Source organism: Virgisporangium aurantiacum (assembly GCF_016863635.1).
Classification (GTDB): domain Bacteria; phylum Actinomycetota; class Actinomycetes; order Mycobacteriales; family Micromonosporaceae; genus Virgisporangium; species Virgisporangium aurantiacum.
On sequence record NZ_BOPG01000044.1, the window covers coordinates 113,984 to 229,326 of the forward strand.

The 115,343-nt window shown below is 70.1% G+C and carries 97 protein-coding genes, 1 tRNA gene and 2 pseudogenes (2 of these 100 running past the window's edge); 54 read left to right on the plus strand and 46 right to left on the minus strand.

The genetic code is table 11. The annotated features are described in order from the left end of the window. The 11 genes and pseudogenes from secG to rsgA all read right to left on the minus strand — a co-directional run. Positions 1–89 carry the 5' end (the start) of a preprotein translocase subunit SecG gene (gene secG / locus Vau01_RS32560; RefSeq protein WP_204000620.1) on the minus strand. Its footprint begins 172 nt before the window's first position, so only the first 89 of its 261 coding nucleotides appear in the window; it begins with the start codon at positions 87–89; its stop codon lies beyond the left edge, outside the window. Positions 90–202: 113 nt separating this feature from the next. After that, on the minus strand, positions 203–976 hold the full coding sequence (gene tpiA, locus Vau01_RS32565; RefSeq protein WP_204000622.1) for a triose-phosphate isomerase: 774 nt from the start codon (positions 974–976) through the stop codon (positions 203–205). Beyond that, positions 976–2,172: a phosphoglycerate kinase gene (locus tag Vau01_RS32570; RefSeq protein WP_204000624.1), complete on the minus strand. Its 1,197-nt coding sequence runs from the start codon at positions 2,170–2,172 to the stop codon at positions 976–978. Before Vau01_RS32570 ends, tpiA begins: the two co-directional genes overlap by 1 nt. After that, on the minus strand, positions 2,172–3,176 hold the full coding sequence (gene gap / locus Vau01_RS32575) for a type I glyceraldehyde-3-phosphate dehydrogenase (protein ID WP_204000625.1): 1,005 nt from the start codon (positions 3,174–3,176) through the stop codon (positions 2,172–2,174). The genes Vau01_RS32570 and gap overlap by 1 nt, the downstream gene beginning before the upstream one ends. A gap of 118 nt (positions 3,177–3,294) precedes the next feature. Continuing rightward, on the minus strand, positions 3,295–4,284 hold the full coding sequence (whiA, locus tag Vau01_RS32580; RefSeq protein ID WP_204000626.1) for a DNA-binding protein WhiA: 990 nt from the start codon (positions 4,282–4,284) through the stop codon (positions 3,295–3,297). 163 nt (positions 4,285–4,447) lie between these two features. Further along, complete coding sequence (locus Vau01_RS32585) at positions 4,448–5,389, minus strand: gluconeogenesis factor YvcK family protein (protein ID WP_204000627.1); 942 nt, start codon at positions 5,387–5,389, stop codon at positions 4,448–4,450. Continuing rightward, entirely contained in the window at positions 5,386–6,291 is a 906-nt protein-coding gene (gene rapZ / locus Vau01_RS32590; RefSeq protein ID WP_204000628.1) for an RNase adapter RapZ, read from the minus strand. The genes Vau01_RS32585 and rapZ overlap by 4 nt, the downstream gene beginning before the upstream one ends. A 9-nt stretch (positions 6,292–6,300) precedes the next feature. Then, positions 6,301–8,232: an excinuclease ABC subunit UvrC gene (uvrC, locus tag Vau01_RS32595; protein WP_204000629.1), complete on the minus strand. Its 1,932-nt coding sequence runs from the start codon at positions 8,230–8,232 to the stop codon at positions 6,301–6,303. 72 nt (positions 8,233–8,304) lie between these two features. After that, on the minus strand, positions 8,305–8,757 hold the full coding sequence (locus Vau01_RS32600) for a Rieske (2Fe-2S) protein (protein ID WP_204000630.1): 453 nt from the start codon (positions 8,755–8,757) through the stop codon (positions 8,305–8,307). A 521-nt stretch (positions 8,758–9,278) separates the two neighbouring features. Continuing rightward, positions 9,279–12,230, minus strand: a pseudogene (gene uvrA, locus Vau01_RS32605) (excinuclease ABC subunit UvrA); the annotation flags it as partial. A gap of 125 nt (positions 12,231–12,355) precedes the next feature. Beyond that, complete coding sequence (gene rsgA / locus Vau01_RS32610) at positions 12,356–13,414, minus strand: ribosome small subunit-dependent GTPase A (RefSeq protein WP_204000635.1); 1,059 nt, start codon at positions 13,412–13,414, stop codon at positions 12,356–12,358. 176 nt (positions 13,415–13,590) lie between these two features. Here rsgA and Vau01_RS32615 point away from each other — a divergent pair, with 176 nt between their 5' ends. Together Vau01_RS32615 and Vau01_RS32620 are read left to right on the plus strand one after the other, a co-directional pair. After that, a complete protein-coding gene (locus Vau01_RS32615; protein ID WP_204000638.1) occupies positions 13,591–14,295 on the plus strand; it encodes a maleylpyruvate isomerase family mycothiol-dependent enzyme in 705 nt (234 codons plus the stop codon). A 10-nt stretch (positions 14,296–14,305) separates the two neighbouring features. Next, a complete protein-coding gene (locus tag Vau01_RS32620) occupies positions 14,306–14,959 on the plus strand; it encodes an MBL fold metallo-hydrolase (RefSeq protein ID WP_204000640.1) in 654 nt (217 codons plus the stop codon). Between the two features lie 6 nt (positions 14,960–14,965). Here Vau01_RS32620 and Vau01_RS32625 read toward each other — a convergent pair whose 3' ends face one another. Then, entirely contained in the window at positions 14,966–17,275 is a 2,310-nt protein-coding gene (locus Vau01_RS32625; RefSeq protein ID WP_308440496.1) for a PAS domain S-box protein, read from the minus strand. Between the two features lie 95 nt (positions 17,276–17,370). On the opposite strand from Vau01_RS32625, the gene Vau01_RS32630 reads away from it, so the two are divergent. After that, complete coding sequence (locus Vau01_RS32630) at positions 17,371–18,192, plus strand: SAM-dependent methyltransferase (protein ID WP_239152030.1); 822 nt, start codon at positions 17,371–17,373, stop codon at positions 18,190–18,192. Here Vau01_RS32630 and Vau01_RS32635 read toward each other — a convergent pair. The 3 genes from Vau01_RS32635 to Vau01_RS32645 form a co-directional block, all read right to left on the minus strand. Beyond that, positions 18,167–19,555: a hypothetical protein gene (locus tag Vau01_RS32635; protein ID WP_204000642.1), complete on the minus strand. Its 1,389-nt coding sequence runs from the start codon at positions 19,553–19,555 to the stop codon at positions 18,167–18,169. The two genes, Vau01_RS32630 and Vau01_RS32635, sit on opposite strands and share 26 nt — an antisense overlap. Then, positions 19,552–20,055, minus strand: a complete 504-nt coding sequence (locus Vau01_RS32640) for a SigE family RNA polymerase sigma factor (protein ID WP_204000644.1) — start codon at positions 20,053–20,055, stop codon at positions 19,552–19,554. The genes Vau01_RS32635 and Vau01_RS32640 overlap by 4 nt, the downstream gene beginning before the upstream one ends. Positions 20,056–20,170: 115 nt before the next feature. Continuing rightward, a complete protein-coding gene (locus Vau01_RS32645; protein WP_204000646.1) occupies positions 20,171–21,745 on the minus strand; it encodes a methyl-accepting chemotaxis protein in 1,575 nt (524 codons plus the stop codon). 73 nt (positions 21,746–21,818) lie between these two features. Here Vau01_RS32645 and Vau01_RS32650 point away from each other — a divergent pair, with 73 nt between their 5' ends. Continuing rightward, positions 21,819–22,667: a transporter substrate-binding domain-containing protein gene (locus Vau01_RS32650; protein ID WP_204000648.1), complete on the plus strand. Its 849-nt coding sequence runs from the start codon at positions 21,819–21,821 to the stop codon at positions 22,665–22,667. 1 nt (position 22,668) lies between these two features. Here Vau01_RS32650 and Vau01_RS32655 read toward each other — a convergent pair whose 3' ends face one another. The 4 genes from Vau01_RS32655 to Vau01_RS32670 form a co-directional block, all read right to left on the minus strand. Next, on the minus strand, positions 22,669–23,133 hold the full coding sequence (locus Vau01_RS32655) for an SRPBCC family protein (RefSeq protein ID WP_204000650.1): 465 nt from the start codon (positions 23,131–23,133) through the stop codon (positions 22,669–22,671). Then, complete coding sequence (locus Vau01_RS32660) at positions 23,130–23,447, minus strand: ArsR/SmtB family transcription factor (protein ID WP_204000652.1); 318 nt, start codon at positions 23,445–23,447, stop codon at positions 23,130–23,132. Before Vau01_RS32660 ends, Vau01_RS32655 begins: the two co-directional genes overlap by 4 nt. 89 nt (positions 23,448–23,536) lie before the next feature. Then, a complete protein-coding gene (locus tag Vau01_RS63675; protein WP_239152031.1) occupies positions 23,537–24,007 on the minus strand; it encodes a hypothetical protein in 471 nt (156 codons plus the stop codon). A 79-nt stretch (positions 24,008–24,086) separates the two neighbouring features. After that, positions 24,087–25,241, minus strand: coding sequence for an MFS transporter (locus Vau01_RS32670; RefSeq protein WP_204000655.1), 1,155 nt, complete (start codon positions 25,239–25,241; stop codon positions 24,087–24,089). Between the two features lie 80 nt (positions 25,242–25,321). Here Vau01_RS32670 and Vau01_RS32675 point away from each other — a divergent pair, with 80 nt between their 5' ends. The 4 genes from Vau01_RS32675 to Vau01_RS32690 all read left to right on the plus strand — a co-directional run bounded on the left by Vau01_RS32675 (position 25,322) and on the right by Vau01_RS32690 (position 30,148). Beyond that, on the plus strand, positions 25,322–26,533 hold the full coding sequence (locus tag Vau01_RS32675) for a sensor histidine kinase (protein ID WP_204000658.1): 1,212 nt from the start codon (positions 25,322–25,324) through the stop codon (positions 26,531–26,533). Between the two features lie 4 nt (positions 26,534–26,537). After that, positions 26,538–27,197: a response regulator gene (locus Vau01_RS32680; protein ID WP_204000659.1), complete on the plus strand. Its 660-nt coding sequence runs from the start codon at positions 26,538–26,540 to the stop codon at positions 27,195–27,197. A 64-nt stretch (positions 27,198–27,261) separates the two neighbouring features. Then, positions 27,262–28,446 (plus strand): DUF418 domain-containing protein, encoded by a 1,185-nt coding sequence (locus Vau01_RS32685; RefSeq protein WP_204000661.1) that lies wholly within the window; start codon positions 27,262–27,264, stop codon positions 28,444–28,446. A gap of 211 nt (positions 28,447–28,657) precedes the next feature. After that, on the plus strand, positions 28,658–30,148 hold the full coding sequence (locus Vau01_RS32690) for an LppU/SCO3897 family protein (RefSeq protein WP_204000663.1): 1,491 nt from the start codon (positions 28,658–28,660) through the stop codon (positions 30,146–30,148). Between the two features lie 2 nt (positions 30,149–30,150). Here Vau01_RS32690 and Vau01_RS32695 read toward each other — a convergent pair whose 3' ends face one another. Then, the gene (locus Vau01_RS32695) at positions 30,151–31,230 is read right to left on the minus strand and encodes a calcium:cation antiporter (RefSeq protein ID WP_239152032.1); all 1,080 of its coding nucleotides are present in this window, start codon (positions 31,228–31,230) and stop codon (positions 30,151–30,153) included. A 312-nt stretch (positions 31,231–31,542) separates the two neighbouring features. Between Vau01_RS32695 and Vau01_RS32700 the strand changes: the two genes are divergently transcribed. From Vau01_RS32700 to Vau01_RS32750, 11 genes are all read left to right on the plus strand, one after another. Next, positions 31,543–34,290: a glycosyl hydrolase family 95 catalytic domain-containing protein gene (locus tag Vau01_RS32700; protein ID WP_204000669.1), complete on the plus strand. Its 2,748-nt coding sequence runs from the start codon at positions 31,543–31,545 to the stop codon at positions 34,288–34,290. 9 nt (positions 34,291–34,299) lie between these two features. Continuing rightward, positions 34,300–35,454: a ThuA domain-containing protein gene (locus Vau01_RS65340; RefSeq protein ID WP_204000672.1), complete on the plus strand. Its 1,155-nt coding sequence runs from the start codon at positions 34,300–34,302 to the stop codon at positions 35,452–35,454. A 74-nt stretch (positions 35,455–35,528) separates the two neighbouring features. Continuing rightward, a complete protein-coding gene (locus tag Vau01_RS32710) occupies positions 35,529–38,366 on the plus strand; it encodes a ricin-type beta-trefoil lectin domain protein (protein WP_204000675.1) in 2,838 nt (945 codons plus the stop codon). A gap of 17 nt (positions 38,367–38,383) precedes the next feature. Further along, positions 38,384–40,093: a ThuA domain-containing protein gene (locus Vau01_RS32715; protein ID WP_204000676.1), complete on the plus strand. Its 1,710-nt coding sequence runs from the start codon at positions 38,384–38,386 to the stop codon at positions 40,091–40,093. 25 nt (positions 40,094–40,118) lie between these two features. Beyond that, positions 40,119–42,944, plus strand: coding sequence for a PQQ-dependent sugar dehydrogenase (locus tag Vau01_RS32720; protein ID WP_204000678.1), 2,826 nt, complete (start codon positions 40,119–40,121; stop codon positions 42,942–42,944). Continuing rightward, positions 42,941–44,377, plus strand: coding sequence for a glycoside hydrolase family 99 protein (locus Vau01_RS32725; RefSeq protein ID WP_204000680.1), 1,437 nt, complete (start codon positions 42,941–42,943; stop codon positions 44,375–44,377). Before Vau01_RS32720 ends, Vau01_RS32725 begins: the two co-directional genes overlap by 4 nt. Before the next feature lie 91 nt (positions 44,378–44,468). Continuing rightward, positions 44,469–45,794, plus strand: coding sequence for an L-fuconate dehydratase (locus Vau01_RS32730; RefSeq protein ID WP_204000682.1), 1,326 nt, complete (start codon positions 44,469–44,471; stop codon positions 45,792–45,794). Between the two features lie 10 nt (positions 45,795–45,804). Then, the gene (locus Vau01_RS32735; protein WP_239152033.1) at positions 45,805–46,851 is read left to right on the plus strand and encodes a sugar ABC transporter substrate-binding protein; all 1,047 of its coding nucleotides are present in this window, start codon (positions 45,805–45,807) and stop codon (positions 46,849–46,851) included. Continuing rightward, positions 46,848–48,344: a sugar ABC transporter ATP-binding protein gene (locus Vau01_RS32740; RefSeq protein ID WP_204000684.1), complete on the plus strand. Its 1,497-nt coding sequence runs from the start codon at positions 46,848–46,850 to the stop codon at positions 48,342–48,344. Before Vau01_RS32735 ends, Vau01_RS32740 begins: the two co-directional genes overlap by 4 nt. Continuing rightward, positions 48,341–49,324, plus strand: a complete 984-nt coding sequence (locus Vau01_RS32745; RefSeq protein WP_239152034.1) for an ABC transporter permease — start codon at positions 48,341–48,343, stop codon at positions 49,322–49,324. The genes Vau01_RS32740 and Vau01_RS32745 overlap by 4 nt, the downstream gene beginning before the upstream one ends. A gap of 115 nt (positions 49,325–49,439) precedes the next feature. Further along, positions 49,440–51,272, plus strand: a complete 1,833-nt coding sequence (locus Vau01_RS32750; RefSeq protein WP_204000687.1) for a glycoside hydrolase family 3 protein — start codon at positions 49,440–49,442, stop codon at positions 51,270–51,272. On the opposite strand, the gene Vau01_RS32755 is transcribed toward Vau01_RS32750, so the two are convergent. Genes Vau01_RS32755 through Vau01_RS32765 form a run of 3 tightly spaced genes read right to left on the minus strand, consistent with a single transcriptional unit; the run spans position 51,225 to position 53,610 of the window. Continuing rightward, positions 51,225–52,007, minus strand: coding sequence for an amino acid ABC transporter ATP-binding protein (locus Vau01_RS32755; RefSeq protein WP_204000690.1), 783 nt, complete (start codon positions 52,005–52,007; stop codon positions 51,225–51,227). The two genes, Vau01_RS32750 and Vau01_RS32755, sit on opposite strands and share 48 nt — an antisense overlap. After that, a complete protein-coding gene (locus Vau01_RS32760) occupies positions 52,004–52,810 on the minus strand; it encodes an amino acid ABC transporter permease (protein ID WP_204000693.1) in 807 nt (268 codons plus the stop codon). Before Vau01_RS32760 ends, Vau01_RS32755 begins: the two co-directional genes overlap by 4 nt. Next, positions 52,810–53,610 (minus strand): transporter substrate-binding domain-containing protein, encoded by an 801-nt coding sequence (locus Vau01_RS32765; protein WP_204000695.1) that lies wholly within the window; start codon positions 53,608–53,610, stop codon positions 52,810–52,812. Before Vau01_RS32765 ends, Vau01_RS32760 begins: the two co-directional genes overlap by 1 nt. 161 nt (positions 53,611–53,771) lie before the next feature. Between Vau01_RS32765 and Vau01_RS32770 the strand changes: the two genes are divergently transcribed. From Vau01_RS32770 to Vau01_RS32785, 4 genes are read left to right on the plus strand one after another with little or no spacing between them, the layout of a single operon-like run. Further along, positions 53,772–54,959, plus strand: a complete 1,188-nt coding sequence (locus Vau01_RS32770) for a sensor histidine kinase (protein ID WP_204000698.1) — start codon at positions 53,772–53,774, stop codon at positions 54,957–54,959. Continuing rightward, positions 54,947–55,591: a LuxR C-terminal-related transcriptional regulator gene (locus Vau01_RS32775; protein WP_204000701.1), complete on the plus strand. Its 645-nt coding sequence runs from the start codon at positions 54,947–54,949 to the stop codon at positions 55,589–55,591. The genes Vau01_RS32770 and Vau01_RS32775 overlap by 13 nt, the downstream gene beginning before the upstream one ends. A 50-nt stretch (positions 55,592–55,641) precedes the next feature. Continuing rightward, positions 55,642–56,061 (plus strand): PPOX class F420-dependent oxidoreductase, encoded by a 420-nt coding sequence (locus tag Vau01_RS32780; protein ID WP_204000704.1) that lies wholly within the window; start codon positions 55,642–55,644, stop codon positions 56,059–56,061. 30 nt (positions 56,062–56,091) lie between these two features. Beyond that, complete coding sequence (locus Vau01_RS32785) at positions 56,092–56,619, plus strand: TerD family protein (RefSeq protein ID WP_204000707.1); 528 nt, start codon at positions 56,092–56,094, stop codon at positions 56,617–56,619. Positions 56,620–56,655: 36 nt separating this feature from the next. Here the strand turns inward: Vau01_RS32785 and Vau01_RS32790 are convergent, their stop codons facing one another. Continuing rightward, a complete protein-coding gene (locus Vau01_RS32790) occupies positions 56,656–57,360 on the minus strand; it encodes a hypothetical protein (RefSeq protein ID WP_204000710.1) in 705 nt (234 codons plus the stop codon). A 159-nt stretch (positions 57,361–57,519) separates the two neighbouring features. Between Vau01_RS32790 and Vau01_RS32795 the strand changes: the two genes are divergently transcribed. After that, positions 57,520–58,134 carry a TetR/AcrR family transcriptional regulator gene (locus tag Vau01_RS32795; protein WP_204000712.1) on the plus strand — a complete coding sequence of 205 codons (615 nt, stop codon included), beginning with the start codon at positions 57,520–57,522 and terminating at the stop codon, positions 58,132–58,134. Here Vau01_RS32795 and Vau01_RS32800 read toward each other — a convergent pair. Together Vau01_RS32800 and Vau01_RS32805 are read right to left on the minus strand one after the other, a co-directional pair. Next, positions 58,131–58,802 (minus strand): FadR/GntR family transcriptional regulator, encoded by a 672-nt coding sequence (locus Vau01_RS32800; RefSeq protein WP_204000714.1) that lies wholly within the window; start codon positions 58,800–58,802, stop codon positions 58,131–58,133. The two genes, Vau01_RS32795 and Vau01_RS32800, sit on opposite strands and share 4 nt — an antisense overlap. A gap of 7 nt (positions 58,803–58,809) precedes the next feature. After that, positions 58,810–59,847 (minus strand): Gfo/Idh/MocA family oxidoreductase, encoded by a 1,038-nt coding sequence (locus tag Vau01_RS32805; RefSeq protein WP_204000717.1) that lies wholly within the window; start codon positions 59,845–59,847, stop codon positions 58,810–58,812. A 41-nt stretch (positions 59,848–59,888) separates the two neighbouring features. Between Vau01_RS32805 and Vau01_RS63685 the strand changes: the two genes are divergently transcribed. From Vau01_RS63685 to Vau01_RS32820, 3 genes are all read left to right on the plus strand, one after another. Beyond that, positions 59,889–60,425: an MmcQ/YjbR family DNA-binding protein gene (locus Vau01_RS63685; RefSeq protein WP_239152035.1), complete on the plus strand. Its 537-nt coding sequence runs from the start codon at positions 59,889–59,891 to the stop codon at positions 60,423–60,425. 15 nt (positions 60,426–60,440) lie between these two features. Further along, positions 60,441–60,893 (plus strand): hypothetical protein, encoded by a 453-nt coding sequence (locus Vau01_RS32815; RefSeq protein ID WP_204000718.1) that lies wholly within the window; start codon positions 60,441–60,443, stop codon positions 60,891–60,893. An 89-nt stretch (positions 60,894–60,982) separates the two neighbouring features. After that, a complete protein-coding gene (locus tag Vau01_RS32820) occupies positions 60,983–61,351 on the plus strand; it encodes a DUF6841 family protein (protein ID WP_204000721.1) in 369 nt (122 codons plus the stop codon). A 40-nt stretch (positions 61,352–61,391) separates the two neighbouring features. On the opposite strand, the gene Vau01_RS32825 is transcribed toward Vau01_RS32820, so the two are convergent. The 3 genes from Vau01_RS32825 to Vau01_RS32835 all read right to left on the minus strand — a co-directional run bounded on the left by Vau01_RS32825 (position 61,392) and on the right by Vau01_RS32835 (position 66,815). Next, a complete protein-coding gene (locus tag Vau01_RS32825; protein ID WP_204000723.1) occupies positions 61,392–62,393 on the minus strand; it encodes an NHL repeat-containing protein in 1,002 nt (333 codons plus the stop codon). 179 nt (positions 62,394–62,572) lie between these two features. Beyond that, entirely contained in the window at positions 62,573–63,544 is a 972-nt protein-coding gene (locus Vau01_RS32830) for an acetylxylan esterase (RefSeq protein WP_204000725.1), read from the minus strand. 208 nt (positions 63,545–63,752) lie between these two features. Continuing rightward, entirely contained in the window at positions 63,753–66,815 is a 3,063-nt protein-coding gene (locus Vau01_RS32835) for a BTAD domain-containing putative transcriptional regulator (RefSeq protein ID WP_204000726.1), read from the minus strand. 232 nt (positions 66,816–67,047) lie between these two features. Between Vau01_RS32835 and Vau01_RS32840 the strand changes: the two genes are divergently transcribed. Further along, positions 67,048–67,263: a hypothetical protein gene (locus tag Vau01_RS32840; protein WP_204000728.1), complete on the plus strand. Its 216-nt coding sequence runs from the start codon at positions 67,048–67,050 to the stop codon at positions 67,261–67,263. Here Vau01_RS32840 and Vau01_RS32845 read toward each other — a convergent pair. Next, a complete protein-coding gene (locus Vau01_RS32845) occupies positions 67,237–70,194 on the minus strand; it encodes an AfsR/SARP family transcriptional regulator (protein WP_204000729.1) in 2,958 nt (985 codons plus the stop codon). The genes Vau01_RS32840 and Vau01_RS32845 overlap by 27 nt on opposite strands. A gap of 172 nt (positions 70,195–70,366) precedes the next feature. On the opposite strand from Vau01_RS32845, the gene Vau01_RS32850 reads away from it, so the two are divergent. Next, a complete protein-coding gene (locus Vau01_RS32850; protein ID WP_204000731.1) occupies positions 70,367–71,668 on the plus strand; it encodes a lipase family protein in 1,302 nt (433 codons plus the stop codon). A gap of 21 nt (positions 71,669–71,689) precedes the next feature. Here Vau01_RS32850 and Vau01_RS32855 read toward each other — a convergent pair whose 3' ends face one another. From Vau01_RS32855 to Vau01_RS32870, 4 genes are all read right to left on the minus strand, one after another. Further along, positions 71,690–72,616, minus strand: a complete 927-nt coding sequence (locus tag Vau01_RS32855; protein ID WP_204000733.1) for a hypothetical protein — start codon at positions 72,614–72,616, stop codon at positions 71,690–71,692. Next, positions 72,613–72,945, minus strand: coding sequence for a PadR family transcriptional regulator (locus Vau01_RS32860; protein WP_204000734.1), 333 nt, complete (start codon positions 72,943–72,945; stop codon positions 72,613–72,615). Before Vau01_RS32860 ends, Vau01_RS32855 begins: the two co-directional genes overlap by 4 nt. Before the next feature lie 94 nt (positions 72,946–73,039). After that, positions 73,040–74,032, minus strand: coding sequence for an ABC transporter permease (locus tag Vau01_RS32865; protein WP_204000736.1), 993 nt, complete (start codon positions 74,030–74,032; stop codon positions 73,040–73,042). A gap of 9 nt (positions 74,033–74,041) precedes the next feature. Further along, entirely contained in the window at positions 74,042–74,968 is a 927-nt protein-coding gene (locus Vau01_RS32870) for an ABC transporter ATP-binding protein (RefSeq protein WP_204000737.1), read from the minus strand. A gap of 352 nt (positions 74,969–75,320) precedes the next feature. On the opposite strand from Vau01_RS32870, the gene Vau01_RS32875 reads away from it, so the two are divergent. From Vau01_RS32875 to Vau01_RS32900, 6 genes are all read left to right on the plus strand, one after another. Then, on the plus strand, positions 75,321–76,046 hold the full coding sequence (locus Vau01_RS32875; RefSeq protein WP_204000740.1) for a vWA domain-containing protein: 726 nt from the start codon (positions 75,321–75,323) through the stop codon (positions 76,044–76,046). Next, positions 76,043–76,732 carry a hypothetical protein gene (locus tag Vau01_RS32880; RefSeq protein ID WP_204000742.1) on the plus strand — a complete coding sequence of 230 codons (690 nt, stop codon included), beginning with the start codon at positions 76,043–76,045 and terminating at the stop codon, positions 76,730–76,732. Before Vau01_RS32875 ends, Vau01_RS32880 begins: the two co-directional genes overlap by 4 nt. Beyond that, positions 76,732–77,133, plus strand: coding sequence for a hypothetical protein (locus Vau01_RS32885; RefSeq protein ID WP_204000744.1), 402 nt, complete (start codon positions 76,732–76,734; stop codon positions 77,131–77,133). Before Vau01_RS32880 ends, Vau01_RS32885 begins: the two co-directional genes overlap by 1 nt. Next, complete coding sequence (locus Vau01_RS32890; protein ID WP_204000746.1) at positions 77,130–77,993, plus strand: hypothetical protein; 864 nt, start codon at positions 77,130–77,132, stop codon at positions 77,991–77,993. Before Vau01_RS32885 ends, Vau01_RS32890 begins: the two co-directional genes overlap by 4 nt. Beyond that, entirely contained in the window at positions 77,990–79,153 is a 1,164-nt protein-coding gene (locus Vau01_RS32895; protein ID WP_204000749.1) for an OmpA family protein, read from the plus strand. Before Vau01_RS32890 ends, Vau01_RS32895 begins: the two co-directional genes overlap by 4 nt. 63 nt (positions 79,154–79,216) lie before the next feature. Next, positions 79,217–79,363: a hypothetical protein gene (locus Vau01_RS32900; protein WP_204000751.1), complete on the plus strand. Its 147-nt coding sequence runs from the start codon at positions 79,217–79,219 to the stop codon at positions 79,361–79,363. A gap of 38 nt (positions 79,364–79,401) precedes the next feature. On the opposite strand, the gene Vau01_RS32905 is transcribed toward Vau01_RS32900, so the two are convergent. Next, on the minus strand, positions 79,402–80,328 hold the full coding sequence (locus Vau01_RS32905; RefSeq protein WP_204000754.1) for a phosphotransferase: 927 nt from the start codon (positions 80,326–80,328) through the stop codon (positions 79,402–79,404). A 99-nt stretch (positions 80,329–80,427) separates the two neighbouring features. Between Vau01_RS32905 and Vau01_RS32910 the strand changes: the two genes are divergently transcribed. Then, a complete protein-coding gene (locus Vau01_RS32910) occupies positions 80,428–80,823 on the plus strand; it encodes a PLD nuclease N-terminal domain-containing protein (protein ID WP_204000755.1) in 396 nt (131 codons plus the stop codon). 2 nt (positions 80,824–80,825) lie between these two features. Here Vau01_RS32910 and Vau01_RS32915 read toward each other — a convergent pair whose 3' ends face one another. Together Vau01_RS32915 and Vau01_RS32920 are read right to left on the minus strand one after the other, a co-directional pair. Beyond that, positions 80,826–83,189: an FtsX-like permease family protein gene (locus Vau01_RS32915; protein ID WP_204000757.1), complete on the minus strand. Its 2,364-nt coding sequence runs from the start codon at positions 83,187–83,189 to the stop codon at positions 80,826–80,828. Continuing rightward, complete coding sequence (locus Vau01_RS32920) at positions 83,183–83,842, minus strand: ABC transporter ATP-binding protein (RefSeq protein ID WP_204000759.1); 660 nt, start codon at positions 83,840–83,842, stop codon at positions 83,183–83,185. Before Vau01_RS32920 ends, Vau01_RS32915 begins: the two co-directional genes overlap by 7 nt. A 100-nt stretch (positions 83,843–83,942) precedes the next feature. Here Vau01_RS32920 and Vau01_RS32925 point away from each other — a divergent pair, with 100 nt between their 5' ends. Both Vau01_RS32925 and Vau01_RS32930 read left to right on the plus strand, forming a co-directional pair. After that, positions 83,943–85,133, plus strand: coding sequence for a sensor histidine kinase (locus Vau01_RS32925; RefSeq protein ID WP_204000761.1), 1,191 nt, complete (start codon positions 83,943–83,945; stop codon positions 85,131–85,133). Then, positions 85,124–85,774 carry a response regulator transcription factor gene (locus Vau01_RS32930; protein ID WP_204000763.1) on the plus strand — a complete coding sequence of 217 codons (651 nt, stop codon included), beginning with the start codon at positions 85,124–85,126 and terminating at the stop codon, positions 85,772–85,774. The genes Vau01_RS32925 and Vau01_RS32930 overlap by 10 nt, the downstream gene beginning before the upstream one ends. Positions 85,775–85,978: 204 nt before the next feature. Here Vau01_RS32930 and Vau01_RS32935 read toward each other — a convergent pair whose 3' ends face one another. Together Vau01_RS32935 and Vau01_RS32940 are read right to left on the minus strand one after the other, a co-directional pair. Continuing rightward, a complete protein-coding gene (locus tag Vau01_RS32935; RefSeq protein WP_204000765.1) occupies positions 85,979–87,301 on the minus strand; it encodes an FtsX-like permease family protein in 1,323 nt (440 codons plus the stop codon). Continuing rightward, a complete protein-coding gene (locus Vau01_RS32940; RefSeq protein ID WP_204000767.1) occupies positions 87,298–88,038 on the minus strand; it encodes an ABC transporter ATP-binding protein in 741 nt (246 codons plus the stop codon). The genes Vau01_RS32935 and Vau01_RS32940 overlap by 4 nt, the downstream gene beginning before the upstream one ends. 146 nt (positions 88,039–88,184) lie before the next feature. Between Vau01_RS32940 and Vau01_RS32945 the strand changes: the two genes are divergently transcribed. From Vau01_RS32945 to Vau01_RS32955, 3 genes are read left to right on the plus strand one after another with little or no spacing between them, the layout of a single operon-like run. After that, positions 88,185–89,102, plus strand: a complete 918-nt coding sequence (locus tag Vau01_RS32945) for a TetR/AcrR family transcriptional regulator C-terminal domain-containing protein (protein WP_204000770.1) — start codon at positions 88,185–88,187, stop codon at positions 89,100–89,102. Between the two features lie 8 nt (positions 89,103–89,110). Continuing rightward, positions 89,111–89,794, plus strand: coding sequence for an SDR family oxidoreductase (locus Vau01_RS32950; RefSeq protein WP_204000772.1), 684 nt, complete (start codon positions 89,111–89,113; stop codon positions 89,792–89,794). A gap of 12 nt (positions 89,795–89,806) precedes the next feature. Beyond that, a complete protein-coding gene (locus Vau01_RS32955) occupies positions 89,807–90,154 on the plus strand; it encodes a VOC family protein (RefSeq protein WP_204000774.1) in 348 nt (115 codons plus the stop codon). A 422-nt stretch (positions 90,155–90,576) separates the two neighbouring features. Here Vau01_RS32955 and Vau01_RS32960 read toward each other — a convergent pair whose 3' ends face one another. Beyond that, a complete protein-coding gene (locus Vau01_RS32960; protein ID WP_204000776.1) occupies positions 90,577–91,326 on the minus strand; it encodes an MBL fold metallo-hydrolase in 750 nt (249 codons plus the stop codon). On the opposite strand from Vau01_RS32960, the gene dxr reads away from it, so the two are divergent. From dxr to Vau01_RS32985, 5 genes are all read left to right on the plus strand, one after another. Further along, entirely contained in the window at positions 91,325–92,551 is a 1,227-nt protein-coding gene (gene dxr, locus Vau01_RS32965; RefSeq protein WP_204000778.1) for a 1-deoxy-D-xylulose-5-phosphate reductoisomerase, read from the plus strand. The two genes, Vau01_RS32960 and dxr, sit on opposite strands and share 2 nt — an antisense overlap. Continuing rightward, complete coding sequence (locus Vau01_RS32970) at positions 92,551–93,798, plus strand: M50 family metallopeptidase (protein WP_204000779.1); 1,248 nt, start codon at positions 92,551–92,553, stop codon at positions 93,796–93,798. Before dxr ends, Vau01_RS32970 begins: the two co-directional genes overlap by 1 nt. Positions 93,799–93,816: 18 nt before the next feature. Continuing rightward, a complete protein-coding gene (gene ispG, locus Vau01_RS32975) occupies positions 93,817–94,983 on the plus strand; it encodes a flavodoxin-dependent (E)-4-hydroxy-3-methylbut-2-enyl-diphosphate synthase (protein ID WP_204000781.1) in 1,167 nt (388 codons plus the stop codon). A 27-nt stretch (positions 94,984–95,010) separates the two neighbouring features. Beyond that, complete coding sequence (locus tag Vau01_RS32980; RefSeq protein WP_204000783.1) at positions 95,011–95,844, plus strand: GNAT family N-acetyltransferase; 834 nt, start codon at positions 95,011–95,013, stop codon at positions 95,842–95,844. 646 nt (positions 95,845–96,490) lie between these two features. Next, positions 96,491–97,618 (plus strand): MHYT domain-containing protein, encoded by a 1,128-nt coding sequence (locus Vau01_RS32985; protein WP_239152036.1) that lies wholly within the window; start codon positions 96,491–96,493, stop codon positions 97,616–97,618. A gap of 6 nt (positions 97,619–97,624) precedes the next feature. Here Vau01_RS32985 and Vau01_RS32990 read toward each other — a convergent pair whose 3' ends face one another. Next, entirely contained in the window at positions 97,625–98,326 is a 702-nt protein-coding gene (locus Vau01_RS32990) for a hypothetical protein (protein ID WP_204000789.1), read from the minus strand. Between the two features lie 274 nt (positions 98,327–98,600). Here Vau01_RS32990 and Vau01_RS32995 point away from each other — a divergent pair, with 274 nt between their 5' ends. Beyond that, a complete protein-coding gene (locus Vau01_RS32995) occupies positions 98,601–99,014 on the plus strand; it encodes a CHRD domain-containing protein (protein WP_204000792.1) in 414 nt (137 codons plus the stop codon). An 89-nt stretch (positions 99,015–99,103) separates the two neighbouring features. Here Vau01_RS32995 and Vau01_RS33000 read toward each other — a convergent pair whose 3' ends face one another. Next, entirely contained in the window at positions 99,104–99,874 is a 771-nt protein-coding gene (locus Vau01_RS33000; protein WP_204000892.1) for an S-methyl-5'-thioadenosine phosphorylase, read from the minus strand. 866 nt (positions 99,875–100,740) lie between these two features. Between Vau01_RS33000 and Vau01_RS33005 the strand changes: the two genes are divergently transcribed. Next, a complete protein-coding gene (locus tag Vau01_RS33005; RefSeq protein WP_203925151.1) occupies positions 100,741–101,295 on the plus strand; it encodes a YqgE/AlgH family protein in 555 nt (184 codons plus the stop codon). 73 nt (positions 101,296–101,368) lie between these two features. After that, positions 101,369–101,441, plus strand: a tRNA-Ala gene (locus tag Vau01_RS33010). Positions 101,442–102,021: 580 nt separating this feature from the next. Here Vau01_RS33010 and Vau01_RS65345 read toward each other — a convergent pair. Continuing rightward, a pseudogene (locus Vau01_RS65345) lies at positions 102,022–103,311 on the minus strand (recombinase family protein); the annotation flags it as partial. Between Vau01_RS65345 and Vau01_RS33025 the strand changes: the two are divergent. Then, a complete protein-coding gene (locus tag Vau01_RS33025) occupies positions 103,218–105,992 on the plus strand; it encodes an NACHT domain-containing protein (protein WP_204000794.1) in 2,775 nt (924 codons plus the stop codon). The pseudogene Vau01_RS65345 and the gene Vau01_RS33025 overlap by 94 nt on opposite strands. A gap of 561 nt (positions 105,993–106,553) precedes the next feature. On the opposite strand, the gene Vau01_RS33030 is transcribed toward Vau01_RS33025, so the two are convergent. Next, positions 106,554–106,730, minus strand: a complete 177-nt coding sequence (locus Vau01_RS33030) for a hypothetical protein (protein WP_204000796.1) — start codon at positions 106,728–106,730, stop codon at positions 106,554–106,556. 345 nt (positions 106,731–107,075) lie between these two features. Here Vau01_RS33030 and Vau01_RS33035 point away from each other — a divergent pair, with 345 nt between their 5' ends. Continuing rightward, the gene (locus Vau01_RS33035) at positions 107,076–107,948 is read left to right on the plus strand and encodes a hypothetical protein (RefSeq protein WP_204000798.1); all 873 of its coding nucleotides are present in this window, start codon (positions 107,076–107,078) and stop codon (positions 107,946–107,948) included. Positions 107,949–108,584: 636 nt separating this feature from the next. Here the strand turns inward: Vau01_RS33035 and Vau01_RS33040 are convergent. Continuing rightward, positions 108,585–108,800 (minus strand): hypothetical protein, encoded by a 216-nt coding sequence (locus Vau01_RS33040; protein ID WP_204000800.1) that lies wholly within the window; start codon positions 108,798–108,800, stop codon positions 108,585–108,587. A 1,100-nt stretch (positions 108,801–109,900) separates the two neighbouring features. Here Vau01_RS33040 and Vau01_RS33045 point away from each other — a divergent pair. The 3 genes from Vau01_RS33045 to Vau01_RS33055 all read left to right on the plus strand — a co-directional run bounded on the left by Vau01_RS33045 (position 109,901) and on the right by Vau01_RS33055 (position 114,490). Continuing rightward, on the plus strand, positions 109,901–110,434 hold the full coding sequence (locus tag Vau01_RS33045) for a hypothetical protein (RefSeq protein WP_204000802.1): 534 nt from the start codon (positions 109,901–109,903) through the stop codon (positions 110,432–110,434). 334 nt (positions 110,435–110,768) lie between these two features. Further along, a complete protein-coding gene (locus Vau01_RS33050) occupies positions 110,769–112,622 on the plus strand; it encodes an ATP-dependent nuclease (RefSeq protein ID WP_204000804.1) in 1,854 nt (617 codons plus the stop codon). After that, positions 112,619–114,490, plus strand: a complete 1,872-nt coding sequence (locus Vau01_RS33055) for a UvrD-helicase domain-containing protein (RefSeq protein ID WP_204000806.1) — start codon at positions 112,619–112,621, stop codon at positions 114,488–114,490. The genes Vau01_RS33050 and Vau01_RS33055 overlap by 4 nt, the downstream gene beginning before the upstream one ends. 321 nt (positions 114,491–114,811) lie before the next feature. Here the strand turns inward: Vau01_RS33055 and Vau01_RS33060 are convergent, their stop codons facing one another. After that, on the minus strand, positions 114,812–115,343 hold the 3' portion of the coding sequence (locus Vau01_RS33060) for a transposase (protein WP_444546046.1). It continues 374 nt past the right edge of the window; 532 of the gene's 906 nt are visible here — the last part of the coding sequence; its start codon lies beyond the right edge, outside the window; its stop codon occupies positions 114,812–114,814.

Below are 115,343 nucleotides of genomic sequence, written 5' to 3' on the forward strand. Positions count from 1 at the left end.
CCCTTGCCGCGGTGCAGCAGCACCAGCATCGTCAACAGGACGCTCGTGATCACGAGGAGCACGATCAGCGTGTATGCGAACGCCATCATCGCGGGCGGTTTCCTTCCTGACATGAAGACGCGGCCGACAACATCGGCCGACGACGTACAACAGGATAGCCGTACGGCGATAGTTCGGCTCGCCCGGCCACGGTGCGTGGTGTCTAGACGCCCAAACGGCAGATCAACGTGAAGTCCTTCGGGTCGAGGCTGGCCCCGCCCACCAGGGCTCCGTCGATGTCGGGCTGCGCCATGATCGCGGCGACGTTGTTGCCCTTCACCGAACCGCCGTACAGGATCCGGACCCGGTCGGCGGTGTTGCCGTACGCGTCGGCCAGCCGGTTGCGGAGCGCGCCGATGACCTCCTGCGCGTCCTCCGGCGTGGCCGTCTTGCCGGTGCCGATCGCCCACACCGGCTCGTAGGCGATCACGACCTTCTCGACGTCGTCGGCCTTGAACTTGGCCAGCGCGCCGTCGAGTTGGGCCACCGTGTACGCGACGTGCTCGCCCGACTCGCGGATGTCGAGGCCCTCGCCCACGCAGATGATCGGCGTGATCTCGTTGGCCAGGGCGGCCCGCGCCTTGGCGTTGACGAGCGCGTCGTCCTCGTTGTGGTACTGGCGCCGCTCGGAGTGGCCGACCACCACGTACGAGCAGCCCATCTTGGCCAGCATCGGGCCGGACACCTCACCGGTGTACGCGCCCTTCGGGTGCGCCGAGAGGTCCTGCGCGCCGTAGCCGATCAGCAGCTTGTCGCCGTCGACCAGCGTCTGCACCGACCGGATCGCGGTGAACGGCGGCAGCACCACCACCTCGACGTCGGTGAGCTGCTTCTCCGTGAGCGAGAACGCCAACTTCTGGGTGAGCCCGATGGCCTCCAGGTGGTTGCCGTTCATCTTCCAGTTGCCGGCCATAAGAGGACGCCGCAACGATGCCATCAGGACTCCAGGGCCGAGACGCCGGGCAATTCCTTGCCCTCCAGGAATTCCAACGACGCCCCGCCGCCGGTCGAGATGTGCCCGAACGCCTGCTCGTCGATGCCGAGCGCCCGCACCGCCGCCGCCGAGTCGCCACCGCCGACGACGGTGAACCCGTCGACCTTGGTGATGGCCTCCGCGACACCCCGGGTGCCGGCGGCGAACGGCGCCAACTCGAACACGCCCATCGGGCCGTTCCAGAAGACGGTCTTCGCGCCGTTCAGGGCGTCGGCGAACGCCGCGGTCGAATCGGGGCCGATGTCGAGCCCGAGCCGGTCGGCCGGGATCGCGTCGGCCGCGACGACGTCGTGCGCAGCGGACGCCGAGAACTCGGTGGCCGCGACCACGTCGACCGGCAGCACCAGCTTGTCGCCGGCCTCGTCGAGCAGCTTGCCGCAGGTGTCGATCATGTCGGCTTCGAGCAGGGACTTACCGACCTCGTGGCCCTGGGCCTTGAGGAACGTGAAGCACATGCCGCCGCCGACGAGCAGCTTGTCGACCTTCGGCAGCAGCGCGTTGATGACCGCGAGCTTGTCGGAGACCTTCGAGCCCCCGAGCACCACCACGTACGGCCGTTCCGGCTGGCCGGTGAGCTTGCGCAGCACCTCGACCTCGCGCAGCACCAGCCCGCCCGCGTACGCGGGGAGCAGCTTCGCGACGTCGTACACGCTGGCGTGCTTGCGGTGCACCGCGCCGAAGGCATCGTCCACATAGGACTGTCCGAACGCCGCGAGCTGCTTGGCGAACTCGAGCCGCTCGCCCTCGTCCTTGCTCGTCTCCCCCGGGTTGAACCGCAGGTTCTCCAGGAGCGCGACGTCGCCGGCGCCCAGCGCGTCCACTGTGGAGCGTGCCGACGGCCCGACCGTGTCGGCGGCGAACGCGACCGGCGAGTCCAACAACTCGCCGAGGCGCGCGGCGACCGGCGCGAGGGTGAAAGCGGGGTCGGGCGCGCCCTTCGGGCGGCCCAGGTGCGAGCAGACGACGACCGCGGCGCCCGAGCGCACCAGGGCCTGGATCGTCGGCAGCACCGCGCGGATGCGCCCGTCGTCGGCGATGACGCCGGGCTTCTCCTTCTCGAACGGGACGTTGAGGTCGGCGCGCACGAGCACGCGCCGACCTTCGACCCCCTCGGTGAGCAGGTCGTCGAGAGTCTTCATCAGAGCGACGAACCGACCTTCACGACGAGGTCGACGAGGCGGTTCGAGTAGCCCCACTCGTTGTCGTACCAGCCGACGACCTTCACCAGGTTGCCGCTGGCCTTGGTGAGCGGCGCGTCGAAGATGCAGCTCGCCGGGTCGGTGACGATGTCGGACGACACGATCGGGTCTTCGGTGTAGGTGAGGATGCCGTTCAGCGGGCCGTTGGCGGCCGCCTTCACCGCGGCGTTGACCTCGTCGGCGGTGACCTCGCGCGACAGCGTGACGGTGAGGTCGGTGGCCGAGCCGGTGGGGATCGGCACGCGCAACGCGAACCCGTCGAGCTTGCCCTTGAGCTCCGGCATCACCAGGCCGATCGCCTTCGCGGCACCGGTGGACGTGGGGACCACGTTCAGTGCGGCGGCGCGGGCGCGACGCAGGTCCTTGTGCGGGCCGTCCTGCAGGTTCTGGTCCTGCGTGTAGGCGTGGATCGTGGTCATGAGACCACGCTCGATGCCGAACGCGTCGTTGATCGCCTTCGCCATCGGCGCCAGGCAGTTCGTGGTGCAGCTCGCGTTCGAGATGATGTTGTGCTTCGCCGGGTCGTACTTGTCGTCGTTGACGCCGAGCACGACGGTGAAGTCCTCGCCCTTGGCCGGCGCCGAGATGATGACCTTCTTGGCCCCACCCTCGACGTGCGCCTTGGCCTTCGCGGCGTCGGTGAACAGGCCGGTCGACTCGATCACCACGTCGGCGCCGAGGTCGCCCCAGGGCAGCTTGCCCGGGTCGCGCTCCTCGAAGACCTTGAACGTCTTGCCGCCGACGGTGATGTCGTCGGCCGTCGCCTTCACCTCGTGGCCGAGGCGGCCCAGGATGCTGTCGTACTTGAGCAGGTGCGCCAGCGTGGCGTTGTCGGTGAGGTCGTTGACGGCCACGACTTCGATGTCGGCGCCCTTCGCGAGGGCGGCACGGAAGAAGTTGCGGCCGATCCGGCCGAAGCCGTTGATACCAACCCGGACGGTCATTGACGGTCTCCTAGCATTGTCGCGCCGGCACCATTCCCGGGCGCCGCTGACACCGGCCTCGTCGCCGAAATAACGGTTAGAACACTATCGCCCGGCGGACGCGCCTCCGTGCGGGGGGTTAGACGACTTCCTCCACCAGCATGTCGGGTGTGACGACCGACTCAGTGTCGGGAATGCCCAGGTCGCGGGCCCGCTTGTCGGCCAGGGCCAGCAGGCGGCGGATCCGCCCGGCGATCGCGTCCTTGGTGAGCGGCGGGTCGGCCAGCGCACCCAGCTCCTCCAGCGACGCCTGCCGGTGCTCCAACCGCAGGCGGCCGGCGCCGATCAGGTGCTGCGGTGCCGCGTCCGCGAGAATTTCCAACGCCCGGGAAACGCGCGCGGCCGCGGCCACCGCGGCCCGCGCGGACCTGCGCAGGTTGGCGTCGTCGAAGTTCGCGAGCCGGTTGGCCGTCGCGCGGACCTCGCGGCGCACGCGGCGTTCCTCCCACTTGAGGACCGTCTGGTGCGCGCCGATGCGCGTGAGCAGCGCACCGATGGCGTCGCCGTCCTTGACCACGACGCGGTCGACGCCGCGCACCTCGCGCGCCTTCGCGGTGAGCCCGATCCGGCGGGCGGCCCCGACCAGGGCCAACGCGGCCTCCGGACCCGGGCATGTGATCTCCATCGCGCACGAGCGGCCGGGCTCGGTGAGCGAGCCGTGCGCGAGGAACGCACCGCGCCACGCGGCCACCGCGCAGCAGACGTTCGCGGCGACGACGTGCGGCGGCAGGCCACGCACCGGACGGCCCCGGACGTCGAGCAGACCGGTCTGCCGGGCCAGCGCCTCGCCGTCCTTCACCACCCGGACGATGAAGTGGCTGCCCTTGCGCAGCCCGCCGGACGCGAGCACGTGCGTCTCGCACTGGTACCCGTAGACCTCGGAGATCTCGCGCAGCAGCCGCCGCGCGGTCTTGTTGGCGTCGAGTTCGGCCTCGACCACCACCCGGCCCGACACGATGTGCAGCCCACCCGCGAACCGCAGCAGCGCGGCCATCTCGGCCCGCCGGCAGCAGGGCTTGGCCACATCGACCAGGGCCAGTTCTTCCTTGACCTCGGCGGTCATCGCCATCGTGATCTCACCTCGGGGAAGTCTTCCGACGGGCTGCTGCTGGTCTGTCGCCGAGTGAGGCGACGGCTGCTGGTCTGTCGCCGACTGAGGCGACGGCTGCTGATTTGTCGCCGACTGAGGCGACGACTGCTGGTTGTCGCCGAGTGAGGCGACGGCGGACAGACTACTCGCGGACGCTCAGGATCGGCTCCAGTGCGGCCGCCAGAGCGACCGGATCGTGACGGGTGGTGGCGCCGCGAACGGCGACCGGCGCGAGCACCAACTCGGCACCCAGCGATTCTGCCGCACGACGTAGCGGCTCGGGGGCGCCGATCGCGTTCCCGTCGGCAAGAACTACATCGACTCGCAGGCCCGGTAGGTAACGGGTGAGCGCCGCCAGGTGATCGGGCAGTGACAGCCCCGACGTCTCCTGTTCCACCGCGAGGTTCAACGTGATCAGCCGACGGGCGGTGCTGTGCGCGATCGCGTCGGCGAGTTCGGGCACCAGCAGATGCGGGATGACGCTGGTGTACCAGGACCCGGGTCCGAAGATCAGCCAGTCGGCGTTCTTCGTGGCGGCGACCGCCTCCACGCAGGGCGCCGGCGCGGTGGGGTTCAGCCGTAGGGTGCGCACGATCCCCTTGGCGACGGCGACGTTGTGCTGACCGCGCACGGTGGCGACCGCACCGTCGGGACCGGCGACGTCGGCCTCGATCCACACCGGGTCGTACGACATCGGCAGCACCCGGCCGTTCGCCTTGACCAGCGCGGCCACGTGGTCGATCGCCTGCACCGGGTCGCCGAGCAGTTCCATCAGCCCGCAGAGCATCAGGTTCCCGACCGGATGGCCGGTGAGCGGGTCCGAGCCGGCGAACCGGTGCTGCAGCAGGGCGGCCGTCTGGCCGGCGGCGGGGTCGGCGTCGTCGGCGAGCGCGGCGAGGGCCTGCCGGATGTCACCGGGCGGCACGATTCCGCGGTCGGCGCGTAGGCGTCCACTCGAACCCCCGTCGTCACCGACGGTGACGACGGCCGTGAGCTCCAACGGCATCTTCGCTTGCAGCGCACGCAGGGCCCGCAGCGATGCCGCAAGCCCGTGACCGCCGCCGAACGCGACGATCCTCGTCATTCACGCCCCAGATCGCGGTGCTGGGCGGTGGCACTCAGCCGGACCTCGCGTAAGCGGCGCGCCAGTTCCTCCACGATCGCGACACTACGGTGTTTCCCGCCGGTACACCCGACGGCCACCGTCAGATACCTCTTGCCCTCGCGCTCGAATCCGGGGGCGGTGGCGTTGATCAGCCGGGCGTAGGTCTCCACGAACGTGCGCGCGCCGTGCTGGCCCAGCACGTACTTGCTGACGTCTTCGTCGCGCCCGGTGAGTTCCTTCAGCTCCGGAACCCAGTACGGGTTGGGCAGGAAGCGGGCGTCGAGCACGAAGTCGGCGTCGGGCGGCAGGCCGTACTTGAAACCGAAGGACAGCGCGGTGACCTTCAGCCGTCGTGCGTCCTCCCCCGCGAACATTTCCTCCACGCGGGAGCGAAGCTGGTTCACGTTCATGTGGGTGGTGTCGATCAGCACGTCGGCCTGCTCGCGCGCGTCGAGCAGCAGGTCGCGTTCGGCGGCGATGCCGTCGGAGAGCCGGCCGTCGCCCTGCAGCGGGTGGGCCCGCCGGACGCTCTCGAACCGCCGGATGAGCGTCTTGTCGTCGGCGTCGACGAACACGATGCGGGGGTGGAAACCCCGGTCGCGCAACGCCTTCACCGCACCGGTGAGGTCGGTGGAGAACGCCCGGCTGCGCACGTCGAGCACCATCGCGGTGCGGCGGGCGGTGCCGCCGGCCGCGTACGCGAGTTCGGCCATCTCGATCAGCAGGGTCTGCGGCAGGTTGTCGACCACGTAGTAGCCGACGTTCTCCAGTGCGCGGGCCACCGTGCTGCGGCCGCCGCCGGACAGACCCGTAACGATCACGAGGTCGGTGTCGGCCCGGGTACCCTCGGTTATCACCGCTTCGCTGGTATCACTCACCACGCGACGATCCTAGGCGCCTTGTTTGACGGATCCGTTGCCGTTGGGAGTACTCCCACTTTCGGCGTTCAATGCTTCGAGGATCGACTCCGCCGTCCGCCGGCCGATTCCCGGCACCTCGACGATCTCGTCGACGCTCGCGTTCATCAGCCGCTTGACCGAGCCGAACTTCTTGAGCAGCGCCTTGCGCCGCACCTCGCCCAGGCCCGGCACGTCGTCGAGGGCGGACGAGATCATCCGCTTGGACCGCTTCTGCCGGTGGTAACGGATCGCGAAGTCGTGCGCCTCGTCACGCAGCTGCTGTAGCAGATACATCCCCGCCGAGTGGCGCGGCAGGATCACCGGGAACTCGTCGGCCGGCAGCCACACCTCCTCCATCCGCTTGGCCAGCCCGCACACCGCCACGTCGGTGACGCCCAGCTCGGCGAGCACCAGGCCGGCGGCGTTGACCTGCGGGGCACCGCCGTCGACCACCACCAGTTGCGGCGGGTAGGCGAACTTGCGCGGCCGGCCGGTCTCCGGATCGAGCGGCTGGGCGGCGGCGGCGATGGTCTCCGCCTTCAGCCGGTGGAACCGCCGGCGCAGCACCTCGGAGATCGCCGACACGTCGTCGGTGGCACCGGTGATCGCGAACCGGCGGTACTCGCTCTTGCGCGGCAGGCCGTCTTCGAAGACGACCATGCTGGCGACCACGTCGGTGCCCTGGATCTGGCTCACGTCGTAACACTCGATGCGCAGCGGCGGAGTCTCCAGCGCCAGCGCGTCGCCGATCTCGTCGAGCGCCTTGCTGCGGGTGGTGAGGTCGCCCGATCTTCTGAGCTTGTGCTGGACGAGCGCCTGGTCGGCGTTGCGCTTCACGGTTTCGGCGAGCGTCTTCTTGTCGCCGCGCTGCGGCACCCGGATCGTGACCCGGCTGCCCCGCCGTTCGCTCAGCCACTCGGCGAGCGCCTCGACGTCGTTCGGCAGCTCCGGCACCAGGAGCTCGCGCGGGATGTCGGTTTCGCCGTGCTCACCCCCGTAGACCTGGGAGGCGAAGTGGTGCACGAGGTCGCCCGGGGTGAGATCTTCGGTCTTCTCCACCACCCAGCCGCGCTGGCCGCGGACCCGGCCACCGCGCACCGTGAACACCTGCACGGCCGCTTCGAGCGGGTCGTCGGCGAACGCCACCACGTCGGCGTCGGTGCCGTCGCCGAACACGACCGTCTGCTTCTCCATCGCCCGCCGGAGCGCCGCGAGGTCGTCGCGGAGCCGGGCGGCCTTCTCGAACTCCAGCTCCTCGGAGGCCTCGGCCATCTCCTTGGTGAGCCGCCTGACCATGACGTCGGTGCGGCCGGCCATGAAGTCGCAGAAGTCGAGGGCGATCTGGCGGTGCTCGTCTTGCGTGACCCGGCCGACGCACGGCGCCGAGCACTTGCCGATGTAGCCGAGCAGGCACGGCCGGCCGGACATGCTGGCGCTCTTGAACACGCCCTTCGAGCAGGTGCGGGCCGGAAACACCCGCAGGAGCAGATCGAGCGTCTCGCGGATGGCCCAGGCGTGTGAATAAGGACCGAAATAGCGGACGCCCTTGCGCTTGGCGCCGCGCATCACCTGCAGCCGCGGGTACTCCTCGTCGAGCGTGACGGCGAGGTAGGGGTAGCTCTTGTCGTCGCGGTACCGCACGTTGAACCGCGGATCGAACTCCTTGATCCACGCGTACTCGAGCTGCAGCGCCTCGACCTCGGTGCGCACCGTGACCCAGTCGACCGACGCGGCCGTGGTGACCATCTGCTGGGTGCGCGGATGCATCGACCAGGTATCGGCGAAGTACGAGTTCAGCCGTTGGCGCAGGCTACGGGCCTTGCCGACGTAGATGACCCGTCCGGACGGATCGCGGAACCGGTATACGCCGGGCTCTTCGGGAATCGACCCCGTCGGCGGACGGTAGGTGGACGGGTCAGGCACGTCTTCGAGCCTACTTCCGGGGTACGTCAAAACCCGGCGGCAGGGTTGCCGCCGGGTTCGTGGGACGCCCGCTCAGCTCAGGACGACCTGGCCGTTCTCGACCTTCACCGTCTTGCTCTGCAACGGCTTGGTGGCCGGTCCGCCCGTCGGCGAGCCATCGGAGATCTTGAACCTGCTGTCGTGGCACGGGCAGATGATCACACCGTTCTCCACCTTCGAGACCGCGCACCCCTGGTGGGTGCAGGTCGTCGAGAACGCCTTGACCTGGCCGGCGGTGGGCTGGGTGACCACCACCTTCTCCGCCGCGAAGATCTTTCCGCCGTTCACCGGGATATCGGCGAGCGCGGCGATCCCGGCTGCGGCGCCCGCTCCCGTACTGGCGGAAGTGGTCGCCCCTCCGGTGGGCTGAGTGACGGTGTCACCCGTGTCGACGTCTGGTTCGTCTTCGCCGCACGCCGCCAGTGCAACTGTCGCCGATAGGCCAGCGGCGCCCGCGATCACGGTGCGTCGGGTCGTCTCGGTCATCTTCGCTCCTCACGGTGTCCGAATATTCCGATCTCAAGTACATACGTTGTTGCTTCAGCAAGTGTTCAAAAACCGAGATCACGATTTGCTTTCCTGACGCTGGTAAAAACCTGTGTAAACCACGCCAGAAAGTAGCTTGAAGGTGACGCCGCGTATTGGCACATCGCGATCTTGGACTCCCACAAGGCCAAGATCGCGGGGGTGGTACCGGGCGCCCCCAGGGGTCAGCCGCGGGTGCGCTTGGCGGGGGCCTTGGTGGCCTTTGCCGCGCCGGTCGACTTGGTCGCCCTGGTGGCGCTGGTGGCGCTGGTCGACTTCGCGGCGCTGGTGGACTTAGCGGCGCTGGTGGACTTGGCCGCCCGGGTCGACTTCGCCGCGGTCGCCTTGGCCGGGGCTGCGGTCGACTTCGATGCGGCGGCCGTCGACTTGGCCGGAGCGGCGGTCGACTTGGTCGCCCGGGTTGCCTTTGCGGGCGTACCGGTCGACTTCGATGCGGCGGTCGCCTTTGCCGGGGTGGTCGCCTTTGCCTGCGCGGGTGCCGGGGCGCCGTTGGTGCGGGCGCCGTTGCCATTGCCGTTGCCGTTGGCCTTGCGGGCGCGTACCACCGCCGCCCCGCCGCCCGCTACCGGGGACTCGTGGAGGATCGGGCGGAGGAAGTCACCGGTGGCGCTTTCCTCGATGTTGGCGATCTCCTCCGGAGTGCCGATGCCGACCACCAGGCCGCCCTTGTGCCCGCCCTCGGGACCCATCTCGATCACCCAGTCGGCGGTCTTGATGACGTCGAGGTTGTGCTCGATGACGATCACCGTGTTGCCCTTGTCGACCAGGCTGTGCAGCACGGCCAGCAGCTTGCGGATGTCTTCGAAGTGCAGGCCGGTGGTGGGCTCGTCGAGCACGTAGACGGTGCGGCCGGTGGAGCGCTTCTGCAGCTCCGACGCGAGCTTCACGCGCTGGGCCTCGCCGCCGCTCAGGGTGGGTGCCGGCTGGCCGAGGCGGACGTAGCCGAGACCCACGTCGACCAGCGTCTTCAGGTGGCGGTGGATGGCGGGGATCGCCGTGAAGAACTGCTCGGCCTCCTCGATCGGCATGTCGAGGATCTCGGCGATCGTGCGGCCCTTGTAGTGGACCTCGAGCGTCTCGCGGTTGTACCGGGCGCCCTTGCACACCTCGCAGGGCACATAGACGTCGGGGAGGAAGTTCATCTCGATCTTGATCGTGCCGTCGCCGGCGCAGGCCTCGCAGCGGCCGCCCTTGACGTTGAACGAGAAGCGGCCGGGGCCGTAGCCGCGGACCTTGGCCTCGGTGGTCTCGGCGAACAGCTTGCGGACGTTGTCGAACACGCCGGTGTACGTGGCCGGGTTCGAGCGCGGCGTGCGGCCGATCGGTGACTGGTCGACGCCGACCACCTTGTCGACCTGGTCGAGCCCGCTCACCCGCAGGTGCCGCCCGGGCACCAGCCGCGCGCCGTTGATCTGGTTGGCGAGCACCTGGTACAGGATGTCGTTGACGAGCGTCGACTTGCCCGACCCGGACACGCCGGTGACGGCGACGAACTGCCCGAGCGGGAACGACACGGTGAGGTTGCGCAGGTTGTGCTCGCGCGCGCCGTGCACGGTGATCTCCCGGCCCGGCGTGGCCGGCCGGCGCACCTCGGGCATGGTGATGTACCGCTGACCGGACAGGTACGCGCCGGTGATCGACTTCTGGTTGGTGAGCAGCCCGTCGACCGTGCCGCTGTGCACGATCTCGCCGCCGTGCTCGCCGGCGCCGGGGCCGATGTCGACCACCCAGTCGGCCGTGCGGATGGTGTCTTCGTCGTGCTCGACGACGATGAGCGTGTTGCCGAGCTTGCGCAGCCGCATCAGTGTCTCGATGAGCCGGTGGTTGTCGCGCTGGTGCAGGCCGATGCTCGGCTCGTCGAGCACGTAGAGCACGCCGACGAGCCCGGAGCCGATCTGCGTGGCCAGCCGGATCCGCTGCGCCTCGCCACCCGACAGCGTGCCGGCCGCCCGGTTCAGGGACAGGTAGTCGAGGCCGACGTCGACGAGGAACCGCAGCCGGGCGTTGATCTCCTTGAGCACCCGCTCGGCGATCATCTTCTGCCGGGCGGTGAGGGCCATCGCGCCGAGCAGGTCGGCGCACTCGCCCACCGACAGCGCGCAGACCTCGGCGATGTTGCGACCGTCGATGGTGACGGCCAGCACCTCGGGCTTGAGCCGCGTGCCGCCGCAGCGGGGGCACGGGACGTCGCGCATGTACCCCTCGTACTTCTCGCGCGACCAGTCGCTGTCGGTGTCGGTGTGGCGCCGCTCGATCCACTGCACGACGCCCTCGAACCCGGTGTAGTACGACCGCTCACGGCCGTACTTGTTGCGGTACCGGACGTGCACCTGGTCTTCGGCGCCGTGCATGATCGCCTTCTGCGCGCGGGTGGACAGCGCCCGCCACGGGGTGTCGAGGCTGAAGCCCTCGTCGTTGCCGAGCGCCTCGAGCAGCCGCAGGAAGTACTCAAGCGTGGTGCCGGTGGCCCACGGCGCGATCGCGCCCTCGCGGAGCGTGCGCTCCGGGTCGGGGATGATCAGCTCGGGGTCGACCTCTTTCTTGGTGCCGAGGCCGGTGCACTCCGGGCAGGCGCCGTACGGGGCGTTGAACGAGAACGACCGGGGTTCGAGGTCTTCGATCGCCAGCGGGTGGTCGTTGGGGCAGGCCAGGTGCTCGGAGAACTTGCGCTCGCGATCGGGGTCGTCTTCCGGGAGGTCGACGAAGTCGAGCACCACGATGCCGTTGGCCAGGGCCAGCGCCGACTCGATGGAGTCGGTGAGCCGCTGCTTGCCGGACGGCTTGACGGCCAACCGGTCGACGACCACCTCGACCGTGTGCTTCTCCTGCTTCTTGAGCTTCGGCACCTCGGTGAGCGGATACACCACGCCGTCTACCCGGGCCCGCGCGTAGCCCTTGGACTGCAACTCGGCGAACAGGTCGACGTACTCGCCCTTGCGGCCGCGCACCACCGGCGACAGCACCTGGAACCGGGTGCCCTCCTGCATCGCCAGCACCCGGTCGACGATCTGCTGCGGGGTCTGCCGGGAGATCGACTCGCCGCAGACCGGGCAGTGCGGCTCACCCACCCGCGCGTACAGCAGGCGCAGGTAGTCGTAGACCTCGGTGATCGTGCCGACGGTCGACCGCGGGTTGCGCGACGTGGACTTCTGGTCGATCGAGACCGCCGGGGACAGGCCCTCGATGAAGTCGACGTCGGGCTTGTCCATCTGGCCGAGGAACTGCCGCGCGTACGAGGACAGCGACTCGACGTACCGCCGCTGACCCTCCGCGAAGATCGTGTCGAACGCGAGGCTGGACTTGCCCGAGCCGGACAGCCCGGTGAAGACGATCATCGCGTCGCGGGGCAGGTCGAGACTGACGTCACGCAAGTTGTGCTCGCGCGCGCCCCGGATGATCAGTTGGTCGGCCACGTCACCCTCTGTAACTAGATTCGAGGTCGGGTATCAGCGGGGCCACTGTAGCGAGGCCCTATGACAAAAACGCTCGCCCAGAAGAAGCGGAGCCCCGTACGGGTGTGCCAGCCCTTTAACCAACTCTACGGCCTCGCTCGTCTCCTCTGCTCGGCCCGCCGGTGCCGGTAGATCTCGGACTTCGTGACGCGCGCCTCACGCCGTCGCGTCGCGAAAGTGAGCTCGCGTTTGAGCTTGCGCCAGCTCGCCAACCGGCGCGGCGCGAGCTCACCCGAGGCGACCGCGTCGAGCACCGCGCATCCCGGTTCGTGGTCGTGCGCGCACCGTTTGAAGCGGCACAGCTCGGCCAGCGCCCGGATGTCGTCGAACGCGTCGTCGAGGCCCGCCTCCGAGGTGAACATGCCCACCTGGCGCAGGCCGGGCGTGTCGAGCACGGCTCCGCCGCCCGGCACGGGAACCAGTGCCCGGAACGTGGTGGTGTGGCGTCCGCGTCCGTCGGCGCGCTGCTCCTGCGTCCACATGACGGTTGTGCCGACGATGGCATTGACCAGGCTCGACTTGCCCGCGCCCGACGGGCCCAGCAGCCCCAACGTGCGGCCCGGCCGCACGTGGGGCCGGAGCAGGTCGAGCCCGGCGCCGGTTCGTGCACTCAGAGTGACGATCGGCACACCCGGTGCCGCCATCGCCACCGACTCCGCCACCGACGCCGGGTCGGCGAGCAGGTCGGCCTTCGTGAGAATGATCAAAGGTGACGCTCCGCAGGCGTACGCCAGTGCCAGGAGGCGCTCGATGCGGCCGAGATCGGGATCGGGATCGAGGGGCTCGACCACGGCGGCCGTGTCGAGATTGGCGGCGAGCACCTGCCCGCCGGAGTCCTTGCTGACGGTGGCCCGCACCACGGCCGTGCGGCGGGCGAGCACCGCTTCTATCGTGGCCCGGTCGTCGGGCCACTCCCGGACGGCGACCCAGTCGCCCGCACACGGGAAGGCGGCCGGGTCGGCGGCGGCCCGGTGCAGCACCTCCCCGCCGAGGCTGGCCCGCACGGGGCCGTGCGCCGTCAGCACGGAACAGACGCCCCGATCGACCCGCGCCACGCGGGCCGGCAGTTGATCGGGACGGTCGAAAGGTGAGTATTCGGCTTTGAAGCCGTCGTCCCAACCGAGGGACGACAGGTCCACTCTCATCGGAGGTCCTTCGTGGGGAGGGAGGTCAGCGCCGGCTGGAGGCGGTGATCTCGTGACGAAAACGCATGGTGAGCACCCTCCTCCCCCGGTAACGACAACGGCTGGCCAGCCCTTATGCGATGACGTTAGGCATCGGGCGGCGCCAAGGGAAACCGAATATCAGCTAGGTTCGGGGGGTGACAGCCGACCCGTTGCTGCTCGCCACCGAGGTGGCAAGGTCCGACGAGCGGTTGCTCGCCACCGCCCGCGAGCTCGACATATCCGCACCGTCCCGCTTGCCCGGGTGGACCCGGGGCCACGTGATCACCCACGTCGCCCGCAACGCCGACGGCTACGTGAACCTCCTCACCTGGGCCCGCACCGGCGTCAAGAAGCCGATGTACGCGAGCCTCGAACGCCGCAACGAGGAGATCCTCGAAGGCGCCGGCCGGCCGCTCGACGAGCAGTTGGCAGACCTCGCCGCCTCGGCGCAGAGGTTCGCCGACGCCGTCGACGCGATGACCCCGGCCGCCTGGGGTGCGGAGGTCTACCACCTGAGCGGTCGCCGGATGACGCCGCAGCAGGTGGTGTGGAGCCGGTGGCGCGAGGTCGAGGTGCATCACGTCGACCTGAACGCCGGCTACCGCCCCGACGACTGGCCGGAGGCGTTCACGCTGCACCTGCTCCGCGAGGTCGTGGCGGATCTCGGCGGCTGGGCGGGCGGGCTCACCGCGTCCGCTGATGATGTTGCCTTTGAAACGGTGATCGGCGCGGCCGCCGCGCCGATCACCGTGCGCGGGCCGGCGCGGGCTCTGGTCGCGTGGTTGATCGGACGATCGACAGGTGACGCGCTACGCACCGAGCCCGCGGGACAACTGCCAGCGGTTCCGACCTGGAAGTGAGGAGACGTTCGTGACGTACACCGGAGCGGTCACCCCGGGCGGACCCGCCGACGTGCGGGACCTGCCGGCGCTGACCATCTCGAAGCTGTCGGTCGGCCCGATGGACAACAACGCGTACCTGTTGCGGTGCAAGGAGACCGGCGAACAACTACTGGTCGACGCCGCGAACGACGCGCCCGCACTGCTCGACCTGATCGGCTCCGCCGGACTGTCCACTGTGGTCACCACCCACCAGCACGGTGACCACTGGCAGGCGCTGCTCGCGGTCCTCAAGGCCACCGGCGCCACGTCCGTGGCCCACGCCGCCGACGCCGACGGCATCCCCGACGTCGACGAAACCGTTGCCGACGGCGACGTGATCGCCGTCGGAGACTGTTCCCTCGAGGTGATCCACCTGGTGGGTCACACGCCGGGCTCGATCTGCCTCCTGTACCGCGACCCGTCCGGCTCCCCGCACCTGTTCACGGGCGATTCACTGTTCCCCGGCGGGGTCGGAAACACGTTCGGTTCGAAGGAGAACTTCACGTCCCTGATCACCGACGTGGAGCGGAAGGTGTTCGGCCGCCTGCCCGACGAGACGTGGTTCTACCCGGGCCACGGCAAGGACTCCACGCTCGGCGCGGAACGCCCGTCGATCCCGGAATGGCACGCGCGGGGCTGGTAGTCCCGGTCACTGCAGTTGCTGATGCAACGCCTGCAGGAGCTCCCTACCCGTGAACGGCTTCTCCAGCAGATGCACCCCGGGCGGCAGCGTGCCGTGTGACGTGAGCACAGGCTGCGCGTACCCCGACATGAAGACCACCTTGATGCCGGGCTGGGCGGCCTCCACGGCGTCGGCCAGGTCCTTGCCGAGCATGCCGGGCATGATCACGTCGGTGAGGAGCAGGTCGATCGGGCCGGGGTGGTCGAGGAGCAACTGCAGGGCGTCGGCGCCGTTGGAGGCCGTGAGGACCTGGTAACCGCCGCGGTACAGGATGCGCTGGGTCACCTCGCGGAGCGCGGGTTCGTCCTCGGCGACGAGCACGGTGGCGCCGCGGCCGTCGAGGGTGGTGCTGCTGGAGGTGGACTCGCCGGCGGCTTCCGCGACGGCGTCGGTGCTGGGTAGCAGCAGCGTGATGGTGGTGCCGTAGCCGGGCTCGGAGTAGATGTGCACGGTGCCGCCGGCCTGGGTCATGATTCCGTACACGGTGGCCAGACCCAGGCCGGTGCCCTGCCCGGCGGGTTTGGTGGTGAAGAACGGCTCGAACGCCTTGTCGATGACCTCCTGCGGCATGCCGGTGCCGGTGTCGGACACGCGGATGCGCACATAGGGGCCCGGGTCGAGACGGGCCCGCCCGGCGATGTAGTCGGCGTCGATCGTCGCCAGGGAGGTGTCGATGATCAGCCTGCCGCCGCCGGGCATGGCGTCCCGGGCGTTCACCGCGAGGTTGACGATGACCTGTTCCAACTGGCCCGGATCGGCCATCACGGCGGGCAGGTCGGTGCCGGCCCGGACGACGAGCGTGATGTGTTCGCCGATCGAGCGGCTGAGCATCTGCTCGACCTCGGCCAGAACGGTGTTGACGTCGAGGGGCCGGGGACGGATGACCTCGCGGCGGGCGAAGGCGAGCAGTTGGTGGGTCAGCTCGCTGCCGCGGCGTCCGGCCCGGGCGATCTGTTCGGCGTCGGCGGCGTAGGGGGTGCCGGCGCCGTCCTCGACGATGAACGTGGCGTAGTTGAGGATCACGGCGAGGATGTTGTTGAAGTCGTGCGCGATGCCGCCGGCGAGCTGGCCGAGACTCTCCAGCCGTTGCGTGCGGTGCATGCGGTTCTCGGTCTCCTGCCGCTCGGCCTCGGCCCGCAGCCGCTCCTGTTCGGCCTGCGCGCGCATCCGTTCGGTGATGTCGCGGACGGCGGCGACCACGATCAGGCCGGTGCCGTCGTCCAGGGCGCTGCACGAGATCTCCACCGGTAGCTCGGTGCTGTCGCGGCGCAGCGCGGTCCGGGTGTCCCACCCGAGCGACGGCGTCTCGGTCGGCCGGTCGGTGTCCAGCGGGGTGCTGTCGCCGGTGGTCCGCAGCACCGTGCTCGTGGCGGGCAGACCGTCGGGGATGAGCCGGTGCACGGTCATCTGGGCCAGTTCGTAGCGGGGGTAGCCGAACATCCGTTCGGCTTCGGCGTTGACCAGCACGATGTTGCCGACCTGGTCGACGCCGAGCAGGGCGTCGGGTGCGGCGTCGAGGACGGCCTGCACGCGCGACTCGGCCCGTTCGCGTTCGCTGATGTCGCGGGCGGTGGTGGTCATTCCGACGATGCCACCGTTGGCGTCGCGCAGCGGCGACAGGCTCAACGAGACCGCCAGCAACCGCCCGTCGGCGTGCAGTCGCGCGGTGCGGTAGCGGTCCACCCGTCCGCCGAGGCGGACCAGGGTGCGCGCCTCCTCCTCGTCGACCCACCGCTCGGCCGGGATGATCTTGTCGATCGGTTCGCCGAGCATCTCCTGTGCCGGGAAGCCGTACAACTGCTCGGCGCCGGGGTTCCAGGTCAGCACCCGGCCGGACAGGTCGGCCGTGATGATCGCGTCGTGCGAGGACTGGACGATCGAGGCGAGCAGGGCCCGCGTCTGTGCCGCCTCGCGGTGCGCGGTGTCGTCACGCAGCACCGACGTCACGTACATCGTCTCGTCCGGCGACGGGACCGCCGCCAGGGACACCTCCACGGCGAAGACGGTGCCGTCGCGCCGCCGGCCACGCAGGGGCAGCCGCCGCAGTGGCGGATGCTCGCCGGCCAGGTATCCGGCCCGCTGGGCCGGGTGATGTGACCGGACGTCGTCCGGAACCAGGTCGTCGACCGACCGCCCGGGCAGGGTGCCCGGCGGGTAGGCGAACATCTCGTGCGCGCGCCGGTTGGCCAGCATGATGACGCCATCGACCCGGCTGATGATCACCGCGTCGGGCGCGGTGTCCAACATGAGCCCGGCCAACGACTCGAAAGGATCCACCCCCGGCCCCCGTCCGCATGACCTGTCTCACCCAACGTAGATTCATTTGTACGCTGCGTAGTGGAAGATGGGACAATTCGGGTATCGGAGAGGTCATGACCTACGGATTGCACCTGCCCATGGGGGTCGACCCGAACCGACCCAGCGCGTCCCGGATCTACGACTACTTCCTCGGTGGGACGCACAACTTCGCCGCCGACCGCGCGGTGGCCGAGCGCGCCATCGAGCTCGTCCCGGAACTGCCGAAAATCATGAAGGCGAACCGGGCGTTCCTGCACCGGGCGGTCCGCCACGCCGTCGCCGACGGCGTGACCCAGCTCCTCGACCTGGGCGCCGGGATCCCCACCGAGGGCAACGTGCACGACGCGGCACTCGCGGCGGACCCACGGGCCCGGGTGGTCTACGTCGACCGCGACCCCGTCGCCGTCCTGCACGGCAATGATCTCCTCGCCGGCGTCCCGAACGCGGCGACGGTGCACGGCGACCTGCTGGACCCGGAGGCGCTGCAGGACGATCCCCAGATTCGCGCCCTGCTCGACTTCGACAGGCCCGTCTGCATCCTGATGATCGCCGTCCTGCACTTCGTCCCCGACGGACCCGCGCTGGACGCGGCGCTCGCCCACTACCGGACGGTGGCCGCGCCGGGCAGCTACCTGGCCGTCACCCATGCCACGAACAGCGCCCGGCCCGAGGAGATCAACCGGATCACCGACCTGTACAACCGCACCGGGACGCCGCTCGTCGTCCGCAACCGCGACCAACTGGCCACCATCTTCGAGGGCTGGCAACTCGTTCCGCCCGGCATCGTCTACGGCCCCGAGTGGCGTCCCGACCCGAACGGGCCGCCCGTCGCGGATCCCGCCTCGTACATCACTCTTGCCGGCGTCGGCGTCAAGGCTGGCTCCAGCGGTCGATGATGCCCGTGTCGGCCAGGGGTTCGGCCGGCGCGCCGCGGCCCAGCACAGCACCGCCCGGGCCGAGGGCCTCGACGGTGTCGAACGGCACCGGGACCGACAGCCGGGCCGCGCCGGCGGTCACCGCCGCCGCGCCGACCGGGGCGCCGCGGTAGAGGGCCCGCACCGAGGTGGCGCCGGCCGGCGGGATCACCAGGTGGTCGGGATCGTCCTCGCGCGGGCGGAGCACGAACGTGGCGTCGGGACGGATGGGGTCGCCGTCCGCGGTGAACACCTGGACCGGTACCCACCCGTACGACCCGCTCGACCAGCCGCCGAGCAGGATCACCGCCCAGCCGCCCTTGTCCAACCGCGCGACGGCCACCGCCGCCCGGTCCATCGGCGGCAGTGCGCCGGCCACCGCGGCCGGTGAACCGGCGAAGTCGCCGACCCACACCAGTGCCGGGGTCCCGGCCACGGGCGTGAGGGCGAGGGGTTGGGCCGCGGCCAGGACGCACTGCCGGGCGATCGACCGGTCGACCTGGACGCGCGCGGTGGCGAGCGCCTGGTCGATCTCCGCCTCGGTGGGTTCGGCCGGCCGGCGCGCCGGTGACGGCAGTTCCGCCCGTACGTCGCCGCCGCAGTCGACCTGCCACCACTCCGGTTGCGTCGTCGACCCGGTGCGCACGATGTAGGACCCGGTGGGTTCGGGCGTCCAGCGCGGGTCGGCGGGAGTGGTGGTCGTGGCGAACCGGCACTGCGGCGGCACGACGGCGACGTTGACGGTGGGTCCGCCCTCGACGGCGTACGCCGTGTGGGCGTAGGGCTCCAACCCGTGGCCGACCCGTTCGGCGCCGGCCACCAGCGTGGCGGCGCTCGCACCGCGGGCGCCGTACAGCCATACCGAGGCGTGCGGCCAGTTCCGCTCGTCGGGCTTGGTGAGCACCAGCACGGCCAGGGCGATCCGGTACGGACCCACGTCGTCGAGGAACGGCACCGTCACCCGGTCGACCGACAGCCGCTCGGCGGCGTACCGGCCCTCGCGCCAGTTGCGCATGATGCCGGCGGAGATCTCCGCGACGAAGGCGCCGTCGGTGCCGACCGCGCCGTGCGTGGGTCCGTTGGCCAGTTTCGCGGCCCAGGCGTTCACGGCCGAGAACTCGCGGTCGGGGTCGTTCTGCGCCGGCGGGGTCACGGTCCGCGTCCAGGTCATGGCGGACGCGGTGACGCCGAGCGCGATCACGAGGACGGCCACCACCACGGCGCCCGTGCGGCGACGCGCCGACCGCCGGCGACGGGCCAGCACCCGCCCGTACGGATCGGGTTCCGGGCGCAGGTCGTCGGCGATCGTGGCCAGTGCCCGGCCGATCCGCTCGTCGGTCGTCATGCCCGCCTCCCACTGTTGAGCGGGCGGACCGGTTCGAGCGCCTCCCGCAGCCGGGCCAGGCCCTTGGACGTCTGGCTTTTCACGGTGCCGACCGAGCAGCCGAGCGTGGCCGCGGTTTCGGCCTCGGACAGGTCGGCGACGTAGCGCAGCGCCACCGCCGCCCGCATCCGCGGCGGCAAACCGCGCAACGCGGCGAGCACGGTCTGCCGGTCGTCGACCGCGGCGGTGCCGTCGCCGACCGGGCGGTCGGGCGGCGTCGCGGTGACCACCTCCCGCGCACCGAAGCGACGCCACCCGCTCGTGCGCTGATTGATCATGACGCGGCGCAGGTACGCCATCGGGTCCTCGACCCGCCGCCACCGTCGCATCACCTTCACCAGCGCCCCCTGTACCAGGTCTTCGGCCTCGTGCGCCGACCCGGTGAGCGCGTACGCCAACCGCAGGAGGTCCGTGTACCGCGTGTCCACGAACTGCCGGAAGTCCGCCTCGGACGCTGACATCGCCCACCGTTCGTCGCCTCGTCGCCGGGAGAGCCCTTCTGTCTCTCACGACTCGACACGGCGCGGAAAGGTTGCCTCCGGCTGTCAGCCGCTCTTCAGCGCTCCTCAGCGCTCCTCAGTGCCGGAACCGGTCGGACACCAGGCGCAGTTGCTGGGACAGCTGGGACAGTTCCATCGCGGCCTGTTCCGTCTGGTTCGCCGCTTCGTGGGTGAGGCTGGTGGTGCCCGCCGTGCGGGTGATGGCGCCGGCGACCGCGGTGGCGGACCGGGCCGCGGCGTCGACGTTCGAGACGATGAGGCCGGTGGCGTTGATCTGGGCGTCGACGGCCGCCGACATCGAGCGCTGCAGCTCGTCGATGCGTTCGATGACGCTGCTGATCCGGTTGATGGCCTCGAACGCGCGCGCCGTGTCGGACTGCATCGTGGTGACCTTGGCGGAGATGTCGCCGGTTGCCGACGCCGTCTCGCGGGAGAGGTCCTTCACCTCGCCGGCCACCACGGCGAATCCGGTGCCCATCGTGCCCGCGCGGGCGGCCTCGATCGTCGCGTTGAGCGCCAGCAGGTTGGTCTGTTCGGCGATCGCCGTGATGATGCTGACCACGGCCGAGACCTCCTCGCTCGAGTTGCGCAGCCGCTCGATGACGCGGTTGGTGTCGGCCGCCAGGCCCACCGCTTCCCGGGCGACCGCGTCGGCCTCGGCCACGGCGGACGTGATCTCCTGGATCGACGTGTCGAGGCCCTTCGCCGCCCGGTTCGCCTGCTCGACGCCGGTGGTGACCTCGCTGATGCCGCGGTTCGCCTCGGCCGCCTCGGCGGACGCGGTGCCCGCGCCGGACGACAGGTGCCGGCTGGTGCTGGTGAGCTCCTCGGAGGCGGCCGCCACCGAACTCGCGTTGCCGCCGATCTCGACCATGGCGGTGCGCAGCGAGCCGACGATCGCGTTGAGGCTGTCGCCGAGCTGGGCCAGCTCGTCACTGCCGCCGATCGACGCGTCGACGGTGAGGTCGTACTCCGAGATGGAACGGGCCACCGCCAGGCAGCGGTCGACCCGGCGAGAGATGCGCCGGCCCAGCCACAGCGCCGCACCGCCCAGGACGAACGCGGCCAGCAGACCGGCGATCAGCACCAGCCGTTCGACGCTGGCGGCCTCGGACGCCGCGCTCTCGTACGTCTGCCGCACGTGGGCGGTGATCGCGCTGCGCAGTGCTTCGATCGCCTCGCCGGCCTTGGCGTCGACCTGGTCGTAGGCGGGACGGGCGGCCAGGGCGGCCGTGCGGCCGGGATCGGACGCGACCCGGCTCGCCAGCGTGACGATCCGCTGGCCGGAGGCGATCAGCTCGTCGAGTGCCGACAGGGCGGCGTCGGCCTGCCCGCGCAGTTCCGGCATGTACCGGGCGACCTCGTCGACGCCGGCACGGGCCTGCGCCACGTTCTCGCCCAGCTTGTCGAGCACTTCCTGGCGCTCGGTGGCGTTGTTCGTGACCAGCGACGCCAGGACGTTGCCGCGGAACAGGGCCTGGGCGATGGTGGTGGACTGGACACCCTGCAACGCCGCGGCCGCATTGCGGGCCGACCGCTGCTGATCGGCCAGCGCCACGGTGCCGCCGTACCCGATGGCGCCGGAAGCGAGAACCAACAGGAAACCCGCCACGGCGAGAGCCGCGATCTGGCGCCGGATCGTGAACGTCATAACACACCCCCGAAAATCCAAGGCTAGTGTTGATTTCGCTCAGGAAGGCCGGAACCGCACCGATGAAAGAAACATGGGACGCCGCGTCGTCTGTCTGCTGCTTGCCGGCCTCGTTCTGATGTCGGGCGCCACCGGCTGCACCGGCGCCGACCAGGACGCGGGCACGCCCGTCGACCGGTTGGCCGAGGCGAGGGCCGCGCTCCCCGATCAGATCAGGAAGGCCGGCGCGCTCGTCGGCGGCACCGACCCGACGTTCGAGCCGATGACATTTATGAAGGACGGCAAATACACCGGTCTCGACGTCGAACTGGTCGAGGCGATCGCGGCGAAGCTGGGCCTCACGGTCACCTGGAACACCGTGAGCTTCGGCGACCTGCTCGACCAGGTCGAGGGCCACAAGATCGACGTCTCCGTCTCGTCGATGTTCGACCGGGCCGCCCGGCAGAAGAAGGCCGACTTCGTCAACTACCTCAACGCCGGAACGTCGATCGTCGTCGGCAAGGGCGTCGGCGACATCGGCGGCATGGCCGGCCTGTGCGGGCGGCGGGTCGCCGTGCAGGCCGAGACCGTCTACGTCGACATGGCCAACAGCCAGGCCGCCAAGTGCGGCGCCAAGCTGACCGTCGTCTTCTCCGACAAGCCGTCCACCGCCGTGGCGACCAAAACGGCCGACGCCGCCCTCAACGACTTCCCGATCGCGGCGCTGGACGTCCAGAACAACGCCGCCCTCGAGCTGTCGGGCCCCCAGATCGAGGCGATCCCGTACGGCATCGGAATCGCCAAGGACCGGAGGGCCCTCACCACGGCGGTGCAGGTCGCTCTCTACTCCCTCATCAACGAGGGCACGTACGACGAGCTGTTGACGAAATGGAAGGTCTCGGAAGGCGCGCTGCGTACGGGCGCCATCAACGGCGGGGCCTGAATCAGGCGAACAGCGCGGCGAACCGGTTCAGGTAGAGCGGCCATCCGTCGTCACCGGCGACGCCGTCGCTCACCGACGGCCAGCCGGCGCCGTGCCGGTCGAGGTTGCGGTGTTCGAGCTCGACGCGCGTGCGTCCCGGTGCTTCTTCGACGAATCGGACCTCGACCTCGCTGGTGTTGTCGAGATCCGTTTCGAGCTGCCACTGCGGGCTGATGTCCCAGCTGAAGACGACCCGGTTCGGCGGGTCGAAGGCGAGGATCCGGGCCCAGCGGCATTCGCTGCCGTCTTCTGCCCGGTCGTAGATGTGGCCGCCGACCTTCTCCTCGAACACCGTCTCGACGATCGGTGCGCGGAGGAGATTGTGTTCGGCCGGTTTGATGTCACCGAATCGCTTGGTGAATGCGGCGAACGCCTCGTTCACCGGTGCCTGCACGACGACGTGCCGGCGTACCACCGTGTCTGTCATGGGTCCTCCTGGTTTTCCACGACGTTCTGAAAACCGTCCAACGCGCGGTTCCAGAACGTGTCGAGCTGGTCGCGGAGCGCGGCAACACCGGCGGGATTGAGTCGGTACACCCGACGGGTACCAGCGGCGCGATCGGTGACCAGCCCGGCGTCCTTGAGCACCTTCAGGTGCTGCGACACCGCGGGTCGGCTGATCGGCAACACGTCGGCCAGCTCACCGACGGCCCGGGGCCGCTCGGCGAGACACTCGACGATCGCTCGCCGGGTGGGATCTCCCAACAGATCCCACGCGTCGCCCGCTTGGTAAGTTTCCACGAACGGTAAGCTACGACTTACCGATGCCGGAGTCAAGACGCGACGATGCCCGCCACGAATCCGTGGCGGGCATCGGGGAGCAGGTGAAATCAGTGGCGGGCGTAGGGGTTCTCGCCGCTGTCCAGGTAGCGCTCGGTGTCGAGGACACCGTCGTGGTCGCTGTCGGTCACCAGCACGTCGACGTCACCGTCGAAGTCGCGGTCGACGGCCAGCGCGTCGATGTTGCCGTCACCGTCGCGGTCGACGCCCACCGTGTCGACACGGCCGTCACCGTTGGTGTCGGAGTAGAACGTGTCCGGGTTGCCGTCGTGGTTGCTGTCGACGATCAGCGTGTCGAGGCGGCCGTCACCGTCGGTGTCGACGAAGGCCTTGTCGATGTCGCCGTCACCGTCGACGTCGTAGGCAACCGCGTTCGCCACACCGTCGTGGTCGGTGTCGACGAAGTACGCCGTCGAACCGTCGGTCTGCTCGGCGGCAACGACGTCGTAACCGTGGTCTTCGTAGCCCGTGTCGGTGCCGGTGTCGGTGTCGGTCTCGGTCGAGGGGTCGTACTCGCTCATTTCTGCTCCCAAATCCCTGGTGACCGGTCCGTCCGGCGTGCACTCAATGTATTCGGTCGGCGCGCGGCGTCTGATCCCCTTAACGTGCCACTCGGAGGACGATCAGCGCGGTCGCGGCGAGCAGCGCGGCGCTCGTCACCAGTCCTAGGAAAAGATCAGAGATCATCGCTAGCGCGAGGCCACACGCGATGCCGCCGGCATACTCGGCCTGGGCAAAGAGCGAGTGGACGGTCGCACGCACGGCGCCCTCCGCCTTCCCGTTCACCCACACGACGCCGAAGCTGCGGGCCAGCGGCAGTGCTCCGGCCGCGAGCAGCACCGCCGCGCTGCCGCTCAACTCCTCCGGCGCGAGGGCCAGCCCGCACACACCGGCCGCCGCCACCGCGACGGCGCCGCCGTACCCGCGGCGGGCGGTGTGCACGCCGTCGATACGACGTTGCACAGCGCGTAACACGGCCGCGCCGGCGAGACACATCACCACGCCGAGGCCGGTGAACCAGAGCACCGGATCCACCGCGAGCCCGGCGTCGACCAGCCGCAGCTGGTACAGCCGGCCGACGTTGCCCGCGAGCCCGTTCACCACGAACGTCGCCACGAGCGGCAGGAGCAGGTTGGCCCGCACCACGGTCGCTCCGCGCGTCAGGATCCGCCACGGCCGCCCGGTCCGCGGAACGAACCGTCGCTCGTCGAACCGCACAACCACATAGAGACCGAGCAGCAGCATCGCGATGCCGGCGAGCACCATGGCCGTGTCCCGGCGGGTGAGCCAGGCCAGCCCGCCCACCGCGACCAGCCCGGTCACCGTCCCGACGAGCTGGGCGCGCTCGGCGCGGATCAGCACGACCGGCACCCGCGCCGGATCGTCGAGCTCGTCGCTGATCCAGGCCACGTCGGCGCCGCTGGCGAACGCCCACGACAGGCCCCACAGCATCTGCGTGAGCACCAGCGGCCCGAAGCCGTCGACCAACCCGGTGGCCAGCATCGCGGTCCCCATGAACAGGTGCGAGACGGCGAGCGACCACCGCCGGCTGACCGCGTCGGCGACGACGCCCGCCGGAACCTCACAGGCGAGCGACACGGCGCCCTGCGCGACGCCGATCAGCACCAGCTGCGACGCCGACAGCCGCGCGTCGACGACGAGATACACGCTGGTGACCAGCCACCAGCCGCGGTGCAGGACGGCGCGGCAGAACGTCCAGAAGACGAACGCCGTCGTCGTACCTGAGGGGTACACCGGGTGACCTCCGTGGGGTGATGCGGTTCGATGGTCCTTCTTCGTAACGTCGAGGTTCGACAGGGAGCGGGGGTGGTTCGATGGTCGGCCGGCTCCACCGGCTGGGCCGGGCGTGGTTGTTGCCGGCGGCGTTGGTCGGTGGCGCGGTGGTGCTCGGGCTGGTCACCGCCGCACGGGTCGCCCAAGACCCGCCCGGATCGTCGGTGCTGTCGTCCGTCGCGTTGGGGGTGGCGCAAGGGCTGCCGCTGGTGCTCGTCATGGTGCGGCCGATGGCCGGGTTCTGGGTGTCGATCCTGGTCGGTGCGTTGGTGAGCGAAACGGTGCGGGCCGGTGGGCCGGGGTCGGTGTGGGCCGAGCCCAGCCTGCTCGTCCACCTCGGGGTGCTGGCGGTGGTCGGGCTGCGGTGCCGGGCCCGGATGCTGCCCGTCCTGTGGTTGGCGACGCTGCTGGCCGGTGCCGCGCTGGTGCAGCGGATGCCGGGCCTGAACGCGTCGCCCGACCTGGTCGAGATGAGCACGCTGTCCGCGGTGGTGCTGGTCGCCGCCGGTGCGGCGGGTGGCCGGCGCGACGCGCTGCGTCGGCTGGCCGCACAGGAGCGCATCAGCCAGGCGGAGCGGGCGCACCGGTCGGTGCTCGAAGAGCGCGCCCGCATCGCCCGCGAGCTTCACGACGTGGTCGCCCACCACATGTCGCTGATCGCCATCCAGGCCGAGGCGGCGCCGTACCGGGTGGCGGATCCACCGGCGGAACTCGCCCGGAGTTTCGCCACCATCCGGGCCAGCGCGGTCGAGGCCATGACCGAGCTGCGCCGCGTCCTCGGCCTCCTGCGCGACGGGGGCGGCCCGATGTACGACCTCGGCGAGCCGTCCCCCGCCGGTGTGTCGCAGCCGCAGCCGCGGCTGGCCGAGGTGGCCGAGCTGGTCGCGGCGGTCCGGGCGGCCGGAGTCGAGGCCGAACTGTCGGTCACCGGAGAGGCGCGGCCGCTCGATCCCGGCGTCGAACTGTCCGGGTACCGGATCGTGCAGGAGGCCCTGAGCAACGTGCTGCGCCACGCTCCCGGTGCCGGGGTGCGGGTCACCGTCGAGCACGGCGGCGACACCGTGACGCTGTCCGTGGTCAACGGCGCCGGCGACCATCCACCGTCCACTGTGGACGGAGTCGGCCACGGGCTGGTCGGGATGCGGGAACGGGTCGCGATGCTCGGTGGGCAGCTGTCGGTCGGGCCCCGCGTCGGCGGCGGGTACGCGGTCACGGCGGTGCTGCCGACCGGGCCGCCGGAGGAGGAAGGATGAGCGGGTGACGATCCGCGTGCTCATCGCCGACGACCAGGCCATGGTGCGGGAGGGGTTCTCGGTGCTGCTCAACGCCCAGCCCGGGATCGAGGTCGTCGGCGAGGCGAGCGACGGGCGTCAGGCGGTGGATCGGGCGGCCCGGCTCCGGCCCGACGTGGTCCTCATGGACGTTCGGATGCCCGGCCTCGACGGCCTCGACGCGACCCGCCGGATCACCGCCGCCGACGGCGCGCCGAAGGTGTTGATCCTCACCACGTTCGACCTCGACGAGTACGTGTACACCGCACTTCGCGCCGGCGCGAGCGGCTTCCTGCTGAAGACGGCCTCGGCACAGGTACTCGCCGACGCGGTGCGGGTGATCGCCGCCGGCGAGGCGATGCTCGCGCCCACCGTGACCCGTCGGCTGATCGCCGAGTTCGCCCGGTTGCGGCCGGTCGAGCCGCCCGCGCCGCCGGCCGCGCTCACCGCTCGGGAGACCGAGATCCTCACGCTGATCGCCGGGGGCCTGTCGAACGCGGAGATCGCCGGCCGGCTGGTGATCGCCGAGCAGACCGTGAAGACGCACATCGGCCGGATCCTCACCAAGCTCGGCCTCCGCGACCGTACCCAGGCTGCCGTCTTCGCGTACAACACCGGCCTGGTGCGGCCGGAGGGGTGGTCCTAGGTCCACCCGGCGAGGGGTTCCAGTGCCATCGTCCGGCGTCAGTTCGTCGATGAGGCTGGCAGCCATGACAACGACGGTTCAGCACGGCAAATTCTCCGGGCGTGTCCTGGCCGGACCGGTGACCCGGCCGGAGCGGGCGCTCGCCCCCGACCTCGCGCGGGGCGCGATGCTGCTCTTCATCGCGCTCGCCAACGCGGCGAACTTCGCGTTCGCCGGCCAACCCGGCCTCGACCCGACACCGCACGGGGTGCAGCGGGTCGTCAACTTCCTGATGGCCACGTTCGTCGACGCGCGGGCGTACCCGGTGTTCGCGGTGATGTTCGGGTACGGGCTGGTGCAGATCGCGCACCGGCAGCGGGCCGCCGGCGCCGACGAGCGGCGGGTGTTGTTGCGGCGCAACGCTTTCCTCGTCGTCTTCGGACTTTTCCACGCCACCCTGCTCTACTTCGGCGATTTCCTGGGCGCGTACGGGATCGTCGGCATCATCGCGACGCTCGTGCTGCTGCGCCGCGGCGACCGGTTCCACCGCGTGGCGCCGTGGCTGTGGGGGATCCAGCTGGTCTACATCGGCTTCCTCGCGGTGACGGCGATCACCGGCATGAAGAGCGGTGACGCGACGGTGGCGAACGTCACCAACCCGTCGCTCGCCGCCGGCTCGTACGCGCAGTCTCTCGTCGACCGGCTCGCCGAGTGGCCGGTGCACACGTCGACGGTGGTGCCGTTCATCTTCATCGTGTGGCTGGGCATCTGGGCCGCGCGCCAGCGCATCCTGGAGAACCCGGCCGCGCACACCGTGCTGCTGCGCCGCGTCGCGGTCGTCTGCCTCGGGATCACGGTGCTCGGCGCGCTGCCGTACGCGATGGTGGCCGCGGGCGTCCTGTACGTCACGCCGGACACCGTCGACAGCCTGTCGATGCTGCAGCAGGCCAGCGGCTGTTACGGCGGCGCCGGCTACGTGGCGCTGTTCGGGCTGCTCGCCGTGCGTCTCGCCGACGGGAGGCGGCGGCCGATCGTGGACGCCGTGGCAGCCCTCGGACGCCGCTCCCTGTCCGGCTACCTCTTCCAGTCAGTGGCCTGGATCACCCTGTTCTCCACCTGGGCCCTCGACCTGGGCGGCTCCACCTGGGTCGCCGCCGGCGCCGCCGTCGCCGTCTGGACGGTGTCCGTCGCCGCCGCGAGGTCGATGGAGCTCGCCTGCTACCGCGGCCCGGCGGAAACCCTCCTCCGCAAACTCACCTACCGCGCGTGACACCCCTGTCGATCTTGCAGTTGTGGTGCCAGGCTGGTGGCGATTAGCTCCGGTTTGGCGGGCACCACAACTGCAAGATCGACTGGATCTTGGGGGTGGTGGCGGGGTGCCGGGTTTGGGCTGGTGACGGGGTTCGCCCCGGGGGGAGCGGGCCTTCGGCGCGGCGCGATGGCAGACTCGTAGCGGATTCGTACTAGGAAGACGGAGGGTCATGTCCGGCAACGGAGCGTGGTACGGCGGCGACGAACCCACGGCGGAGCGGCCACTCGTGCCCCGGCCGGTCGTGCCGCAGCCGCGCACAGCGGCCGAGGACGACCCGCTGGTTCCCCAGCCACGCATAGCGGCGAGGGACGACCTGCCGCCGGTGCCGCAGCCGCTCACACCGCCGTTCGACCCGGCGGCGCCAGCGCCCCGGGCCGACCTGCCGCCGCCCCGCACGGATCTGCCGCCGCCCCCGTCCGACCTGCCACCGCCGTTCCCGGCCTCGATGTACTCGGCCGACGGCGACGTCGTGGACCAGGACCCGCCGCGGTACCCGACCACCGGCGGCGGCGACCAGTACCCGGCCGGCGGCGGGTTCATAGGGCAGGATCCGCCGACCGCCACCATTCCGCGGATCGGCGCCACCGGTGAGCCGTCCGTGCAGCTGACGGCCATCGAGCTCACCACCGACGCCCGGCTGAACGAGGCGACCGAGACCGCCGCCCCGCCGGCGCGGAACCGGCGTGATCTCAGTGCCGGGATCGCCATCGCGCTCGTGATCCTCATGGTGCTCTGCATCGGCGTCGCCGGCTCCAGTTTCCAGGTGTTCACGACGGAGTCCGAGAAGTTCGAGCAGGGCACCTGCGTCGCGCCCGACCACGAGGGGCGGCTGCCCTACCGGCAGGTGGCCTGCACCGATCCGGGGTTCACCCACGTCGTCGTCGGTGTGCTCGACCGGGACGCCGACCACCCGTGCCGCACCGTGCCCGGCGCGTCGACGCTGTTCAGCACGAACTCCACCGTGGTGTGCCTGGGCGTCAAGGGGGTCGACCCGAGCCGGTCGGTCAACATCGTCCGCCAGGGCGACTGCGTCAACGTCGACGGCCCGAACGCGGTCCTGATCGACTGCCGTGACCCGAGCGCGAAGTACCAGGTCGTCAAGCGGCTCACCGACGTGCCGGAGGGCACCAGCGGGGCGTGCGACGGCGTCGAGGGCATCGTCGAGACGTTCCAGTGGAACTGGAAGTCGAACGACCCGGTCGACCGGTCGGAGAACGGCGTCGACGTGGTGCTGTGCCTCGGCGCGTCGCAGTCGGCGATCGACGCCGAGGCGGCCGCCCGGGCGGCGACGTCGACCTGCCGCTTCCTCACCGACGCGGAGGTGTCGGCGACGGTGTCGGCCGCGACGAGCCGGACGTACACCGTCTCCGAGCGCGTCGACGACGGCACGCACTGCGCCTACCAGTTCTCCAGGCCCAGCGAGATCGTGCAGATCGGCTTCTTCTCCGGCGCGAAACTGAGCCCGAAGAACGACAGCGAGTCCCTGACCGTCGACGGGTTCCGCGCGTCGTGGGAGCCGGGCCGGGGCAAGCGCTCGCTCGGCGTGGAACTGCCGGCCGGCACCCTCTACATCAAGGTGCAGTTGACCGGCGTCGGCGACACCACGTCGCGCAAGCTCGCGATCGACGCGTTCAAGTCGGCCCGGTCACGGATCAAGTAGCCCTACGGATTGATCGCCAGGAACACGAACGCGGCCAGCAGCACCAGGTGCACGGCGCCCTGCAACCGGGTCGCCCGGCCGGGTACCACGGTGAGCACACCGACCACGACCGTCAGGCCCAGCAACACGATCTGGGTCGGATCGAGGCCCAGCAGCAGCGGACCGTCGAGCCAGATCGTCGCGATCGCGATCGTGGGAATCGTGAGCCCGATGCTCGCCATGGCCGAACCCAGCGCCAGGTTGAGGCTGGTCTGAACCTTGTCGCGCAGCGCCGCCCGCAGCGCCGCCACCGTCTCCGGAAGCAGCACCAGCAGCGCGATCACGACGCCGACGAACGAGTGCGGGAAGCCGGCCGCGGCGACGCCGGACTCGATCGCCGGTGACTCGACCTTCGCCAGCCCCACCACTCCCACGAGGGCCAGCAGCAGCAACCCGAGGCTGACCAACGCCTGACGATCGGACGGCGGCGCCGCGTGCTCGTCGTCGTCCGAAGCCCCGCCGACCGGCAGGAAGAAGTCGCGGTGCCGCACCGTCTGCGTGACGACGAACGTGGCGTACAGCAGCAGTGAGGCGCTCGCCGCGAACGCCAGTTGCCCGGCCGAGAACTCGGGACCGGGCCGGCTCGTGGTGAACGTCGGCAGCACCAGGCTCAGCGCGGCCAGCGTCGCCACGGTGGCCAGCGCCGCGCCCGTCCCCTCCGCGTTGAAGACCGCGAGCCCGAACCGCGCCGCGCCGACGAGCAGGCAGAGACCGACGATGCCGTTCGCCGTGATCATGACGGCCGCGAACACGGTGTCGCGCGCGAGCGACGACGAGTCCTTGCCGCCAGACACCATCAGCGTGACGATCAGCGCGACCTCGATGATCGTGACCGCGACGGCCAGCACGAGCGATCCGAACGGCTCGCCGACCCGGTGCGCGACCACCTCGGCGTGATGCACGGCCGCCAGGATCGCGCCGGCGAGCACGAGCGCCACCAGGGTGGTGACGACCGCTCCGAGGTCGCGCCCCCACACCGCGCCGAGCAGCAGCACGGCGAGCAGGGGCGTGTACGTCGTCCAGGAACGCAGTGCGCCGATCACCGACCCACCTTCGCAGAAAACGATCAGCGGGTCACACATCTGCGAACAGATCCGATGTTTCCTCGGTCGCCGCTTCCGGCCCTTGCAAGTCTTGCGCAGTTCCCAACAGCCGCTTGCAGCTCGAAGATATTGACGGACGGAGATTGACGCCGCCAGACATCCAATGTTAACTACTTGGCACCGGTGCCACCCGACGCAAGTCCGAGGTCGGTGGGCATCGAGCTTCGTCACTGGTAGTCCGCCATCGGCGGGCGGGCTGCCGCACGTGGTGGCGGAGCCCATCGCCAGCGCGATCTAGAAGGGGATCGTGAAATGACGGTGCGTACGCCGATAATTCTTGGCGCGCTTCTGGCCGGGCTGCTCGTGGTGACCGGCCCGGCGCCGGCCATCGCGGCACCCACGGATGCCGCGTTCAACTCCTCCACCGGTACCTTGAACGTCGATTACGCCAGCTACCTCGCCAAGCACGACATCGTCTACAACCGCGCGAACACCAACCCGTTGCACGGCCTGACCGTCGGCAACGGTCGGACCGGCGCGATGGTGTGGCAGCAGAACGGCCTGACGATGCAGACCTCCGGCGTGGACCTGTCGCAACAGTCGACCTATGCGGCCGGCCTCGTGAACCTCTCGACCACGCCGCAACTCGACGCGGGTGTTTCCAGCTACCAGCAACGACTTTCGCTCCATGACGGCACACTGACCACGCGGTACGACAACAATCGCACGGTCACCGTGATGGGTTCGCCGAACTCCGAGGTGATGGGCATCCACGTCGAGGACTCGCGGCCGGGCGTGAGCGCCGTCGCGCTGAACCTGAGCCTGTGGGACCCGAACAGCGTGCAGAACATCGCCGACGTCCCGAACCTGCAGACCTGGCGCACGGTGGGCACGTTCGCCGACTCCACCGGGGTCGGGCTCAGCCGCGGCCAGGCCGATCCGAACAACTTCGGCTACACCCTCGCGGCCACCGTCGAAGGCGCGGCGTATTCGGCGCAGACAGTCAACGAGACGCAGGTGCGCCTGAACATCACACCGTCGAGCTCGTACACGATCTGGTTCACCGCGGCCAGCCGGATCAACTCCCCCGGGCTGAACTCGGTGCAGCAGGCGAAGAATCAGCTCGCCGCGGTGAAGGCGACCGGGTACGCCACCACGCTCACCAACTACCGCAACTGGTGGCACGCGTTCTGGCAGCGGTCGTTCGTGCAGTACGCCAACGGCGCCGACGACTACCTCGAGAACGTCTACTACCTGGCGACGTACATGATCGCCGCCGGCGGCTTCGGGAACTACCCGCTGCACTTCATCAACGGCGTCTTCCGCGCGACGCAGGACAACTCGAAGTGGAGCAACGGCTACTGGTACTGGAACCAGCGCGACGTCTACAACTCGTTCCTCGCCTCGAACCACGCCGACCTGATGGCCGGGTTCAACCGGCTCTACAGCCGCAACCTGGCCGCGACGAAGGCGTACACGATGACCCGCTACGGCATCGACGGGCTGTGGGTACCGGAGACGATGGGCTGGGACGGCAACGCGCGCGGCACCGTCAACAGCGACTACGTGAACGACCTGTACTCGACCGGCACCGAGGCCGCGTACAACATGTACCTGCAGTACCGGTACACGAGCGACACCGGCTACCTGCAGAACACGGCCTACCCGTTCATGAAGGAGGCCGTGAAGTTCTACCAGGGCCGGCTCTCGCGCGACGCGAACGGCCGCTACTTCATGGCGACCTCGAACGCGCACGAGACGTACTGGGACGTGAAGAACGCGATCACCGACCTGGCGGCGGTGCGCCTGCTGTTCCCGTTGACGATCCAGGTGAGCCAGCAGCTCGGCCTCGACGCCGGACTGCGGGCCGGCTGGCAGACGGTCGTCGACAACCTCGCGCCGTACGCGATCGCGAACGGTGCCTACCTCCCGCACGACCCGCCGACGTCGCCGACGCGCAACAACGAGAACGTGGCGCTGGAACTGGTGTGGCCGTACGACCGCACCGGCATCGGCTATCCCGATTACCAGACCGCGGTGAACACCTTCAACGTGCGGCCGCACCCGTACGGGAACGTGTGGTCGAACGACCACGTGCACGCCGCCCGCCTCGGGCTGGGCGACCAGTCGTACAACGGCATGCGGACGATGCTGCAGAAGTACCAGAACTACCCGAACGGCATGACCAACAACACCAACGGCGTCTTCGAGTACCTCGGCATCCACCTGGCGGCGATGAACGAGTCGCTGATGCAGTCGTACAACGACAAGATCCGGGTGTTCCCGGCGGTGCCGGGCGACGCGAACTTCGTCGGCAAGTTCACGTTGCTGGCCAAGGACGGCTTCCTCGTGAGCTCCGAGCGGGAGGCCGGTGAGGTCAAGTACGTCGGGATCCGCAGCCTGCACGGCAAGCAGGCGCGGGTGGTGAACCCGTGGGGCACCCAGCAGATACGGGTGCGGCGGACGAGCGACAACGCGATCCTCGCGACGTCGACGGGCAACGAGGTGACGTTCGCGACCGCCGCGAACACCACCTACGTGGTGGAGCGCACCGCCAAACCGCTCACGAACTACGCGGCCACGACGCTCACCGGGTCACCGAACCAGGGTCAGAAGTCGTTGGCCGGCACGGCGTCCACGCTCGGTCTCGGCGCGGGCCAGCCGAGCGGGGCGACCGCGCTGCGGGCCCAGGCGAACAACCTCTACGTGCAGGCCGGAAACGCCGGTGCGGCAGCGCTGATCGCGAACGGGCCGGCCGTCGGTCCCTGGGAGCAGTTCGACCTCATCGATCTCGGGAACGGCAACGTGGCACTGCGCGCCCGGGTCAACGGGATGTACGTCTGCGCCGAGAACGCGGGCGCGAACCCCTTGATCGCCAACCGAACCAGCGTCGGCGCGTGGGAGACGTTCGCCCGCGTCAACAACTCCGACGGCACGGTGAGCCTGCGGGCCACCGTCAACAACATGTACGTGGTCGCGGAGAACGGTGGCGCCGCCCCGCTCATCGCAAACCGCACCGCGATCGGCCCGTGGGAGAAGTTCACCCTCACCTCCAGCTAGGAGACCCCCATGCGCAGACCCGTTCTGACAGCGGTCGCCGGACTGCTGCTGTCCACCGTCGCCGTGGTGACCCCCGCCCAGGCGGCACCCCTGACGAACGTCCTCGTGTTCTCGAAGACCGCCGGTTTCCGGCACGACGCGATCCCCGCCGGCATCGCCGCGATCCGGCAACTCGGTACCGCGAACGGGTTCTCGGTGACGGCCACCGAGGACGCGGCCCAGTTCACCACCGCGAACCTGGCCCAGTACCAGGCGGTGGTGTTCCTGTCGACCACCGGCGACGTGCTCAACGCCGCGCAGCAGACGGCGTTCGAGCAGTACATCGCGTCCGGCAAGGGCTACGTCGGCGTCCACGCGGCGGCCGACACCGAGTACGACTGGGCCTGGTACGGCGGGCTCGTCGGCGCGTACTTCCTGTCGCACCCGGCGATCCAGCAGGCGAACGTGCGCGTCGAGGATCGCACCAACGCGTCGACGGCGCACCTGCCGCAGACCTGGACGCGCACCGACGAGTGGTACAACTACCGCACCAACCCGCGGTCACGCGTGCGCGTGCTGGCGAACCTCGACGAGGCGAGCTACAGCGGCGGATCGATGGGCGATCATCCGATCACCTGGTGCCAGAACTACGGCGGCGGGCGCGCCTGGTACACCGGCCTCGGCCACACGCAGGAGTCGTACGCCGACGCCAACTTCACCCGGATGCTCCTCGGCGGTCTCCAGATCGCGGCCGGTTCGGTCACGGCCAACTGCACACCGGTCACCCAGCCGGTGCCGACGGGAGCGGCGGTGCGCGCCCGCGTCAACAACCGGTACGTCGCGGCCGAAAACGCCGGCGCCGGCGCGCTGATCGCCAACCGCACGGCGATCGGTGGCTGGGAGCAGTTCGACGTCGTCGACCTCGGGAGCGGAAACGTGGCGTTGCGGGCGCGCGTCAACGGCCAGTACGTCAGCGCGAACAACGGCAACACCCTCATCGCCAACCGGGCCACGGTCGGCACGTGGGAGACGTTCGCCCGCGTCACCAACTCCGACGGCAGCGTCAGCCTCCGCGTTCAGGCGAACGGGATGTACGTCTGCGCGGAGAACGCCGGCGCCAACCCGCTCGTCGCCAACCGGGCCGCCATCGGCGCATGGGAGAAGTTCGACCTCGTCTCCATCTGAGTCCCGGCCCGTCACCAGCACCCGCGCGGTCCCGAAGGGGCCGCGCGGGCCTCCCCCACCCCCGGAGTGCCCCGATGTCTCGACGAATCCGCCTGCGCCGTGCCGTCGGCGCCCTACTCCTGGCGATTGCCGGCAGCGCCGTTTCCACGCTGTCACCGGCGGCTGCCGCGCCGCCGCCGACCGCCCAGTTCGAGAAGGTGAAGCTCGACGGCGGCCTGTCGATGGGTGAGCCGATCGAACTCGCCGTGCTGCCCGATCTCAAGGTGCTCTACATCAACCGCGGGTCCAGCGCCGGCGGTGGCCAGGTGCGGCTGTACAACCCGGCGACGGGTGCCACCACCGTCGCGCTGACGCTGCAGCTCGACGCGCGGTTCGAGGACGGTCTCATCGGCATCACGCTGCACCCGCAGTTCGCGACGAACCGCTGGGTGTACCTGTTCTACTCACCGGCGAGCACGCCGCTGGTCAACCGGATCTCCCGGTTCACGTTCACCACGGCCACGAACACGCTCGATCCGCAGAGCGAGGACATGCTGATCGAGTGGCCGACCGAGCGGCGGCTGTGCTGCCACTCGGCCGGATCGATGACGTGGGACAGCGCCGGCAACCTGTACTTCGCCGTCGGCGACAACACGAACTCCGGTGGCGACTCGGCCGGAATGGCGCCGATCGACGAGCGCACGAGCCGCGACGCCCAGTACGACGCGCAGCGCACCTCGGGCAACACCAACGACCTCCGCGGGAAGATCAACCGGATCCACCCGGAGAACAACGGGACCTACACGGTTCCGGCCGGCAACCTGTTCCCCGCCGGCACGGCCAACACCAGGCCCGAGGTCTACATCATGGGCGTCCGCAACCCGTACCGGGTCTGGGTCGACAAGCGCATGAGCGACACCCTGTACTGGGGCGAGGTCGGTCCCGACGCCGGCGCCACGATCGCGAACCGCGGCCCGGCCGCCTACGACGAGTACAACCGGGCCACCGCGCCGGGCAACTACGGCTGGCCGTACTGCGGCGGGCCGAACGTCGCCTACAACGACTGGGACTTCGCGGCCAACGCGCCCCGTGGCTGGTTCCCGTGCGGCGGCTCGACCGGTCCGGTGAACAACTCCCCGCGCAACACGGGCCTGCAGCAGCTTCCGCCGACGAAGGGCGCGCTGGTGTGGGAACAGCACGGCGGCAGCCGCGAGTGGCCGGCGCTGGACACCCCGGGCGGGTGCGGGTCACCGAACCACGCCGAGGTCTACCACTACGATCCGGCGCTCGTCTCGGACGTGAAGTGGCCGCAGTACTACGACAACAAGCTCCTCATCACCGAGTACTGCCGCAGCTGGATCAAGGAGATCCAGTTCGACAACGGCAACCCGCGTACCGGCAACCCGACGGTGATCGAGCCGGTGCTCAACGGCATGACGTTCGTGCACCCGATCGACATGGAGTTCGGCCCGGACGGTTCGCTGTACCTGTTGGAGTACGGCAACGGCTACTTCTCCGGCCACGAGACCGCGGGGCTCTACAAAATCAACTACGTCGCGGGTGGACGGTCACCGGTCGCGGTCGCGAAAGCCAATCAGGACAACGGTCTGGCCCCGTTGACCGTCGCGTTCTCCAGCGCCGGAAGCACCGACCCGGACGGCGACCCGCTCAGCTACGCATGGGACTTCGACAACAACGGAAGCGTCGACTCGACCGCCGCCAACCCGACGTTCACGTACACCACGAACGGCGACAAGCGCGCCCGGCTGACCGTCAGCGACGGCACCGGACGCAGCGGCACCGCGCTGATTCCGATCGTGGTCGGCAACAACCGGCCGACGGTGACGGTGTCCGGGGTGCCGAACGGCGGCATCTTCGGTTGGGGCGAGAACCTCACGACCACCGCGTCGGCGAGCGACCCGCAGGACGGCGTCCCGCCCTGCGCCAACGTCGTGATCAGGGCCGCGTTGGGGCATCAGGAACACGCCCACGAGGAGGGCGAGGGGACCGGCTGCGGCTTCACCGTCAACACCGGCGCGGTGCACGCCGGCCCGGACGCCGTGCAGTTCTTCGTGTTGCGGGGCACCTACACCGACCGGGGTCCGGTACCGCTGACCGGTCAGCACGAACTCGTCCTCTACCCGAAGCAGTGGCAGGCGGAGCACTACGTGTCGCTGCACGGCCCGCAGGTCATCGCCGCGACGGGTGCCGAGGGTGGCCGGCGGCTCGGCGACATCCAGAACGGCGAGTACGTGCGGCACCACGCGGTGAGCCTCAAGGCCATCACCGGTGTGCGGGCCCGGGTCTCGTCCGACAAGGCCGGCAACGTCGTCTCGTTCCGGTACGACTCACCGACCGGCCGCGAGGTCGCCCGGGTGACGGTGCCGAACACCGGCGGCTGGGACGCCTACACCGAGGTGACGGCTCCGGTGTCGGCCGGCGACGACGGCACGCACGACCTGTACGTGGTGTTCACCGGCGGAGCGGGCGCGCTGCTCGATCTGGACAGCTACACGTTCACCGGCGCGGGCGTGAGTACGGGCGGCGGGCTGCGCACCGGTCCCATCAGGGCTTTGAACAAGTGCGCCGACATCAACGCGGGCGGCACCGCCGACGGCACCCGGATCCAGGTGTGGGACTGCATGGCCGGCAACGCGAACCAGGCCTGGACCGTCGGCACCGACGGAACCGTGCGCGGCCTCGGCAAGTGCATGGACGTGCAGGCGAGCGGCACCGCCAACGGCACCCGCGTGCAGCTGTGGACCTGCAACGGGTCCGGCGCGCAGCAGTGGGTGGCCGGCGCGAACGGCAGCCTGCGCAACCCGCCGAGCGGACGGTGCCTGGACATCCCCGGCTCCAACACGACGAACGGCACACCGCTGCAGATCTACGACTGCAACGGAACCGGTGCCCAGAACTGGACCCTGCCGTGATTCCGAAGGAGAAAAGCATGCGGAGACGAATGGCAGCAGCCGGGCTGGCCCTCGCCGCCACCGCCGCTACCCTCACCGTGGCGGCGCCGCCGGCCGAAGCGGCCCGGCCGTTGACGAACGTGCTGGTGTTCTCGAAGACCGCCGGCTTCCGGCACGACGCGATCCCCGCGGGCGTCGCCGCGATCCGGCAACTCGGTGCGGCGAACGGTTTCTCGGTGACGGCCACCGAGGACGCGGCCCAGTTCACCACCGCGAACCTGGCCCAGTACCAGGCGGTGGTGTTCCTGTCGACCACCGGCGACGTGCTCAACACCGCACAGCAGAACGCTTTCCAGTCCTACATCGCCGCCGGCGGCGGGTACGTCGGCGTCCACGCGGCCGCCGACACCGAGTACGACTGGCCGTGGTACGGCGGCCTCGTCGGCGCCTACTTCCAGTCGCACCCGGCCAACCAGACGGCGACGATCCGGGTCGAGGACCGCGGCAACGCGTCGACGGCGCACCTGCCGCAGACCTGGACCCGGGTCGACGAGTGGTACAACTACCGCGCCAACCCGCGTGCACAGGTCAAGGTGCTCGCCAGTCTCGACGAAGGCTCCTACAGCGGCGGGTCGATGGGCGGCGACCACCCGATCACGTGGTGCCAGAACTACGGCGGCGGCCGCTCCTGGTACACCGGCCTCGGCCACACCAGGGAGTCGTACACCGAGGCCAACTTCACCCGGATGCTGCTCGGCGGCATCCAGGTCGCCGCCGGTAGCCGGCCCGCCGACTGCCGCGCCGAGAACGGCTACACGCCGCTCTTCGACGGCTCGGCCGCGAGCCTCGCGCAGTGGCGGCAGGCCGGCCCGGGCGGGTTCACGCTCGCCGACGGCACGCTCACCTCGTCGGGCGGGATGGGTCTGCTGTGGTTCCCGGTCCGCCCGTTCGCGAACTACTCGCTGAAGCTCGACTGGATGATGCCCGGCGACGACAACGGCGGAGTGTTCATCGGGTTCCCCGACCCGCAGGGTGACCCGTGGAAGCCCGTCGACCAGGGGCACGAGATCCAGATCGACGCCACCGACGCCGATCCGTCGCGCACCACGGGCAGCGTCTACAGCTTCCGGGCACCCGACGCGGCGGCCCGCGACGCGGCGCTGAACCCGCCCGGCTCGTGGAACACCTACGAGATCGGCGTGCACGGCCAGCGCGTCGAGATCTGGCTCAACGGCGTCAAGGTGAACGACTACACGAGCAACCGGGCCATCGCGTCCGGCTACGTCGGCGTCCAGAACGACGGCGCCGGCCTCGACATCAACTACCGCAACATCCGCGTCCGCGTCGACGCGGACCAGTCGACCGATCTCGCCCGCGGCCGCCCGGTCACCGCGTCGAGCGTCGAGCCCGGCAGCGCGCACGTGGCCGCCAACGCCGTCGATGGCAACAGCGCGACCCGCTGGGGCAGCGCGTACTCCGATCCACAGTGGATGGTCGTCGACCTCGGCCAGACCCGCGCCATCAACCGCGTGCGGCTCACGTGGGAGACGGCGTACGGCCGGGCGTACCAGTTGCAGACCTCCAACGACAACAGCACGTGGACGACCGCGTACTCGACGACCACCGGTGACGGCGGCGTCGACGACGTCACGGTGACCGGCAGCGGCCGGTACGTCCGCGTCCTCGGCACCCAGCGCGGGACCCAGTGGGGCTACTCGCTCTGGGACCTCAACGTGTTCGGCTCCTGACCCCCTCCCCATAGAAGGACACCCGATGCGAAACCTCCCCCGCGTACTGGCGGCCGGGCTGCTCGCCGCCGCCGGCGCCGCGGTCGCGTTGACGACCGACGCCACGCCCGCACCGGCCGATCCGGTGCCACCGCAGGACTACCAACAGGTCAGCCTCGCCACCGGCAGCGCCGAACTCGGCGAACCGATGTCGCTGGCGGTGCTGCCGAACCGTTCGGTCGTCCACACCGCCCGCAACGGCACCGTCCGGCTGACCGACGCCGCCGGCAACACGAAGGTGATCGGGACCATCCCGGTGTACTCCCATGACGAGGAGGGCATGCAGGGCGTCGCCGTCGACCCGGGCTTCGCGAGCAACCGGTACATCTGGCTGTACTACTCGCCGGTGCTCAGCACGCCGGCCGGCGACGCGCCGGCCACCGGTACCAGCGCGACCTGGGCCACCTGGCGCGGCAACCTGAACCTCAGCCGGTTCACGCTCAACGCCGACGACACCATCAACCTCGGCAGCGAGCGGGTGGTGCTGCAGGTCCCCAACGACCGCGGGATGTGCTGCCACGTCGGCGGCGACATCGACTTCGACGCCGCCGGCAACCTGTACCTGACGACCGGCGACGACACGAACCCGTTCGAGTCCAGCTCCTACTCCCCGCTCGACGAGCGCACCGATCGCAACCCGCAGTACGACGCGCAGCGCAGCAGCGCGAACACCAACGACCTGCGCGGCAAGGTGCTCCGCATCACGCCGCAGGCCAACGGGACGTACACCGTCCCGGCGGGCAACATGTTCCCGGCGGGCACGGCGAACACCCGTCCCGAGATCTACGCGATGGGCTTCCGCAACCCGTTCCGGATGAGCGTCGACAAGCCAACCGGGATCGTCTACCTCGGCGACTACGGACCCGACGCGGGCGGGCCCGACCCGAACCGCGGCCCCGGCGGGCAGGTCGAGTTCAATCGCATCACCGCCCCCGGCAACTACGGCTGGCCGTACTGCACCGGAACCAACACCACGGCCGAGACCTACACCGAGTACACGTTCCCGTCCGGGCCGGCCGGGGCGAAGTACAACTGCGCCGGCGGTCCGACCAACAACTCGTTCCGCAACACCGGCCAGCAGACGCTTCCCGCCGCGAAGCCGAGTTGGATCCGGTACGGCGGCGAGGCCGGCTCACCGCCGGAGTTCGGCGGCGGCAGCGAGTCGCCGATGGGCGGGCCGGTCTACCGCTACAACGCCGCGCTCAACTCGCCGGTCAAGTTCCCGCAGTCGCTCGACGGCCGGTACTTCGCCGGCGAGTACGGACGGCGCTGGATCAAGGCGATCACCGTCAACTCGAACGGAACCTACGGCGAGATCTCGGCGTTCCCGTGGACCGGCACGCAGGTCATGGACATGGCCTTCGGTCCGGACGGCGCGCTCTACGTGCTCGACTACGGCTCCGGCAGCAACAACCAGGCGCTGTACCGGGTGGAGTACATCGGCGGCGGCAACCGCAGCCCGATCGCGGTGGCGAACGCGTCACCGACCTCCGGCCCCGCGCCGCTCACCGTCCAGTTCACCTCGACCGGCAGCTCCGACCCGGAGGGTGGCGCGCTCACCTACCTGTGGACGTTCGGCGACGGCACCACGTCGACGGCCGCGAACCCCAGCAAGACCTACACGGCGAACGGCCGGTACACGCCGACGCTGCGGGTCACCGACCCGACCGGGCTCTCGGCGACAGCGAGCACGGTCGTGACCGTCGGCAACACCGCGCCAACTGTGAACCTGACGACGCCGATCAACGGGCAGCTGTTCAACTTCGGCGACACCGTCTCCTTCACCGTCGGCGTCAGCGACCCGGAGGACGGCACCATCAACTGCTCGCGCGTCACCGTGGCGTACCTCCTCGGGCACGACAGCCACTCGCACGAGATCACCCGCACCACCGGATGCAGTGGCACGATCACCGTTCCGACGGACGGCGAACACGACGCCGCGGCGAACGTCTACGGCGTCTTCCAGGCGTCGTACACCGACAACGGCGGGCTGACGAGCACCAGCACCCGCACCCTGCAACCGAAGCACCGCCAGGGTGAGCACTTCGGCACCCAGAGCGGCGTGCAGATCGCGGCACACGCCGCCGCCGAGGGCGGCAGCACCGCCGGATTCATCGAGAACAACGACTGGATCGCGTACACGCCGTACGCGTTGCAGCCCGCGAACCGGTTCACCGCACGGGTTTCCTCCGCCGGCAGCGGCGGCACCATCGAGGTCCGCGCGGGCTCGTCGACCGGCACGCTGCTCGGCAGTGTCGCGGTGCCGGTCACCGGAAGCTGGGAGACGTTCACGAATGTCACCGCGGCACTGAACCCGGGACCGGCCGGAACCACCTCGCTGTACCTGGTGTTCAAGGGTGGCGCCGGCAACCTGTTCGACGTCGACGCGTTCACGCTCGACACCGGAACGACCCAGCCGGGCGGCGCCGCGACGCTGAAGGCGTTGGTGAACAACCTGTTCGTCACCGCCAACAACGGCACCGCGCCGCTGATCGCCAACAAGACGACGGTCGGGTCGCTGGAGCAGTTCGACGTGGTCGACCAGGGCGGCGGGGTCGTTGCCCTGCGGGCCCGCTCGAACGGCATGTACGTGTGTGCCGAGAACGGCGGCGCCAACCCGCTCGTCGCGAACCGGGCCGCCGTCGGCGCGTGGGAGCGGTTCGTGCTCGTGCGCAACGCCGACGGCAGCGAGAGCCTGCGGGCCGAGGTGAACGGCATGTACGTGACGGCCGAGAACGCCGGCGCGGCACCGCTGGTCGCGAACCGCGCGGCGATCGGTGCGTGGGAACGCTTCGACCTGGTGACGCCATGAGGATCCTACGAATCGTCGCAGCGCTGCTGTTGACCGTCGGCTTGGCCGTGGTGGCCAGGCCGGCGGCGGCGGCCGAGCCCACGGTCCAGGCCGCTCCGCTGGCGAACAACGTCCACATCTTCTACTACTCCTGGTACGGCAGCCCGCAGGTCAACGGCAGCTACCGGCACTGGCCGCAGGGCGGCTTCACGCCACCGCTCTCGATCGGGGCAAACTTCTACCCGGTGCGCGGTGCCTACGACTCCGGCGACTACACCGGCGCGGTCGAGCAGCACATGGCGTGGATCGCGCAGGCCCGGATCGGCGTGATCGTGTACAGCTGGTGGGGCCGCGGGTCCTATGAGGACAATCTCGCCGCCGGGGTGCTGGCCGCCGCGGCGCGCCACGGCATCAGGGTCGCCTGGCATCTCGAACCGTATTCGGGACGCACGGCACAGTCCACTGTGGACGACATCAACTACATCACCGGACGCTACGGCGCGAGCCCGGCGTTCCACCGTGATCCCGCGTACGGCAACCGCGCGCCGTTCTACGTGTTCGAGAGCCTACGCATCACCGACTGGTCGGCGCTGCAACAGGTCCGGTCGACGGCGATCGTGCTGGCGCAGACCACCGACACGTCGAAGGTCGCGAACTTCGGCGGCATGTACACCTACGACGCGATCGCCGGCAACACCGCACCCGGCTGGGCGAACGCGGCCGCCTACTGCCGGGCGAACGGGCTGGTGTGGGCGCCGTCGATCGGCCCCGGGTACATCGACGACCGCGCGGTGCCGGGCAACACGACGCCGACGCTCGACCGCGAGAACGGCGCCACCTACGACCGGCAGTGGACCAACGCGCTGAACAACGGCGCGAACTGGATCTCGATCACCTCCTTCAACGAGTGGCACGAGGGCTCGGTGATCGAGCCGGCGAGCTCGAACCCGCCGGCGGGCAACGGCTACCTGACGTTCCAGGGCGCCTACGGCACCAGCGGCACGGCGTCGGAGACGGCGTACCTGGACCGCACCCGGTACTGGATCGACAGGATGAGTCCGGTCACGGCCGTCTCGCTGCGCGCGCGCGTCAACGGGCGGTACGTCGCGGCCGAGAACGCCGGTGCCGCAGCGCTGATCGCCAACCGGACGGCGGTCGGCGCGTGGGAGCAGTTCGAGCGGATCGACGCCGGCGGGGGCGCGATCGCGTTGCGGTCGCGGGTGAACGGTCTCATCGTGACGGGCGGCGACGGCTCGGCGCCGCTCATCGCCAACCGCACCGCGATCGGCCCCACGGAGACGTTCCAGGTGGTGTCCAACGCCGACGGCAGCGTCGCGCTGCGGTCGGCCGCCACCGGCCGGTACGTGGCGGCGGAGGGCGCGGGCGCGTCGCCGCTGATCGCGAACCGGACCGCGATCGGTTCGTGGGAGAGGTTCGACCTGCTCCCAGTGTGATCGGATGTATGAACGGGCGCCTCCAGACAAGAGCCTTGTCTGGAGGCGTCTTCTCTGATAGACATCGGACGTCTATGAGAGGTAATCATCTATGAGTAGCCGGTTCGTCTCGCTGGACACCTCCGACGTCCGCTTCCCGACGTCGGCCGAACTCGACGGGTCCGACGCCATGAACCCGGACCCCGACTACTCGGCCGCGTACGTGGTGCTGCGCACGGATGACGTCGACGGGCACGAGGGGCACGGGTTCGCGTTCACGATCGGCCGCGGCAACGAGGTGCAGTCGGCGGCGATCGCCGCGCTCCGGCCGTATCTCGTGGGCCGGCAGGTCAAGGACGTGCTCGACGACCTCGGCGGGGCCTGGCGTGAACTGGTGCACGACTCGCAGTTGCGGTGGCTCGGCCCGGAGAAGGGCGTCATGCACATGGCGATCTCCGCGGTGGTCAACGCGTTGTGGGACCTCAAGGCCAAGCGGGCCGGGCTGCCGCTGTGGCGGCTGCTGGCGTCGATGTCGCCGGAGGAACTCGTCGGTCTGGTCGACTTCCGCTACCTCACCGACGCGCTGACACCCGACGAGGCGCTCGCCCTGTTGCGGCAACAAGCGGGGGGACGCGACGAGCGCATCGCCCGTCTCGAAAAGAACGGTTATCCGGCCTACGCCACCTCACCCGGCTGGCTCGGCTACAGCGACGACAAGCTGCGCCGCCTCTGCCGCGAGGCGGTCGCCGACGGGTTCACCCAGATCAAGCTGAAGGTCGGTGCCGACCTCGACGCCGACATGCGACGGATGCGCATCGCCCGCGAGGCGTGCGGGCCCGACATCCGCATCGCGATCGACGCCAACCAACGGTGGGACGTCGGCCCCGCCGTCGACTGGATCACCGCCCTCGCCCCGTTCGAACCGTGGTGGGTGGAGGAACCCACCAGCCCCGACGACGTGCTCGGCCACGCCGAGATCTCCCGCCGGGTGGCACCGATCCCGGTCGCGACGGGCGAGCACGTGCAGAACCGGGTGGTGTTCAAGCAACTGCTCCAACTCGGCGCCGTCTCCTTCCTCCAGATCGACGCCGCCCGGGTCGCGGGCGTCAACGAGAACGTCGCGATCCTGCTCCTCGCCGCGAAGTTCGGCGTGCCGGTGTGCCCGCACGCGGGCGGCGTCGGCCTCTGCGAACTCGTCCAGCACCTGGCGATGTTCGACTTCGTCGCCGTCTCCGGGTCGATGGACGACCGCGTCATCGAGTACGTCGACCATCTGCACGAACACTTCGTCGATCCGGTCCGGATCCGCACCGGCCGGTACCTCGCCCCGCAGGCGCCGGGCTTCAGCTCGACGATGCGGCCGGAGAGCCGGACGCGGTTCGCCTACCCCGACGGGCCCGTCTGGCAGCAGCACCGAACCCCACCTCCCCACCCGTAAGGACCCCGCCATGTCCATGTTCAGGAAAGCCGCCGTCCTCGCCCTCGGACTAGCGCTCGCAACCGCCGGTTGCAACCGCGGAGAGGACTCGTCCGACACCGGATCCGGCGACGCCGGAAAACAGCCGATCGCCGTGGACCTCCCCCGCGCCGACTCCGACTTCTGGAACTCCTACGCCAAGTACATCCCCCAGTTCGCGCAGGAGGGCGGCATCAACCTGATGACGCCCACCAACTCGCAGAACGACATCGCCAAGCTCGTCGCCAACGCGCAGGCGCTCGCCAGCCAGGGCGCGAAGGCGATCGTGATGGCACCGCAGGACACCGGCGCCATCGCGTCCACATTGGACCAACTCGCCGAGAAGAAGATCCCGGTGGTGTCCGTCGACACGCGACCCGACAAGGGCAAGGTGTTCATGGTGGTGCGGGCCGACAACCGCGCCTACGGCCAGAAGGCGTGCGAGTTCCTCGGCGCGAAGCTGAACGGCACCGGCAAGGTGATCGAGTTCCAGGGCTCGCTGTCGTCGGTGAACGGCCGCGACCGGTCCGAGGCGTTCGCCGAGTGCATGAAGACGAAGTTCCCGAACATCACGGTGTTCGAGGAGCCGACCGACTGGGAGGGCGCGAAGGCGTCGGCCGCCCTGCAGACGCGGCTGGCCCAGCACCCCGACATCAAGGGCATCTACATGCAGGCCGGCGGTGTGTTCCTGGCGCCGACCCTGCAACTGCTGCGCTCGAAGAACCTGCTCGTGCCGCCGAGCGACCCGAAGCACATCTTCATCGTCTCCAACGACGGCATCCCGCAGGAGTTCGACGCCATCCGCAAGGGCGAGATCGACGCGACCGTCTCCCAGCCGGCCGACCTGTACGCGAAGTACGCCCTCTACTACGCCAAGGCCGCCGTCGAGGGTAGGACGTTCCAGCCCGGGAAGACCGACCACGACAGCACGATCCTCGACGTCGGCGGCGGAATGCTGGAGGACCAGTTGCCCGCGCCGCTCGTCACGAAGGACAACGTCGACGACAAGGCCCTGTGGGGCAACAACATCAGTAAATGAACGCCGCCGTCACCGCCACGGGCGTCACGAAACGGTTCGGCCCGACCACCGCGCTCGACGACGTCGGCATCGAGTTGACGCCCGGCGAGACGCACGCTCTCGTCGGGCGCAACGGAGCCGGCAAGTCGACGCTCGTCTCGATCCTCACCGGGCTCGTGCCGCCCGACAGCGGCACGGTCCGGTTCGGCGAGGAGCCGGCGCCGGCACTGTCCGATCGGGACGGTTGGCGACGCCGGGTCGCCTGCGTCTACCAGAAGTCCACGATCATCCCGACGCTCACCGTCGCCGAGAATCTGTTCCTCAACCGCCAGGCGGCCGGCCTCGCGCCGATCCGTTGGGGCCGCCTGCGGTCGCGGGCCCGCGATCTGCTCGACAGCTACGGCGTCGCGGTCGATCCCGGCGCGCTCGCCGGCGATCTCGGTGTGGAGCAACGGCAACTGGTCGAGATCGCGCGGGCGCTGTCGCTCGGCACGCGGTTCATCATCCTGGACGAACCGACGGCCCGCCTCGACGCCACCGCGATCGAGCGGCTGTTCACCCGGATGCGGGCGCTGTCCGCGCAAGGGGTGACGCTGCTGTTCATCTCCCACCACCTGCGCGAGGTGTACGAGGTGTGCGACCGCGTCACCGTTCTGCGCGACGCCCGGTGGATCCGCACCGCGCCGGTCGCCGACCTCGACCACGACTCGTTGGTCGGCGCGATGACCGGCGAGGCGGTCGGCCTCACCGACGTGCCGCCCCGTCTCACCAAACCCTCGGAACCCGCGTTGGACGTGAAAGGCCTACGCCTCACCGGTTTCTACGACGGCGTCGACCTGACGCTGCGGCGCGGCGAGATCGTGGGCGTCACCGGCTCCGGCAGCAGCGGCAAGGTGTCGCTGGCCGAAACGGTCGGTGGCCTGCGCCGCGCCGACACCGGCGAGATCCGGGTCGGTGAAAAGACAGTGGACGCGGGCAGCGTGCCCGCCGCGCTGAAAGCGGGCATCGGTCTGGTGCCCGAGGACCGGCATCGCGAGGGCCTCGTGCCCACGCTGTCGGTGGCCGAGAACGCCACGATGCCGATCGCCGACCGGTTGGGCCCGGCGGGAACCGTGCTGCCGGCCCGGATGGCGACGGTCGCCGACGACATGGTGCACCGGTACGACATCCGGACGCCCGGCCTGTCGGCACCGGTCACCAGCCTCTCCGGCGGCAACGCGCAGAAGGTGGTGCTGGCGCGCGCGTTGTCGACCGGCCCGCGCATCCTCGTCCTCATAAATCCCACCGCGGGCGTCGACGTCCGCTCCAAGGAATCGTTGCTCGGCGCGGTCCGCGCGGCGGCCGATGCCGGCACGGCCGTGCTCATGGTCTCCGACGAACTCGACGACTTGCGCCACTGCGACCGCGTGCTGGTGATGGTGCACGGCCGCGTCACCGCCGAATTCCCGGCCGGTTGGGACGACACCCGGATCGTCGCCGCCGTCGAAGGTGTGTCCACAAAGGAGGGATCGTGACGACGATCGCGTGGCGCGTACCGCGCCTGGCCCGCGTGCGCGATCTGGCCCTGGTACCCGCGATCCTCGTGCTGATCGTGGTCGGCTGGATCGTCCACCCGGTGTTTCTCACCACCGCGAACCTCACCAACGTGCTGCAGCAGCAGACCGAACTGTCGCTGCTCGTGCTCGCCGAGGCGATAATCCTGATCGGCGGCCGCTTCGACCTGTCGCTGGAGTCGACGGTCGGGCTGGCGCCCGCGCTCGCCGTCGCCCTCGTGATTCCCGCCGCCAGCAACGGAATCGGCACCGAGTGGTCGTCGGCGCTGGCGATCCCGATCTGCCTGCTCGTCGGGTTGGCCGTGGGTGCGTTCAACGGCCTGCTGATCCTGCGGTTCGGGCTGTCGGCGTTCATCGTGACGCTCGGCATGCTGATCGTTCTGCGCGGTGTGCAGATCGGCATCACCGGCGGCCAGAACCTGTTCGAGCTGCCGGCGTCGGTGGAGTATCTGGGCACGGCGGTGTGGCTCGGGCTGCCCGCGTCGATCTGGATCTGCGGTGTGCTGTTCGCCGCCGGCATCGCGGTGCTCGGCTTCTTCCGCCACGGCCGCGCCGTCTACGCCATCGGCGGCAACCGCGACGCCGCCCGCGCGGCGGGCATCCGCGTCGACCGCGTCATGTGGGTCGTGTTCATGGTGGGCGGCCTGCTCGCCGCGCTCGCGGGGCTGCTGATGACCGGCCGGCTCGGCTCCGTCGCGGCCGCGCAGGGCGAGGGCATGATCTTCACCGTCTTCGCGGCCGCGGTGATCGGCGGCGTGAGCATGGAGGGCGGCAAGGGGACGCTGTTCGGCGCCCTGTGCGGCGTGATCGTTCTCGGCCTGATCAACAACATCCTGACGCTGGGCGGCGTGAGCGCCCAGTGGATCCAGGCCATCTACGGCCTGATCATCCTGATCGCTCTGATCCTCGCGCGGGTGACGACCGGCAAGGCCCAAGACTGACCCCGCCGTCCAGGATCGCGGCGATCCGGGGGCGCCGAGACGGGCCGATGCCGTTATGGTATAGACCAGTTTCTCTGGCGCCAGACGTGCGCCGGCCCTGGACGGGGAGGTTGGCATGCACAACCGGATCGGTTGGCGAAGATGGTTCAGCGGCGCTGTGGTCGGTGTGCTCCTGTCGGTCATGGCGGTGCCGACGCCGGCGTCGGCGAACCCCGGGAGGTCGGTCGACCCGGCCACGGTGTTGGCCGCCCTCATGGCCCGGTTCATGACGGTGGAGGAGAAGGTCGGCCAGCTGTTCGTGGTCGAGGTGTACGGGCAGGACGCGAACACCGTCTCGGCGTCGAACCAGCGGTTGTACGGCGTCGACACCCCGGCGCAGGTGATCGACAAGTACAAGCCGGGCGGGGTCATCTACTTCGACGCGCGGCGGGGTCCCGACAACGTCCGTGACCCGCGGCAGATCGCCACGCTGTCCAACGGGCTGCAGGCGGCCGCGGCGCGGCAGCGCATACCGGTCCCCCTGCTGATCTCCACCGACCAGGAGGGCGGCGCGGTCGTCTTCCGGCTGACCGCACCGGCCACCGCGATGCCCGGCAACATGGCGTTGGGCGCGGCCGGGTCGACGTCGGCGGCGCACCGGTCGGCCGAGGTGATCGGCACCGAGCTCGCGGCCGTCGGTATCAACCAGAACTACGCGCCGGTGGCCGACGTCAACGTCAACCCGGCGAACCCGGTGATCGGGGTGCGGTCGGTCGGCGAGAACCCGGCGCTGGTGTCGCGGATCGTCTCCGCCCAGGTCGAGGGCTACCACTCCGGTGGCACGGCCACCGTCGCCAAGCACTTCCCGGGGCACGGTGACACCGCGACCGACAGCCACTTCGGCCTGCCCGAGGTGACGCACACCCGCGCGCAGCTCGAGGCGATCGACCTGCCGCCGTTCAAGTCGGCCATCCGCACCGGCGTCGACACGATCATGACTGCGCACGTCGTGCTGAAGTCGGTCGACCCGAGCGGCGCGCCGGCCACGATGTCGCAGCCGATCCTCACCGGGCTGCTGCGCAACGAGCTCGGCTACAAGGGCCTCATCGTCACCGACGCGCTCGACATGGGCGGCGCCACCGGCACCTACCCGCCGAACGTCGCGCCGGTCGAGGCGTTCAAGGCCGGCGCCGACCAGCTGGTGCTGGCACCGCAGATGGACGTCGCCTACAACGCGGTGCTCGCCGCGGTTCGCAGCGGCGAGATCTCGAAGAAGCGGCTCGACGAGTCGGTCACCCGGATCCTGGCGCTCAAGCTCAAGCGTGGCCTGTTCCTCCACCGCTACGTCGACGTCGAGCGGGCGGCCACGGTCGTCGGCGCGCCGAAGCACCTCGCCGACGCGCAGGCGATCACCGACAAGACCACGACGCTCGTCCGCAACGACGCCGGCCTGCTGCCGCTGAGCAAGGACCCGCGCAAGGTCCTCGTCACCGGTTGGGGCGTCACGACCACGCAGACGCTCGGCGCCGCTCTGACCGCCCGCGGGCAGACGTCGACCGTCGCGGAGACCGGCACCACGCCGAGCGCGGCGCGGATCGCCGAGGTGGCGGCGCTGGCCGCGGCCAACGACCTGGTGGTGGTGTCGACGAACAACGCCGGCAGCATCAACGTCGCCACCGGCCAGCCCACCGCGTCGGCGGCCGCCCAGCAGGCGTTCGTGCAGGCGCTGGTGGCAACCGGCAAGCCGGTGGTCGTCGCTGCGATGCGCAACCCGTACGACGTCGCGTACCTGCCGACCGCGCAGACGTACCTGGCCACGTACGGCTACACGGCCGGGCAGGTCGAGTCGCTGGCCCGGGTGCTGTTCGGCGAGGTGAACCCGGGCGGGAAGCTCCCGGTCACCATCCCGAAGGCAGACGGGTCAGGCGCCCTCTACCCGTTTGGTCACGGTCTCCGATACGTCGGCTGACGCCGGATCGAGGACCCGGCGCAGGAAGGTACGCGTCCGTTCGTGACGCGGGTTGCCGATCACCTGCGCCGGGTCACCCTCCTCGACGATCACGCCGTCGTCCATGAACACCACGCGGTCGGCCACCTCGCGCGCGAAGCTCATCTCGTGCGTGACGACGAGCATCGTCATGCCCTCACCGGCGAGCTTGCGCATCACGGCCAGCACGTCACCGACGAGTTCCGGGTCGAGCGCCGAGGTGGGCTCGTCGAACAGCATGAGGTCCGGGCCCATCGACAGCGCCCGCGCGATCGCGACACGTTGCTGCTGCCCGCCCGACAACTGGGCCGGGTAGCTGGTCTCCTTCTCCGCGAGGCCGACCCGGGCGAGGTTGTCGCGCGCGACGCGGTCCGCGTCCTTCTTCGAACGACGCAGGACGCGTTGCTGCGCGATCGTCAGGTTCCGGAGCACGGTCAGGTGCGGGAACAGGTTGAACGCCTGGAACACCATGCCGATGCGGCGGCGCACCGCGTCGATGTCGACGTCGGGGTCGGTGACCTCGACGTCGCCGACCCGGATGGTGCCCGAGGTCGGCTGTTCGAGCAGGTTGATGCACCGCAGCAGCGTCGACTTTCCCGACCCCGACGGCCCGATGACGCAGACGACCTCGGTCGGCTCGACCCGGAAGTCGATGCCCCGCAACACTTCCAGGTCGCCGAACGACTTGTGCAGGTCGCTGACCTCGATCGTGCTCATTTGGCCCTTGCCGCCTTCGCTTCGAGTCGCCGCACCAGAAAGCTCAACGGGACCGTGATGATGAGGTAGCACAGCCCGGCCACGAGAATCGGCGTCATGCTGACGTACTGGGTGAGCATGTCGCGGCTGAACTTGGCCAACTCCCGGTCGTCGAGCGTGAGGCCGAGCAGGTAGACCAGCGACGAGTCCTTGGTGAGCAGGATCAGTTCGTTGGTCAGCGGCGGCAGCACGATGCGGAACGCCTGCGGCAGCACGATCGACACCATCGCCCGGGTCTGCGACATGCCGAGCGACCGGGCGGCCTCCATCTGTCCGCGCGGCACGGCCTGGATGCCGGCCCGGATCGTCTCGGCCATGTAGGCGGCGGCGACCAGGCCGAGACTCGCGGCGATCGTGCCGAGCGTCCCACCGGGGAACGTCGCGCCGCCGAACGCCAGCGGGATGCCGAACCCGAACGCGATGATCACCAGCAGCGCCGGCACGCCGCGGAAGAACTCGATGTAGACGTTGGCCACCCACCGGTACGGCGGCACCGACGACAACCGCATCAGCGCCAGCACGAGCCCGAGCACGAGGCCGAACGCGAACGCCGTCACCGTGTAGAGCACGGTGTTCACCAGGTACGTGGTGACGATCTCCGGGAAGAGTTCCTTGATGACGTCGGGGTCGAGGAACGCCCGCCGGATCTCGCCCCAGTCGGCGGCGAACCCGATGATCGCGAGGACGAGGACGAACACCCCGTACTGCGCGCCGCGGATGATCCGGGTGCGCGTTCGGCGACTGAGCTTGTGAACCGCAGCCATCAGCTCTTCGGCTCGACGCCGAACCACTTCTTGTAGATCTGCGCGTAGGTGCCGTCCTTCCTGGCCGTCGCCAGCACCTCGTTGACCACCTTCGCGAGTTCCTCGCTGCCGGTCTTCTTCATGCCGAAGCCGTACTTCTCGTCGGTCTTGAAGGTGGCGGTGACCTCGGTGTCGGGGTTCTTCTTCGCGAAGTCGAGCAGCACCGGGATGTCGTTGATGGCCGCGGCCACGCCGCCGGTCTGCACCGACTTGAGCTCCAGCGCGAGGTCTTCGAAGTCCTTGAGGGTGACGCCCAGCGGCGCGGCGTTCTTCTCCGCGTACGCCTTGCCGGTGGTGGCGGACTGCACGCCGAGCACCTTGCCCTTGAGATCCTCGAAGGACTTGATGCCGCTGCCCTTCTTGGTGATCAGCGCCTGATCGGCGTCGAAGTACGGTTCGGAGAACAGGATCTTCTCGGCGCGGGCCGACGTGATGGTCATGGCCGCGGCGGCGATGTCGCACTTGCGCGAGTTGAGCGCCTCACCCGACTGGATACCCTCGAACGGCGTGTCGAAGATCTCCTGCTGCACACCGAGCTTCTTCGCGACCAGGTCGATCATGTCGACGTCGAACCCGACGGTCTTGCCCGACTGCTCGAACTGGAACGGTTCGTACGGCAGGTGGGTACAGGTGACGATCTTCCCGCTCTTGACGAGCTCCACCCCGCTGGCGCCGGGCGCGGTACCGCCGTCGTCGCCGCCGCAACCCGCCACCAGAACCGATATGAGTGCCACACCAAGGATCGACCGGCGAATGGACATTGCGCCTCCCCGCTTGAGGTAGGGCGCCAGTATAGATCCACAAATCTAGATGTGTAACTCATCTGGTGGTGGTGCTGGCACCCCCACCGGTAGGCGGGCGCACGACATCGAGCCCGGCCGGGTGATCTTCTAGCATCGGTGGGAGCTCAGGGGAGGTGACCGTGACGAGGATCTGGCGCGAGGTTCGGCATGTGCTGCTGAGCGTCGCGATGGGCGTCGCGGCGGTCGGTCTGCTGCTCGGCACGGCCGTCGGCCTGGTGTGGCCGCGGGTGTTCGGGTGGGTGGTGGGCCGCACCCGGTGGCTGGCCACGGTCCAACGCGGTCGCTGTGCTCCGCCCGTCACCTCGCTTTATGCGCCCCTGCCCGATGACCCGCCGGAGCGGCTCGCGGCGCTGCGGAGCGATCCGGCGACCCGGCGGGATCTCGGCTGGCTCGGCACGCAGGCGGCGCTGGCGCCGGTGGGCCTGATCCTGCTGGCGGGCTGGCCGAGCGCGGTCATGGGGGTGCTGACGCCGCTCCTCCGCCGGATCGTGCCGGCCGACATGGTGTTCGCCTACCAGGGGATCCCGGTCACCGACATGCGCCTGGCCTGGCTCATGGTGCCGCTCGGGCTGGCCACCGCGCTGATCCCGTTCCTGTTCGCGCGGTGGTACATCGTCGCGGAGGGCTGGATCGCCGGGCAACTGCTCGCGCCGACCGAGGCGGCGGTGCTCGCGGCCCGCGTCGAAAGGCTCGCCGAGACGCGGGCGGCGGTCGTCGACGCGTCCGCCGCCGAACTGCGCCGGATCGAGCGCGACCTCCACGACGGCGCCCAGGCGCGGCTCGTCGCCCTGGCCATGAACCTCGGCATGGCCGAGGACATGTTCGAGACCAACCCGGAGACGGCACGCGCGATGCTCGCCGAGGCGCGGTCCGACGCCCGCAGCGCGATGGGTGAACTGCGCGATCTGGTCCGCGGCATCCACCCGCCGATCCTGGCCGACCGCGGGCTGCCGGGCGCGCTCAGCGCGTTGGCGATGGTCAGTTCCGTACCGATCGACCTCGACCTGCGGCTCGACCGGCGGCTGCCCGCGCCGATGGAGGCCGCGGCGTACTTCGCGCTGGCCGAGCTCGTCGCCAACGCCATCAAGCACAGCGGCGCGTCGTCGATCGCGATGGCGGTCGAATTTTCGGGGAGCCGGCTCGTCATGCGCGTGCGCGACGACGGCTGCGGCGGCGCCGATCCGCGCGGCGGCACCGGGCTCACCGGCATCCGGCGCCGGCTGGCGGCGTTCGACGGCACGGTGCGGGTGGACAGTCCGGCCGGTGGACCTACCCTGGTCGAGATGGAGCTTCCGTGCGGGTGGTGATCGCGGAGGACCTCGTGCTGCTGCGCGACGGTCTGGTCCGGATGCTCACCGCCTACGGGTTCGAGGTGGTCGCGGCCGTCGAGGACGCGGACGGTCTTTCGGAGACGCTGTGCGCACTTCGACCCGACGTCGCGGTCGTCGACGTGCGGCTGCCGCCGACGTTCACCGACGAGGGGCTGCGCGCCGTCATCGCGGCGCGGCGGCTGGTGCCCGCCCTCCCGGTGCTGATCCTGTCGCAGTACGTCGAGCCGGTGTACGCCCGCGAGCTGCTGTCCGACGGCGCCGGCTCGGTGGGCTATCTGCTCAAGGACCGGGTCGGCGAGGTCGGCCAGTTCGTCGACGCGGTGCGCCAGGTCGCCGACGGCGGCACCGTGATGGACCCCGACGTGGTGGCCCAGCTCCTCGGCGGCGGCCGGCGCCGGGCCCAACTGGCGGTGCTCACTCCCCGGGAACGCGAGGTGCTCGCCGTGATGGCGGAGGGCCGCTCGAACGCGGCGATCGCCGAACGGCTGGTCATCACCGACAAGGCGGTGAGCAAGCACATCAACCGCATCCTGACCAAGCTCGACCTGCCCCCGTCCGACGACGACCACCGCCGGGTGCTGGCCGTGCTCGCCTACCTGGGGTCCTGACGGCGCCGGAGCCCGGGAATAGCGGGCACAAATACCGACTTGACCCGGATATGTTCGATCCGCACGCGTTGCTCGCGGAGAGCCGGCTCGGCATCCTCGCGACGATCAGGGCCAACGGACGTCCGCAGCTGTCGCCGGTGATGCCGTTCTACGACCGGGCGGCCGGCCTCCTCTACGTGTCGATGACCGAGGGCCGGGCGAAGACGGCGAACCTGCGTCGCGACCCGCGGGTCTCCGTGGAGGTCACCGCCGCCGACGGCTGGTCGTGGGCCACCGCCGACGGCACGGCCACGCTCGTCGGCCCGGGTACCGACCCGGCCGGCCCGGAGGTCGAGGCGCTGGTGGAGTACTACCGCGCCGCGGCGGGCGAGCACCCGAACTGGGACGAGTACCGCGCCGTCATGGTGTCCGACCGGCGGGTGCTGATGACGATGCGCGTCGAGCACGTGTACGGGCAACAGGTCCGCTGATCCCGGCGGGGGACGGATACGCTCGCGGGCGTGGAAGTGCTGCCCCGCGGAGGCGTCGTCGATCTGCCGGTCGAGGAGCGCACCTGGTCGGTGACCGTGGGCTGGCCCCGCCTCGGCAACCCGGCCGTCGACGTCGACGTCGTCGCCTTCCTCACCGACGGGAACGACGAGGTCCGCGCCGATTCCGACTTCGTCTTCTACAACGCCCCGCTCGCGCCCAGCGGCGCGGTCGAGTTGACGCTGGGCCGCACCGACGAGTCGGTGGTGGAGGTGCGGCTCGACCAGGTGCCCATGGACGTCGACAGCATCACGATCGCCGCGACGCTGCCGCCGGGTCACACGTTCGGACTGGTCGGCGGCGTCCACCTGATGGTGCGCACCGGCGCGGGGGTGCCCCACCTCCGCTCGGTCCTCGACTCCGCGACCACCGAACAGAGCCTGCTGCTGGCCCGCATCTACCGGCGGGGCGGCCGGTGGCGGTTCCGGGCCGTTGGCCAGGGCTACGAGTTCGGCCTGGCCGAACTCGCCGTCAAGTTCGGCGTGGAGGTCGACGACTGAGGCGTGTCCGTCGGGACACGCCTCAGCCCTCGCTCTTTACCGTGCGGTCGTGCCGGCGAACTGCTGGTAGGAGTGTGCCGCCGCGACCTGAGTGGGCGTCGCGGCGCGGCGGGCGCTGCGCAGGACGCTGATGCTCACCGCGAGCGTCCACCAGCTCCAGAGGGCGCCCATCGTCGCGGTGGTGCCCCAGCCCTGCGCGCTGTAGAAGTCGGCGGCGTCGTCGCCGAAGTACACCGCGGGCAGGAACGCGAGGTTGATCGCCGCGAGCAGGTACGCCGAGCGTCCGACCCAGCGGGGAAGCAGGCCGAGCCGGGACACGGCGATACCGAGTGCGATCAGGAACAGGGCCATGAGGAGCCGGGAAACGGCGCCCTGCATGAGGTACTGGGCGGCGGCGAAGGGTCCCTCCGTCGTGGTGTCGATGTCGCGGTCCGTCGCGATCGCCGCGCCCACCTCCATGGACTGTGGAACGAAGACCATCGCCACCCAGAGCACGCCGGCGATCTGGACGATGCTGGCGATCCAGTCGTACGCCGGGTTGACGTGGCGGATGAGTTGGCGGAGCCCGAGGAAATAGACGATGTACATGGTGCAGCCGGTGATGCCGATGAGGCTGCGGGTCAGGATGTTCCAGTCCGGCGGGATCTCGTACATGAAGTACAACGGGACCTGCACGACGATGAACAGGCTTGCGATCAGGCCGAACAGGCCGGTGTACCGGCGGAGCGTGGTTTCGGACACAACGGTCCCCTTCCTTAAACGAGACTCAGGTCGCGTTAACTGCGCCCAACGTAACCCCATGCGGCCACTAACGCAACACCAGTCTTTTTAGAGGCAGTAGAAGAGACTTTCATTGCGTTAACATGGCTGAAAGGCCACCGCACGAGGGAGGAGCCGCTGTTGCTCGACGACCGCCCGGCACCCGGCACGGTTCGACCACGCGGACGCACCGAACGGGTCCGCGCCGCAGTCCTGGCCGCTACCCGCGCCGAACTGGAGGCGCACGGATACCCGGCCCTGACCATGGAACGCGTCGCCGAGGCCGCCGGGGTCGCGAAGAGCACCGTCTACCGGCGCTGGCGCGACCCGGTCGGCCTGCTCGCGGAGCTTCTGGACGACGTCACCCCGACCGCGGTCCCGCTGCTCGACACCGGGTCGATCGACGTCGACCTGCGCGGGCTGGCGATGGGGATCTACCGCTTCTACAGCGACCCGGTCTGGCGCTCGATCCTGCTCGGACTGATCGCCGCGGGCGTGCACGACCCGCGAGCGGCCGGGGCCCTGCGCGACTTCTTCCGGGTGCGCAACGAACACGCCGCCGAGTCCGTGCGCCACGCCGTCGAACGCGGGGAACTACCCGCCGACACCGATCCGGTCGACGTGATCCGGGCCCTCGGCGCCCCGTTCTACTACCGGATGCTCGTCACCCACGAACCGCTCGACGAGGCCGTCGCCGAGCGGGCCGCCGCAGCCGCCATCGCGGCCGCGAAGGCGGGAACCCACTCGATCCGCTAGAGCGCCCGCCGCAGCCACTGCTCGACGCCGGCGACGTGCACCGTCGCCCACGAGCGGGCCACCTCGGGTTGCCGCGCGGCGATCGCGTCGACGATCGCCTGGTGCTGCTCGCGCGTGCGGTCGGCGGCGCCCTCCTGGGTGAGCCCGCGCCAGATCCGGGCCCGGGTGGTCGGGCCGGACAGCCCGTCGATCAGGGAGCACAGCACGTCGTTCTCCGAGCCGGCCGCGATCTGCCGGTGGAACTCCAGGTCGTTCTCGACGAGTGCCTCGATCGACGGCCGGGCGCCGAGCCGGTCGAGGGTCGCCTGCAGGTGCGCGATGCCGGCGTCGGTCATGCGTTCGGCGGCCAGCGCGGTAGCGGCGGGTTCGAGGATGCGGCGCACCTCCAGGAACTGCAGCACCTTGTCGTCGCGGTGGAAGTCCACGACGAAACTGAGCGCGTCGAGCAGCAGGTTGGGCTCCAGGCTCGTCACATATGTTCCGTCGCCCTGCCGGACGTCGAGGACGCGGATCATCGACAGCGCCTTGACCGCCTCCCGCAACGAGTTGCGGGACAGGCCCAGCCGTTCGGCGAGGTCGGCCTCCTTCGGCAAGCGGTCGCCGGGACCGAGTTCGCCGGAGATGATCATGCCCTTGATCTTGTCGATGGCCTCGTCGGTCAGCGCCACCCGGGAATCATCCCATGTTTCGGCGCCTGTGTACGGTTTCGAGGATTCGGATCGGTTCGAGAACCTCGCCCGGATCGACCGGCAACGGCCCGTTCCCCTTGAGCGCCACCGCAAGGCGCGCGTAAAACTCGCGGTAGCCACCCCGCTCGGTGGGGACGGGCGTCAGCGCGCCGTCGCGTCCCAGCTTGCCGTAGGTGTCGGGATCCGCGACCCCGAACTCGTCGGCCAGCGGCGACATTCCGGACCTGAGCTGCGCCTCCTGGCCGTCGAGCCCCCACACCGTGTACGCGGCATCGGACCCGAGCACCCGGAACCGGAACCCGCGCTGAGCCACGATGCTGCACATCGCCAGGTGCGAGCGCACCCCGGTCTCATGGGTGAGGGCGATGAAACTGTCGTCGTCGTTCACGGCGTTCGCCCCGCGCGCGTCGAGTTCGCCGTAGAAGTCGGTGACCGGCCCGAACAGGCGGATCGCCTGGTCGATGAGGTGCGACCCGACGTCGTAGGCGACGCCGCCCCCGTCGACGCCGGGTGTTCCGCTCTTCCACAGCGGCCGCGGCCGTGTGCTGTGCCACTCGAACCGCGACTCGAACCGCCACACCTCGCCGAGCGCGCCCTCCCGCAGCAGCTTGCGCACCGTGAGAAAGTCGCCGTCCCAGCGCCGGTTCTGGAAGACGGTGAGCGGCACCTCGGCCCGCGCGGCGAGCCCGATCAGCCGCTCGGCGTCGGCCAGCCGCACCGCCATCGGCTTGTCGACCACGGTCGCAAGGCCGAGGTCCAGCGTGCGCTCGGCCACCGGCACATGCGTCGGCGTGGGTGATCCGATCACGACCAGGTCGTACGCGCTCGCGTCGGCGAGCAACGCGTCGAGCCCGGGCACGATCCGGGTGGACGGGTACCGGGCGCCCGCCGCCGCGGACCGCTCCGGGTCGGCGGTGACGATCGCGCTCAACTCGTACGCCGGGTCGGCCGAGATCAGTGGGGCATGGAACGCGCTGCCGGCCAGGCCGTAGCCGACGACCGCCGTCCGGATGGGATCACTCACGCCACCGATCCTGCCCTGTCGGCCTGGCTAGCATCTACCGTATGACCACGGTGGCCCAACTGCGTAAAGCCGCGCTCGCCCTCCCCGAGGTCGAGGAAGGCACGCACTTCGGGATGGTGTCGTTCACGGTACGCGGCAAGGGATTCGCGTCGGTCACCACAGCGGGAACCGTTCAGCTCCAGATGTCCGACGAAGCCGCCGCCGACGCGGTGGCGGCCCATCCCACCGGCTCACGGTTGACCCGCTTCGACAAGCCGATCGGGTTCCGGGTGCCACTGGCCGACGTCAACGGTCAGCAGTTGAACGCCCTCGTCCGGGCGGCCTGGTTCCACCGCGCGCCGAAGCGACTTGCCGCGACGATCGCCGCCGCCGACGCGGGGATCGCGCCCGAGGGCAGCGACCTGCCGACGGCGATCGGCCGGCCGGCCACCCAGGCGCTGCTCGGTGCCGGGCTGTCCACGTTGGACCTGGTCGCCACCCGCTCCGCCGACGAACTGCTCGCCATGCACGGCGTGGGCCCGAAGGCCGTCCGCATCCTGTCGGAGGCGCTGGCCGGCCGGGGTTCCGGGCTGCGCTGACGTATCGTGCGGGTCATGGCCGGAATCAGTGACCTTCGGGCGTTCGTCGGTGAGTGGACGGTGGAGGTGCGCTTCCCCGAGGGGCATCCCGCGAACGTCGACGGCCCGACGCCGGAGGCCCGGAGCGTCTTCGAGTGGACGCTCGGCGGCGCCTACCTGACGCAACGCTCCGAGATCGACCACCCCGACGCGCCGAACTCCATGAGCGTCTACTCGGCCACGTCGGATGCCTTCATCCAGCACTACTTCGACTCCCGGGGCGTCACCCGCGTGTACGCGATGACGTTCACCGGCGGCGTGTGGACCCTGCTCCGCGAGGCGGCCGACTTCTCGCCGCTGAACTTCCGCCAGCGTTACGTCGGCACGTTCAGCGACGACGGCAACCGCATCGACGGCGCCTGGGAAATGGCCAAGCCGGGCGCCGACTACGCCCTCGACTTCCACATGAACTACATCCGCGCCCGCTAGCCGGTGCTGCTCGGCGACCGCGAGGTACCGGTCGAAGCGCTCTTCGCCGCCTTCCTGCGCCGGGTGGTCGACGGGGTAGCGTTCGCAGAATGGGTGACGCACACGACGTGCGCGCGGCGTACGAGAAGTACCTGTCCTCGTTCACCGCCAACGATCTGGCCGGGATCGACTCGGTGGTGTCGTATCCGTTGGCGCACATCGCCGACGGCCGGGTCCTCATGTTCGACACGTTTCCGATCGACCCCGCCGGCCTGATGGCGGCCAAGGGCTGGCACACCACGGTCGACAGCCGGTACGAGGTGGTCGCCGTCTCCGCCACCAAGGCGCACGTGGTGCTCTACGAGGGCCGGCGGGTGCGGGCCGACGGTTCGCTGATCGAGACCGTCTCCGCGTTCTACGCGTTCACCCGCACCGACGACGGCTGGAAGATGTACGCGATCTCGGACATCGTCACCTGAGGCGGTGAGGGGCACCGGCACGGCGCCCCTCACCGTCGCGCTACAGGTCGGTGATCGGAACCGGCGCGCGCTGGATCTTGAACGGCAGGTTCGGCGGCTGGCCCTGCTGCAGGCGCAGCACCTGGCCCTCGGCCACCCACAGGTACGCACCCGAGCGGACCACCGACGTGGGCTGGTCGAACGTGCCGACCTGCGTGATCCGGCCGGTGCGCACGTCGATGACGTTGAGCGCACCCGGGTTCTCCGTGACCAGCAGCCGGTTGGCGTCGAGCATCCGGATGCCGTCGGGGTTCTGCAGGAGGCGCGGGATCGGCACCTTCGAGGCCTCGAGGGCCGAGCCGTCGGCCGCGATGCCGACGCGCACCAGCGTGCCGGCGCTGTAGTTCGTGGTGTAGATGGCCGACTTGCCGTCGTAGGCGATGCCGTTGATCTGCAGGCCACCGGTGGGGTACGTGAACGCCTGATCGGCCGACCAGACGCTCAGCGTGCCGCCCTCGGCCGACGTCGAACTCGGCGTGGTGAGGCGGAGGATCCGGCCCGGCAGCGCCGGCTGCACCGTCGGGTCGACGGTGTCGGTGATGAAGACGGCACCGCGCACGAGCACGATGTCGGCGCACACGCCGCGGTCGGGCACCGTGTAGGACGCGACGAGGTCGCCCTTGAGGTTGAACGCATTCAGCTTCGTCGGCTGTTGGAAGCTCAGGTCGATGTCGCAGGTCCACAGCACCTTGCGGGCGTCGTCGAAGAGCACGCCGGCGGTGCCGAGGTTGACCCCCACCGGAATGAACGTCTCGGCGGCCCAGACACCGGACCGGAAGACCACGACCTGGCCCGTGGTGATGCTGGCGACGTAGAGGTCGCCGTTCGCGGCGGCGGTGATGCTCTCCGGGTAGTAGGCGTCACCCGGTACGACGAGCGTGGCCGGCGGACGCGCCGCCTCGACACCGGCGACCTGCTCGGCGGCCGACGCCGACGGCACACCCGCCAGCGCCGCCAGCCCTATCCCGAGCGCCGCGACAGCAGCGCCCAAACGCTTCTTCATGGATACCCTCTCGTGCGTGGCGCACGGGGGAGGGCACGAGCATGACACGGCCATGACACAACCAGGCCGCATCCTCAGCCGACGCCCCCGTGCGTCTGCGGAAGATGATCGCGCCAAGCAAAACCCATCGATGTCACGAGCGCAAGGTCACGCCGCGTAAATTGAGCGGTACCAGACAATCAGACGCCGAAAAGCGTTGCCAGATAGGCCCGCTGCGCCGTCTGGTTGTAACCGGCACCACCCTCGTGGCCGTTGTACGGCCAGATCGTGATGTCCTTCCGCTCGCCCGCGTAGTGGTTGAACGCGGCGAACACCGTCGAGGGTGGACAGACGGCGTCCATCAGCGCCACCGAGAACAGCGTCGGCGCGGTGGCGCGGGCCGCGAAGTTCACGCCGTCGAAGTAGCGCAGCGTCGAGAAGACGCGGTCGGCCGTGTCGCGGTGGGTGCGGCAATACGTCACGAGTTCCTGGTACGGGTGGGCGTCGGTCATCTCGGTCGCCCGCCGGTAGTGGCACAGGAACGGCACGTCGGGCAGCGCCGCGGCGAGCCCGTCGACCAGCCCGGCGGCGGCCAGCGTGATGCCGCCGCCCTGGCTGCCGCCGGTCACCACGACCCTGGTGGCGTCGACGGCCGGGTGCTCGCGCGCCGCGTCGACGGCACGCACGGCGTCGGTGAAGACGCGCCGGTAGTAGTAGGTCTGCGGATCGGTGACGCCGCGGGTCATGAAGCCCGGTGTCTGCGGCGCGCCGTCGGCCGGGTCGGGCGTGTCGGACACCGACGAACCAGCGCTCCCCTGGCCACGCGTGTCCATGACGAGGTACGCGTACCCGGCTGCGCTCCAGAACAGCCGTTCGTGGGCCAGCCCGCGCCCGCCGCCGTACCCGATGTACTCGACCACGCAGGGCAGCGGCCCGGTCGCGTTGCGGGGCAACAGGAACCAGCCACGCACCGGCTGACCGTCGAACCCGCTGAAGGTGACGTCCTGCACGTCGACCGTCGACAGGCCCGCGTCGAACGGCTCGAACCGGGCCGGCGTCCCCTTCTCCCGGGCCTGCGCGAGGGTGGCCCGCCAGAACTCGTCGAAGTCGCTCGGCTCGTCGCGCTCCGGCCGGTACCGCCGCAGTTCCTCGATGGGCCAGTCAACCAGCATGTGCCTCTACCTCTCCCAGACCGGTACGTCCGGGAGACATCATCCCGGGAGCGCGGCGCTTTCCCCGAACCGGCGCACCGCGACGCCGAGCGTCAGCAGAAAGGGCGTCATCGGACCGCGTAACCCTCGGCCTGCAGCGCGAACAGCCGCGCGTAGTGGCTGTCGGCTGCCATCAGCGTGTCGTGATCGCCGTGCTCGGCGACGACGCTCAGGGCAGGCGGTTGACGCGGTACCTCCGCTCGCGCTCCTCCGCCTGCCAGTCGTCGGGCGCGCGGCGCTTCAGGGCGTCGCGCGCCACCTCGGCCAGCGGGTGGCCGAGGTCCTCGCAGAGCGCGATCGCCTCCCGCAACGCGGCCTCCGCCCGGCCGGGATCGCTGCCCATCGTCGCCGACGCCAACAGGTCGAGCGCGTACGCGCGGCGCAGCGGGTCGCCGGTCGACGTGGCCAGCCGCAACGCGGCCCGGGCGTGGCCGGCCGCCTCGGCCAGTTCCTCCCGCTGGAACGCCACCTCACCGAGCCCGTGGTGCAGGTAGGCCGCGGTGTGCTCGTCGCCGGTGATCCCGGCGAGCGCCAGCCCGCGCCGCAGGCCGTCGGCCGCCTCGGCGAACCGCCCGGTGTTGAAGAGCAGGTGCCCGAGGTTCAGCCAGAGCAACTGCCCGTAGCGCGGGTCGTCGCCGTAGCCGGCGATGTCCAGCGCCGCCCGCAGGTGGTTCTCGGCCGGTTCGAACCGGCCGGACACGTTGTACAACCCGCCGAGGTTGACGTGCACCGGCCCGATCACCATCGGGTCGCCGGTCTCCTCGGCCGCGTGCAGGGCCTGTTCGTAGCGGGCCTCCGCCGCGACGAAGTCGCCCTGCTGCTTGTGCGCGACGGCGAGCACGTTCGCCATCCGGCTCTCGCCCAGCCGGTCACCGTCGTGCCGGACGGCGTCGAGCACGTCGCGGCACAGCTCGATCCAGTCCGACCAGCGGCGGCGGCTCTGGTTGAAGGCGAACATGCTCGACGCCAACTGCCACGCCGGCCGGCTCCAGCCGTGCGCGACGCACGTGCGGGCCAGGGCGGCGATCGTCGCCCGCTCGGCCTGGAACCACGCCGTGGCTTCCGCCCGGTCGGCGAACACGTGCGGTTCGTCGGGCGGATGGACCAGGTCCGGTGGGAACGCGGCGGTGCGCGGGCTCAGCAGCGCGTACGCCGCATAGGCGCGATCGAGGTACGAGTCGACCAGCCGCCGCACCGCCGTGTGCCGCTCCGCCGCCGGGTCCTCCAGTTCGCTGCGCTGGCGCGCGTACTCGCGGATCAGGTCGTGCATCTCGTACCGGCCGCCGGTCTCGTTCAGGAGGTTCGCCGCGACCAGGTCGGCCAGCGGGCGGTGGACGCTCGCACCCGGCGAAGCGCCCGGCAGAGCGCCCGCCGGAGAGCCCGCCAGCGCGCCCGCGGCCGGCCCCCGCAGGGACGGCACGCCGACGAGCCCGAACAGCCGGAACAGACGGGCGGCGGCCGGCGCGAGCGGCCGGTAGGCCAGATCGAACGCGGCCCGTACGCCCGTGTCGACGTCGTCGATCTCCAGCTCCGCCAGGCGGTCGACGTCGAGGCCCTTGACGATCGTGCCCAGGCCGGCCGGATCGGCGGCCAGCCGGCAGCCGATGATCTGCAGCGCCAGCGGTAGTCGGCCGGCCAGCTCGGCCACCCGGGCCAGGTCGGCGCTCCGGCCGGCCACCCGGCCCGTGGTGCGCAGCATGTCGACGGCGTCGTCGAGGGTCAGCATGTCGAGGTCGATCCGGGTCGCCGAGTCGCGCACGACCAGGCTCTCCTGCCGGCTCCGGGAGATCACCACCACCACGCTGGCCGACGCGCCGGGCAGCAGCGGGCGCACCTGGGTCGCCGTCCGCACGTTGTCCAGAATGATCAGGGTCCGTCGGTGGGCGAGCTCCGAGCGGTAGAGCGCCAGGCGTCGGTCCAGATCTGCGGGGACCGCGTGAGCGGACTGCCCGAACGACCACAGCAACAGGTCGACGGCCGTGTCCAGTGACATCGGCGGCTGTTCCCCGTACCCGTGCAGGTCGACGTACCGGCAGCCGTCCGGGAAGTTCCCGGCGACGTGGTGCGCCCAGTGCGCGGCGAGCGCCGTCTTGCCGCTGCCGCCCACGCCGGTGACCACCACCGTCGCCGGCCGGCCGGCGGCCGCGATCCGGTCCAGCGCCGCGAGTTCGGGCCGGCGCCCCACGAAGTCGGCGACGTCGGCCGGCAGCGGTGCCTCCGTGACCGGCCGCGGCTGCGGAGCCGGCGGCGCCGCCGGTGCCCGCAGGATCCGGTCGTGCGCGGCGACGAGCTCCGTACCCGGCGGGATGCCCAGTTCCATCGCGAGCCGGTCGCGCACCGTCTCGAACAGCAGCAGCGCGGCGGCCCGCTGTCCCGATGCGGCCAGGCACGTCATCAGCCGGGCGTGCAGGCGCTCGTCGAGCGGCTCCGCGGCCACCAGGTCGCGCAGCACCGGCACCACCCGGTCGGCACACCCGACGTCGATGGCGAGGTCGGCGAACTCGAGCGTCGCCGCGATCCGGCGCTGGCCGGCCGCGACGGCGGCGGGATGGTGCCGCACGCGCGGCTCCACGTCGGCGACCGCGGCACCGCGCCAGGACGCCAGCGCGTCGGCCCAGGCGGCGAGCGCCGCCGTGGAGTCGCCGCGGGCCGCGGCCGCGCGGGCGGTCGCGCAGCCGGCTTCGAACGCGAGCAGGTCCAGCGCCCGCGGATCGGGCGGGTGCAGCGCGTACCCGCCGGCGGAGGTGACCAGGATGCGCGCCGGCTCCCACCGCCCGCGCCGCGGCTCCAGCAGGTCGCGGAGCCGCACGATGTAGCCCTGCACCAGGTTCAGGCAGGTGCGCGGGGGCCGGTCGCCCCAGAGGACGTCGACCAGTTCGGCCTGCGACACGACCTCACCGGGACGCAGCGCCAGCAGGCCGAGCAGGTTGCGCAGCATCGGCGCGCGGAGCTCGACGGGCCGGCCGGCCAGCTCCACGCGCAGCGGGCCGAGCACACCGATGTGCAGGTCCGCGGTGCGGGCCGGGCCTGCCGCCGGGTCGAGCGCGGCGGTGACCCGGCGGACCGTCTCCGGCCGCGACCGGCCGGCGGTGCCGCGTTCCAGGTTGCGGACCGCTCGCACGCTGAGCCCGGCCCGCTCGGCCAGCTCCTGCTGCGTGAGACCGGCAGCCGTCCGCCGGTCGCGGAGCCGTTGCCCCTCGCGCACGTCGCGTTCAGACCCGTTCAGCGCCATCGACTCCCGTCCCCCGGACGCACCGTCACCGGCATTGTGCCGCTACGCGCCGCCGCGGAGGTGCCGTCCCGGCGGCAGTTCCGCCGGTATTCACCGGCATCATCGCAGCGTGCCGCGATGAGCGGGGCCGGGCCCGCCGGAACGCGACGGTCCAGTTGCGGTCAAGTCCGTTACAGGGAGCCATCGCTAGGGTCCCTGTCATCAACCCACGTTCACGGGGGACGTAGGAGGGGTGACGATCGACGCAACCGTCGCAGCGGACCGCCAGTTCCGGGTCCTCGGACCGCTGGAGGTCCGCTGCGACGGTGCGACGCTGGCAATCGGGCCGCCGAAACAGCGCGCTGCTCGCCGTGCCGCTGAGCGCGTCCGGCTGGTGACCGCGGTCGGCGAGACCTCGTACTCGGGGCGGCGGTTGGAACGGCTATTCGCCGCCGAGTTCCTCCCCTGACGCGCGGCACCGGTCGAGCCCGGCCAGCGCCCGGGCGCGCTCATCGGCGTCACCCCGATCTCCGACGATCGCGAGCGCCCGCCCGAACCGGCGCTGCGCGGCGCGGTGCCGCCCGGCCAGCGCGAACGCCTCGCCGAGGCCGTTGAACGCCATCGCCTCGACCTCCGGGTTGGCGGCCCGGCGGCCGATGCCGACGGCCCGCCGCCCGGCCCGGACCGCCGCCGGGTACCGGCCCAGTTCGGCGTAGCTGACGCACAGGGTGCCGAGGACGATGGCCTCGCCGGTGCGGCTGCCGTCGGCGCGGTGCAGGTGCAGCGCCCGCTCGGAGTGCTCGACGGCCTCGGTGTGGCGCCCGACCCGGGCGTAGATGCGGCCCAGGTTGGTCTGCAGCGCGGCCTCCCCCGGTCCGCCGATCGTCTGCTGGACCCGCACCGCGTGCAGCGCCTGCGGAATCGCCTCGTCGTCGCGGCCGAGCAGGTGCAGCACGATCGACAGGTTGCTGGCCGTGGCGGCGACGCGGGCCGGATCGCCGTCGGGGCCGAGGAGGTCGAGCGCGGTGCGGTACAGCTCGACGGCCTCGGCGTACCGGCCGGCCCGCCGGTGCGCGGTGCCGAGGTGGTTCAGCGCGACGGCCCCGCCGTGGTCGTCACCGCACAGCTCGTGCAGCGCGATCGCCTGCCGCAGCAGGTCGGACTCGGTGTCGAGCTGCAGCGCGGTGCCGTAGGCGTGGCCGAGTTCGCTCAGCGTGTGGGCGAGTTCGGACAGGTCGCCGGCCTCCCGCGCGGCGGTCTCCGCCACCCGCAGCACGGCGATCCGGTCGGTCACCGGCGCCCGCCGCACGAAGTAGACCCGCAGCAGGTGCGCCAGCCCGATCGCGTGCGCGTACTTCCCCCGGTCGGTGGCCATCCGGATCACCGCGAGCAGGTTGGCGTTCTCGTCGTCGAGCCAGTCGAGCGCCTGTTCCTGGGTCTCGCACTGCGGCACCGGCGTCTTGGTCGGCGGAACGCGGATGGCGACGGGCAACCGGTACCGGAACATCGGCCGGGTGACCTCCTCGGTCGCGCCGACGTACCAGTCGAGCAGGTCGGTGACGGCGCCGTCGGCGGCGTCGGCGGACTCGGCGCGCCGGCAGGTCCGCTGGGCGAACGCCCGCAGCAGGTCGTGCAGGTGGTACCGGTCGGGCACCGACTGCCCGACCAGGTGCAGGTCGAGCAGTTCGGCCAGCGCGTCCTCGGCCTGGGGCGGGTCGAGGCCGGTGAGGGCCGCGACGGACGCGGCGGTGACGTCGACGCCGGGATGCAGCCCGAGCCGGCGGAACACCAGCCGGATCCGGTCCGGCAGGCTGTCGTACGCGTGCTGGAACACCGCCTCGACGGCGCGGCTGCCCGCCGTCAACTCGTCCAGTTCGACCCCGGACGCGGCCGCGAGCCGATCGACCAGGCCGGCCACCGACCACGCCGGCCGCATCCGCAGCCGGTGGGCCGCGACCGTCACCGCGAGCGGCAGGTGGCCGCACCGCGCCACCAGGTCGGCGACGGCCGTCCGCTCGGCCACCGACCGGTCCGCTCCGATCACCGCTTCGACCAGGCTCGCCGCTTCGCCGGGCGTGAACATCGACAGGTTGAGGTGCAGGGCGCCGTCGACGGCCAGCGCCCGCCGGCTGGTCACGATCACCAGGCCCGCGGCGCCGGCCGCCAGCAACGGCGCGATCTGCCGCTCGTCGGCCGCGCTGTCGAGAATCATGAGGACCTCGCGCCCGGCGAGGCGGTCGCGCAGCAGCGTCGCCCGCGCGTCAAGATCCGGGGGGACGAGCTGAGGGGCGACGCCCAGCAACCGGAGCAGGTTCGACAGCGCGGTCTCGGGCGCCACGGTGCCGGCCGCGTCGATTCCGGCCAGGTCGATGTACAGCTGGCCGCCGCCGTAGCGGCCCTCCGCCACCAGTTGGTGGGCCGCCCGTAACGCGAGCCGGGTCTTGCCCACCCCGGCCATCCCGGCGACGACGACGATCCGCGCGGCCGTGCTGTTCTGATGGCTCCGGCCCAGGTCGAGGATCGCGGCGAGGTCCGGCCCGCGGCCGACGAAGTCGGCGAGGTCCGGCGGAAGCTGGCGGTAGGCCGTGGTGCCGCCGGTGGTGATCCCGGCGGCGGGCCGGGCCTTACCGTCACCGGCGACCAGGATCTGCCGGTGCAGCCGCCGGATCGGCGCCGACGGCTCGATGCCGAGCTCGTCGACCAGTCGATCGCGCAGACTCCGGTAGACGGCGAGCGCCTCGCCGACCCGCGAGGTGCGCGCCAGCACCGTCATCAGCTGGCCGTGGAACCGCTCGCGCAGCGGATGTTCCCGGGTGAGCCGGGCCAGTTCGGCCGACAGCCCGTCGACGCTGCCGGCCGCGAGCCGCGCGTCGACCAGGTCTTCGACGGCCGTCCACCGCTCCTCCTCGACGCCCGCGACCACGGCCTGCGCGCCCGGGTAGTCGAACCCGCCGAACGCCGGCCCGTGCCACCGGGCCACCGCCGACTCCCACCGGTGGTGGTCGCCGGTCGCCTGCGCCTCGGCCACCTCGCGCCGGAACACCGCCAGGTCGAGGGCGCCGTCCGGGACCCGCAGCAGATACCCCGGCGCCACCGTGACGATCGGCGCGGCGGCCCGGGATTCCCTACCGGCCAGCCGTCGCCGCAGGTCGCTGACGACCCCCTGCAACTGCACCCGGTACGACCGCGGTGGCGACCCGCCCCAGAGCAGGTCGGCGAGCGTGTCGGCCGGGACGATCTGACCGGCGTGGACGAGCAGGAGCGTGAGGACGGCGCGACGCTGCGGCCCACCGAGGTCGACCGGTGCGCCGTCGCGCAGGACCGTCACGGGTCCGAGCACCCGAAACTCGAGCAGCCGATCAGACGACGCGTCGATGAACGTCCACCCCCGGTTCGTCATCGTTCGACGGGTTCAATCTAGCGATTCCCCGCACGTCCCATTGATCCGCCCCGTTATCGAACCGTGATCTGCGGACAGCTACCCGCGAGTAACGACGATCCGGTACCGTGCCGTACCACATCGAGCGGAGCCAATCCGCCAAGGCCCGCTCGGGTATCACCCGGGAGGCCCCATGTTCCGGCTCACCCACCTACTCCTCGCCCTCACCGTCGGCACCGCCACCGCCGTCGCCACCCTCGGCGTCGCGGAACCCGCCGCCGCGGCCACCGTCCCCGCCTTCTACACCCCGCCGGCCACGCTGCCCGCCGCCAACGGCGCGCTGGTCCGGACCGAACCGCTGCCGCTCGCCCTCAGCCTGCCCGGAATCACCGGGCCGCTCCCCGGCCGGGCGACCCGCATCATGTACCGCACCACCGATTCCACCGGTGCGGCCGTCGCCGTGACCGGTGCCTACATCGAACCCGCCGCGCCGTGGTGGGGTGGCGGCGCGCGGCCGTTGGTCGCGCTCGCACCCGGGACGCTCGGACAGGGCGACCAGTGTTCGGCGTCGCTCGGGCTGCAGTACCCGATCGTGATCACGCCCGACACGGTGTCGGTCGGGTACGAGATCCTGGCCATCTACAAGCTCTTGCTGCGCGGGGTCGCGGTGGTCGTCACCGATTATGTCGGCCTCGGGACGCCGAACCTGCTGCACACCTACGTGAACCGCGTCGACGGTGGGCACGCCGTGCTCGACGCCGTGCGGGCCGCCCGGTCGCTGCCGAACACGTCGCTCACCGCCCGGTCAGCCGTCGGACTGTACGGCTACAGCCAGGGTGGTGGCGCGACCGCGGCGGCGGCCGAGCTACAACCGTCGTACGCGCCCGACGTCCGGTTGGCCGGTACGTACGCCGGTGCGCCGCCGGCGAACCTCGCCGACGTGGCCGACGCCATCGACGGCAGCGACCTCGCCGGCGCGTTGGGCTGGTCGGTGAACGGCTTCCTCCAGTCCGAACCCGCGCTGCGACCGGTGCTCGACCGGCACCTCAACGCCGCCGGCCGGGCCGCGCTCGCCGACCTCTCGACGATGTGCGTCGGCGACGCCCTCTTCGCGTACGGCTCTGCCCGCAGCACCGCGTGGACCACCAGCGGGCGGTCGCTGGGCGACATCGCCCGGTCCGAACCGGTCGTCCAGGCCGTCTTCACGAAACAACGCATCGGGACGCTCAAGCCGGCCGGCCCGGTGCGGCTCGCGACCGGGATCACCGACAACCTCGTGCCGCACCGGCAGGCGCGCACCCTGGCCGTCGACTGGTGCCGGCTGGGCGGCGACGTCAGCTACGTGGCGGTGGTGCTCCCCGAACTGGGTCGCGCGTTGCTCAACCACTTCGCGCCCCTGCTCGCCGACCAGGACGCCGCGATCGGCTGGCTCACCGACCGGTTGGCCGGCTGGTTCACCGTGTCGAACTGCTGGACGATGCCGCTCCAGCCGTGATCCGGGCGGATTCCCCGGGCCCTACGACGCGCTGGGGCTCGGGGGGCCGCTTCCGCCCGGTTCCGGGCTCTGGGTGACGGGTCCGCTCGGCTCCGGGGTGCCGCTGGCGTCGGTCTCCGGGATGCAGCCCCGCTGCTCCCGGTAGACCGGCCCCGTCTGCGTCCCGCAGCCCATCGGCACCCCGATCGGGACCGCGTCGCCGCGCCGGTTGTACACGCGGACGTTCGTGATCGACTGCCCGTTCTCCGTGTAGACGTACACCTCGTTCGGGTCCTCGTAGCCGATGTTCCCGGACGGCGGGTAGCTCGGGCTCGGCGCGTAGTTGTCGTGGCCGCCGCTGACCCACGCGAGGCCGAACGCGGCGGCGAGCACCGCCGCCGCGCCGACGGCCAACCACAGCGGCCTGGCCCGGCGGGTCATGTGCAGCGGACGCCGACCGATCCGGATCGACAACCCGACGAGCACCACCACGAGCGCCCACCCGAGCAGCCCCGCGCTGCTGTCCTGCGGAAAGAGGTCGTACCCGTCGGCGAGGAAGTACAGGAGAACCATCGCGACCACGTAACCGCGGAACACCCACCAGGCGGGCCGGAGCTGCACCAGGAAGTCGCCGAGCCGGTCGTAGCCGATCAGCCGGCCCACCGTCTCGTCGAACGTGCGGGCGTGCGGCCGGAGGGCCGCGATCGTGGCGGCGACCCGTCGCGGGCTTCGCTCGCTCTTCCCGACGTCGACGCCGGTGGCCGCCCGCAACTCGGCGGCGTAGGAGGCCGGTGGCCCGAGCCGGTCGTCGAGCGAGGCCCGGTCGTCGGCGGCGATCTCCGCCAGGTGGTCGGGCAGGTCTTCGAGCAGTTCCTGCCGCACCGCGTCGGGCAGGTCGGCGAGCGCCGCCGACACGCCGGCGATGTAGCGGTCGATCTCGGTGACGCGGGACGGGGCGGTGCTGTTCATGCGGTGATCCCCCGCTCGTCGAGGAGTTGGTCCATGGTGGACACGAAGCCCCGCCACACCTTGCTCGACCGGTCGAGATGCACCCGACCGGCGGCGTTGAGGGCGTAATACTTGCGGTGCGGTCCTTCGTCGCTCGGCACGACGTACGTGGTGAGGTAGCCGGCCTGGAACAGGCGGCGCAGCGTCCCGTAGACCGAGGCGTCGCCGACGTCTTCGAGCCCGGCCGTACGCAGGCGACGGAGAATGTCGTACCCGTACCCGTCGTCATGCCGCAACGCGGCGAGCACCGCCAGGTCGAGCACGCCCTTCAACAGCTGGGTGGCGTCCACGCATTGCACACTAGCCCGCTATCCGAAGTACCGTCAACGGCGCAATTGCCGTCGCTGACCTGTCTCTCGACCGGGCCTGCGAACCCGTGCGGGATCAGGCGATCCGGGTGCCCATCGTCAGTTCGCGGACCGGGGTCTGCAGGCGCCGCACGGTGATCAGCACCGATCCGCCACCCAACAACAGGTTGAACGCGAGCCCGTACGGCCACACCGGCGAGGCCGGCCACTGGTAGACGCCGCCGGCGTAGTACCCGTAGTAGTCCTGCCGCTCCTCCGGCGACATGCGTATCCGGCGGACCTCGCGACCGATCTCGCCGAGCGGGTCGCCGACCGGTGGCGCCACGAGTTCGCCGGAGCGCGGGTCGCGCTTGAGCGGCACCTGGGGTGCCGAGTCGGCCAGCACCACAAACGGGTTCGGCGCCAGCATCCACCAGACGCGGTCGGGCCGGTCGTACCCGCTGGACGACATCGGCAGCGCCAGCGTGAAGGCGAGCACCGTGCCGAGGCTGAGCGCGAGCACCGTCACGTACGACAGCAACGCCGAGGTGATGCTGCGCGGCAGCATCGCCGACAGCGCCTGCGAGAACGCGCAGACGACGCCGATCAGCAGCGCCACCACGAACAGCACCACGGCCGCCCGCCACAGGCCGACGCCGCCGCGCAGGATCGACCAGCCGACGAACGGCAGCGTCAGCACCAGCGCGCCGACGCCCACACCCCAGCCGGCGAGCAGCTTGCCGATCGCGATGTCGCCGGCCGAGAGCCGGGTGACCTGCAGCGTGGCGAGCGTGCCGCGTTCCCGGTCACCGTTGATCGACTGCGCGGTGAGCGCCGGGCTGATGATGAGCGCGAGCGCCAGCACGAACAGCATCAGCGCGCCGAACAACGGGATGCCCTGCCACCGCTCGCCCCGCCACACGGAACTCCCGCCGTAGTACGTGATCGACGCCGAGAAGCCCAGCTCGAACAGCACCGTGAACAGGAAGATCACACCGACCCACGCGCCCATCAGCCAGCGCCAGCGACCGGTCCGCAACCGGACCAGGAACTCCTGCCTGAAGACCAGCGCCACACCGTGCTTCGTCATGGAGTCCCCTTAGATCCGGTCCTGGGTCAGCGCCAGGTATGCGTTCTCGAGTTGGCTTCCGGTCGGGCCGAACGAGACCACCCGCACGCCGTCGGCGACGAGGCCGGCGAGGAGATCGGCGGCCGCGTCCTCGGTCATCAGCGGCAGTTCGACGCCGCCCGACGTCGTGTCGCCGATGAACACGTCGCGCTTGTCGAGCGCCGCCCGCAGGGCCGGTTCGTCGGTGGCGCGCACCCGCCACGTCACCGCGCTCGACCGGACGAGCACGCGCATGTCGTGCTGCCCCGCGTCGCGTCCGCCGGTGATGAACACGACACGGTCGGCGATCTCCTCCAGCTCCGTGAGGATGTGGCTGGAGACCAGAACCGCCGCGCCCTTCGCGGCCAGGCCGCGAAGGATGTCGCGCAGTTCGATGCGGGACCGGGGGTCGAGGCCCGAGGCCGGTTCGTCGAGCAACAGGACCGCGGGGTCGTGCAGCATCGTGCGGCCGAGCGCCAGCCGCTGCTTCTGCCCGCGGCTCAGCACATGCACGGGACGCCCGGCGTACTCCTCCAGGTGGGTCAGCCCCAACGTCTCGGCGACCCGGGCCCGGCCGGTCGGGTCGGGCAGCCGGTACGCGTCGGCGAAGAACTTCAGGTACTCCCAGACGGTGAGCTGGTCGTAGACGCCGAACGCGTCGGGCATCCAGCCCATCCGGGCCCGCACGCCCACCGGGTCCCGCACCGGGTCGAGGCCGGCGACCCGCACGTGACCGGAGTCGGGCGCGAGCAGCGTGGCGAGCATCAGCAGCAGCGTGGTCTTACCGGCGCCGTTCGGGCCGACCAGCGCGGTGACCTCTCCGTACGGCGCGCTGAGGCTGAGGCCGCGCACGGCTTCGACCGACCCGAACCGCCTGGTCAGGTCCTGTGCGTCGACGCCAAGGTCGTGAGCGATCATGCGAGCCCTCCGCTGTTGCGCATAGCTTATTGACGCGGAGCAAGGCGGAAACGGTTCCACCGTTCACAGAACTCGCACAAGTCGCACGGCGGAACACGCGTCACACGGTGCCCTCCGATCGGGCACAACACCGGGTCCACTCGCCGTACAGGGCGGGCCGCCAACGGGAGCTGCCGGGCCGTCGCCGGACACTACTGTCGCTTTCCGCCAGCAGATGTCGGGTGCGCGAGGGGTGTTCGTTCCAGTGGGTGTGTTGTCGGCGGCTTGCGCCGGCCGCAGGGCGAAGCGGCGGGGCTTGCGGCGGGTCGCCGGCCGCGGCAGAGCCCGGCCTTCGCGGGCCGGTGTGCGCGGGGTGGCGTCCGCAGTCGTCGACACGTCCCGTCGCGTCGGATGGTGGCTGCTGCTGCCGGCCCTGCTGATCGCGGTGACGCCCGCGATCGTGCACGCCGCGCGGGACGCCACTGCCGACCCGCCGACCAGCCTCGCGGCCGCGACGCTCACCGGAAAGCGCACGGTCTCCGGGCCGGTGTGCATCGACCAGGCGCAGGACGTGTCGGGGTCGATGAAGCGGTACGCGGCGCAGCGCGACGAGGCGGTCGCGCAACTGCTCTCGTTCGCGACCCGCGAGCTGCGCGGCGACGACCTGCTCGCCGAGGCGGTGTTCGCCGGCACGAGCGAGGTGACGCTCCCCCCGACGTCGCTGCACACCGTCGGCGCGGCACGGCGTCCGGCGGCGGCGATCGAGGACGGCAGCCTGCTGTCGCCCGCGGTCGACGCGCTGTCGGCCACGCCGCACGGGTCGTGCGCGGCGAAGGCCTTGGTCGCGGTCACCGATGGCCAGATCTTCGATGACCCGGCGGAGCTCGGCGCGAAACTGAAAGGCGCCCGGTACTCGCGCGTCTACCTGATGATTCCGGGCGTCCACTGGACGCAGAGCGGCGACGCGATCAGCGAGCTGCCGCCGAACGTCACCGTGCGGTACTTCCGCGGGCCCGACGAGCTCGGCGTGGCCTTCGGCGAAGTGGCGGCGGCGTTGACCGGCGAGCGTCTCTCGACGCGGAAGAAGGGTGCACCATGAACGTCGACCGACGACCGGCTCGGCCGATCCCGTACGGGATCGCGGCCCGCGCCGTCGACTGGTGGGACGCCCGCAGCGACGCGCGCGCCGGCCTGCCCGCGCTCGACGGCGGGCAAGCGGCGCGGCGGTTCACCTACACGCCGACGCTGGAACGGTTGCGGCACCGGGCCGCCGACGCGATCGAGCACGAACTGCTCCGGTTGGAGCGGGAACGGGCCGCACCTGCGCGCGCGCTGGCGGCCGTGCGGGAACAGGTGCCGATGGCGGAAACCGTGGTGGCGAAGGCACGTTCGGCGCTCTCCGCCGCGTCCCGTCCGCTCGACGAAACGGACCTGCGGGAGCGACGGGCCGGCGAGACCCGGACCGACGCGGCGGTCGTGCGCAAGCGGCGGCAACTGACCCACGACAAGCGGGTCGCCGACCGGGAAGCCGCGCTCGACGCGGCCGAGCGGGACCTGCTGCGCCTGCGCTCGACCGAGGCCGACCTCGTCGAGTCGATCCGCCGCAGCGAACTCGTCGCGGCGGCCCGCGCGCGGCGCATCCACGAGCACACGTGGCGCCGGATCAGCGCGTACTGGCAGCACCTCGTGCGCCGGCACCCCGACGGCGCCGCCCTCAACGCCGTGCTCGGCATCGCCGAACCCGACCTGCCCGGCTGGGCCCGCTACGACCTGACGGAGGCGTGATGCCCAGGAATCCCGACGAGATCTCGCGGTCGGTCGACGCGGTGACGCCGGAGCGGCCGGCACCGGCGCCCCCGGCCGACCTCGACCGGGCGAAGGCGGAGCTCGACGCGTACGTCGTCAAACTCGCGGCGGGCGGCGTCGACGAGGGGACGCAGCACGCGGCCGACAACCTCATCAACGCGTGGGTCGACGCGTGGCTGGCCGAGCTCCAGGTGCGGCGGGTCGACGCGCACAGCGTCCTCGACGCCCTGATCCGCGACGTCGCGCCGCAGGAACTCGCCGCCCGCCTGCGCCGCGACGGCGTTGCCGACGACCTCCGCCAGGCGGAACACGGCCGCGAGCAGGGCCGGCGGCTGCTCGACTCGGCCCTGCGGAAGACCCGCCGGAACGGGCCGAAATGATTCACAGGACCGTTCCGCGGCCCCGGCTCGTCCTCGACGATCTGGTCGACCGCCGCAGCTCGGACCGCCGCGCGTCCGAAACCCGGTATCTGACGGCCGCGCGCGTCGCCGGTCGGTCGTTCGCCGCGCCGGTGCACGTCCTCGTGCTGATGGTCGCGGCCGGCGCCGACGTCGCCGCGTTCTACGACGTGCTCGCCAACCACACCAACCTGCCCGTCCACATGCTGTACCTCCTAGTGGCCGGGTTCACCGCGATCACGTTGTCGCTCGCCCACAGCATCGGCGCCGGGTACCGCGACCGGGTCGACGGCGCGCCCGACCACCGGGCCGCCCTGTTGTGGTTCGCCGCCGGTGGCTGGCTGGTGCTCGGCGCGGCGGCGTTCGCGATCCGGCTCGTCCTCACCGGGCCGGCGCCGGCGGCCAACTCCACGTTCGGCGCCGCACCGTCCACTGTGGACAGCAACGAGGGCCTCGCGATGGCGCTGCTGTTCGCGGCGTTGTATGTCGGTACCGGGATCGCGGCCGCGCTCGGCGCGTTCGTGTTGCACAATTCGATCGGCCGGGCGGTCGTCGCCGCGTCCCGCCGGATCCGTGGCCTGCGCCGCACGCTGAGCCGCCACGAGCGCCGGCACGAACGGCTGGAGGCCGAGCTGCGTCGGCTGGAGGCCGAGCGCTTCCGGGTCGATCAGGCGCACGAGGCCGCGCGGCTCGGCCGGATCGCCATGGGCGACGAACTCAAGCAGTACGTCCGGATGCGGATCGCGCAGGTGCTCAACGACGCGTCGGCGACCGACGCGATGTTCGAGCCCGACCGGTATCCGTTCCGGAGTTCCCCGCTACGCGAGGACGATGCCACGTGAAGCGATTGGGCCTGGCTACGCTCGCGCTGGTGCTCGCGGGTGGGTCCGTGGCCGCGTGCGATTCCAGCGAGTCCGCCAGCGAAGCGGCCGGCCCCGCCTCCCTCGGATGCGTGCGGACCGGCGGCGCCGTCGCGGTGGCCGTCGGCAACCGCGCCAACAACCCGCAGCCCGGCATGCCGGCCGAGGTCGACGCGCTCGCCCGCGGCGCGGCCGCCGCGAACCAGCCGGTCAGCATCGTCCGCATCGACGGCCGGCCCGCGGTGGTCGAGGACCGGGTGACGTTCGCGTCCCAGGCGCAGAACGACAAGAAGCGCGCCAACGACCTCACCGCCTGGGTCGGCTCCCTGGGCACGGCGCTCGACCGGGTGCGGGCCACCGCTCCGGAGGTCGACCAGTTGACGGCGCTCGACGTCGCCGCGCGGGCCGTCGGCGACGGCGGCACCGTCGTCCTGCTCGACTCGGGCCTGCAGACGACGGCGCCGCTGGACTTCCGCACCGCCGGGATGCTCGACGCCCAGCCGGCGGACGTGGTCGCGTTCCTCACGAAGGCGGACGCGCTGCCCGACCTCCACGGCAGGCAGGTCGTGCTGATCGGCACCGGCGACACGGCACCCCCGCAGCAGCAACTCGACACGGCCGCCCGTCGCCGCCTCGTCGACCTGTGGTCGGCGATCGCGACCGCCGGCGGCGCGTCGTGCGTCCAGGCCGTCACGCGGACCGTCTCCGGGTCCGCCGCCGACGGCGTGCCGGCGGTCAGCGTCGTGCCGGTCGCGGCGCCGGCCGCGTTCAACCCCTGCGGGCAGACGGTTCTCGCCGACGGCGGCACCGTGGGCTTCACGCCCGACACGGCGAACCTGCGCGACCCCGCCGCCGCCCGGCAGACCCTGGCCGACCTCGCGACGATCCTGAAAGACGGCCGGCAGCGCGTCGACCTGATCGGCACCACCGCCGGCGCCGGCGACGGGATGGCGCTGTCGCGGGACCGGGCGGCGGTCGTCAAACGCGAACTGGTCGCGCTCGGCGTCCCCGACAACCGGATCACCACCCGCGGCGTCGGCAACAAATGGCCGTCCCGCGAACCCGACCTGGCCCCCGACGGCAGCCTGCTGCCCGGCCCGGCCGCCCGCAACCGGTCGGTCATCGTCCAGCTGACGTGCTGATTGAGCGACCACCTTTCTGGGCACTGTGAAGGGGAGACATCCAGAACCCCCGGAAGGATGGCAATGACCGAAAACACCCGGCAGACCAGTGACGAAGCGGCGTCGGCCGCCAGCGAGGTGCTGCGCGACCCGAAGGCCACCGAGGAAGAGAAGCAGGCGGCCGGCAGCGCGTTGTCGCAGACCCCGTCGAAGGTCGACCCGGACGAGTGATTCCGGCCGTGAAGGCCCGGTCCGCGAAGGGCCGGGCTTCACGTATATCTGGACCAGATTGCGGCGTCGTCGCCGGCGAGCAGGGTCCGGAGCCGGTAGGCGAGTTGGTTCGCCACCTGCTCGCGCCCGTCGAAGGCACCGAGGGTGCTGGTGGCCATCTGCAGATCGCGGACGGCGCGCATCGTCGGCCAGCCCGTCCAGGCCAGGATGTCGAAGCCGTAGGCGTCGGCGAACGCCCGGTAGGCGGCGCGGGGGCGGCCCATCCGGGTCGCACCGTGTGCCGGCGGCGTCAGATCCCATTCGCGGGGACCGGTGCCGACGCTGTCGAGGTCGCAGAGCACCGGCCCGGCCGCGGTGATCAGCAGGTTGCCGGTGTGGACGTCACCGTGGACGACACCGGGCGGCAACTGCCAGCGGACCTCGACCAGCGCCCGCTCCAGCGCGTCGCACCGGGCCCGCAGCGCGGCCAGCAGCGCGTCCAGGTCGAGCCCCACCGCGTCCCGGGACCAACGCGCCATCCAGGAAGCGCCGTCGGCGCGGTCGATCCGGCGCCGGGCCTTCGCGATCGGCTCCCACGGCCGCAACCCGGTCGGCAGCGACCGCAGGCGGTGGATCGCCCGCACCGGCCCGGCCAGGTCGACCGGCTCGGGCGGCCGACCCGTGGTGACGACGTTCCGCCACACCGTCGCCGCCCAGTCGCCGGACCGGATCGGCTGCGGCCCCACGTCGGCCAGCCGGACCGTCGGCGCGCCGGCCGCGGCGAGGGCCGTCGCGTTGGCCACCGTCCGTTCGGCCGCCTCGGCGTTGCCGCTCAACCGGATCACGAACGGCGGCACGCGGTACACCGCGTTGATCGTGTATTTGATCAGCTCGGCCCGCGCCGGATCGGCACCGACCCGCGCACACACGACGCGCAGATGCTCATCGAGTTCCCGGGCGACCGCCGCGCTGAGCAAGGTGGCCATCCGCGTACCTTCGCAGACCTCGCCGGATACGTCGAGTGACGCTGGAATACCTGATGTAGGGGCAGACACAACGCCCGGGATACGGCATCATTTCGCGGCGTGATTCGCTTCTACGGCCTCCTGATGCTGATCGACCTGGCGCTGCTGGTGATCGCGCTGATCGATTGTCTGTCCACCGACGAGTTCGCTGTCCGGAACCTGCCCAAAGTCGTCTGGGTGTTCCTGATCCTGTTGTTCTCGCCGATCGGGGCGATCGCCTGGTTCGTGGCGGGTCGGCCGCAGAACGCACGGGTCGGCCGCGCCGGCGAGTGGCGGCCGGGCTCCGGCTTCCCCGAGCGCGAGCGTCCCCGCCCGCTCGCACCCGACGACGACCCGGCGTTCCTGCGTTCGGTCGAGCGCAGCCGCCGCGAAGACGAGCAGATGTTCTCCAAGTGGGAGGCCGACCTCCGCCGCCGCGAGGAGGAACTGCGCCGCCGCGAGGGCGAACAGGCCTGACGTCACCCCTTCTTCGACGCGAACGCGGCCAGCACCGACACGATCACGGTCAGGCCGGCCGCCGCCGCGACGACGACGCCCAACCCACCGGGCACCACCACCGCCGGCACCGCGCCGGTGAGCCGGAACAGCGCCACCCACAACCCGCCGAGCGTCACCGCCGCGGCACACAGCGCCAACACCACACCCAACCCGGTCACGAACACGGCGTCGGCGATCACCACCCGCAGCACCTGGCCCGGCGTCGCGCCGGCCAACCGCAGCAGGCGGAGTTCCCGGCGCCGCTCGCGGCCGGCCATCAGCACGGTGCCCACAATGGACAGTCCCGAGTAGACGGTCGCGATGCCGACCACCACCCACATCCCGGCCGCGGTTACGCGGCTTCCGGGCGCCGGTTCCGGGGTCAGGATCCCGGCGCCGTGTCCGGTCACGGCCGCGCGGAGGGCGGCGGCCACCGCGCCGGGCGCGGTTCCTTTTCGGGGACGCACAACCGCACGCGTCGCCAACTCCCCGGCGGCGTGCGCCCGGGTCAGGTACGCGCCGTTGCCGCCGACGCCCTCCCGCACGACGGCCGCCACCCGCAGCGTCACCGGCGTGCCGTCGCCGCGCCAGACCCGCACCGTCTCGCCGACCCGCCGGTGCCAGTCGGTGTCGACGACCACGGTGTCGTCGCGCAGGTCGGCCAGCGACCCGGCGAGCACCGGCAGCTCGGCGATGGCGCCCGGATCCACGGCCTGCGCGGGCCGTTCGAGGAACGCCACGCCGTCCTCGAGCTCGTAGAGCGCGGTGGGATAGCTGACGCCGACGTCGACACCGGGAATCGCCCGGAGCCGCTCGACCAGCTCGCGATCCAGCCCCGGCGCCCCCGCCGGCACGACGGCGAAACCCGTGCGGGGCAACGCCTCCGCCGCCTTCGCGCGGTCGACGGTCGAGGTGATGCCGAGCAGGCAGGCGGCCAGTCCCACGGTCAGCAGCACCGGCGCGGCCGTGGCGGCGGTGCGCCGGGTGGCGGCGAGCGCGGTCTCCCGCGTCAGCAGACCCGTCACGCCGCGCAGCGGCCAGCCGAGAACCCGGGCCGCTGGCCCGATCAGCGCCGGTGCCAGCACCGCGAACGCGACGACGAGCAGCATCACCCCGGGCACGTACCCCTTGCGTTTCAGGGCCGCCGCCGGCTCGGCGAGCACCGGCCACCACAGCACGTAGAGCGCGCCGGCCAGCGTCGCCAGCCCGCACAGCCAGCGCGGCAAGGGCATCCCGCGGGCGTCCACAATGGACTCCCGCAGCGCCGCCACCGGACGCGTCCGGCCAGCCCGCCACGCGGCCGGCAGCGCACCGGCGACCGCCGACGCCAGCCCGATCAGCACCGCCAGCACCAACGGCACGCGCGTGTCGGGAATCGTGAACCAGTCCGGCGCGAACCCGTTGTCGCGCAACAGGTCCGCGAGCACCTCGGCCACCGGCCGGGCCGCGGCGGAACCGGCCACGCAGGCCAGGAACCCGACGACGAGCCCCTCGCCGAGCACCAACCGCCGCACCTGACCCGGGGTCGCACCGACCGCCCGCAGCAACGCCAACTCCCGTCGCCGCCGGGCCACCGCGTACGCGAACCCCGACGCCACCACGAACCCGCTGACGAACACCGCGATCCCGCCGGCCGTGCCGAGGAAGGCGGTGGCCGCCACGAGCGACTCGGCGTCGCGCGCCGCGTCCGGGTCGAGCGCGCGCAGGTCCGGCCCGGTCCGCAGGTTCACGCCTTCCGGCAGCGCGGGAACGGCCGTGCCCGGCAGGATCAGCGCGTCGACGCGCGGCGAGAGCCGGGCGGCCTCGGCGTCGGTGAAGAACAGCGCCCGCTCGAACCGTGCCGGTGCCAGCGTCCCGACCACCGTGTACAGGCGCGGCCCGCCGGCGGTCAGCACGGTGACCCGCTCCCCCACGGCGCCGCCGCCCGCCCAGACCACCACCTCGTCGTCGGCTACCGGTCCCCGACCGGCCGTCAGCCGGTGCGTGCCGAACTCCGCCACCGGCCACGGCCGCCCTACCTGGTCCCTTCCACCGGAGAGCAGCCGCGCGTACGCCCACCGGTCGACCACGCCCGGCCCGAGCGCCGCCAGCTGCGCCGGGGTGAGGCCGTGCGGCACCGCCAGCGGCCGGCTCCGGTACCCGTGTTCGGTCTCGACCGTCAGTTCGTCGAGCGGCACCGCCACCGCCGCCGCACGGGCATAGCGTTGCGGTGCCCGGTCGCCCGCTCCCAGCGTCCCCCACAGCAGGAGACCGGTGGCCGCGACCAGCGCGACCCCCAGTGCCAGCGCGACCAACGACCCGGCCAGGCCCGCCCATCGCGCGCGCACCGACGCGAGCGTCAGCATGCCCGGTCCGCCGTGATCCGGCCGTCGGTGAGCGTGAGCACGCGGTCGGCGACGGCCGCGGCCGCCGGGTCGTGGGTGACCATCACGACGGTCTGGCCGGTGTCGACCAGGCGACGCAGCAGGCCGAGGATCTCGGTGCCGGACCCGGTGTCGAGCGCGCCGGTCGGCTCGTCGGCGAAGACCACCGCGGGGCCCGTGACCAGCGCCCGCGCGATGGCGACCCGCTGCTGCTGGCCGCCCGACAGCGCGTCGGGCCGGTGCCGTTCGCGCCCGGCGAGCCCGACCTCGGCGAGCGCCCGGCGCACCGTGGCCCGGGCCGGCTTCTGCCCGGCCAGCCGCAACGGCAGCCCGACGTTCTGCTCGGCGGTGAGCATCGGCAGCAGGTTGAACGCCTGGAACACGAACCCGATCCGGGTCCGGCGCAGGCGGGCCAGCCCGGCCTCGCCCAGCCGGCCGAGGTCGGTGCCGTCGACCACCACGGTGCCTTCGTCGGGCCGGTCGAGGCCGGCCGCGCACTGCAGCAGCGTCGACTTGCCCGATCCCGACGGTCCCATGATCGCGGTGAACGTGCCGGCCGCGAAACCGACGCTGACCCCGTCCAGCGCGGTGACCTCCCGGTACGTGCGCCGCACGTCCCTCAACTCCACTGTCATGCCGTCAAGCACACGGCCTTTGCGCCCGGGACGCTGCCGGGCGGGTTCTACCCCGCGGGTAGAACTTTCTCTACCGCCGCCGGCCGTAAGCTGATCTTCCGTGAGGTACGCGCGTTCGCTGCTCTGGCTCGCCACCGGCGTGCCGGTCGGCGCCGCGCTGCTCGTCTCCTGGGTGGGCCTGCTCGCGCTCGGCCTGGCCGGCCTGCCGCTGCTGATCGGTCTGCCGATCCTGATGGGCGTCGCTCTGCTGGGTGTGCCGGCGGGCGCGGTGGAACGGCGGCGGCTCCGCCTGCTGGGCGCCACCGCCGACGATCCGCACGGCGAGCCCGACCGTCCCGGCCTCCGGGCGTGGCTCGGCTGCCGCTACCGCGAACCGGCGACGTGGCGCGAACTCGGTTACCTCGTCGCGTTCAGCCTGTTCTGGCCCGTCGACCTGCTCCTGCTCGGGTGCGTGCTCGGCCTGCCGCTGTCGCTGCTCACCGCCCCGCTGGTCGCGGCGGTCAACGACGGCGAGGTCAAGATCCTCAAGACCGTGCTGCTGACCGGCCAGGTCACCGCCTGGGCGGCGGTGCCGGCCGGCATCTTCGGTCTGGCGGTGGCGCTGTACCTGCTCGATCTCTACGCGCGGCTGCGGGCCGCGCCGGTTCAGGCCCTTGTCGGACGCCGTGCGCACGACGTCCGCGAACTCGTCCGCTCCCGCGCGCGGCTGGTCGACGCGTTCGACACCGAGCGCCGGCGGATCGAGCGCGATCTCCACGACGGCACCCAGCAGCGCCTGGTCGCCCTCGGCATGACGTTGGGCCTGGCCCGCGTCGCCGACCCCGCCGAGCTGCCCACGCTGGTGGCCAAGGCGCACGACGAGGCCGGGCAGGCGCTGACCGAGTTGCAGGAGCTGATCCAGGGCATCCACCCGCGGATCCTCACCGATCGCGGGCTGCCCGCGGCACTGGCCTCGTTGGCCGACCGCACGCCGATTCCGGTGACGGTCGCGGCCGATTTCGGTGTGCGGTTGCCGGCGGCGGTCGAGGCGTGCGCCTACTTCGTGGTCTCGGAGGCGTTGACGAACGTGGTCAAACACAGCGGTGCTTTCGCGGCCCGGGTCTCCGCTCGGGTGGCCCGGGGCCTCCTGGTCGTGACCGTTCACGACGACGGCACGGGTGGTGCTTTTCTCCGCCCGGGCGGCGGCCTGGCGGGCCTGTCCGACCGGGTCACCGCGGTGGGCGGCCGCCTGACCGTCGACAGCCCCTCGGGCGGCCCGACGGTGGTGCGGGTGGAGTTGCCGTGCGGGTAGTGCTCGCCGAAGACGGCATCCTGGTGCGTGAAGGCGTGGTGGGCCTGCTCACGCGCTTCGGTATCGAGGTGGTGGCCGCCGTGGGCGACGCGTCCTCGCTGGTCTCGGCGGTGTCGGCCTACGGTCCCGACCTGGTGATCACCGACGTGCGGATGCCACCCGGCTTCAGCGACGAGGGCCTGCGCGCCGCGATCGCCCTCCGCGCCGCGCACCCCACCCTGGCAATACTGGTCCTGAGCCAGTACATCGAGTTGACCTACGCCGCCGAGTTGCTGGCCGCCCCGTCCGAGGCCGGCGTAGGTTACCTGTTGAAGGACCGCGTCACCGACGTCACCACGTTCGTCGACGCCGTCCGTCGCATAGCCGCGGGCGACACGGTGGTGGATCCGAAAATCGTGAAGCAGTTGCTCGCCCGCAACAGCAGCCCGCTCGAACGCCTGAGCCCCCGCGAACGGCAGGTATTGTCGCTGATGGCGGAGGGCCGCTCGAACACGGCGATCGCCCGAACCCTCATCCTGAGCGAAGCCGCCGTGGCCAAAAACATCACCGGAATCTTCACCAAACTCGGCCTCCCCCCAACAGACGACGACAACCGCCGCATCCTGGCCGTCCTCGCCTACCTCCAACGCCGTTCCCCGTGACCCCGTGCCCCCGCTCCTTGACCTAGTCGATCTTGCAGTTGTGGTGCCCGAATGTGGTGTTCTTGCCCCGCTTCGATAGGCACCACAACTGCAAGATCGACTGGCTGGCCACCCGTGCGCCGGGCACGGCGATGCCCGGAGGCGTGGAGCCCCCGGGCATCGGTGACGGTCGCGTCCGGCGCGGAACCCTCAGGTACAGATCCCTCAGGCGCGGATCGCCTCGGGTGCCGGCCCGCGGACCGTGCGGCGCGCCGTGCCGAGCATCGCCGCCGCCGTCAGCGTGACCGCGATCGCGACCACCACCGCGAACGCACCGGGCGTCACGTCGGGCACGAAGCTGCCCGCGCGGGCCGAGGCGAACGGCAGGATCGTGAACAGTGACCCGACCGCCCCGCCGATCACGCCGGTCACCGTCACCAGCACGGCCTCCAGGGCGACCATCGTGGTCAGCTGACCACGGGTGGCGCCGGCCAGCCGGTGCTGGGCGAACTCCCGCCGACGGCTCGCCGTCGCCGCGATGAGCGTGTTCACCAGCATGATGGCCACGAACAGCGTGATCATCCCGACGACGACGTAGTTGAGCGTCTGGATGTCCTGCGCGTACTCGGGCTGCACCTGGCCCGCCGCCTCGGCGTCCTCGATGGTCTGCATGTACACGGTGCCGGTTGCGATGCCGGTGAAGATGAGCACCGGCATCACCGCGCCGGCCAACTGGCGCGCCCGGGTGTGCACGCCGAGCACCGCCAGTTCGCCGGCGACGCCGCCGAGCAGCCGCGTGGGGCCGCCCAGCACCGCCGTCACCAACCTCAGCAGCTCCGGCGCCAGCAGCGCCAGGCCGATCGAGGCCCAGATGCCGGCCTGTCCGGCGGTCTGCATCGCGTCGATGCCCTTGCCGTCCATGATCGTCGCGGTCAGGACCGCGCAGTTCGTGCCGGCCAGCAGGAACACGACCCCACCGATGCGGCGCAGCAGCGGCCGCGCGGCCTTGGTGCGGGCCGGTCCGGCGCCGCGCCGGGCCGCGGCGAAGCCCGCGATGACGGACCCGATCAGGGTGACGCCGAAGCCGGTGCCGAGCGCGATCCCGCCGAACGCGGGGTCGACCGACGCGGCGACCTGCCCGGTGTTCTGCAGCAGGTCGACGAGCACCTGGCCGAGCAGCATCCCGGCGGGCACCGCGATCGCCGACGCGATCAGTGCGACGGCCGCCGCCTCGCCGACGATCATCCGGCGCAGTTGCGGACCGGTGGCACCGATCCGGCGCAGCAGCTGCACCTGTTCCGCCCGCTGACGGATCGCCAGGCTGAGCGTCGACGTCACCGCGAACACCACGATGACCAGGCACCAGCCGCCGCCGACGCTGGCGGTGGTGCTGAGGGACTCGTTGCCGCCCGCCGCGTCGACGTTCGCCGCGGTGTCGAGCAGCGACGCGAACGCCATCAGCAGCGTCGCGCCCAGGAAAGCGGAGAGGAACGTCGTGACGAAGCCACCGGGCCGGTGCCGCAGGTTCCGCAGAGCGACCGCGATCACGCCGCCACCCCCACGCGCGCCGCGTCTCCCAGGTGGGCCAGGCGCTCGGCGACCGCGTCGGCCGTCGGATTCCGCAACTCGCCGGCGAGCCGGCCGTCGGCCAGGAACAGCACCGAGTCGGCGTAGGCGGCGGCCATCGGGTCGTGGGTGACCATGACGACCGTCCGCCCGTACTGGTGCACGACGGCCCGCAGCAGCGCGAGCACGTCCTGAGCGCTGCGCAGGTCGAGCGCGCCGGTCGGTTCGTCGGCGAAGATCACCGCGGGCTCGGTGACGAGCGCCCGGGCCACGGCCACCCGCTGCCGCTGCCCGCCGGACAGCTTCTCGGGCCGATCGTTCAACCGGTCGCCCAGCCCGAGGTGCCCGAGCACCTCCCGGCAGCGCCGCCGGTCGACCTTCCGGCCCGCCAGCCGCAGCGGCAGCACCACGTTCTGCTCCACCGTGAGCGACGGCAGCAGGTTGTAGTCCTGGAAGATGAACCCGACCCGCTGGCGGCGGAACTTGGTCATCTTCGTGTCGTTGGCGGCGGTCACCTCGGTACCGCCGATGAACACGCGGCCGCCGGTTGGCCGGTCGAGCCCCGCGGCGCACTGCAGCAGCGTGCTCTTGCCGGACCCCGAGGGCCCCATCACGGCGGTGAACGTGCCGTTGGGGAAACCGGCGGTCACACCGGCCAACGCGGTCACGGTGTCGTCGTAGGTCTTGTGAAGCGATTCCACTCGGACGGCGTCACTCATCTTGTATTTCCTCTCCCGCGTACGTTGTCTGGATACAACGTACGAGCGCACTAGAGGACGGTCAGTAGAGCCACCATGGCTCCTGGAGGTAGGGCTAGCACCCCTCTTGCTGGACACGTAGTGCACTAGTGCACTAGGAAGTGCTCATGGGCGTCCCCACCTACCGCCGGATCGCCGACGACATCGCCGCGCGGATCGCCGCCGGCGACCTCAGGCCCGGCGACCCCGTGATGTCGACGCGGCAGATCGTGGCGACACACGGCGTCGCGATGGCCACGGCCACCAAGGTCATCACCGCGCTGCGCGAGCAGGGCCTGGTCGAGGCGAAACCCGGCGTGGGGACGGTGGTGACCCGCACCGCCGGCCCGCGCGAACCCGCGCCCGACCGCGCCATGGTGGTGCGCACCGCGATCACCATCGCCGACGCCGAGGGCCTCACCGGCCTGTCGATGCGCCGACTGGCCGGCGCCCTGGGCATCCCGACGATGTCGCTGTACCGCCACGTCAAGGACAAGGAGGACCTGATCCTCCTGATGATGGACGAGGTGATGGGCGCCAACCCCCCGCCGTCCGACCTCGACCCCGACACCGACCACTGGCGCGCGTGCGTGGAAGCGGTCGCCCGCCTGCAGTGGTCGATGTACCAGCGCCACACCTGGCTGGCGCAGGCCATCTCCTTCACGAGGCCCCTGCTGGCCCCGAACGCGATGGCCCACACGGAGTGGGTGATGCGCGCGCTCGACCGGTTCGACCTCGGCTCGGACCTGCAGTTCCGGGCCGCGGTGATGGTGGCGAACTACGTTCGCGGAACGGCGGTCAACCTGGCCGACGAGGCGCAGGCCGAACAGGAGACCGGGATGACCGACGAGCAGTGGATCCAGTCTCAACAGGAACGCTTCGCCGCCGTACTGGCGACCGGCAAACTCCCGATGATGGCGAAGTTCGCCGCCGGCGACCCGGAATTCTCGCTCGACCTCCTGTTGGATTGCGGCCTGCAGGCCATCCTCGACGGCCTCGAAAAGCAACTGGGCACCCCTCCCTCCCATGACACGATCCACCGATGAAACGGACCATGCTGATCACCGGCGCAACCGGCGGCATCGGCGCCGCCATCGTGCGAGCCGCCGCCGCCCATGGCTACCGCGTCTTCGCGACGGGCCGCGACGTCGCCGCGCTGCACGCCCTTCCCGCCGACCCGCTACCCGTCGACCTCCGCACCCCGGGTGACCTCGCCGGCGCGCTGCCCCACCTCGACCGCCTCGACGCACTGGTGCATTGCGCCGGAATCGCCGACGTGGCAAGCGTCGAAGAGACACCACACGAACAGTGGACGGACACCCTCACCGTCAACGTCGTCGCCGCCGCCGAGATCACCCGGATACTGCTGCCGGCCCTCCGTGAAGCAGCCGGCCACGTCGTGTTCGTCAACGCGGCACCGGGACTGCACGCCGTTCCCCGATGGTCGGCCTACGCGGCGAGCAAGACCGCCCTGCGTGAGCTCGCCGACTCGCTGCGCATCGAGGAAACTCCCCACGGTGTCCGCGTGACCACCGTCTATCCCGGCGGCACCGCGACCGACCTACTGGCAAAGGTTCGAGCCCGGTTCGGCCAACCCTACGACCCGGCGAAATCCATTCAACCCACAACCCTGGCCACCGTCGTATTGACCATTCTCGAAATGCGCGATGACGCTTACCTGTCTGAGGTTTCGGTACAGCCGACGCCGCACGGGACCCCTCCGGGCGGCGCAAACTGATACGTTCACGCAATGATCAATGGTGCTCATGTCATTCTCTACAGCCAGAACGCCGACGCCGACCGCGACTTCTTTCGTGACGTCCTCGGCTACCCGAACGTCGACGCTGGCAACGGATGGCTGATCTTCAAACTCCCTCCCGCCGAAGTGGCGGTGCATCCGGCCGGCTCCCCGTCCCACGAGTTCTACCTCATGTGCGACGACGTTGCCGCCACCGTCACCCACCTCACCACCAAGGGCGTCGAGTTCACCAGGTCCGTGAGCGACGAGGGCTGGGGCCTGCTGACCGCGATCCGCCTACCGGGCGGCGGCGAACTCGGCCTGTACGAACCACGTCACGCCAAAGCCAACGAACTCTGACCCATGAATCCGATCAGAGCGTGCTGGGACTATTACCAAACGAACCTCCCCCAGGACATGAAGATCGAGTTGTGCGGCAACCGGGTACGGATCGAACCCGGGGCATTCGGCCCCCGCGGGGCGCTGATCAACGCAATCGGTGGAGCCTCGGCCAGCGCCGTGTCCGACGAACACAAGGAACGATGGGAAGCCGACCGCCCGTTCTGATGCTGCGACGTGAATCGTGCCAGCGCCGGACACGAACAACCAGAGACCGTTCATCCTCGGTTCGCGGATCCTAGAAGCACCGGATCCTAGGAAGAACAGGGCCATGTTTCGGCGGCGGGATCGCTTGCATACTCGAGCGACGCCGAACAATCACGACGTCGACGTCAGGGAATCAGCACCCCGTGAGGAGGTCCACCACGCCACACCGATTTCGATCAGAGATCGAACGTCAGGAGCGGTTCGGCCACGTCGATCGGCCCGGAGTAGGAGGCCGCGGCCGCATCCCGCGCGGAAGGCCGTGGGATGCCGGGCCACAGGTGGGTCAACACCAGATGGCCGACACCGGCGGTCACGGCGTCGCGGCCGGCCTGCTCGGCGGTGCTCAGGTACGGCGCGTCCGGGTCCGGGACCCGCTCCGGATACGTGGCCTCGGCCAGCAGCAGGTCAGCGGTCTCCGCCAGTGAAGCGATCTCCGGCGACGGTCCGGTGTCGCCGGTGTAGGCGACGGCGACCCCGCCGGCCGACAGGCGGATGCCCAGGTTCGGCACGTGGTGCGGCAGCAGGCGGGTGGTCGCCACGAACGGGCCGATCTCGAACCGGGCACCGGGTTCCACCGCATGCGGTCGTGCCGCGTCGGAGACCCACGCGCCGTCGAGTGCGAGCACCGGGTCGATCGCACCGGCCAGGGAGAACACCGGCAGCGGCGGAGAACCCGGCGGCGGAGAGCCCGGAGACCGCGAAGAGCCGAGCACCCGGCCACGGAGCAGCGGGTTCAGGTCGGCGCAGTGGTCCGGATGCCCGTGGCTGATGAAGACCGCGTCGAGCGACGACGGATCCAGCAGCGGCGTCACCGCGTAGCCGGGGTCGATCAGGAGCCGGAATCCGTCGTGCTCCACCACGTATCCGCTGCACGCCTGCCCGGCCGCCGGCCAGGCGCCGCAACCACCGACCACAGTGAGCCGCATGGGAGGAGACGATAATGCCGACGTGAAGGAAATCGTGCTGCTCGGGTCCACCGGATCCATCGGAGTGCAGGCCCTCGATATCGTGCGGCGCAACCCCGACCGGTACCGGGTTGTCGCGCTCGGGTCGGGCGGGGGCAACGTCGCGCTGCTCGCGGCGCAGGCGATCGAGTTCAAGGTCGAGGCCGTGGGGCTGGCGCGGGCGAGCGCGGCGCAGGACCTGCAACTCGCCCTGTACGCGGAGGCGCAGCGGCAGGGATATGCCCAGGGGCGGTACGCCGTCCCCAAGATCTTTACCGGGCCGCCCGCGATGAGCGAGTTGGCCGCGTGGCCCGCGCACACCGTCCTGAACGCCATCACCGGGTCGATCGGGCTGGCACCGACGCTCGCGGCCCTGCACGCCGGTCGCGTCCTCGCTCTTGCGAACAAGGAGTCGCTCATTGCCGGCGCCCCCCTCGTGAAGGCCGCGGTGACGCGGCCGGGGCAGCTCGTGCCGGTGGACTCGGAGCATTCGGCGCTGGCCCAGTGCCTGCGCGGCGGCGAAAAGCACGAGGTCCGGAAGCTGATCCTCACCGCCAGCGGCGGGCCGTTCCGCGGCAAAAAACGCGAGGACCTCGAACATGTGACCGTCGACGACGCGATGGCCCACCCCACCTGGAACATGGGGCCGGTCATCACGATCAACTCGTCGACCCTGGTGAACAAGGGCCTGGAGGTGATCGAGGCACACGAGTTGTTCGACGTGCCCTACGACGACATCGAGGTCGTGGTGCACCCGCAGTCGGTGATCCACTCGATGGTCGAGTTCACCGATGGGTCGACGATCGCGCAGGCCAGCCCGCCCGACATGCGCCTGCCGATCGCGCTGGCCCTCGGTTGGCCGGAGCGGGTGCCCGGAGCCGCAAAGCCGGTCGATTGGACAAAAGCCACACAGTGGACGTTCGAACCGCTCGACAACGCCGCGTTCCCCGCCGTGGAGCTGGCAAAAGAGGCAGGTAGGACGGGCCGCTGCCGGCCGGCGATCTACAACGCCGCGAACGAGGAGTGTGTGAGCGCGTTCACGGCCGGCCGGTTGGCGTTCACCGGCATTGTGGACACCGTCGAGCGCGTACTGGGGGACGCTCCCGACTACCCCGAACCAGGTACCGTCGAAGAGGTGCTCGCGGCCGAATCATGGGCGCGGGCACGGGCGCGCGAGGTCATCGCGGCCGAATCGAGGGGAGCCTGATGGCGTACGCACTGGGGATCGCGCTGTTCGCGTTCGCCATTTTCGTATCGGTGTGCCTGCACGAGGCGGGGCACATGCTCACCGCCAAGGGCTTCGGGATGAAGGTCATCCGGTACTTCGCCGGCTTCGGCCCCACCCTCTGGTCCTTCAAGAAGGGCGAAACCGAGTACGGCCTCAAGGCGATCCCGCTGGGCGGCTTCGTCAAGATCGTCGGGATGACGCCGCAGGACGACGACGTCGAGCCCGGCGAGGAAGACCGAGCGATGTGGCGGTTCCCGGTGTGGAAGCGCACGATCGTGCTCTCCGCCGGTTCGATCACCCACTTCATCCTCGGCTTCGTGATCCTCTGGGTCTGCGCGTCGTTCGTCGGCATGCCGAACCCGGCGCTGGCCGACCCGCAGCCGGCCGTGATCACCGTGCAGCCGTGCGTGGTGACGTCGGCCGACCTGCGTGAATGCCAGTCGGGCGACCCGGCGTCGCCGGCCGGTACCGCCGGCCTCCAGAACGGCGACAAGGTCCTCTCGGTGGCCGGGAAGTCCGTCGCCAACTGGGACGAACTGCTGAACACGCTGCGTACGGTTCCGCCGGGCGCGACTCCGGTCGTCGTCGAGCGCAACGGCGCCCAGCAGACGATCACCGTCGACCTCGCCGCGGTGACCCGCTACAAGGAGCGCACCAAGAGCGACGGCACGGTGGTGGCGACCACCGACACCGAGCAGCGCGCCGCGCTGGGCGTCGGGCTCAAGCGGGTCATCCCACTCGAGGTGACGTACGGGCCGGTCGAGGGCTTCTCGAAGTCGATCGGGTTCACCGGCGACGCGTTCGTCGGCACCTGGGAGGCGATGAAGAAGGTCCCCGAGAAGCTGCCCAAGTTGTGGACGGCGGTCACCGGTGGTGAGCGCGACCCGGAGACCCCGATCAGCGTGGTCGGCGCCAGCAGGCTCGGCGGCGAGACCGTCGAGCAGAGCCGCTGGTCGCTGTTCCTGCTCATCCTGGCGTCGCTGAACTTCTTCGTCGGCGTGTTCAACCTGCTGCCGCTGCTGCCGCTCGACGGTGGCCACATCGCGATCAGCTGGTTCGAGAAGGTCCGGACCTGGCTCTACGCCAAGATCAACCGCCCCGATCCGGGCCGCGTCGACTACTACAAGTTGATGCCGGTGACCTACTTCGTGATCCTTGTTTTCGGTGGGTTCACTCTGCTCACAGTCGCGGCGGATATCGTCAACCCGATCACGATCTTCAGATAAGCAACAGGAGTGCCCCCCTTGACCGCAATCAGCCTTGGCACGCCCCCGGCACCTCCGCAGCCGATCGCGCCGCGGCGGAAGACGCGGCAGCTCATGGTCGGCCAGGTGGCCGTCGGTGGTGGCGCGCCGGTGTCGGTGCAGTCGATGACCACCACCAACACGGCCGACATCAACGCGACCCTGCAGCAGATCGCCGAGCTCACCGCGTCGGGCTGCCAGATCGTGCGCGTGGCGGTGCCGTCGCAGGACGACGTGGAAGCGCTGCCGGCCATCGCGAAGAAGTCGCAGATCCCGGTGATCGCCGACATCCACTTCCAGCCGAAGTACGTGTTCGCGGCGATCGACGCCGGGTGCGCGGCGGTGCGGGTCAACCCGGGCAACATCCGGCAGTTCGACGACAAGGTCAAGGAGATCGCGGCCGCCGCGTCGGCGGCGAACGTGCCGATCCGCATCGGCGTCAACGCGGGCTCGCTCGACAAGCGGCTGCTCGCGAAGTACGGCAAGGCCACCCCGGAAGCGCTGGTCGAGAGTGCGCTGTGGGAGTGCTCGCTGTTCGAGGAGCACGACTTCCGCGACATCAAGATCTCCGTCAAGCACAACGACCCGGTCGTGATGATCCGGGCGTACCGGCTGCTCTCCGAGCGGTGCGACTACCCGCTGCACCTCGGCGTCACCGAGGCCGGCCCGGCGTTCCAGGGCACGATCAAGTCGGCGGTCGCGTTCGGCTCCCTGCTGGCCGACGGCATCGGCGACACCATCCGGGTCTCGCTGTCGGCCCCGCCGGTTGAGGAGGTCAAGGTGGGCCTGGCGATCCTGGAGTCGCTCGCGCTGCGCGAGCGCGGGCTGGAGATCGTGTCGTGTCCGTCGTGCGGGCGCGCCCAAGTCGACGTCTACACGCTGGCCGAGCAGGTCACCGCCGCGCTCGACGGGTTCCCGGCGCCGCTGCGGGTCGCCGTGATGGGCTGCGTCGTCAACGGTCCCGGCGAGGCCCGCGAGGCCGACCTCGGCGTGGCGTCGGGCAACGGCAAGGGCCAGATCTTCGTCAAGGGCCAGGTCATCAAGACGGTTCCGGAGTCGATCATCGTCGAGACGCTCGTCGAGGAGGCGCTGCGGCTCGCCGACGAGATGGGCGTGGAACTGCCCGAGGATCTCCGCGGGGCGGGCCCGACGGTCACCGTCCACTGACAGCGGAAAATCTGGCAGGCTAGACGGATGCTCACGGTGCCGGTGCGGCTTCTGGGTGACACCGACGCCGCCGAGGTGCGACGTCTTCTCGACGCCGCGCCCTATGCCGGCGCGCAGGTCGCCGAGCGGGTCACGTCCGGTCGCATGGCGTGGTGGCGGCACGAGGCCCGGATCTTCGGGTACGGCCGCCGGCTCGGCTCGCTGTGCTGGGTCGGCGCCAACGTGGTTCCGGTGCTGGCGTCACAGCCGGCGGCCGGCGCGTTCGCCGAACTCGTGGCCGGCGAGCCGCGCGGCTGCTCGTCGATCGTCGGCACCGCCGACGCCGTGCTGGAGATGTGGACCCGCCTGGCACCGACCTGGGGGCCGGCCCGCGAGGTGCGCGGGTGCCAGCCGCTGCTGGTCGCCGATTGCCCGGCACCCGGCGTGCGCCCCGACCCCGACGTGCGACTCGTTCGATCGGACGAGGTGCACGCGCTCTACCCGGCCTCGGTCGCCATGTACACCGAAGAGGTCGGCGTCGCACCCGCCGCCGACGGTGACCCGTCGTACTACGACCGCGTGCTCGACCTCGTGCGCGCCCGGCGCGCCTACGCCCGCTTCAGCAATGGCCGGGTGGTGTTCAAGGCCGAGGTCGCGGTGGTGACCCGGCACACCGCGCAGATCCAGGGCGTGTGGACCGACCCCGAGTTCCGCGGCCGCGGCATCGCGACCGCCGGGATGGCGGCGGTGGTCGACGACGTGCTGCGCCGCATCGCACCGACGGTGAGCCTGTACGTGAACGACTTCAACGAGCCGGCGCGTCAGGTGTACGCCCGATGTGGCTTCCGCCAGGTGGACACTTTCGCCACCGTCCTCTTCTAGGGCCTGTGTTGAAGTCCTGACCGGGCTGCGCCGGGCCCAGGCGATGCCCGGCGGCGTTGCGGCTTCGCCCCGATACAACACCGGTATCGGGACGAACCCGCGCCTTGCCGGCGGCTTGGGTGGGCCGCCGGGCGAAGCTCCGCGGGCCGGCCTTGCCGTAGCCGCCTGGACCTCGGCTCGCCTCGGCCAGGACTTCAACACAGGCCCTGGCTGAACGGCCCGATTTCACCGACGAGAAGCCGCCGGAACGGGACGGGAAGCGAGTGCGCCCCGCACCGGCGACATTCTTCGGTATCCCGTCGCGCCGAGATCCAGGACCGGATGAATGAGGGTTGGCCTCGATTCACAGCGGCTTCGTCGCGCCGGGTAATGACGACTCCGTCATATGCGTAAATCATGCCCCTTAGCGCCGTCTGTACGCCACGGGTTTTCGTCGCCCCAGGTGGGGGCACCTCCCGCAGTGGATCAACTACTACGCGAATTGGTGATCGATCAGAAGTTGCACCGGCGAACGGTCTTGCGAATGATGAAGTGAAGAAACTTTCTGAACGCCTCTTTCGATGCCGGCCGGGAGACATCAATGGCAGAGGTCCACCACTTTGCGTACGGGTGGATTACGCCCATCATGGCCTATTCTCTGTCCGTCTTGGGGTCTTTACTCGGACTTATCTGCACCTCCCGGGCGCTCAGGTTCACCGCCGGCCGGCAGCGGATCTGGTGGCTGGTGCTCGCGGCGGTCGCCCTCGGCGGCACCGGCATCTGGGTCATGCACTTCATGGCGATGATCGGATTCACGGTCGACGGCTCCGAGATCCGCTACGACATCGCCGTCACCGCGCTGAGCGTGGTCGTGGCGATCGCCGTCGTCGGGGTGGGCCTGTTCATCGTCGCGCTGGGCAAGCCGTCGGTGCCGAAGATCGCGATCGGCGGCCTGCTCACCGGGCTCGGCGTCAACGCGATGCACTACATCGGCATGGCCGCGATGCGACTCGACGGCGAGATCTCCTACGACCCGGTGCGGGTCGGCGCGTCCATCCTCATCGCGGTGGTCGCCGCCACGGTCGCCCTGTGGCTGGCGGTCACGGTGAAGAGCGGCGGGGTGATCTTCGCGTCCGCGATGGTCATGGGCGTGGCCGTCACCGGCATGCACTACACCGGCATGTCGGCGATGTCGGTGGAGCTCTCCGAGCACGGCGACGTCACCGGCGCCAGCAGCACCAACCTGATCGCCCCGATCGCGCTGGCCGTGGTGTTCGTGGTCATGGGCCTGGTCTACTCGGTGCTGGCCGCACCCACCGACGAGGACCGCGCCGGCACCGCGTTCATCGAGGCCCGCATGAACGGCCAGCCGGCCCCGGCCCCGCTGGGCATCTGGGCGAACGAGCCGCCCCGCGCGGCCCCCGAGCCACCGCCGGCCCCGGAAGCGTCGGCGGCCAGCCGGTTCGTGCGCCGCGGTGACTCCCCGCCGGCCCCGGCGAACGGTGGTTACGGCCCGCCCGCGGCCGCCGGGCCCGCGGCCACGCAGCCAGGAACTTTTGGACCGCGTGCAGCGGCCCGGCCGGTACCCGGTGACCCGGCTCCGGGGCCGGGGCTGGGCGCAAGCCTCGCGGAAACCGAGCCGGACCAGGGCAGCCGCTGGGCCGGGCTCATCGACCCGGTGCACCCCGCACCGCGTCCCATCACCGAGCACCAGTACGACGGCGCGCAGCCGCCCCGCCGGAACACCCGCGAGCCCTGGACCCCGCCGCCCCGGACCCCGACCCACCACGACTAGGGCGGGTCAGGCCGGCGGCTGGGCGCGCGGTGGCTTGACCACCACGCCGTTGATCGTCACCTCGCCGGTTTCGGTGTTGAGCGGCGGGGCCGCACCGCTGACACCGTTGACGGTCAGCGTGCCGGTCTGTTCGCCGTCGGCCACGATCCAGCCGCCGTTGACCGCGGCGGCGGCGACCTTGTCGGCGATGCGGTAGAGGCCGTTCGGTGCCTGCACCATCTTGACCTTGAACGTAAACGTACGACCGGCGACGATCGCCGTGCCGATGGCGACGGTGCCGTCATGGGTACCGGTGACGCTGGCGCCGTTCTTGCCGGTGAGCGCGAGCTGGCCGTCGCCGGCCGGGCCCTGCAGCCACGCCTCCAACTTCGCGCCGTCGCACATGTAGGCGATCGCCTGGCCGTTGCGCACCGCGATCGCGATCGACGCCCCGCGGCCGTCGACCTTGCCGGCGTAGGTGGTGATCGGCGCGTTCGGGTCCACCGGAGGGGGGCCGCCGGGGGCGGCCAGGCCGTCGGTTCCGCTCGACGAGCTCGCGGCCGGGGTGCCCGCGGCCGGCTCGCCGACGGTCCGCGCGGCCTGATCGGCCTGCGCAGCCTTCTCGCGATCCTTCTGCGCCTCGCTCGCGGCGACCGTGGCCAGGCCGAACAAGGCGGCCGCCAGCGCCAGCACGCCGGCGATGACGACGGCAAGACCCCTGAGCTTCATGATCGGCTCCCACGTCGGTGTACCTCCCATTACACGGGCCGATGGGCCGATCGGTTTAACTCCGTCGATGCCAGGATCGCCGAGTTACCTGTTTTGCGGCTAAATCTCCGGATCCGCACTATGCTCGTGTGGCGAAAGAACCGCCAACATCCTCCCAGGGTTCCTCCACCGCATCGTCCGTGGAGGTAATGGCATGTCTTCCGTCCGTCGAGTTCTTCTAACGTTCGCGCTCGGCACCGCACTCGGGGCCGGGCCGGCCATCGCCGCTCCAGCGATGGCGAAGCCGTGGGACGACGACCGTGACCACGACCGCTCGACCAGCCTCGCGGCTGTGCTGAGCGGACGCGGTGTGGTCGACGAAGACCGCGACACCAACGGCTGGGGCACGGTGAGCCTGCAGGTCAGGCCCGACCGCGGCCAGGTCTGCTTCACGTACTTCGTCCGTGGGGTCGAGGACCCCGAGAACATCAACGTCTACGTCGGCCGCCGGGGTGACCCGAACAGCGACGCCGACATCGTGGCCGAGTTGCGCGATTCGGGCAGCTGGGGCAGCGGCTGCCGGCAGGTCGGCCCGCGTACCGCGTGGGCGATGGTCCGCTCGCCGGGCCGCTACAACGTCCAGGTCGACGGCGAAGATGGCGCGATCCGCGGCCAGCTCCGCTGGAACGACCAGGACCACGACTGGTGATCACTCACCAGTGACCGGTTCCCCGGGGAACCGGTAGGTCCGCTGGCGACCGGGTCAACGACGCCCCGGTCGTCAGCGGGCCACTCACGTCAGGCGATGCCGTCCAGGGACGACCCGCAGGCGCACGATCGGGTGACCGGGAGCGCGCTCACGGCGTCCAATAGTATTTTTCGCAGTATTTCGGTGTTCTCGCCGAACACGCGGAACACCTCTTCCTGGGTCACCCCATGATCACCCTCGACCCCGGCATCAAGATCGGTGACGAGCGCGATGGCCGAGTAGCAAAGCGCGAGTTCGCGGGCGAGTACCGCTTCCGGGTGTCCGGTCATATTGATGACAGTTCCGCCCATGGCCGCGTACGCACGCGACTCGGCCCGGGTCGAGAACCGCGGCCCCTCGACGACCACCATCGTCCCGCCGTCGACCGCGTTCTTGCCGTGGCCCGCCCCCGCCGCCAGCAGCGCCGCGCGGCCGGTCGGGCAGTACGGATCGGCGAAGTTCACGTGCACCGCGCCGGTGTCGTAAAAAGTCTGAGTACGCCCGCTGGTCCGGTCGACCAGCTGATCCGGGACGACGAACGTGCCCGGCCCCAGGTCGGCGCGCAGGCCACCCACCGCGCACGGGGCCAGAATCTGCCGGACGCCCAGCTCTTTCAACGCCCAGATGTTGGCCCGGTACGGAATCCGGTGCGGCGGAAACCGGTGGTCACGGCCGTGCCGAGGCAGGAATGCGACCCGCCGATCCCCGACAGTTGCAACGGTTACCGCGTCGGACGGCGGGCCGTACGGGGTGTCGACCGCATGCTCCTCAAGCTGCTCCGCCTCGGCCAGGTGGGCGTACAGACCCGAACCGCCGATCACGGCTATCGTTGCGATGTCCACCGGCTGAGGCTAACTGTGTGGGATCGGCCAGGCTAATGTGCGTGGCATGGTGATGACACCGGTACCGGCTGCGGCTGATCGCCACGGCGACGAGTTCTGCGTGGCAGGCTGAGCACGTGTTCGAGGGGTCGGGCGGTCCGGGGTCGGGTGATCCTCGGTTCGGTGATCCCCGGTCCGGGTCCGGGGCTGGGGAATCTGAGGCTGACGAGACACGGTCCGGTGAAACGCGCGCCGACGAGGCCCGGCCGGGCCGCTCCGGCGGACCTGGCGAGGCTCGCCCCGGCAGCCGCGGATCGGGACGCGGGTCCAACACGCCGCGGTTCGGATCCCGGCCCGTTCCGCCCGGATCGGGGGGATCACGGTCCGGCTCCCCAGCACCCGACTCCCCTGCACCCGGCTCCCCAGCACCGGGTTCCCCGGCGCCCGACGAGTCCGCTCCCGACGCGTCCAGCCCTGGGCCGTCCAGTCCCGGCGCATCCGGTCCTGGGCCGTCCAGTCCCGGCGCATCTGGTCCTGGTTCGTCCAGTCCTGGATCTGGGGGTCCTGGATCTCAGGATCCCGAGGCCGAGGGTCCCGGGTCGGGTGGTCCCAGGTTCGACGATCCCTGGTTCGGCGATCCTGAGCCCGGCGATCCCTGGAACGACGAGCCCTACTCCGGATACGGCGAACCTCGGGTCGGCGAGCCCGACGAGGCGACCGGTCCGTCCTCCGGTTCTCCCGGCGGTCCCGGCTCCGGGCGTCCCGAATCCGGCAGCTCAGACCGGGCGCGCCCCCGTGGCCTCGGCGCCGGGGCACCCGGTGGCGCCGCGGGGCCCGGTCGGCCCGGAGCGGCGCGAGGCAGGTCCATGGAGTCGCTGACGGGGCGGCTGCTCGTCGCGACGCCATCGCTCCGCGACCCCAACTTCGAGCGGACGGTGGTACTGCTCGTCGCCCACGAGGAAGGCGGGGCGCTCGGGGTGGTGCTCAACCGCGCGACCGAGGTTCCGGTATCCGAGGTTCTCGGACCCTGGGGCACGCTCGCCGAGGAGCCCGCGGTCGTGTTCGAGGGCGGCCCGGTGCAGCCCGAGGCGGCGATCTGCCTGGCCCGGGCCCGCCCCGGCATCGAACAGCTGGCTGGGTTCAACCGGGTGGCCGGCGCGGTGGGCACCGTTGACCTGTCCGCCGACCCCGACACGCTGCGCGAGAGCGTCCTCGGTGTACGCGTGTTCGCCGGCTACGCCGGCTGGTCCCCCGGCCAACTGGAAGGCGAAATCGAAGGCGGTTCCTGGTTCGTCTTCGACGCCCTCCCCGGCGACGCCTTCGCCGGCCGCCCCGACGACCTGTGGCCCATGGTCCTCCGCCGCCAGGGCGGCCTCCTGGCAGCCGTCGCCCACTATCCCACCGATCCGGCGCTCAACTGAGGTAACCCGGTGGGGCCGGGGGCGGTGGGGTGTGTAATATTGCGCGGGTGCCGGTGCTGAGCCGGGACATCTGGGGGCCGTGGCGCAGCTGGTAGCGCACCACACTGGCAGTGTGGGGGTCAGGGGTTCGAGTCCCCTCGGCTCCACCGAAGGTGGACAGGCGCGAACCGCTCTTGAAGGCGCGGTTCGCGTTTCTGTTTGCAGGATCGACGGGGTGTCCTCGCGGCTCAGGGGGACGCGGATGACCGGGGTGGCGGTCTGGCCGTCGATGCTGAGTTCGGCGAGCAGGAATTCGCACATGGCCTTGCGCTCGGGGGCGGTACCGGTCGCGATGATCGCGGTGACTCGATCGCGGATCTCGACGAGGTGGTCGCTTTCCGACTCGTCGGCGGCAGCGTCCAGGAGAAAGGCCAACTCGTCGCGGCGGTGGCTGAGCTCCCGGATCTGTTCGGAGATTTTCTCGACGCGGCGGGCGACGGTGTCGCGGTCGATCTTGTTGTCCTCGTACTCGACGAGATAGCGATCGACGATGGCTTCTTTGACGGTGAGCTGCTCCTCAAGGGTCGCCAGTTCGGCCTCGTAGCCGGCCCGGGCCTGCTGGTGTTGGGCCCGCGTTGCTGCTATCGCTTGGCGCGCTTCGTCGAGCCGGTTGGTGAAGAAGTCCTGGACCGCGTAGAGCACTGTGGCGTCGAGCGTGTCGGAGTCGATCCGGGGAGCGGCGCAGTGATCGACGCCGTATCGGCTGCGGGTCCAGCAGGTGTAATAGCGGTAGGTGCGGCTGCGGCCGTATGCGTTGGTGCCGACGTACCGCCGAGCGCACGCCGGACACTTGATCTTGCCGGTGAGGTGGTAGTCGGACGGGCTTCCGGCCTTCGTGGGGGCTTCGCCACGCTGCGTGAGGATTTCATGGGCCAGGCCGAACGTTGCGAGGTCGATCACCGATCGGTGGGCTTCGGTAGCGATGACGTCGCGGAAGCGGACCTCGCCGAGGTAGACGCGGTTGGTGAGCACGTCTGCGACGGTCTTGTGGCTCCACGGCCGTAAACGGGACTCCGCAGTGGCCTTACCGGGGGCGGCGCGGCGCAGCAGGCCACGTTCGTTGAGATGCGTGGCCACGGCACGGCAGCCGAGACGCCTGCGGGTATACAGGTGGAAGATCTGCTTCACGACAGCGATCTCGTCCTCAACTGGGATCAATGAGTCATCGGCCGTCCGATCGAAGCCGTAGGGCACCCGACTGAGGGTCCACTTACCCTTGGACGCCTTGCGTTCCATGCCGTTGATGACCCGGTCGATGATCATCTCGCGCTCGAACTCGGCGAACACGCCGAGCATCTGGACCAGCATCCGTCCCGCAGGAGTGGACGTGTCGAACGGCTCGGTCGCAGACCGGAAAACCACGCCCGCCCGGTCGAGTTCATCCAGCAGCGTGACGAGGTCGCGGATGCGGCGAGTGAACCGATCGACCCGGTAGACCAGCAGGACATCGAAGCGGCCGCCGTGGGCGGCGGCGAGCGCCTGCTCCAGGCCGGTCCGGTCGAGTTTCGCACCGGACGCGTCGTCCTCGAACCTGGCGACCAGGCTCCAGCCCGGCTGCGACTTCACATACGAGCGGAGTCGGGCATGCTGTGCCTCGATGGAGAACGGCTGGTGCTCCTCGTCGGTGGAGCGGCGTAGGTAGATGGCAACGCGAACGCCGTGTTCGGCGAGGGTCGCCACAGTGCGGGTGCGGACTTGGCGTCCCACGGCTCCTCCTGAGGGCCTTGCGGTCGGTGATCCAGGCATGAGGGCGGGCATGATAGCGCGACTCGCGTTCTGGCCGCGGCGGGAGCTGCTACCGGCTGGTGAGGTCGGTGATGCGGCGCCGACTCGGATGTGTACCCGGAGGACGGGCGCGGGCCGTGAACCAGGAGAATGGGGCCGTGACCAAGGGTTCCGCCGGATCGGACAAGCCGATCGAGCATCGGGTGCCCACGCCTGGCACCGTGCGGCAGCTCTATGGCACTGCGTTCGCATGTGCGAAGCCTGGGTGCCGTGCCGATCTGTACACCGTGAACACGGACACCGGTCAGCACGTTCTCAACAGCCACGTTGCCCACATTCATGCGCGCAGCGAAGGCGGCCCTCGCTGGAACCCGGCCATGAGCGAAGCGGACAACCGCGACGTCGGCAACCTCCTCCTGCTGTGCTTTCCCCATGCGTGGGAGATCGATCAGGTCCCGGACGAGTACCCGGCCGAGATGCTGCGGGCCTGGAAGCGGGATCAGCTGGCCGACTTCGAACGCGCGCAACGTAACTGGCAGATCAGCGACGAAGAGGCCCGTGAGGCGGTCGCACCGTTCGATCTCGGCGCTGTCGTCGAGAGGATCAGCGCGGTTGTGCCGTTCAACCCGCGGATGCGCAGCCGGATCGAGACGTGGCAACTGGCCATTCGGCGAGGCCACGCCATGCGGGTCTCCCGGTTGACACCGCTAGTGCCGGCGGAGCGTCGCCCGGCGGTCCTCGCGTGGATGGCGGCGCGCGAGGACCCGCTGGTTGAAGTGCCAGCGGGGCAGGTCCGCGTTCTGGTAGGCCGGCTTGGGGCCGGCAAGTCGGAACAAGCTCTTCGCTGGTGGGGGCAGGCTGTCCAGGTGGCGGCCAACAGTCCGGACACCGAGATTCCGCTGTTACTTCCCGCTCGGCACATCACCGCCGGCTTGGAATCGGCGATCGCTAGCGAGCTTGGCGGCGACCCCTCCGGCCGATGCCAGGTGGTCATCGATGACCTGGACAGTGTCCCGTTGCGGGACGCTGCCCGTCTCCTTGCCGAAGCCCGCCAACTCGTCCACACGTGGCCGGCGGTCAGCGTGTTGGCGACCGCGCGGCCAGGGATTCTTGTGCCTGAAGAGGAGAAGATCCTGGTCGAGCCGTGGCCGGCCCAGCGGGGCGCTGAGCTGGCGAAGCTGGCACTCGGTGACGACATCCCCTGGCAACTGTGGAACACCGAAATAGCCGGCCTGCTCACCAGTCCGCTGACCGCTCTCGGCCTGGCGATGCGTGTACACGCTGGCCGCGACCTCAAAGTATCCCGCGCACAACTCCTAGCCGATCTAGCGACCATGGTCATCGACTCGCAGAGCCACGAGGTCGCTGATGGCACGTGGCAGGACCTGGCCCGGTTGGCCGTTCGGATCCTCGGACAGTCGCAGCCGGTCACCGCGACCTCGTTCGGGCCGTTGCCGCTCGTCCGTCGCCTCACCACAACCGGCCTGGTCGTCGGCGACGGCACGGAGCTGACGTTCGCGTTGCCCGTATTCGAGCAGTACTTCGGGTCCGAAGCGCTCCGGATGGGCCTGGCAGACGTGGAGACGATCGCGGCGGCCAGTTCGTTCCCGCGGTGGCGGTACGCGCTCGCGTTCGCCGTGTCCACTGCCATCGACCAGGATCAAGAACGCCTCGTCGGCGGTCTCGCGAGGGTCAATCCGGCGGCAGCGTTCTGGGTCCTCGATGAGATCGCCGACGGCAGTGCGGACCGCACCCACGACGGTCCCTCCGATGAGGCCATCGCGGCGCTCATCGGCAGCCGCGACCCCACCGGCGAACTCACCGACGAGCCCGACCTTGCCATCCGCGCAGGGCAGTGGCTACGGGGCGCCGAACAAGCCCTGCTGACAGGACTCGGACCACTGGCCGAGTCACTGGCCCGACACCGCGACGGTCGCCTCGTCCAATGGGGCACCTGGTTGCAGAACGGCCATATGACGCTCGCCCGCTCACGCGACCAGTTGCCGCCGCCTGACGTCATCAAACTTTCCAAAATATGGCCAAGCCTCGGCCGATGGCACCGCATCGAGGGGATTCGCTTTCCGACCTCTGACTTTGGTCGCTGGCTGCGCGCCCAGAAGGCGCTGCAAGAACAGCTCCAGACCGTGATCAGAAGACGCACGCTGCCCGTTCCCCGCACGTCAAGGCTGGCGCGCGAACGGCTGTACCTGCTCGCCGAGTTCGTCTACAACTCCGGTGCCGCCCGCCGGCGCCGCACCATCGACCTCGCCGAACTGCGCGACACCGTCGCCGCGTGGATGGACCGGGTGAACCGGTCGGTGCGGTCGACGTGGCAAGGCACAGGCCGCTCCGTCGACTCCGACGACATCCGGTGGCTCGCCGCCCAATTGGCCATGGAGGACGGCGATACGCTCCTGCCGATCTGGCCGGAAGGCGATCAACCAGAGACAGGCAGGTGGATCTGGCAGACGTACTCGCGGGAGCTGACCTTGACCCAAGCGACGGACATTGTGCGAGAAGCCCTGATCGGCTACCGGCAGCTCGCCGAGACCTCGTTCCCCGCCTTCGGTGACGCCTTGGGGCTCTACAGCATGCTGCCCGTCCGCGTCGAGGGACTCGTCCGGCGACCCGTCAACGACGAGAACGCCTCCATGATCGAGATGATCGTCAGCCTGAATCCCGACCGCGATGCGCAACGATCGGACGTGCCGTCAGTCGACCTGCGACTCGTACCCGACGACGGTGACGCGTTCTGGACCTTCAGCCAGCAGCGGCGCACTGCCGCTCGGACGACGTTCGGCCAGAGCCCGCTCCAGAACCTAGACCTGCCACTCGGCCACACCTGCCCGGCGACCAGTCTGGCGTACCGGTGGCTGGTCCAGGATCTTGCTGGAGTCGGCTGGATCAAGGACCACCATGGTCTTCTCGACTAGAGGCCGATCACCTCGTGCGACGGCTGTCGTCGCTATATAGGGATCACGGCGTCTCACCAGCCCTCGCCGCGCGACTCCAACCGTGGGAAATAGAAGGTAAACGCGTGCCGCCAGTTGTGCCACCGCGTGTCGCCGCAGCGCGCGGGGAGGGGGCACAGTCACAGCATGAAGGGTGACGACGACAGCGAAGGGGCGTAGTGAAGCGGTGCGACGAGGTGCTCGGCGCACCGGGCAGCCGGCAAATCGTTTCGGTCGGTGGGTCAGCGTCCCGTCGAGGATGGCGTATCTGGCGCTCACGCCTATCCACGCCGACCGTTGTGGGGCGATCGAGCGTGCCCACGACGGCGCGCTGGCAGCGGCGGCCGAGCAGGCACGTCGCGCGCTTCCCGCGAGTTCACCGTCAAGTGCCGCGAATCGATACCGGGCGGCTCGTTGGCGCCTAACAGACTACGCCGGGCGGTGGACCGGACGGGTTGCAGATGCTCTCTCGGCTACCCCGGTGAGTATCTCGATCTGCAATGCCGCTCCCATGAGTGGTTCCTTTTCGCCACGACGCGATTATCAGGGAGTCTCTTTGCAGGCGACCTCGTTGTTGGCGCCCTGCGCATTGCAGTTGCCGTTGATCACATTACCCGGTTGTGGGTCGGCGCCGGGGGCATCGTAGTAAGTCACCAAGGCGATCACGATGGCAACGCCGCCGAAAATTGCAGCAATCCCCGCCCACCATCCGCTCGCCAACCACGTTACGAACCGCTTCCAGCGGCCTGGGACTGGAACTCCACCTCCAGACGATGCCACGGCTGTCTCCGATCAGCGCTCTGCGGATGTATCAAATCATGGCTACACAGGTCGACCAAGGGACACAAGGTGGATGTCCCTCTATGGCGTTCGGCTGTCCCGTCATACACTACTGGATGATCGTCGTCTCGATGTCGCTCGATTGGTTGCGCTGTCAGCCTCTGAGTGATTCATCCAGCGCTATTTGGGTGGATAGATCTGTCGGGCCGACGATGGGTGCAGATCTTCTGCCAGCGAATAATCAGCCCCGTGAGAATGGGACGAACGGGCGCTCAAGCTGTCTGCATGTCGATGCTAACGCTCGCTCTTTTCGCGTGCGGGTCGCGCGAGCCGCACGCATCGGGGTCGACGCCTGGTCCTGCCTCGTCCACCATCTCGGCCGAGCCACGAACCACAAATGATGGCAAGGCCAGCGCTTCACCGTCCCCGTCGGCTTTGGTCAATGGCGACTGCAATGTCATCGGCGACAACAACCGGCTGGTGTGCATGACGCCACTTCCCCAGTCTCGCGGGAGGGTATCGCTTGCCATCCACAACGTCGTAACCGCGTTCTTCTCCGGAACACCCGATCAGCTTCCGACGCCGCCCAACTATCCGTTGGATGCGGCCCAAGGGCATTGTGACGACTGGAGCGAGTGGCTCACCGGAACAGATGGGATCTATCTCTTCGATCCCTCGGTAGGGCTGACCTTGGAAGCGGGCTCGGATGATCTCGTGGTCATCAAGAGAGTCGACGTCGAGGTCTTCCGCCGAGTCTCCGCTGGATCCGGGACCATCATCAAGTGCTTGTATGGAGGTGGGTCGAACCTGGGCTACAGCATCACGGTCGACACTCTGAAGACCGAAACGCGATTCGAGGCGTTCGACAGCGATGAGACGGGTCGGATGCCTCCGGCCTCTATCAGCCTTGGCAATGCCGGTTCGGAGAGTGCGGACATCGGCATCAGCTCACCCCCGGGAAACCTGTATGAAGGCTCGATCAAGGTCTCGGTCATCATCAACAACAAGCCCGATGTGATCACCATCGGCACTGCACAGCGTCCTTTCCGCTGGCACTCTGGCCTCGTGTCCGGAGCTGACCCAGACGGCCCCAAGTACGATTGGCATCCGCTGCAGGAACGATGGGTGAGGGACTTCGATCCTTTCTCCGTCCGTTAGCGGCACGCGGATTCCTGTAGGAGCGTGCCGCAATGTCTCCTCGGATATGTTCGCCCCGCGCTGACGCGGGCCCAGTTCTTTGATCGGACGAGATTTATGACTCCGCCCCCTGCTCCGTCGACACGATCCGCGTTGCGACGCTTCCTAAGGCTGCCACTGTGGTTTGTCGTCGGCACGGTACTCGCGCTTGTGGGTGCTGTTGCAGCAACCGTAGCGATGTTTGTAGCGGACAGCTCCGGGTCAACGGCGCCGCGCGGGGAAATAGACGGGAACTGCAACGCACAGGGTGCGAAGAACACGGTCACATGCGAGATTGCCCCGACGCCCAGATCAATGGGGTCCGTCACATCGAGTTTCCACATTGCTCCCCACGGATTTCTTGTCTTCGCTGGCGCTCCAGATGAACTGCCCACTCCGCCTGATTACCCGCTGTCGGACACGATGAACCACTGCACCGAATGGGCGGACTGGATCCACGGCGAGAAAAAGATCTACCCAGTGGATCCCTACGTCTCCATCGGCCTGACTACGGGAGCCGATGACATCCTGGCGGTAAGAAATGTCACTGCCAAGGTGTTTCGTCGGACGCTGGCAACCAATGCAACCGCAGTGCAGTGTACGTATGGCGGTGGATTCTCACCGGGTCACCTGGTCGTCGTGGACACCGTTCGGCAGAAGACCCGGTTCCACAGCGATGACGATGAGGAAGACGTCTATCACGAAATGCCACCAGGCACCATAACCCTGCACGGGCTCGATCACGAATCCGCCGAGATTGTCTTCGAGTCGCAGGAGCGTTATCTGTACGAAGGCATGGTCACCATTACAGCCGAAGTAAATGGCGAGCAGCAAATCATAGAGGTTGGTTCCGCCGAGGCCCCCTTGAGGTGGACACTCGGAGGAACCGCCGGACCAGCCGGAGGCGAATTCCTTCAGTCACTAGGCCCGGGATACGATTGGGATCCCACACGACGGACGTGGGTCCAAATTACAGAAGGACTTCCGAGTTGGGTTCCTAGATAGACCCACACCACTTTTCCGGTCACAACCGACCGAAGTTGCGCCGAATCACCTCCTTAGCTATGCGATAGATATTCTTCTCCCGGACAATCCCGCATCTGGGGAGGCCGACGAAGATCACCGTCGTCACCCAAACCGACGACGAACAGGGTGACGGTCGGCATCGCGGCAGCCGGCAATGCATAGGCATCCACACCGGTGCTGCGGCGCTTGATGCGAGGTGGCGCAAAGCGGCGAATATCTGAATCTCGTTCTCGCGAACGAAGCCACCTGGTCCACGTGCGGCCTCTCCTGTCGCAAGTCCCGAAGATGTTCCATCAAATTGGCGACTTATATGTGGACTTCGATGGGCTAATTAAAAGCGACACACTCCGGTTGTGGCAACTCATGCAAGCGCCGCCACTCCAGAGATCAGCCAATCGCCTGCGCTGGCCCGGATGATCGGCTCCTGCGAGGAGGCGAGCAGTCTGCAGTGCCCTCCATCTATTCGCTACGCGATGTGCACTCATTCAGCGCGATCCCCACGAATCGACGATTTAACTCTCGGCGTCGTTGGTGAAGAATCGATGCTCGTGGGATCACGACGCCGCCGCCTGCTGGCATTCGCAACCATCCTCCTATTTGTCATACCCCAACCGGCGTGCTCCTCTGACTCGACAGGAAACCTCGGCGGAGAGCCGGAAAGAACCAACGCTCCTGACGGTTTGGGTGTCGCGGCTAGCCCTCCAGGCAGTCCAGACGGTGCCGCTCCCGTTGCCGGGAACTGCAACGCCATCGGGACCGGCAACAGCGTCTCATGCTCGTTCCCTGCCAGCAACGCCGTTATCAGTGTCCAAGACACCACCGTACGTGCTGTGTGGTTCAACGGCTCTCCCAGCCAACTGCCAACCCCGCCGACCTTCAGCTCACTCGGTTACCCGTGCGGAGACTGGATGGATTGGCTGCGCGGCCGGACGGACATGTATTTCGACGGTCCCGAGATCGACATCACGTTGCAAGGTGACAGCGTCGGCTCAGTCGCGTTGACCAATGTAAATATGACCGTCTTGCGACGCAGCGCCCAATCGACCAGCGGCACGTGGATCAGCTGCTACTACGGCGGCGGCACCAATGCGCCATTTCGTATCGAGGTGAACACCCGAACCAACAAATCCACCGTCGCCAACTACGATGAGGACCACAATCTCGGGCCGGAACGGCCGATGCCGCCAGCCTTCCTATCCCCAGACGGCAACGCGAGCGTCGCCGGCAATGTAGGGGTTAAATCTCTCGATGGCTATCTCTACGAGGGCTACATCACATTTGTGGGTGTAGTGAACGGTAAACCCTGGAACCACACGGTTGGGAGCGACGACCGGCCACTGCGCTGGATATCGTCGACCTCATATGGCGGGACGGACGCTTCTTACATGTGGAATCGTAAGACCAGGAAGTGGACCCTCGGTCACACGCCATATCAGGAATGAACAAGGGGTCGCAGGGGTGCCGGCAATCCGTTGCGCTCCAGAGGCATCCTCCGCGCACTCGCCGGTGTAGCGCGACTCGCCGTTCGGCGGCTACCCAGCTGAATCGTCATCGCCGGGCGATGCCGACAGCATCGCGTTAGTCGGCGCGCTACCGAATCCGTGGCGTACGGCGGAGGGCCGCGCGGCCGGTAGCAAGGCTGTTGGCGAGCGCAGCGCGACCTGCCGATGTATTGGCGGCGTCAGTGTCACCGAATTGACACGGGATGGCGGCCTGGTGTGCGGGGCGAAGCCACTAGGGTCGTTTGGCTGCGCCTGGTTACCGAATGGAGACCACGTGTATCTGGCGGAGTTGGGGTTGGTGGGCTTTCGCGCGTTCACGGACGCCCGTGTCGTGTTTGACCGGGGCGTGACGGTCCTGCTCGGTGAGAACAACGCGGGCAAGTCCGGTGTCGTCGACGCACTGCGGCTGGTCACCGATCCGCTGGATGGCAGGCGATCGTTGTGGGCGGACAGCGACGACATCTGTCGCTGGGGCGACCACGAGGCGTTCACGCTGCGGATGAGCCTGGCAGGTTCATCGACGGAGTTGGCAGCATACAGCGACGCCGTGGTGACGGAGCCTTACGCCGCGGCCGGCCTGTCCGAAGCACGGTATGTGCTGAACTACCAGCCGCCAGGGATCGGAGAAGCCCGGGGACGCGCGACGTGGATAGCCGGGGGAGGTGCGGTTGCCGATGACCCCGACCCCGGAGCGCGTGGGCGCCTGCGGCACGTGTACCTGCCTCCGCTGCGGGACGCGGCGCGCGAGCTCGGCCCGGCCGGAAGTGCGCGGATCCGCGCCATTATCGAGCGCCTCCTCGATGACAAGACCTTCACGGACGCTGACGGGCATCGCCACGACCGGGAACGATTCAAGGCAGAGGTGGGCACGCATCTGCGGGACATCGAGATCCACCCCGTTCTGACCAAAGCCGCCGGTCTAGTGAACAAGCCGCTGTCTGAGTTGACGGGCGGTGCACACGAGCAGGCCACCGACCTGGGCTACGGCCGGGCCGAGTTGGCCAGTCTCGTGCGTGGGTTGCGTATGCGCATGGCCGACGCCGGCGTGGAGCCGCGCGAGTTGGCAGAGTCGGGAATGGGCTACGCCAACCTGGCGTACATCGCGACCGTCCTCACGCACCTGCACGCCGCAGCTCACGCAGATCTCACGGTGCTGCTGGTCGAGGAACCGGAGGCGCATCTGCATCCGCAACTGCAGTCCGTGTTGCTCGACTACCTGACCCGCACGGCGGAGCAGTCGCAGGGCGCGACGGATTCCAGGTGGCTCGGCCGGATACAGGTCGTTGTGACCACGCACGCTCCCCTGCTGGCGGCTCACACGAACGTTGCGAACATCGTCGTGCTCCAGCGGCGGCAGATGCAGGCGGTGGCGATGCCCGAACGGGCGGGCGATGAGGCGTTCGTGCCATCGGCTGCGTCGGCCCCTGTCGCGTACGTGTCGACTGCGATCGCCGTCAGCGAGTTGCGGCTGCTGTCGACCGACCAGGCAAGGGTCAACCGGTACCTCGATGCAACACGCAGCAGCATGCTCTTCGGCCCACGGACCATCCTCGTCGAAGGGATCGCCGAGGCAATCCTGTTGCCCGCCTTGGCCCGGGTACTGTTCGCGGACAATCGGATGTGGATCCGATTCGTCGGGTCCACGATCGTCGCCATCGACGGCGTCGATTTCGCCCCGTATCTGCGTATGCTGCTCACGGCGACTCCCAGCGGTCGCATCGCGCAACGAGTCGCGGTGATTACCGACACCGATCCGGGCAAGCGCGAGGACCCGATCGGCAAGCTGCGTCAACAGATCGTCCGCCTGACGGCGACCGATGTTGCCGAGGTGTTCGCCGCGCCAAGCACCTTGGAGCCGGAGCTGCTGGAGGCGGGAAACGCCGACGCGTTCTGGCCCGCTTGGGCGATGCAACGCCCAACAGGTGGCCGGAAGGTCAAGGCGCTCGTTGATGCCGCTCCCACAGCCGACCAACGCGCCCGGATCGTGATGTCGGCGATGAAGAAGACCAAGCTGCGCAAGGGCGACTTCGCGCAGGACTTCCTGGACCAGGTCGTCGCAGGTCATCACGATCTCCACGTCCCGCCCTACATCAGCAACGCCCTGACCTGGCTGGTGGCGGCGTCGTGACACCGCAGATCGATACCGACCTCGCCGGTCTGCAACGGCATCGACAGGCCGCGATCGCCCAACAGGCCAGCGTCGTGGCGGCGATGGCGCCGCGCATCGTGATCGCCTGCCCCGGCGCCGGCAAGACCCGCGCCATCGTGGAGCGGCATTGCGCGAGTCCCAAAGGCCAGCCGACCGGCCGCGCCGTCGCCTCCTTCACCAAGGTCGCCGCGGCCGAGATCCGACGACGCGCACACCAGCTCGGCCGATCTGATCTGCTGGAGCATCCGCACGCGATCACGACGCTCGACGGGTTCTTCTGGAGATTTCTCGTACGCCCGTTCCTGCCTCGGCCGACCAACAGCAACCCTCGGCCGTTCCGGCGTCTGGAAAGTTGGCGCGACGCCCCTCGCGAACTCCGACAGTTCACCTATCTTCCCGACCCGGGCAACCCGAAGGCGCGCTACGCGTTCGACCTGGCGGAATTCCAGTTCCGGTACGTCGCCGGCGGCCAAGCCCCAGTCGCTACCCTCACCGGGCTCGAACGCGTTGAACGCGGACGCAAGCAACTGACCGATGACCAGATTGCCGCGGTATGCCAGCTCGCCGCGAAACGCCGGACGACACTGGCCAACGACGAGCACATGTTCACCGGCGAAGAGACCCGCCGGGCTGCCTACAACTTCCTCACCACGTACGCGGACCGGCTGGCTGACACGCTGGCGCAGCGGTTCCACGAACTCGTCGTCGACGAGGCGCAGGACTGCTCCGACACCGACGTCGAGCTCCTGCTCAGAGTCTCCGCACTCGGTCTTCCGTTACTGGTCATCGCCGATCCTGACCAGGCCATTTACGGGTTCCGCACCCAGGGTCCCCCCGCGATCACCCGATTGCTCGCCACGGCGGATGTCATCCACCTCCGGGGGAACTGGCGTTCCTCGTCCGTCATCTGCGGTCTGGCAGCCACCATGCGGGCCGAGCCCGATCGGCGCGTCGCGGACACGGCGTTGGCCGACCACCACTGCATCGGACTGCCCGTCCACCTCATCGCCCACGCGAATGGTGCCGAGATCGCCGTGTTCCACGCGCTTGCGACCACGGCCCAGATACCGCCGGCCCAACGTCTCATCCTCGCCCACGCCAGCGCGACGTTGCCGGGCATGCGAAGCGGCAGCCGCCGTCCACCGCCGAATCCATCCCTGGCCCTCGTCTGGGCGGTCGGTATTCTGCGCCAAGCCTCAGCTGATCAGCGCACCCGAGTCTTGGCCGAACAGACACTCCAGACGGCCATCCTTCGCCACTGGTTGCCCGACGCCGATCGTGCCGCCAGCGTAGATCTCCACGACAACCACGGCGTCGACCGCTGGCATCTGCGCCGCCTGGCAGCCCGCGCGCTCCAGGAGCTACCGGACACGTCCACGCCGATGGCAGCTTGGTGCTCGGCTGCCCGCGAGGTGCTCGACATCCTGCCGCCCGCACCAACCGTCGGCACACCGCTCGGTATCAAACTGACGACCCCGAGCGGTGGCGGCAATCGGGCAGCCGGCACGCTCGCCGGGCTGACGAAGGCCAGCTCCGAGGGCGCGGAATGTCGGACAGACACCGTGCACCAAGTCAAGGGCGAGGAGGCCGACGCCGTCCTTGTCCTACTACCCGACGACGAGCGGACGGTCCGGCTGTTGTCCCACTGGACGGCAAGCCACCCGTCCGGACCAGCAACACCGTCCGGCCGGGACAGCGAAGACGCGGCCGAGGCACTCAGAGTGCTGTACGTCGCCGTAACCCGCGCGAAGCGCCTGGTCGCGCTCGCGCTTCCCGAGCAGCACATTCCGGCCGTGAACCAGCACCTGGGCACGTTCGGTGTGCACGTTGAGACCACGAAAAGCTGACCCGGCGATCGACGGCACGACTCGTAGTCGGCGAATCACCTCGACTGTCGCTCGGGCCCGCGCGCGCCGCCACCGTTCCACCCGCATCCTACCGCGCGCTGGCCGATGTAGGCCGCAGCCCGAGACGCGCCTCCGCCGGCGCGTCCGTGACTTGACCGCGCATAACAACCGATCATCCGTGTCAACGGCGCCCGAAAATTGGATCTGGCCCACTTTGGTTGATCGAAGTTGGTCCCTGTCGTAGTGGCTGACTGTCCACTGTGTACTGTGCTGCCGGTGCGATGATCGCTGCGTTGAGACGCTGTTGCCGCAGTTGGCCGGTCAGGTGGGGTGCAGGATCCGTTTGCGGAGCAGGTCGAGGTTGGCGCGGCCGAACATCTGGCGTTTGAGCATTTTGATCCGGTTGACCTGGCCCTCGACGGCGCCGGAACTGTGCGCCAGGGTGAGGCCGTTGCGGACGGCGTCGTAGTCGCGTTTGAGTCCGTTGGCGTAGGAGTGCAGTTCGGGCAGGTCGTCGGCCTCGACCGCGGCGATCCAGGCGTCGAGGCGGTGGCCGTGCCGCCCGGTCAGCATGTCCCCGAACGCGGCCACGTGTCCGACGACCGCGTCCAGGTGGGGGCAGCGGCGGCGGATGTCGCCGAGGTTGTTCTGCTCGTCGGGGTCGAGGTCGGTGAAACGGCGCAGGATCCAGCCGGTGATGGTGCGGACCTTCGGCGGCCGGACCGGTGTCGGCGCCGGGCCGGTGGCGGTGCGGAACGGGCGTAGGTAGCCGCGCAGGGTGGCGTAGGTGCCGGAATAGCCCAAGGCCTTGACCTCGGCGAACAGTTGCGTCGCCGAGGTGCAGCCCTCGCTC

Coding starts and splice junctions, on each gene's coding strand:
- Vau01_RS32880 (WP_204000742.1), top strand. CDS start 76,043: ATGAACGTCGACCGACGACCGGCTCGGCCGATCCCGTACGGGATCGCG.
- Vau01_RS32710 (WP_204000675.1), top strand. CDS start 35,529: ATGTCTCGACGAATCCGCCTGCGCCGTGCCGTCGGCGCCCTACTCCTG.
- Vau01_RS32980 (WP_204000783.1), top strand. CDS start 95,011: ATGCTCACGGTGCCGGTGCGGCTTCTGGGTGACACCGACGCCGCCGAG.
- Vau01_RS32755 (WP_204000690.1), bottom strand. CDS start 52,007: ATGAGCACGATCGAGGTCAGCGACCTGCACAAGTCGTTCGGCGACCTG.
- Vau01_RS32940 (WP_204000767.1), bottom strand. CDS start 88,038: ATGAGTGACGCCGTCCGAGTGGAATCGCTTCACAAGACCTACGACGAC.
- Vau01_RS32820 (WP_204000721.1), top strand. CDS start 60,983: ATGGGTGACGCACACGACGTGCGCGCGGCGTACGAGAAGTACCTGTCC.
- Vau01_RS32760 (WP_204000693.1), bottom strand. CDS start 52,810: ATGGCTGCGGTTCACAAGCTCAGTCGCCGAACGCGCACCCGGATCATC.
- Vau01_RS32865 (WP_204000736.1), bottom strand. CDS start 74,032: ATGACGAAGCACGGTGTGGCGCTGGTCTTCAGGCAGGAGTTCCTGGTC.
- Vau01_RS32645 (WP_204000646.1), bottom strand. CDS start 21,745: ATGACGTTCACGATCCGGCGCCAGATCGCGGCTCTCGCCGTGGCGGGT.
- Vau01_RS32700 (WP_204000669.1), top strand. CDS start 31,543: ATGACGGTGCGTACGCCGATAATTCTTGGCGCGCTTCTGGCCGGGCTG.
- Vau01_RS32815 (WP_204000718.1), top strand. CDS start 60,441: ATGGCCGGAATCAGTGACCTTCGGGCGTTCGTCGGTGAGTGGACGGTG.
- Vau01_RS63675 (WP_239152031.1), bottom strand. CDS start 24,007: ATGAGCGAGTACGACCCCTCGACCGAGACCGACACCGACACCGGCACC.
- Vau01_RS32725 (WP_204000680.1), top strand. CDS start 42,941: ATGAGGATCCTACGAATCGTCGCAGCGCTGCTGTTGACCGTCGGCTTG.
- Vau01_RS32920 (WP_204000759.1), bottom strand. CDS start 83,842: ATGACAGTGGAGTTGAGGGACGTGCGGCGCACGTACCGGGAGGTCACC.
- Vau01_RS32900 (WP_204000751.1), top strand. CDS start 79,217: ATGACCGAAAACACCCGGCAGACCAGTGACGAAGCGGCGTCGGCCGCC.
- Vau01_RS32740 (WP_204000684.1), top strand. CDS start 46,848: ATGAACGCCGCCGTCACCGCCACGGGCGTCACGAAACGGTTCGGCCCG.
- Vau01_RS32835 (WP_204000726.1), bottom strand. CDS start 66,815: ATGGCGCTGAACGGGTCTGAACGCGACGTGCGCGAGGGGCAACGGCTC.
- Vau01_RS32830 (WP_204000725.1), bottom strand. CDS start 63,544: ATGCTGGTTGACTGGCCCATCGAGGAACTGCGGCGGTACCGGCCGGAG.
- Vau01_RS32750 (WP_204000687.1), top strand. CDS start 49,440: ATGCACAACCGGATCGGTTGGCGAAGATGGTTCAGCGGCGCTGTGGTC.
- Vau01_RS32635 (WP_204000642.1), bottom strand. CDS start 19,555: ATGACGACCGACGAGCGGATCGGCCGGGCACTGGCCACGATCGCCGAC.
- Vau01_RS32825 (WP_204000723.1), bottom strand. CDS start 62,393: ATGAAGAAGCGTTTGGGCGCTGCTGTCGCGGCGCTCGGGATAGGGCTG.
- Vau01_RS32850 (WP_204000731.1), top strand. CDS start 70,367: ATGTTCCGGCTCACCCACCTACTCCTCGCCCTCACCGTCGGCACCGCC.
- Vau01_RS32630 (WP_239152030.1), top strand. CDS start 17,371: ATGACCTACGGATTGCACCTGCCCATGGGGGTCGACCCGAACCGACCC.
- Vau01_RS32855 (WP_204000733.1), bottom strand. CDS start 72,616: ATGAACAGCACCGCCCCGTCCCGCGTCACCGAGATCGACCGCTACATC.
- Vau01_RS32735 (WP_239152033.1), top strand. CDS start 45,805: ATGTCCATGTTCAGGAAAGCCGCCGTCCTCGCCCTCGGACTAGCGCTC.
- Vau01_RS32970 (WP_204000779.1), top strand. CDS start 92,551: ATGGCGTACGCACTGGGGATCGCGCTGTTCGCGTTCGCCATTTTCGTA.
- Vau01_RS32655 (WP_204000650.1), bottom strand. CDS start 23,133: ATGACAGACACGGTGGTACGCCGGCACGTCGTCGTGCAGGCACCGGTG.
- Vau01_RS32990 (WP_204000789.1), bottom strand. CDS start 98,326: ATGAAGCTCAGGGGTCTTGCCGTCGTCATCGCCGGCGTGCTGGCGCTG.
- whiA (WP_204000626.1), bottom strand. CDS start 4,284: ATGGCGATGACCGCCGAGGTCAAGGAAGAACTGGCCCTGGTCGATGTG.
- Vau01_RS32995 (WP_204000792.1), top strand. CDS start 98,601: ATGGCGAAGCCGTGGGACGACGACCGTGACCACGACCGCTCGACCAGC.
- Vau01_RS32690 (WP_204000663.1), top strand. CDS start 28,658: ATGTCCGGCAACGGAGCGTGGTACGGCGGCGACGAACCCACGGCGGAG.
- Vau01_RS32675 (WP_204000658.1), top strand. CDS start 25,322: ATGGTCGGCCGGCTCCACCGGCTGGGCCGGGCGTGGTTGTTGCCGGCG.
- Vau01_RS32730 (WP_204000682.1), top strand. CDS start 44,469: ATGAGTAGCCGGTTCGTCTCGCTGGACACCTCCGACGTCCGCTTCCCG.
- Vau01_RS32845 (WP_204000729.1), bottom strand. CDS start 70,194: ATGACGAACCGGGGGTGGACGTTCATCGACGCGTCGTCTGATCGGCTG.
- Vau01_RS32950 (WP_204000772.1), top strand. CDS start 89,111: ATGCTGATCACCGGCGCAACCGGCGGCATCGGCGCCGCCATCGTGCGA.
- Vau01_RS32640 (WP_204000644.1), bottom strand. CDS start 20,055: ATGTCAGCGTCCGAGGCGGACTTCCGGCAGTTCGTGGACACGCGGTAC.
- Vau01_RS32870 (WP_204000737.1), bottom strand. CDS start 74,968: ATGATCGCTCACGACCTTGGCGTCGACGCACAGGACCTGACCAGGCGG.
- Vau01_RS32915 (WP_204000757.1), bottom strand. CDS start 83,189: ATGCTGACGCTCGCGTCGGTGCGCGCGCGATGGGCGGGCCTGGCCGGG.
- Vau01_RS33035 (WP_204000798.1), top strand. CDS start 107,076: ATGTCGATGCTAACGCTCGCTCTTTTCGCGTGCGGGTCGCGCGAGCCG.
- Vau01_RS32960 (WP_204000776.1), bottom strand. CDS start 91,326: ATGCGGCTCACTGTGGTCGGTGGTTGCGGCGCCTGGCCGGCGGCCGGG.
- Vau01_RS32885 (WP_204000744.1), top strand. CDS start 76,732: ATGCCCAGGAATCCCGACGAGATCTCGCGGTCGGTCGACGCGGTGACG.
- Vau01_RS32945 (WP_204000770.1), top strand. CDS start 88,185: ATGGGCGTCCCCACCTACCGCCGGATCGCCGACGACATCGCCGCGCGG.
- Vau01_RS33045 (WP_204000802.1), top strand. CDS start 109,901: ATGGATTGGCTGCGCGGCCGGACGGACATGTATTTCGACGGTCCCGAG.
- Vau01_RS32905 (WP_204000754.1), bottom strand. CDS start 80,328: ATGGCCACCTTGCTCAGCGCGGCGGTCGCCCGGGAACTCGATGAGCAT.
- Vau01_RS32650 (WP_204000648.1), top strand. CDS start 21,819: ATGGGACGCCGCGTCGTCTGTCTGCTGCTTGCCGGCCTCGTTCTGATG.
- Vau01_RS32955 (WP_204000774.1), top strand. CDS start 89,807: ATGATCAATGGTGCTCATGTCATTCTCTACAGCCAGAACGCCGACGCC.
- rsgA (WP_204000635.1), bottom strand. CDS start 13,414: ATGAGAGTGGACCTGTCGTCCCTCGGTTGGGACGACGGCTTCAAAGCC.
- Vau01_RS32685 (WP_204000661.1), top strand. CDS start 27,262: ATGACAACGACGGTTCAGCACGGCAAATTCTCCGGGCGTGTCCTGGCC.
- Vau01_RS65340 (WP_204000672.1), top strand. CDS start 34,300: ATGCGCAGACCCGTTCTGACAGCGGTCGCCGGACTGCTGCTGTCCACC.
- Vau01_RS32780 (WP_204000704.1), top strand. CDS start 55,642: ATGTTCGATCCGCACGCGTTGCTCGCGGAGAGCCGGCTCGGCATCCTC.
- Vau01_RS32720 (WP_204000678.1), top strand. CDS start 40,119: ATGCGAAACCTCCCCCGCGTACTGGCGGCCGGGCTGCTCGCCGCCGCC.
- gap (WP_204000625.1), bottom strand. CDS start 3,176: ATGACCGTCCGGGTTGGTATCAACGGCTTCGGCCGGATCGGCCGCAAC.
- Vau01_RS32715 (WP_204000676.1), top strand. CDS start 38,384: ATGCGGAGACGAATGGCAGCAGCCGGGCTGGCCCTCGCCGCCACCGCC.
- dxr (WP_204000778.1), top strand. CDS start 91,325: ATGGGAGGAGACGATAATGCCGACGTGAAGGAAATCGTGCTGCTCGGG.
- Vau01_RS32600 (WP_204000630.1), bottom strand. CDS start 8,757: ATGACCGAGACGACCCGACGCACCGTGATCGCGGGCGCCGCTGGCCTA.
- Vau01_RS33005 (WP_203925151.1), top strand. CDS start 100,741: ATGGAGTCGCTGACGGGGCGGCTGCTCGTCGCGACGCCATCGCTCCGC.
- Vau01_RS63685 (WP_239152035.1), top strand. CDS start 59,889: ATGACCACGGTGGCCCAACTGCGTAAAGCCGCGCTCGCCCTCCCCGAG.
- Vau01_RS32890 (WP_204000746.1), top strand. CDS start 77,130: ATGATTCACAGGACCGTTCCGCGGCCCCGGCTCGTCCTCGACGATCTG.
- tpiA (WP_204000622.1), bottom strand. CDS start 976: ATGGCATCGTTGCGGCGTCCTCTTATGGCCGGCAACTGGAAGATGAAC.
- Vau01_RS32765 (WP_204000695.1), bottom strand. CDS start 53,610: ATGTCCATTCGCCGGTCGATCCTTGGTGTGGCACTCATATCGGTTCTG.
- Vau01_RS32570 (WP_204000624.1), bottom strand. CDS start 2,172: ATGAAGACTCTCGACGACCTGCTCACCGAGGGGGTCGAAGGTCGGCGC.
- Vau01_RS32585 (WP_204000627.1), bottom strand. CDS start 5,389: ATGACGAGGATCGTCGCGTTCGGCGGCGGTCACGGGCTTGCGGCATCG.